The organism is Acinetobacter sp. V89_4 (assembly GCF_029967875.1).
Lineage (GTDB): Bacteria > Pseudomonadota > Gammaproteobacteria > Pseudomonadales > Moraxellaceae > Acinetobacter > Acinetobacter oleivorans.
Genome location: NZ_JASCAI010000028.1, coordinates 692,057 through 807,399, shown reverse-complemented (window position 1 = coordinate 807,399; position 115,343 = coordinate 692,057). Strand labels below are relative to the sequence as shown.

Annotated in this window: 120 protein-coding genes and 1 tRNA gene (1 of these 121 cut by a window edge); 57 read left to right on the top strand and 64 right to left on the bottom strand. The window is 37.1% G+C overall.

Annotation, left to right across the window (positions count from 1 at the left end; all coding sequences use genetic code 11):
* Positions 1 to 306 precede the first annotated feature (306 nt).
* Complete coding sequence (locus QLG01_RS15455; RefSeq protein WP_282496873.1) at positions 307 to 1,737, bottom strand: pyridoxal phosphate-dependent aminotransferase; 1,431 nt, start codon at positions 1,735 to 1,737, stop codon at positions 307 to 309.
* A gap of 237 nt (positions 1,738 to 1,974) precedes the next feature.
* Between QLG01_RS15455 and msrB the strand changes: the two genes are divergently transcribed.
* The 4 genes from msrB (at position 1,975) to QLG01_RS15435 (ending at position 4,418) form a co-directional block, all read left to right on the top strand.
* The gene (gene msrB / locus QLG01_RS15450; RefSeq protein ID WP_282496872.1) at positions 1,975 to 2,394 is read left to right on the top strand and encodes a peptide-methionine (R)-S-oxide reductase MsrB; all 420 of its coding nucleotides are present in this window, start codon (positions 1,975 to 1,977) and stop codon (positions 2,392 to 2,394) included.
* Positions 2,391 to 2,876: a glutathione peroxidase gene (locus QLG01_RS15445; RefSeq protein WP_005304488.1), complete on the top strand. Its 486-nt coding sequence runs from the start codon at positions 2,391 to 2,393 to the stop codon at positions 2,874 to 2,876. Before msrB ends, QLG01_RS15445 begins: the two co-directional genes overlap by 4 nt.
* Positions 2,876 to 3,721, top strand: a complete 846-nt coding sequence (locus tag QLG01_RS15440; protein ID WP_192454189.1) for an AraC family transcriptional regulator — start codon at positions 2,876 to 2,878, stop codon at positions 3,719 to 3,721. Before QLG01_RS15445 ends, QLG01_RS15440 begins: the two co-directional genes overlap by 1 nt.
* A 64-nt stretch (positions 3,722 to 3,785) precedes the next feature.
* A complete protein-coding gene (locus QLG01_RS15435) occupies positions 3,786 to 4,418 on the top strand; it encodes a LysE family translocator (protein ID WP_282496871.1) in 633 nt (210 codons plus the stop codon).
* A 58-nt stretch (positions 4,419 to 4,476) separates the two neighbouring features.
* On the opposite strand, the gene dapC is transcribed toward QLG01_RS15435, so the two are convergent.
* The 6 genes from dapC to QLG01_RS15405 form a co-directional block, all read right to left on the bottom strand.
* Positions 4,477 to 5,646 (bottom strand): succinyldiaminopimelate transaminase, encoded by a 1,170-nt coding sequence (dapC, locus tag QLG01_RS15430; protein WP_034591306.1) that lies wholly within the window; start codon positions 5,644 to 5,646, stop codon positions 4,477 to 4,479.
* Positions 5,647 to 5,671: 25 nt separating this feature from the next.
* On the bottom strand, positions 5,672 to 8,335 hold the full coding sequence (glnD, locus tag QLG01_RS15425) for a [protein-PII] uridylyltransferase (protein WP_282496870.1): 2,664 nt from the start codon (positions 8,333 to 8,335) through the stop codon (positions 5,672 to 5,674).
* Positions 8,336 to 8,362: 27 nt separating this feature from the next.
* Positions 8,363 to 9,580: a formate-dependent phosphoribosylglycinamide formyltransferase gene (gene purT, locus QLG01_RS15420; protein ID WP_282496869.1), complete on the bottom strand. Its 1,218-nt coding sequence runs from the start codon at positions 9,578 to 9,580 to the stop codon at positions 8,363 to 8,365.
* A 102-nt stretch (positions 9,581 to 9,682) separates the two neighbouring features.
* Positions 9,683 to 10,072 carry a tautomerase family protein gene (locus QLG01_RS15415; protein WP_282496868.1) on the bottom strand — a complete coding sequence of 130 codons (390 nt, stop codon included), beginning with the start codon at positions 10,070 to 10,072 and terminating at the stop codon, positions 9,683 to 9,685.
* Between the two features lie 130 nt (positions 10,073 to 10,202).
* Positions 10,203 to 10,544 (bottom strand): L-valine transporter subunit YgaH, encoded by a 342-nt coding sequence (ygaH, locus tag QLG01_RS15410; RefSeq protein WP_282496867.1) that lies wholly within the window; start codon positions 10,542 to 10,544, stop codon positions 10,203 to 10,205.
* Between the two features lies 1 nt (position 10,545).
* Positions 10,546 to 11,268 (bottom strand): AzlC family ABC transporter permease, encoded by a 723-nt coding sequence (locus tag QLG01_RS15405; RefSeq protein WP_282496920.1) that lies wholly within the window; start codon positions 11,266 to 11,268, stop codon positions 10,546 to 10,548.
* Between the two features lie 121 nt (positions 11,269 to 11,389).
* Here QLG01_RS15405 and QLG01_RS15400 point away from each other — a divergent pair, with 121 nt between their 5' ends.
* The gene (locus QLG01_RS15400) at positions 11,390 to 11,860 is read left to right on the top strand and encodes a hypothetical protein (protein WP_174739220.1); all 471 of its coding nucleotides are present in this window, start codon (positions 11,390 to 11,392) and stop codon (positions 11,858 to 11,860) included.
* Positions 11,861 to 11,935: 75 nt separating this feature from the next.
* Here QLG01_RS15400 and QLG01_RS15395 read toward each other — a convergent pair whose 3' ends face one another.
* Positions 11,936 to 12,262, bottom strand: a complete 327-nt coding sequence (locus QLG01_RS15395; protein WP_151827665.1) for a hypothetical protein — start codon at positions 12,260 to 12,262, stop codon at positions 11,936 to 11,938.
* A 171-nt stretch (positions 12,263 to 12,433) separates the two neighbouring features.
* Entirely contained in the window at positions 12,434 to 13,141 is a 708-nt protein-coding gene (locus tag QLG01_RS15390; RefSeq protein ID WP_049836475.1) for a Crp/Fnr family transcriptional regulator, read from the bottom strand.
* Positions 13,142 to 13,232: 91 nt separating this feature from the next.
* Between QLG01_RS15390 and QLG01_RS15385 the strand changes: the two genes are divergently transcribed.
* The gene (locus QLG01_RS15385) at positions 13,233 to 13,754 is read left to right on the top strand and encodes an Mpo1-like protein (protein ID WP_282496866.1); all 522 of its coding nucleotides are present in this window, start codon (positions 13,233 to 13,235) and stop codon (positions 13,752 to 13,754) included.
* Between the two features lie 46 nt (positions 13,755 to 13,800).
* Here the strand turns inward: QLG01_RS15385 and ychF are convergent, their stop codons facing one another.
* The 8 genes from ychF to QLG01_RS15345 form a co-directional block, all read right to left on the bottom strand.
* Positions 13,801 to 14,892, bottom strand: coding sequence for a redox-regulated ATPase YchF (ychF, locus tag QLG01_RS15380; protein ID WP_004642544.1), 1,092 nt, complete (start codon positions 14,890 to 14,892; stop codon positions 13,801 to 13,803).
* Between the two features lie 93 nt (positions 14,893 to 14,985).
* Positions 14,986 to 15,645 carry a methionine ABC transporter permease gene (locus QLG01_RS15375; protein ID WP_004792864.1) on the bottom strand — a complete coding sequence of 220 codons (660 nt, stop codon included), beginning with the start codon at positions 15,643 to 15,645 and terminating at the stop codon, positions 14,986 to 14,988.
* Entirely contained in the window at positions 15,626 to 16,702 is a 1,077-nt protein-coding gene (locus QLG01_RS15370) for an ATP-binding cassette domain-containing protein (protein WP_081402147.1), read from the bottom strand. The genes QLG01_RS15375 and QLG01_RS15370 overlap by 20 nt, the downstream gene beginning before the upstream one ends.
* A gap of 5 nt (positions 16,703 to 16,707) precedes the next feature.
* Complete coding sequence (locus QLG01_RS15365; RefSeq protein ID WP_282496865.1) at positions 16,708 to 17,541, bottom strand: MetQ/NlpA family ABC transporter substrate-binding protein; 834 nt, start codon at positions 17,539 to 17,541, stop codon at positions 16,708 to 16,710.
* 13 nt (positions 17,542 to 17,554) lie between these two features.
* Complete coding sequence (locus tag QLG01_RS15360) at positions 17,555 to 18,385, bottom strand: MetQ/NlpA family ABC transporter substrate-binding protein (RefSeq protein WP_192454198.1); 831 nt, start codon at positions 18,383 to 18,385, stop codon at positions 17,555 to 17,557.
* A 14-nt stretch (positions 18,386 to 18,399) separates the two neighbouring features.
* Complete coding sequence (locus QLG01_RS15355) at positions 18,400 to 19,812, bottom strand: LLM class flavin-dependent oxidoreductase (RefSeq protein WP_192454199.1); 1,413 nt, start codon at positions 19,810 to 19,812, stop codon at positions 18,400 to 18,402.
* The gene (locus QLG01_RS15350; protein ID WP_192454200.1) at positions 19,812 to 21,035 is read right to left on the bottom strand and encodes an SfnB family sulfur acquisition oxidoreductase; all 1,224 of its coding nucleotides are present in this window, start codon (positions 21,033 to 21,035) and stop codon (positions 19,812 to 19,814) included. Before QLG01_RS15350 ends, QLG01_RS15355 begins: the two co-directional genes overlap by 1 nt.
* Before the next feature lie 12 nt (positions 21,036 to 21,047).
* Positions 21,048 to 22,283: an SfnB family sulfur acquisition oxidoreductase gene (locus tag QLG01_RS15345; protein ID WP_282496864.1), complete on the bottom strand. Its 1,236-nt coding sequence runs from the start codon at positions 22,281 to 22,283 to the stop codon at positions 21,048 to 21,050.
* A gap of 344 nt (positions 22,284 to 22,627) precedes the next feature.
* Between QLG01_RS15345 and QLG01_RS15340 the strand changes: the two genes are divergently transcribed.
* The 5 genes from QLG01_RS15340 (at position 22,628) to QLG01_RS15320 (ending at position 27,196) form a co-directional block, all read left to right on the top strand.
* A complete protein-coding gene (locus QLG01_RS15340) occupies positions 22,628 to 23,392 on the top strand; it encodes a glutathione S-transferase family protein (protein ID WP_282496863.1) in 765 nt (254 codons plus the stop codon).
* 538 nt (positions 23,393 to 23,930) lie between these two features.
* Positions 23,931 to 24,824, top strand: coding sequence for an amino acid ABC transporter substrate-binding protein (locus QLG01_RS15335; RefSeq protein WP_005304540.1), 894 nt, complete (start codon positions 23,931 to 23,933; stop codon positions 24,822 to 24,824).
* A 92-nt stretch (positions 24,825 to 24,916) separates the two neighbouring features.
* Positions 24,917 to 25,759: an amino acid ABC transporter permease gene (locus tag QLG01_RS15330; protein WP_005304542.1), complete on the top strand. Its 843-nt coding sequence runs from the start codon at positions 24,917 to 24,919 to the stop codon at positions 25,757 to 25,759.
* A 2-nt stretch (positions 25,760 to 25,761) separates the two neighbouring features.
* Positions 25,762 to 26,439, top strand: a complete 678-nt coding sequence (locus QLG01_RS15325) for an amino acid ABC transporter permease (protein ID WP_005304545.1) — start codon at positions 25,762 to 25,764, stop codon at positions 26,437 to 26,439.
* Between the two features lie 13 nt (positions 26,440 to 26,452).
* A complete protein-coding gene (locus QLG01_RS15320) occupies positions 26,453 to 27,196 on the top strand; it encodes an amino acid ABC transporter ATP-binding protein (protein ID WP_004792844.1) in 744 nt (247 codons plus the stop codon).
* Positions 27,197 to 27,249: 53 nt separating this feature from the next.
* On the opposite strand, the gene QLG01_RS15315 is transcribed toward QLG01_RS15320, so the two are convergent.
* On the bottom strand, positions 27,250 to 28,563 hold the full coding sequence (locus tag QLG01_RS15315) for a DcaP family trimeric outer membrane transporter (RefSeq protein WP_282496862.1): 1,314 nt from the start codon (positions 28,561 to 28,563) through the stop codon (positions 27,250 to 27,252).
* A gap of 344 nt (positions 28,564 to 28,907) precedes the next feature.
* On the opposite strand from QLG01_RS15315, the gene QLG01_RS15310 reads away from it, so the two are divergent.
* Positions 28,908 to 29,378: an Lrp/AsnC family transcriptional regulator gene (locus QLG01_RS15310; protein ID WP_004642558.1), complete on the top strand. Its 471-nt coding sequence runs from the start codon at positions 28,908 to 28,910 to the stop codon at positions 29,376 to 29,378.
* Between the two features lie 44 nt (positions 29,379 to 29,422).
* Here the strand turns inward: QLG01_RS15310 and QLG01_RS15305 are convergent, their stop codons facing one another.
* The 3 genes from QLG01_RS15305 to QLG01_RS15295 form a co-directional block, all read right to left on the bottom strand.
* The gene (locus tag QLG01_RS15305) at positions 29,423 to 30,172 is read right to left on the bottom strand and encodes a YebC/PmpR family DNA-binding transcriptional regulator (RefSeq protein ID WP_005304550.1); all 750 of its coding nucleotides are present in this window, start codon (positions 30,170 to 30,172) and stop codon (positions 29,423 to 29,425) included.
* 161 nt (positions 30,173 to 30,333) lie between these two features.
* The gene (locus QLG01_RS15300; RefSeq protein WP_004792837.1) at positions 30,334 to 30,879 is read right to left on the bottom strand and encodes a 1-acyl-sn-glycerol-3-phosphate acyltransferase; all 546 of its coding nucleotides are present in this window, start codon (positions 30,877 to 30,879) and stop codon (positions 30,334 to 30,336) included.
* Between the two features lie 173 nt (positions 30,880 to 31,052).
* Positions 31,053 to 31,625: a TetR/AcrR family transcriptional regulator gene (locus QLG01_RS15295; protein ID WP_282496861.1), complete on the bottom strand. Its 573-nt coding sequence runs from the start codon at positions 31,623 to 31,625 to the stop codon at positions 31,053 to 31,055.
* A gap of 278 nt (positions 31,626 to 31,903) precedes the next feature.
* Between QLG01_RS15295 and QLG01_RS15290 the strand changes: the two genes are divergently transcribed.
* The gene (locus QLG01_RS15290; RefSeq protein ID WP_013198131.1) at positions 31,904 to 32,767 is read left to right on the top strand and encodes an iron-containing redox enzyme family protein; all 864 of its coding nucleotides are present in this window, start codon (positions 31,904 to 31,906) and stop codon (positions 32,765 to 32,767) included.
* Between the two features lie 181 nt (positions 32,768 to 32,948).
* Here QLG01_RS15290 and QLG01_RS15285 read toward each other — a convergent pair.
* A tRNA-Ile gene (locus QLG01_RS15285) sits at positions 32,949 to 33,025 on the bottom strand.
* Positions 33,026 to 34,206: 1,181 nt separating this feature from the next.
* Entirely contained in the window at positions 34,207 to 35,091 is an 885-nt protein-coding gene (locus QLG01_RS15280) for a LysR family transcriptional regulator (RefSeq protein ID WP_005304566.1), read from the bottom strand.
* A gap of 89 nt (positions 35,092 to 35,180) precedes the next feature.
* Between QLG01_RS15280 and QLG01_RS15275 the strand changes: the two genes are divergently transcribed.
* Complete coding sequence (locus tag QLG01_RS15275) at positions 35,181 to 35,618, top strand: PACE efflux transporter (RefSeq protein WP_005304570.1); 438 nt, start codon at positions 35,181 to 35,183, stop codon at positions 35,616 to 35,618.
* Positions 35,619 to 35,680: 62 nt separating this feature from the next.
* Here the strand turns inward: QLG01_RS15275 and QLG01_RS15270 are convergent, their stop codons facing one another.
* The 3 genes from QLG01_RS15270 to QLG01_RS15260 all read right to left on the bottom strand — a co-directional run bounded on the left by QLG01_RS15270 (position 35,681) and on the right by QLG01_RS15260 (position 38,980).
* The gene (locus QLG01_RS15270) at positions 35,681 to 37,096 is read right to left on the bottom strand and encodes a cytosine permease (protein WP_198308430.1); all 1,416 of its coding nucleotides are present in this window, start codon (positions 37,094 to 37,096) and stop codon (positions 35,681 to 35,683) included.
* Positions 37,097 to 37,341: 245 nt separating this feature from the next.
* On the bottom strand, positions 37,342 to 37,806 hold the full coding sequence (locus QLG01_RS15265; RefSeq protein ID WP_005304574.1) for a hypothetical protein: 465 nt from the start codon (positions 37,804 to 37,806) through the stop codon (positions 37,342 to 37,344).
* A 244-nt stretch (positions 37,807 to 38,050) separates the two neighbouring features.
* Complete coding sequence (locus QLG01_RS15260) at positions 38,051 to 38,980, bottom strand: DMT family transporter (protein WP_198308428.1); 930 nt, start codon at positions 38,978 to 38,980, stop codon at positions 38,051 to 38,053.
* A gap of 94 nt (positions 38,981 to 39,074) precedes the next feature.
* Between QLG01_RS15260 and QLG01_RS15255 the strand changes: the two genes are divergently transcribed.
* Complete coding sequence (locus QLG01_RS15255; RefSeq protein WP_198308427.1) at positions 39,075 to 39,926, top strand: LysR family transcriptional regulator; 852 nt, start codon at positions 39,075 to 39,077, stop codon at positions 39,924 to 39,926.
* Between the two features lie 63 nt (positions 39,927 to 39,989).
* On the opposite strand, the gene QLG01_RS15250 is transcribed toward QLG01_RS15255, so the two are convergent.
* From QLG01_RS15250 to QLG01_RS15220, 7 genes are all read right to left on the bottom strand, one after another.
* Entirely contained in the window at positions 39,990 to 40,616 is a 627-nt protein-coding gene (locus tag QLG01_RS15250; protein ID WP_151827864.1) for a sterol desaturase family protein, read from the bottom strand.
* 99 nt (positions 40,617 to 40,715) lie between these two features.
* Positions 40,716 to 41,714, bottom strand: coding sequence for an AraC family transcriptional regulator (locus QLG01_RS15245; protein WP_034591070.1), 999 nt, complete (start codon positions 41,712 to 41,714; stop codon positions 40,716 to 40,718).
* Between the two features lie 88 nt (positions 41,715 to 41,802).
* Positions 41,803 to 41,982: a hypothetical protein gene (locus QLG01_RS15240; protein ID WP_035331443.1), complete on the bottom strand. Its 180-nt coding sequence runs from the start codon at positions 41,980 to 41,982 to the stop codon at positions 41,803 to 41,805.
* 557 nt (positions 41,983 to 42,539) lie between these two features.
* Positions 42,540 to 43,559 (bottom strand): fimbrial protein, encoded by a 1,020-nt coding sequence (locus QLG01_RS15235; RefSeq protein WP_005304590.1) that lies wholly within the window; start codon positions 43,557 to 43,559, stop codon positions 42,540 to 42,542.
* Positions 43,556 to 46,018, bottom strand: coding sequence for a fimbria/pilus outer membrane usher protein (locus tag QLG01_RS15230; RefSeq protein ID WP_282496919.1), 2,463 nt, complete (start codon positions 46,016 to 46,018; stop codon positions 43,556 to 43,558). Before QLG01_RS15230 ends, QLG01_RS15235 begins: the two co-directional genes overlap by 4 nt.
* A gap of 134 nt (positions 46,019 to 46,152) precedes the next feature.
* The gene (locus QLG01_RS15225) at positions 46,153 to 46,896 is read right to left on the bottom strand and encodes a fimbria/pilus periplasmic chaperone (protein WP_192454210.1); all 744 of its coding nucleotides are present in this window, start codon (positions 46,894 to 46,896) and stop codon (positions 46,153 to 46,155) included.
* A 73-nt stretch (positions 46,897 to 46,969) separates the two neighbouring features.
* Positions 46,970 to 47,542 (bottom strand): fimbrial protein, encoded by a 573-nt coding sequence (locus QLG01_RS15220; protein WP_282496860.1) that lies wholly within the window; start codon positions 47,540 to 47,542, stop codon positions 46,970 to 46,972.
* A gap of 409 nt (positions 47,543 to 47,951) precedes the next feature.
* Between QLG01_RS15220 and QLG01_RS15215 the strand changes: the two genes are divergently transcribed.
* Both QLG01_RS15215 and QLG01_RS15210 read left to right on the top strand, forming a co-directional pair.
* Entirely contained in the window at positions 47,952 to 48,302 is a 351-nt protein-coding gene (locus QLG01_RS15215; RefSeq protein WP_004792817.1) for a hypothetical protein, read from the top strand.
* A gap of 63 nt (positions 48,303 to 48,365) precedes the next feature.
* Positions 48,366 to 48,578, top strand: a complete 213-nt coding sequence (locus tag QLG01_RS15210) for a hypothetical protein (protein ID WP_005304605.1) — start codon at positions 48,366 to 48,368, stop codon at positions 48,576 to 48,578.
* 47 nt (positions 48,579 to 48,625) lie between these two features.
* On the opposite strand, the gene bioB is transcribed toward QLG01_RS15210, so the two are convergent.
* Both bioB and queG read right to left on the bottom strand, forming a co-directional pair.
* Positions 48,626 to 49,615 carry a biotin synthase BioB gene (gene bioB / locus QLG01_RS15205; RefSeq protein ID WP_004792815.1) on the bottom strand — a complete coding sequence of 330 codons (990 nt, stop codon included), beginning with the start codon at positions 49,613 to 49,615 and terminating at the stop codon, positions 48,626 to 48,628.
* 87 nt (positions 49,616 to 49,702) lie between these two features.
* Positions 49,703 to 50,803, bottom strand: coding sequence for a tRNA epoxyqueuosine(34) reductase QueG (queG, locus tag QLG01_RS15200; RefSeq protein ID WP_282496859.1), 1,101 nt, complete (start codon positions 50,801 to 50,803; stop codon positions 49,703 to 49,705).
* Between the two features lie 26 nt (positions 50,804 to 50,829).
* Between queG and QLG01_RS15195 the strand changes: the two genes are divergently transcribed.
* Complete coding sequence (locus QLG01_RS15195) at positions 50,830 to 52,287, top strand: NAD(P)H-hydrate dehydratase (RefSeq protein ID WP_282496858.1); 1,458 nt, start codon at positions 50,830 to 50,832, stop codon at positions 52,285 to 52,287.
* A gap of 7 nt (positions 52,288 to 52,294) precedes the next feature.
* Here the strand turns inward: QLG01_RS15195 and ruvC are convergent, their stop codons facing one another.
* Positions 52,295 to 52,840 carry a crossover junction endodeoxyribonuclease RuvC gene (gene ruvC, locus QLG01_RS15190; protein WP_002121356.1) on the bottom strand — a complete coding sequence of 182 codons (546 nt, stop codon included), beginning with the start codon at positions 52,838 to 52,840 and terminating at the stop codon, positions 52,295 to 52,297.
* A 198-nt stretch (positions 52,841 to 53,038) separates the two neighbouring features.
* Between ruvC and QLG01_RS15185 the strand changes: the two genes are divergently transcribed.
* Positions 53,039 to 53,632, top strand: a complete 594-nt coding sequence (locus QLG01_RS15185) for an XRE family transcriptional regulator (RefSeq protein ID WP_282496857.1) — start codon at positions 53,039 to 53,041, stop codon at positions 53,630 to 53,632.
* The gene (locus tag QLG01_RS15180; protein WP_013198115.1) at positions 53,629 to 54,174 is read left to right on the top strand and encodes a GNAT family N-acetyltransferase; all 546 of its coding nucleotides are present in this window, start codon (positions 53,629 to 53,631) and stop codon (positions 54,172 to 54,174) included. Before QLG01_RS15185 ends, QLG01_RS15180 begins: the two co-directional genes overlap by 4 nt.
* Positions 54,175 to 54,251: 77 nt before the next feature.
* Here QLG01_RS15180 and blaOXA read toward each other — a convergent pair whose 3' ends face one another.
* A complete protein-coding gene (gene blaOXA / locus QLG01_RS15175; RefSeq protein ID WP_282496856.1) occupies positions 54,252 to 55,073 on the bottom strand; it encodes an OXA-213 family carbapenem-hydrolyzing class D beta-lactamase in 822 nt (273 codons plus the stop codon).
* Positions 55,074 to 55,570: 497 nt separating this feature from the next.
* Between blaOXA and QLG01_RS15170 the strand changes: the two genes are divergently transcribed.
* Positions 55,571 to 56,134: an FxsA family protein gene (locus QLG01_RS15170; protein WP_111853744.1), complete on the top strand. Its 564-nt coding sequence runs from the start codon at positions 55,571 to 55,573 to the stop codon at positions 56,132 to 56,134.
* Between the two features lie 65 nt (positions 56,135 to 56,199).
* Here QLG01_RS15170 and QLG01_RS15165 read toward each other — a convergent pair whose 3' ends face one another.
* Positions 56,200 to 56,394 carry a hypothetical protein gene (locus tag QLG01_RS15165; protein WP_282496855.1) on the bottom strand — a complete coding sequence of 65 codons (195 nt, stop codon included), beginning with the start codon at positions 56,392 to 56,394 and terminating at the stop codon, positions 56,200 to 56,202.
* Positions 56,395 to 56,652: 258 nt separating this feature from the next.
* Between QLG01_RS15165 and QLG01_RS15160 the strand changes: the two genes are divergently transcribed.
* Positions 56,653 to 56,901 carry a hypothetical protein gene (locus QLG01_RS15160; protein ID WP_005304620.1) on the top strand — a complete coding sequence of 83 codons (249 nt, stop codon included), beginning with the start codon at positions 56,653 to 56,655 and terminating at the stop codon, positions 56,899 to 56,901.
* A 125-nt stretch (positions 56,902 to 57,026) separates the two neighbouring features.
* On the opposite strand, the gene metK is transcribed toward QLG01_RS15160, so the two are convergent.
* Positions 57,027 to 58,193, bottom strand: coding sequence for a methionine adenosyltransferase (metK, locus tag QLG01_RS15155; protein ID WP_004792802.1), 1,167 nt, complete (start codon positions 58,191 to 58,193; stop codon positions 57,027 to 57,029).
* A 539-nt stretch (positions 58,194 to 58,732) separates the two neighbouring features.
* Here metK and tkt point away from each other — a divergent pair.
* Positions 58,733 to 60,721 carry a transketolase gene (gene tkt, locus QLG01_RS15150; protein ID WP_013198111.1) on the top strand — a complete coding sequence of 663 codons (1,989 nt, stop codon included), beginning with the start codon at positions 58,733 to 58,735 and terminating at the stop codon, positions 60,719 to 60,721.
* A 56-nt stretch (positions 60,722 to 60,777) separates the two neighbouring features.
* Here tkt and QLG01_RS15145 read toward each other — a convergent pair whose 3' ends face one another.
* Positions 60,778 to 61,185 (bottom strand): OsmC family protein, encoded by a 408-nt coding sequence (locus QLG01_RS15145; protein ID WP_107880108.1) that lies wholly within the window; start codon positions 61,183 to 61,185, stop codon positions 60,778 to 60,780.
* 216 nt (positions 61,186 to 61,401) lie between these two features.
* Here QLG01_RS15145 and QLG01_RS15140 point away from each other — a divergent pair, with 216 nt between their 5' ends.
* On the top strand, positions 61,402 to 61,983 hold the full coding sequence (locus QLG01_RS15140; protein WP_005041161.1) for a YceI family protein: 582 nt from the start codon (positions 61,402 to 61,404) through the stop codon (positions 61,981 to 61,983).
* A gap of 139 nt (positions 61,984 to 62,122) precedes the next feature.
* Here the strand turns inward: QLG01_RS15140 and QLG01_RS15135 are convergent, their stop codons facing one another.
* Complete coding sequence (locus QLG01_RS15135) at positions 62,123 to 62,830, bottom strand: transglutaminase-like domain-containing protein (RefSeq protein WP_282496854.1); 708 nt, start codon at positions 62,828 to 62,830, stop codon at positions 62,123 to 62,125.
* A gap of 144 nt (positions 62,831 to 62,974) precedes the next feature.
* A complete protein-coding gene (locus tag QLG01_RS15130) occupies positions 62,975 to 63,565 on the bottom strand; it encodes a lecithin retinol acyltransferase family protein (RefSeq protein WP_005304641.1) in 591 nt (196 codons plus the stop codon).
* A gap of 192 nt (positions 63,566 to 63,757) precedes the next feature.
* On the opposite strand from QLG01_RS15130, the gene QLG01_RS15125 reads away from it, so the two are divergent.
* The gene (locus QLG01_RS15125; RefSeq protein WP_282496853.1) at positions 63,758 to 64,504 is read left to right on the top strand and encodes a phosphodiester glycosidase family protein; all 747 of its coding nucleotides are present in this window, start codon (positions 63,758 to 63,760) and stop codon (positions 64,502 to 64,504) included.
* Positions 64,505 to 64,539: 35 nt separating this feature from the next.
* On the opposite strand, the gene QLG01_RS15120 is transcribed toward QLG01_RS15125, so the two are convergent.
* The 4 genes from QLG01_RS15120 to putA form a co-directional block, all read right to left on the bottom strand.
* Entirely contained in the window at positions 64,540 to 64,770 is a 231-nt protein-coding gene (locus tag QLG01_RS15120) for a hypothetical protein (protein WP_003651412.1), read from the bottom strand.
* Between the two features lie 248 nt (positions 64,771 to 65,018).
* Positions 65,019 to 66,104: a tRNA (uridine(54)-C5)-methyltransferase TrmA gene (gene trmA, locus QLG01_RS15115; protein ID WP_151987947.1), complete on the bottom strand. Its 1,086-nt coding sequence runs from the start codon at positions 66,102 to 66,104 to the stop codon at positions 65,019 to 65,021.
* Positions 66,105 to 66,210: 106 nt separating this feature from the next.
* Entirely contained in the window at positions 66,211 to 66,684 is a 474-nt protein-coding gene (locus QLG01_RS15110) for a GrpB family protein (protein ID WP_151768100.1), read from the bottom strand.
* Between the two features lie 106 nt (positions 66,685 to 66,790).
* Entirely contained in the window at positions 66,791 to 70,543 is a 3,753-nt protein-coding gene (gene putA / locus QLG01_RS15105) for a trifunctional transcriptional regulator/proline dehydrogenase/L-glutamate gamma-semialdehyde dehydrogenase (protein ID WP_282496852.1), read from the bottom strand.
* 124 nt (positions 70,544 to 70,667) lie between these two features.
* Here putA and QLG01_RS15100 point away from each other — a divergent pair, with 124 nt between their 5' ends.
* Positions 70,668 to 71,156 carry an Lrp/AsnC ligand binding domain-containing protein gene (locus QLG01_RS15100; RefSeq protein WP_005304655.1) on the top strand — a complete coding sequence of 163 codons (489 nt, stop codon included), beginning with the start codon at positions 70,668 to 70,670 and terminating at the stop codon, positions 71,154 to 71,156.
* Positions 71,157 to 71,189: 33 nt separating this feature from the next.
* Here the strand turns inward: QLG01_RS15100 and putP are convergent, their stop codons facing one another.
* From putP to QLG01_RS15030, 14 genes are all read right to left on the bottom strand, one after another.
* Positions 71,190 to 72,680 (bottom strand): sodium/proline symporter PutP, encoded by a 1,491-nt coding sequence (gene putP, locus QLG01_RS15095; protein ID WP_107880100.1) that lies wholly within the window; start codon positions 72,678 to 72,680, stop codon positions 71,190 to 71,192.
* Positions 72,681 to 73,080: 400 nt separating this feature from the next.
* A complete protein-coding gene (locus QLG01_RS15090; protein ID WP_151828457.1) occupies positions 73,081 to 73,788 on the bottom strand; it encodes a Sir2 family NAD-dependent protein deacetylase in 708 nt (235 codons plus the stop codon).
* A gap of 91 nt (positions 73,789 to 73,879) precedes the next feature.
* The gene (gcvH, locus tag QLG01_RS15085; protein ID WP_005069578.1) at positions 73,880 to 74,254 is read right to left on the bottom strand and encodes a glycine cleavage system protein GcvH; all 375 of its coding nucleotides are present in this window, start codon (positions 74,252 to 74,254) and stop codon (positions 73,880 to 73,882) included.
* A 37-nt stretch (positions 74,255 to 74,291) separates the two neighbouring features.
* Positions 74,292 to 75,317 (bottom strand): AraC family transcriptional regulator, encoded by a 1,026-nt coding sequence (locus tag QLG01_RS15080; protein WP_004792780.1) that lies wholly within the window; start codon positions 75,315 to 75,317, stop codon positions 74,292 to 74,294.
* A gap of 107 nt (positions 75,318 to 75,424) precedes the next feature.
* On the bottom strand, positions 75,425 to 75,865 hold the full coding sequence (locus QLG01_RS15075; protein ID WP_004792778.1) for a MaoC family dehydratase: 441 nt from the start codon (positions 75,863 to 75,865) through the stop codon (positions 75,425 to 75,427).
* Entirely contained in the window at positions 75,865 to 77,712 is a 1,848-nt protein-coding gene (locus tag QLG01_RS15070) for an ABC transporter ATP-binding protein (RefSeq protein WP_192454220.1), read from the bottom strand. The genes QLG01_RS15075 and QLG01_RS15070 overlap by 1 nt, the downstream gene beginning before the upstream one ends.
* 365 nt (positions 77,713 to 78,077) lie before the next feature.
* On the bottom strand, positions 78,078 to 78,614 hold the full coding sequence (locus QLG01_RS15065; RefSeq protein WP_005304667.1) for a DUF2058 domain-containing protein: 537 nt from the start codon (positions 78,612 to 78,614) through the stop codon (positions 78,078 to 78,080).
* A gap of 3 nt (positions 78,615 to 78,617) precedes the next feature.
* On the bottom strand, positions 78,618 to 79,298 hold the full coding sequence (locus tag QLG01_RS15060) for a YoaK family protein (RefSeq protein ID WP_282496851.1): 681 nt from the start codon (positions 79,296 to 79,298) through the stop codon (positions 78,618 to 78,620).
* A 4-nt stretch (positions 79,299 to 79,302) separates the two neighbouring features.
* On the bottom strand, positions 79,303 to 80,505 hold the full coding sequence (gene sstT, locus QLG01_RS15055; RefSeq protein ID WP_107880096.1) for a serine/threonine transporter SstT: 1,203 nt from the start codon (positions 80,503 to 80,505) through the stop codon (positions 79,303 to 79,305).
* Between the two features lie 409 nt (positions 80,506 to 80,914).
* Complete coding sequence (locus QLG01_RS15050; RefSeq protein WP_002121379.1) at positions 80,915 to 81,226, bottom strand: metalloregulator ArsR/SmtB family transcription factor; 312 nt, start codon at positions 81,224 to 81,226, stop codon at positions 80,915 to 80,917.
* 466 nt (positions 81,227 to 81,692) lie between these two features.
* Complete coding sequence (locus QLG01_RS15045) at positions 81,693 to 82,256, bottom strand: TetR/AcrR family transcriptional regulator (RefSeq protein ID WP_004792769.1); 564 nt, start codon at positions 82,254 to 82,256, stop codon at positions 81,693 to 81,695.
* A 368-nt stretch (positions 82,257 to 82,624) separates the two neighbouring features.
* A complete protein-coding gene (locus QLG01_RS15040) occupies positions 82,625 to 83,788 on the bottom strand; it encodes a cupin domain-containing protein (RefSeq protein ID WP_282496850.1) in 1,164 nt (387 codons plus the stop codon).
* Positions 83,789 to 83,819: 31 nt separating this feature from the next.
* Positions 83,820 to 84,413 carry a Maf family protein gene (locus tag QLG01_RS15035; RefSeq protein ID WP_282496849.1) on the bottom strand — a complete coding sequence of 198 codons (594 nt, stop codon included), beginning with the start codon at positions 84,411 to 84,413 and terminating at the stop codon, positions 83,820 to 83,822.
* A complete protein-coding gene (locus tag QLG01_RS15030; RefSeq protein WP_003651438.1) occupies positions 84,413 to 84,796 on the bottom strand; it encodes a DUF2237 domain-containing protein in 384 nt (127 codons plus the stop codon). The genes QLG01_RS15035 and QLG01_RS15030 overlap by 1 nt, the downstream gene beginning before the upstream one ends.
* Positions 84,797 to 84,934: 138 nt before the next feature.
* Between QLG01_RS15030 and QLG01_RS15025 the strand changes: the two genes are divergently transcribed.
* The 3 genes from QLG01_RS15025 to fba all read left to right on the top strand — a co-directional run bounded on the left by QLG01_RS15025 (position 84,935) and on the right by fba (position 87,651).
* Positions 84,935 to 86,122, top strand: a complete 1,188-nt coding sequence (locus tag QLG01_RS15025) for a phosphoglycerate kinase (RefSeq protein ID WP_151768065.1) — start codon at positions 84,935 to 84,937, stop codon at positions 86,120 to 86,122.
* A gap of 124 nt (positions 86,123 to 86,246) precedes the next feature.
* The gene (locus QLG01_RS15020) at positions 86,247 to 86,492 is read left to right on the top strand and encodes a hypothetical protein (protein WP_013198094.1); all 246 of its coding nucleotides are present in this window, start codon (positions 86,247 to 86,249) and stop codon (positions 86,490 to 86,492) included.
* A gap of 121 nt (positions 86,493 to 86,613) precedes the next feature.
* Positions 86,614 to 87,651, top strand: a complete 1,038-nt coding sequence (fba, locus tag QLG01_RS15015) for a class II fructose-bisphosphate aldolase (RefSeq protein WP_005304678.1) — start codon at positions 86,614 to 86,616, stop codon at positions 87,649 to 87,651.
* Between the two features lie 115 nt (positions 87,652 to 87,766).
* Here fba and QLG01_RS15010 read toward each other — a convergent pair whose 3' ends face one another.
* Positions 87,767 to 89,077, bottom strand: a complete 1,311-nt coding sequence (locus tag QLG01_RS15010; protein WP_049836512.1) for a peptidylprolyl isomerase — start codon at positions 89,075 to 89,077, stop codon at positions 87,767 to 87,769.
* Complete coding sequence (locus QLG01_RS15005) at positions 89,077 to 91,515, bottom strand: LPS-assembly protein LptD (RefSeq protein ID WP_282496848.1); 2,439 nt, start codon at positions 91,513 to 91,515, stop codon at positions 89,077 to 89,079. Before QLG01_RS15005 ends, QLG01_RS15010 begins: the two co-directional genes overlap by 1 nt.
* Before the next feature lie 120 nt (positions 91,516 to 91,635).
* Here QLG01_RS15005 and QLG01_RS15000 point away from each other — a divergent pair, with 120 nt between their 5' ends.
* The 28 genes from QLG01_RS15000 (at position 91,636) to pyrF (ending at position 113,702) form a co-directional block, all read left to right on the top strand.
* Positions 91,636 to 92,649, top strand: coding sequence for a phosphotransferase (locus QLG01_RS15000; protein WP_282496847.1), 1,014 nt, complete (start codon positions 91,636 to 91,638; stop codon positions 92,647 to 92,649).
* On the top strand, positions 92,649 to 93,338 hold the full coding sequence (gene murU, locus QLG01_RS14995; RefSeq protein WP_282496846.1) for an N-acetylmuramate alpha-1-phosphate uridylyltransferase MurU: 690 nt from the start codon (positions 92,649 to 92,651) through the stop codon (positions 93,336 to 93,338). The genes QLG01_RS15000 and murU overlap by 1 nt, the downstream gene beginning before the upstream one ends.
* A gap of 87 nt (positions 93,339 to 93,425) precedes the next feature.
* Positions 93,426 to 94,058, top strand: coding sequence for a 16S rRNA (guanine(527)-N(7))-methyltransferase RsmG (gene rsmG / locus QLG01_RS14990; protein ID WP_003651451.1), 633 nt, complete (start codon positions 93,426 to 93,428; stop codon positions 94,056 to 94,058).
* 21 nt (positions 94,059 to 94,079) lie between these two features.
* A complete protein-coding gene (locus QLG01_RS14985; RefSeq protein WP_003651453.1) occupies positions 94,080 to 94,862 on the top strand; it encodes a ParA family protein in 783 nt (260 codons plus the stop codon).
* Positions 94,859 to 95,746 carry a ParB/RepB/Spo0J family partition protein gene (locus QLG01_RS14980; protein WP_005304694.1) on the top strand — a complete coding sequence of 296 codons (888 nt, stop codon included), beginning with the start codon at positions 94,859 to 94,861 and terminating at the stop codon, positions 95,744 to 95,746. The genes QLG01_RS14985 and QLG01_RS14980 overlap by 4 nt, the downstream gene beginning before the upstream one ends.
* A 50-nt stretch (positions 95,747 to 95,796) precedes the next feature.
* Complete coding sequence (locus QLG01_RS14975) at positions 95,797 to 96,432, top strand: MotA/TolQ/ExbB proton channel family protein (protein ID WP_013198088.1); 636 nt, start codon at positions 95,797 to 95,799, stop codon at positions 96,430 to 96,432.
* Positions 96,433 to 96,446: 14 nt separating this feature from the next.
* Positions 96,447 to 96,875 (top strand): biopolymer transporter ExbD, encoded by a 429-nt coding sequence (locus tag QLG01_RS14970; protein WP_004642621.1) that lies wholly within the window; start codon positions 96,447 to 96,449, stop codon positions 96,873 to 96,875.
* Positions 96,872 to 98,599: a lipid A export permease/ATP-binding protein MsbA gene (gene msbA / locus QLG01_RS14965; protein WP_151768061.1), complete on the top strand. Its 1,728-nt coding sequence runs from the start codon at positions 96,872 to 96,874 to the stop codon at positions 98,597 to 98,599. The genes QLG01_RS14970 and msbA overlap by 4 nt, the downstream gene beginning before the upstream one ends.
* 2 nt (positions 98,600 to 98,601) lie before the next feature.
* Complete coding sequence (lpxK, locus tag QLG01_RS14960) at positions 98,602 to 99,612, top strand: tetraacyldisaccharide 4'-kinase (RefSeq protein ID WP_282496844.1); 1,011 nt, start codon at positions 98,602 to 98,604, stop codon at positions 99,610 to 99,612.
* A 9-nt stretch (positions 99,613 to 99,621) separates the two neighbouring features.
* Positions 99,622 to 100,383 (top strand): 3-deoxy-manno-octulosonate cytidylyltransferase, encoded by a 762-nt coding sequence (gene kdsB / locus QLG01_RS14955; RefSeq protein WP_282496843.1) that lies wholly within the window; start codon positions 99,622 to 99,624, stop codon positions 100,381 to 100,383.
* Positions 100,384 to 100,396: 13 nt separating this feature from the next.
* Positions 100,397 to 101,377 (top strand): DNA polymerase III subunit delta', encoded by a 981-nt coding sequence (locus QLG01_RS14950; RefSeq protein WP_282496842.1) that lies wholly within the window; start codon positions 100,397 to 100,399, stop codon positions 101,375 to 101,377.
* Positions 101,378 to 101,387: 10 nt separating this feature from the next.
* A complete protein-coding gene (locus tag QLG01_RS14945; RefSeq protein WP_003651467.1) occupies positions 101,388 to 101,729 on the top strand; it encodes a PilZ domain-containing protein in 342 nt (113 codons plus the stop codon).
* Between the two features lie 17 nt (positions 101,730 to 101,746).
* Entirely contained in the window at positions 101,747 to 102,520 is a 774-nt protein-coding gene (locus QLG01_RS14940; RefSeq protein ID WP_199987353.1) for a TatD family hydrolase, read from the top strand.
* A gap of 36 nt (positions 102,521 to 102,556) precedes the next feature.
* Entirely contained in the window at positions 102,557 to 103,165 is a 609-nt protein-coding gene (locus tag QLG01_RS14935) for a TetR/AcrR family transcriptional regulator (RefSeq protein WP_013198082.1), read from the top strand.
* Positions 103,166 to 103,174: 9 nt separating this feature from the next.
* Complete coding sequence (locus QLG01_RS14930; RefSeq protein ID WP_005304714.1) at positions 103,175 to 103,729, top strand: type II secretion system protein; 555 nt, start codon at positions 103,175 to 103,177, stop codon at positions 103,727 to 103,729.
* Positions 103,719 to 104,099 (top strand): type II secretion system minor pseudopilin GspI, encoded by a 381-nt coding sequence (gspI, locus tag QLG01_RS14925; RefSeq protein WP_004792732.1) that lies wholly within the window; start codon positions 103,719 to 103,721, stop codon positions 104,097 to 104,099. Before QLG01_RS14930 ends, gspI begins: the two co-directional genes overlap by 11 nt.
* The gene (gene gspJ, locus QLG01_RS14920; protein WP_282496840.1) at positions 104,099 to 104,800 is read left to right on the top strand and encodes a type II secretion system minor pseudopilin GspJ; all 702 of its coding nucleotides are present in this window, start codon (positions 104,099 to 104,101) and stop codon (positions 104,798 to 104,800) included. Before gspI ends, gspJ begins: the two co-directional genes overlap by 1 nt.
* A gap of 1 nt (position 104,801) precedes the next feature.
* Positions 104,802 to 105,761 (top strand): type II secretion system minor pseudopilin GspK, encoded by a 960-nt coding sequence (gene gspK, locus QLG01_RS14915; RefSeq protein WP_199987355.1) that lies wholly within the window; start codon positions 104,802 to 104,804, stop codon positions 105,759 to 105,761.
* Between the two features lie 228 nt (positions 105,762 to 105,989).
* Positions 105,990 to 106,586 (top strand): 6-carboxytetrahydropterin synthase, encoded by a 597-nt coding sequence (locus tag QLG01_RS14910; protein WP_013198078.1) that lies wholly within the window; start codon positions 105,990 to 105,992, stop codon positions 106,584 to 106,586.
* Between the two features lie 53 nt (positions 106,587 to 106,639).
* Positions 106,640 to 107,353 carry a uracil-DNA glycosylase gene (gene ung / locus QLG01_RS14905; protein WP_282496837.1) on the top strand — a complete coding sequence of 238 codons (714 nt, stop codon included), beginning with the start codon at positions 106,640 to 106,642 and terminating at the stop codon, positions 107,351 to 107,353.
* Positions 107,350 to 108,474: an enoyl-CoA hydratase/isomerase family protein gene (locus QLG01_RS14900; RefSeq protein ID WP_013198077.1), complete on the top strand. Its 1,125-nt coding sequence runs from the start codon at positions 107,350 to 107,352 to the stop codon at positions 108,472 to 108,474. The genes ung and QLG01_RS14900 overlap by 4 nt, the downstream gene beginning before the upstream one ends.
* Positions 108,475 to 108,479: 5 nt before the next feature.
* Positions 108,480 to 108,983: a tRNA adenosine(34) deaminase TadA gene (gene tadA, locus QLG01_RS14895; RefSeq protein ID WP_049836526.1), complete on the top strand. Its 504-nt coding sequence runs from the start codon at positions 108,480 to 108,482 to the stop codon at positions 108,981 to 108,983.
* Between the two features lie 67 nt (positions 108,984 to 109,050).
* Complete coding sequence (locus QLG01_RS14890) at positions 109,051 to 109,491, top strand: SRPBCC family protein (protein ID WP_013198075.1); 441 nt, start codon at positions 109,051 to 109,053, stop codon at positions 109,489 to 109,491.
* 10 nt (positions 109,492 to 109,501) lie between these two features.
* Positions 109,502 to 110,182 (top strand): (d)CMP kinase, encoded by a 681-nt coding sequence (gene cmk, locus QLG01_RS14885; RefSeq protein WP_224971681.1) that lies wholly within the window; start codon positions 109,502 to 109,504, stop codon positions 110,180 to 110,182.
* Between the two features lie 111 nt (positions 110,183 to 110,293).
* Positions 110,294 to 111,967: a 30S ribosomal protein S1 gene (rpsA, locus tag QLG01_RS14880; RefSeq protein WP_004792715.1), complete on the top strand. Its 1,674-nt coding sequence runs from the start codon at positions 110,294 to 110,296 to the stop codon at positions 111,965 to 111,967.
* Between the two features lie 156 nt (positions 111,968 to 112,123).
* Positions 112,124 to 112,426: an integration host factor subunit beta gene (locus QLG01_RS14875; protein WP_003651488.1), complete on the top strand. Its 303-nt coding sequence runs from the start codon at positions 112,124 to 112,126 to the stop codon at positions 112,424 to 112,426.
* Between the two features lie 25 nt (positions 112,427 to 112,451).
* A complete protein-coding gene (locus QLG01_RS14870; protein WP_004792713.1) occupies positions 112,452 to 112,817 on the top strand; it encodes a lipopolysaccharide assembly protein LapA domain-containing protein in 366 nt (121 codons plus the stop codon).
* Between the two features lie 186 nt (positions 112,818 to 113,003).
* Complete coding sequence (gene pyrF, locus QLG01_RS14865; RefSeq protein WP_107880366.1) at positions 113,004 to 113,702, top strand: orotidine-5'-phosphate decarboxylase; 699 nt, start codon at positions 113,004 to 113,006, stop codon at positions 113,700 to 113,702.
* On the opposite strand, the gene QLG01_RS14860 is transcribed toward pyrF, so the two are convergent.
* Positions 113,699 to 114,610 (bottom strand): lysine exporter LysO family protein, encoded by a 912-nt coding sequence (locus QLG01_RS14860; RefSeq protein ID WP_282496835.1) that lies wholly within the window; start codon positions 114,608 to 114,610, stop codon positions 113,699 to 113,701. The two genes, pyrF and QLG01_RS14860, sit on opposite strands and share 4 nt — an antisense overlap.
* Before the next feature lie 48 nt (positions 114,611 to 114,658).
* Positions 114,659 to 115,343: the 3' end of an NAD(P)/FAD-dependent oxidoreductase gene (locus QLG01_RS14855; RefSeq protein WP_282496834.1), read on the bottom strand. 863 nt of this gene lie beyond the right edge of the window; 685 of the gene's 1,548 nt are visible here — the last part of the coding sequence; the start codon falls outside the window, past its right edge; it ends in the stop codon at positions 114,659 to 114,661.

The window sequence follows — 115,343 nt, the reverse complement described above, 5'->3', positions numbered from 1 at the left end:
GATTTTGAAGCAGTGTGAAATGCAAAAAAATATTGATCCATGCATTTTTTGCATAATGAAGATTGCAGGAAATGTGAAATTACGCACAAATTTAAACGTATGGTAAAAAATATAGAAATGAATTGTTAAACAGAGTTTAAAGATTAAATAAATTAAAATTTTAATGAAAAATATTTAAATTCAAATAGTTATTTTAGTGAAAATAAAAGCGCGGAAGAGTTTGTAATTATTCTTTTTTTAAATTAGTTAAATAAAATTATCAAAAAAGGCATCTAATTTAAGATGCCTTTTTTGATATGCATTTTTTTAACGACGATTGGCTAAGAAACGACCTAAACGAGTGATTGCTTCTCGTAATTCATTTTCAGCCGGTAAGAAAACCACACGGAAATGATCTGGAGTTGGCCAATTAAAGCCCGTACCTTGGACCAATAACACTTTTTCTGCACGTAACAAATCAAGCATTAACTTTTCGTCATCTTCAATTGGATAGATGTTTGGATCAAGGCGAGGGAAACAGTACATTGCTCCCTCTGGTTTTACGCAGCTTACACCAGGAATTTCATTTAGCATTTCCCAAGCAATATTACGCTGTTCGTACAAACGGCCACCCGGACGAATCAGGTCATTAATTGATTGATAACCGCCTAAAGCAGTTTGAATCGCATATTGAGCTTGAACGTTTGCACATAGACGCATTGATGCCAACATATCTAAACCTTCGATATAGTCAGCAGCGCGGCTTTTATCTCCAGTAATTGCCATCCAGCCTGAACGGAAACCTGCAATGCGATAAGCTTTTGATAAACCATTAAAAGATACGCAAAGCTGGTCGCCAGCTAATGAAGCTACTGAAACATGTTCAATACCGTCATAAATAATTTTGTCGTAAATTTCATCAGCAAATAAAATTAGATCATATTTTTTTGCAAGCACTACAATCTGTTCAAGAATATGACGTGGATAGACTGAACCAGTAGGGTTGTTCGGGTTAATGATGACAATACCGCGAGTATTCGATGTAATCTTACTTTCAATGTCAGCAATATCTGGATACCAGCTATTTTCTTCATCACATTTATAATGAATTGCTGTACCACCTGAAAGATTAACAGCTGCTGTCCAAAGCGGATAATCTGGCATTGGAATCAACATTTCGTCGCCATCATCAAGCAGGCCTTGCATCGCCATAACAATAAGTTCAGACACGCCATTACCGATATACACGTCATTCACGTGCATATTTAGGATGCCTTTTTGTTGGTAATATTGGCAGATAGCTTTACGTGCTGGAAAGATACCTTTTGAGTCAACATAACCAATCGCATTTGGTAGGTTTAAAGCAACGTCATTAATAATTTCTTGTGGGGCTTCAAAACCAAATGGAGCAGGGTTGCCGATATTGAGCTTGATGATTTTATGTCCTTGCTCTTCCATTTCATTGGCGGCTCGTAATACTGGTCCGCGAATGTCATAACAAACATGCTCAAGCTTCGATGATTTCTTTATTTCTCGAGAAGTTGGCATGGATTGGAGGATAGCAGTATTTTTAGACATAACTGGATTCACTTTTGCATATCGGTATAAATAACTTTTAAATGTTTTAACTGTTACCAAATTCAGATCGTGTTGATCTTTTAGTAATTCAACAATTTTTTCATGGGTAAAGCCCGATTGCTGATACTGTTTGATAACTGGTAATAGTTGCTGGAAAAGCACACTTTTTTTCTGAGACATGTTTTGTCCTATACAACCGTGCCGAACAAGAATAGCACCATCTTTGCTTCCTTGGAAGAAAATAAAACATAAATTTGCTTACTTTTAATTTTGAATTTTGCTTACCTTTTGCTTTCTATTGCTTAGGTGATTAAATTCCAACAAATTTTACGTTCAGAGACTAGTGTTTTTGCGAGGAATGGCGTAAATATAAAACTCAATCATCAGAAATGTTTCATCAGAATAAAGGTGCATGTCATGGGAAAAGTCAATAAAACAGACCGGGAATGGCAAAGAGAGTTATCACCAGAAGAGTATCGGATCACACGACAAAAGGGCACTGAACCTGCATTTACGGGGCAATACTGGAATACTAAGCAACATGGCACCTATGTCTGCCGTTGCTGTGGTGCAGAATTGTTCTCATCAGATACTAAATATGACAGTGGTTGTGGTTGGCCTAGCTTTTTTAAACCGATTGAGCCCACTGCAATTGAAGAACATGACGATTTATCGCATGGTATGGTCAGAACAGAAATAGTTTGTCATGATTGCGAAGCCCATTTAGGGCATGTTTTTGAAGATGGACCACAGCCGACTGGTTTGCGCTATTGTGTAAACTCGGCATCATTACAACTTAAATCAGAAGAAAAAAATGATGAGGAAACCTATCCATGAGTAATATTTATCAGTTTGAAGCTGAACTGTTAGAGGGTGAAGTTAAGCAATTAGCTGATTACAAAGGTAAAGTTTTACTAATTGTAAATACTGCAAGTAAATGTGGTTTTACACCACAATTTGCTGGCCTTGAAAAGCTTTATGAGAAATATAAAGATCAAGGCTTGGAAGTTTTAGGGTTTCCCTGCAACCAGTTTGGTGGGCAAGATCCGGGTAGCAATAAAGAAATCGGTACGTTCTGCCAGCGCAACTATGGGGTTAAATTCCCGATGTTTGCGAAAGTAGATGTAAAAGGACCAGAAGCCCACGTGATTTTTAGATATTTGACACGTGAAGCTAAAGGCATTTTAGGGAGCAGCACGATTAAATGGAACTTTACTAAATTTTTGGTAGGGAAAGATGGCGCAGTGCTTAATCGCTATGCACCTACGACTAAACCAGAAGCATTAGAAGCTGATATTGAAAAAGCATTAGCAAGTTAATGAATTCAATGAACGCTATTCCTCAAGCTTTTGAGTTTTGGCAAGATGGGCGAATGCCTTATGTTGAAGCCAGAAGATCTTGTTTTAGTCGAACATGTTATAAGTCTCATAGTCATCCAACATTTTCTATTGGAGCTATAGATGAAGGGAATAGCGTTTTTCAAAGTTCATTTGGTACAGCACAAAAGATTTCTGCTGGTACGTTAGTCATTGTACCTGCCCACATAGAACATTCTTGTAACCCATTACCTGATCAGGCTTGGAGTTACCAGATGTTGCATCTGGATATATCTTGGCTTAAGCAATGGTTTACAGAGTTTCAAAAAGAGGGCTTTGATTTAAATTTACCCCAGCATAAACCTCTCATTCTTAAAGATGAGTCTTTATATCAGGCTTTTTCTGGTATGAATGAAACTTTATTTGATTCTGAAAAATTGATTTTTGAAAAAGAACAGTCGCTTATCTATTGCCTTACTCACTTGTTACTACCTCATTTTATATTAGAAGAAATACAGAAAACTCAATATTTGTATGAAGACTTTCTGGATTTAATTCATATTATTAAATCATCAGAACAGTTTATTTCTCTAGAAGAACTTGCACAGCAGGTGGGTCTTAGTCGATATGCAATCATTCGTTTATTTAAATCCAATGTTGGCTTAACACCTCATGCATTTCAAATTAATTTAAAAATTAACCAAGCTCGAGCTCAATTAAAACAAGGGATTTCGCTTGTGGAGTTGGCAGTAAATTTGGGCTTTAGTGATCAGAGCCATTTTCATAAAGCCTTCAAAGCGCATACTGGAATCACTCCTCGTCAGTTCCAACTCGCAGCCGCGCAATAATTTACAATAAATTATTTTTCTCTATTTTTAAGCTATTCCATACAGTTTTAAAGATGAAATCGTTATGGAAGTTTTTTTAGTTATCGCCTTTACTCACTTTTTAGCGCTGCTATCTCCGGGACCTGATTTTTTTCTTATTCTCACCAGTCTTTTGCAAAAGGGTTCGCGTTACACCTACGGCGTCATTGCAGGAATTACGTTTGGCAATGCCTTGATTTTGATGGCGTGTATGTTCGGATTTATGTTACTTGGAAATTTGAGTACGACCATTCTTTTAGTACTTAAGTGGCTTGGGGCGGTGTATTTGGTTTATTTGAGTTATCTTTGTTTTAAGGCTGCTCGTGCTGGCACCTTAACTTTTTCTACTCAAAAAAATGAGTTGATTGATCAAGAGTATCAATATCAAGATAAAGTTAAGAGCTTAATGTTAGGAATACAATCTAGTCTGCTTAATCCCAAAAATATTATGTTTTATAGTAGCTTGATGTTGCTTATTCAGCATGATTTTAGTTTGGTTCAAAAATTGCTGATGAGTACGTGGATGACTGGAGTTGTACTTGGTTGGAACTTACTGTTGGTTCGGCTATTGCTTCAAAACCGAGTTCTAGAACAGATTAAACGTTCAGCGATAGGCTTATATTATTGTTCTAGTCTGGCTTTTATATGTTTTGCAATCTTACTCATTGCTTATAGTTAATGTTGGTTGTATAGCCTTCATGCTAAATAATTATGAAGGCTATACAACTTATGTATGCTTAAAGAATTGCTTTTAAACGCTTAACTACTTCTTCGCATTGCGCTAAATCGGCAACTAAAGCCATACGCACATGATTTTCGCCTGGGTTACCTTGATCTGTGTCACGAGATAAATAACGACCTGGTAAAACTTTAATATGGGCTTTTTCCATCAACATCTTGGCAAAAGTTTCATCGTTATCGACTTTTAACCAATAATAGAAACCTGCATCTGGCTTTTGTAGAGGTAATAAGTGACCTAGTTCGTTTTGGAATAAATCAAACTTTGCACGATATTGCTTACGGTTTTCTTCAACATGGTTTTCATCATTCCATGCCGCAATTGATGCAAGTTGATGTTGAACAGGCATTGCTGCACCATGATAGGTACGGTACTGCAAATATGGTTTTAATAATTTTGCATCACCCGCTACAAAACCTGAGCGTAAACCCGGTAAGTTTGAGCGTTTAGAAAGTGAATGAAATACAACACAGTTTTTATAGTCATCACGACCAAGTTCTGCACATACTTCTAATAAACCTGTAGGTGCTTGATCGAACCAAAGTTCTGAATAGCATTCGTCAGAAGCAATAACAAAATTATATTGATCAGATAAGGCAATTAACTTTTTGAATTGTTCTTTAGAAAGCACAGTACCAGTTGGGTTGCCCGGCGTACATACAAAAAGAAGAGCAGTTTTTTCCCACACTTCTGCAGGTACAGCATCAAAATCGCCTAAGTAACCATTTTCTTCGGTGCAATTGATGAAATAAGGTTTTGCGCCGGCAAGTAGGGCTGCGCCTTCGTAAATTTGATAAAACGGATTCGGCATTACCACATACGGTGCGTCTTCACGGTTAATGAGCGCCTGAACAAATGAGAAAATCCCTTCACGCGTACCAGACACTGGCAAAATGTGGTTTTCAGCACTAATGCTGTTAAGTTTAAAGCGCTTAGTGAGCCAGTCTGCAATACTTTGGCGAAGCTCAGGTAAGCCTTTGCTGTTTGGATAAGTTGATAGATGATTGAAGTTGTCAATAATTGCCTGTTTAACAAACTCTGGTGCTGGGTGCTTTGGTTCACCAATTGATAGAGGAATCAAGGGAAGGTTAGCAGGAGTAGTATCCTTAAAAAGTTGGTTTAACTTTTCAAATGGATATGGGTGCAATAACGACAAGCTAGAGTTCATTAAACAGTTACCAAGTAGTTGAGTTTCAGTGCTGACAAATTTGATTAGATGCTTCATCTAATGCAGCTTTAAGCTTTTCCGAGAAGAGTTTAACCTCTTCGTTATTTAACGGTTTTCCATCTTTTTTCGTGACAAAGAAAATATCTTCTGCACGTTCACCTAAAGTTGCAATTCTAGCTGAATGGATGTCTAAACCTTGCATCATAAATAAGCCACCTACACGTGCAAGTAGGCCGGGGTGATCGAGTGTTGAAATTTCAACCATGTTTTGCTGTAACGCTTCATTCAATGTTACGTCAACTGTATTTTCGATATCGAAATGACGTAGCTGACGTGGAATGCGGCGTTGCATAAGTCCCGGATATTGGTCTGGCTGACTAAGCGCCTTCACCAATGCAGTTTTAACTGTTTCTTCGCGTTCAGGGTCGGTTAGCAATGTACCAAAGCGATCGAGCACAACATAGGTGTCTAAGCTAAATGCTGTACTTGCTGTGATAATTTTTGCATCCTGAACGTCTAAGTTCATACGGTCCAAAACTGCCACAGTCGTTGCAAAAAGATTGGGTTGGTCACGCGTATATATAAAAATCTGCACAGCATCTTGGGCAGCTTTACGATGAGCACGTAACAGAACTAATGGCTCTGGATTATCGCCGTGTTTCAAAATTGCTTGCGTGTGCCATGCAATTTCATCTGCCGATTCTTTAATGAAGTATTCATCGCCCAGTTCTTGCCATACTTTTTCAACGTCTGCCAATGAGAAATTATTCACCAGTAATTCACTTGCTGCAAATTTGGTGTCTTCAATTAGCATTTGATAGTCAACAGGACGGCTTAAACCTGTACGAATGACATCACGGGCATGTGTATAAAGTTGACGCATAAGCGAAGCACGCCATGTGTTCCACAGTTTTGGATTTGTCGCATTAATATCTGCAACTGTTAAAGTATATAGATAATCAAGATGTTCCATATCGCCAAGTTTTTCAGCAAAATCTTTAACAACATCCGGATCTGAAATATCCTTTTTCTGAGCAGTTAGCGACATGAGCAAATGGTTGTGGATGAGCCATGCAATTAATTTACATTCACGCTCTGTAAAGCCGTGCGCACGTCCAAATTCAATCGCATCTTCTGCACCAAGTTCACTATGGTCTCCACCGCGGCCTTTGGCAATGTCATGGAATAATGCAGTAATAAACACAATATCTTGACGTGCAAGACGTTGGAAAACAGAGCTTACAACAGGGAACTCTTTAGCAAATTCTGGTTCTTTAAAACGGTTTAAATTGCGCAGTAATAATAATGTGTGTGCATCGACTGTATAGATATGGAATAGGTCATATTGCATAAGGCCCATAATTTGACCAAAGGCTGGAATATAGTTTCCTAAAACACCATATCGTTTCATCGCTACCAAAGTATCGTATAGACGATAAGGTGAGCGAATGATTGACATGAATAGGGCTTGATGCTCAGGATTATCTCGAAAATTTTGGTTAATACGTTTTGCAGCAAGAATAAGTAAGCGTAAAGTACGAGCGCGAATACCTTCAATATCTGGTCGATTAGCCAAAATATAGAATAGTTCTAAAATAGCACTTGGATGTTCTGCGAATATTTTGTGGTGCTGTACGGCAAGTTTATTGTCGACAATCTTAAAGTGGTCATTAACGACTTCAATTTTACGTTCGTAATTTGGTAAACGCGGAGTAATAACTGATTCGCTAAAATAGGCCAATAACATTTCATTGAGTGTTGAAACCTGTTGGGCAGTACGGTAGTAGCGTTTCATGAACTGCTCGACACCGTAGTTTACTGGCTGACCTTCTTGACGCGCGTAACCAAATTGAGCCGCAATTTCTCTTTGATGATCGAATAGAAGACGGTTTTCATCACGCTTCGCTAAGCGATGTAAATGGTGACGAATTTCCCAAAGAAAACTTTCTGCTTCTTCTAAGACGTTTAATTCAAACTCAGAAATAAAGCCTAAATGAACTAAGTCATAAATGCGGTTTACGCGGAAATGACGCTTAGCAATCCAGCCAATCTGGTTAATATCACGAATGCCACCAGGCGCATTTTTAATGTCAGGTTCTAAGTTGCTTTCAGTATTGTTGTGTTGGTGGTAACGCTTAGCTTGTTCAGCCATTTTTGCATCAAAAAATGTTTTGTCTGTCCACGTTTGTGAAACAATACGACGCGGCCATTTTGCAAGTTGGCTATTACCGGTAATTAAACGAGCTTCGATGAGTGTAGTTGCAACAGTTAAATCGGTAGCAGCTTGTTCAACACAACTTTGAATGGTGCGAACGCTAATACCGGGCTTGAAATTGCCAACATCCCACAAAGAGGAAATGAAAGTAGAAATGCGTTTTTCATTTTCTTCGTTAATTTCATGTTCCGATAAAATCATGATATCAACATCGGAATAGGGCAACATTTCACGGCGCCCATAACCACCCACAGCAAAAAGACCTAGACCTGTCTGATCAAGTTCAGCATGTTTCCATAAAAAGATCAGTGCTTCGTCAACGAGGTCTGAGCGTGCTTTAATGACTTCCCGAATAGATTGCCCATTTTCATATGAATCCTGCAATTGCTTTTCTACATCCGTTCGCCATTGATTAATGGCTTTAATATCATGATGGCTTGTAACGTAGTTCAGCAATGGCGATGTATTGATCATGAAAATGGGTCTACCAAAAAGTAAATATTAAGAGTTGGTGTTTACGCTTACTTGATCAGCGGTTTCTTTCGCTAAAGTACGAGCAAGGTCAGTATTTTCTGCACGAGCAGTTGCCACACCCATACGACGTCGTTTGAAACCTTCTGGTTTACCAAACAGGCGTAAGTCGGTGTTTGGGTTGGCTAATGCCGTATTTAAGCCGCTGTAGCTTAAATTGTTGGCATCGACCCCAGCATAAATAACTGCACTCGCAGCAACACTATGGCGAGCTGTATTTACTGGCAATCCTAAAATTGCACGAGCATGCAGTTCAAATTCGCTTTGAAATTGTGACGCTAGAGTAACTAGACCGGTATCATGTGGGCGAGGCGAAACTTCACTAAACCAGACCTTGTCGCCTTTAATAAACAGCTCTACACCAAAAATACCACAACCACCCAGCGCTGTTGTCACTTTATTTGCAATACGTTTTGCTTCTTCAAGTGCAGCCGCAGTCATTGGTTGAGGCTGCCAGCTTTCTACATAATCACCAGCATCTTGACGGTGACCGATTGGATCGCAGTAGTGAGTTTCAATTTCACCAGTTTCAGGGTTTTTAGCACGAACGGTAAGTAATGTAATTTCAAAATCAAAGTCAATTTGAGATTCAATAATGACCGTACCTTGGTTAACACGACCACCTTGCATCGCATATTCCCAAGCAGCATCGACTTCATCGAAACTTTTTACACGAGACTGACCTTTACCTGAAGATGACATTACTGGTTTTACAAAGTTTGGATAACCAATATCATCAGAAGCAGCGCGGAAGCTTTCTAGTGAGTCAGCAAAGCGGTAAGCCGAGGTAGGTAAACCAAGTTCTTCAGCTGCAAGACGACGAATGCCTTCACGATTCATGGTCAGGTTTACAGCTTTAGCAGAAGGAATAACAGTTGCAGTTTGGCTCGCTTCAATTTCAAGCAAAACTTCTGTCGCGATGGCTTCAATTTCTGGAACAATTAAATTCGGTTTAATTTTCTCGATGAGCTGTTTTAACTCAGTTGGATTAGCCATATTTAACACATAAGAAAAATGTGCAACTTGCATGGCTGGCGCATGTTCATAACGGTCGGCTGCATGTACTTCAACACCAAGGCGTTGTAAAGAAATTACAACTTCTTTGCCAAGCTCTCCTGAACCTAACAATAAAACTTTAAATGCAGAAGATTGAAGGGGGGTACCGAGTGTCACGCTCATGCGAATCATCCTGACAAAATTATTTTTTTAAGCATAGCAGAACTTATGGTGGAGTTAAGCCTTATCACACATAAAAAAATTAATTTTGTCGGACAATTAAGATGTGACTTTTTAGATATTAACTTGATAGTTTAAAAGTAACTCATCTGCATTTTTGCCGCGAATACCCCAATTTTCTTTAGGGGTTTCAAAAATCGTAATTTCAATATCTTGCGGAGCTATTTTGCATTGTTCTTCAATATTGCGAAATAAAGTTTGAATGAGTTGTTTCTTAGTCGCTGCGCTACGTCCTGCAAACATTGAGAGTTCGATAATAATGTAGTGTTGGCTGCGGTCAGAAGGATAGATAAAATTTCCAGGCTTAAGACTGATAAAACGCTGAAATCTTTTCTCGATAGGATATTTCAACTCTTCAATGAGCGCTTGATGGACTGCATGAGAAAGTAATTCTCGATACTGCATAATCGTTTGTTCATTTGCGTAAATTTTAACTTGTGACATTTTTATCTCTATTAAGTAGGCAAGATTATCTTTTTAATCAATTCAAAAATTAGATTTTTACGCCAGAAGTTTCAATCTTAAAGGCTTCTGGCTAGGTTTTATTTTATATAAGGAAGATCAGTTTATCTATTTATAAAGGTAAATAAGTATAGATCAGACCATAAACAATTGCGGCAGTTAACGTTGCCGGAACAATTTTCTTAAATTTAAAATAAAGACCTGCTAGTACTAAAAAGCCGATAAACATAGCTAGGCTTTTATCAGGATTTTCAAGAAGTGGTGGAAGAGTGGAAACAACAAGCATGGCGCTAATTGCAGATATACCAATGCTTCCCAAAGCAATTTTTAGCCAGACTGAACCGCGTCTTTGCTGTGTACCTTGTAGCTTCTGTATAACAAAGAATGGTCCAAAACGTGAGGCGAAATTGGCAATACCAACAATGATACCAACCAGAATAATCTCTAGATTCATTTTAAACTTCGACCTCTTCTTGTTGTTTCAGCACATAATATTTAAACAAGCCGGCTAAAATACCTGAAAGAATACCAATAAAAATAGCCGCAGAGAGGTTAATCCAATAACAGGACAACGCTGAAACAACCAAAGATACAGCAACTACAAGGCTATGTTTTCGCTCAAATGCTGCTAATAAAAAACTTAAGAATAAAGCAGGCAATAAGAAGTCTAAAGCTGCTTGTAAAAACTTTGGCAGATGAGACACTTGATCTGCAAATAATCCGCCTAACAATGAGCCAGTTGCCCAAGCCATCCAACTAAATAGACTTAAGCCTAACATCCAAGACTCAGACCATTGTTGTCTGCGCTGTGAAAGTTGAATCATTCCACTTGCAAAAACTTCATCGGTTAAGCCCCAAGCCCACACCGCCGTTTTCTTAAGATTTAATTTGTTTGGAATCAGGTTATAGAGCGCTGGACCATAAAGGACATGGCGAATATCCAGTGCAATGACTGTTAATGCAGTTAACCAGATAGAAGAACCACTTGCTAAAAGTGCGACAACTAAGAACTGGCTGGCTCCAGCATACATTGAGCAAGATAGAAAAAAAGCTTCCCATGGTGTAAAGCCAAACTGAGATGCAGAAACGCCAAAGGCAAAAGAAACAGGTAAATAGGTGAGTACGATAGCTTGGCTATCTTTGGCGCCTTGCCAAAAAGTTGCAGTTTGGGCAGGCATCAATTGTTGTTCGGACACAATACACCTTGGCAATAAACCAAATGATAAAAATACTTGAAAGATTGAGTATTGTAGCCGAATTTAATAGCATAGTGCCGAAATGTTTAATCGGCAGTTTGCTATGTTCAACGCAAAGATTCGTTTAGTTTATATCGCCATGTTGAGTGCAGGTATTTTTACATTGCAGGGCTGTGACAATGGTAATCATGAGGCAGAAAAAAAAGTAGAAATTAAGCCGGCACCTAAACTGACCAATGATGCAACTGTTTATGCTCAAAAAGCATGGACATTGATTAATACGGTTGAGCATTTGGTTTATGAAAAGCAGTTGAGTCAAATTGATGACAAAGTTCGTAAACCTTTACGTCAATTGAGTACAGACTGGCGTATTAATGTGAAAATGACGGACTCAGTAACAGAAGGGAAATATGCACTTTGTCGTAAAGCTTTAACGAGTTTAGATGTGTGGGCACGCGAAACGCTTGAAAATAATGATTCAGTTGCTAAGAAACAAGCAGATTATGAGCGAGATAAAGCGCAATGTAAGGATGCGATTGATACGCCAAATCTTGGAAACACATCTCCAAAATAAAAACTTATAAATATAAAAAAGCGAGATGATTAATCTCGCTTTTTTGCTTTTAAAACGATAATGAGTGAATGTTAATTACGGCTTTGTCGCAGCTTTAGCTGTGTTTGCTGTTTTCACTGCATCTTGTTTCATTTGATGAGTCATTTGCTGTGATTCATGTTGAGCATGCATAGATTTCATCATTGCTTCATGCTTTTGTTCAGTCATATCTTTTTTAACATCTTGTTTTGCTTTTACTGCTTCTTTTTTAGCAGTTGCTTTGCCGTGTGCAGCAACACATTTTCCGCCTTTATGATTTGGCCCTGTACCACCTTGTAATTGAGTTCCTTTTGGACATGCAAATGCCGAAACACTTAACATAGCCAATACGCCAGCTGTAAGAATTGTTGATAATTTTTTCATGTTAATCAGCGCCTTGTTGAGTATTATTGCTCAGCTTGAGTGTAAAATGAAAATATATGCTTTAAAACATTTATTTTGTGAAATAGAGTTTGAACAATGTGTTGTTTTGCAGCGTTATCTATTTTTTTAATTTGGTTTTAAGTTTTTGTCATATAGCTAGTTGCGCAAAGATTAGGAATGGACTTGAGCAACTACTTTCAATTTCTCAATATCTAGAATCTCAATTTTTCTAAAAGCAATTTTGATGATTTTCTGTTTTTCTAGCAGGCTCAGCTCATGGTTGATTGTCTGTCTGGATGTGGTCAGCATATTTGCCAATTGTTCTTGAGAAATATGGATGTGATGATCTTGAATAAGAATATGATTCCCATATCCTTCTAAAATGAATAGAAGACGTTGAGCAAGCCTTTGAGAAATACTGCGTGTTTGGATAGCAATCTGTTCTAAGAAAACGTACCTGAGTTTTTGGCTGGTTAAACGAGCAAAGTAATACCAGTAATATGGATTGTCTTTGAGTAATTCATTTAATGGTTTTGCAGGAATATGCAGAACGGTACTTTTTTTCAAAGCAATTGCATCGTGTGAGCGCGGTTCATGGTCAATCAGGGATATTTCACCAAACCACATAATTGGCTCAGCAATTGCAGAAAGAGCTTCATTACCATTTACATCGACATAACCTAAGCTAATTGAGCCTTCAAGCACAGTATAAATGCCATCAAATACATCTTGGGCACGGAACACATAATTGTTTTTTTCAAAGGTTCTTTGCTTACCGTGCTCTAGAATAAAGTTTTGGAATGCTTCTGGAAGCAAACTAAACCATGTATTTTCTCTTAGTCGATTAATATAAATAAGATCCAATATCAGCCCATCCATGAAAAAATCATTACTTTGTCAAATAGCTGACAACTTTAAGTTTTCCTTATTTGTACAGTATGACTATAGATAGATGAATAGGGAACAACTCATGTCAAATCTGGAGCAACAGCTTAGCAAATATGCAGCTTACCACTTAAATCATAAAAATATTTTGACGCATTTTATCGGTATTCCGCTCATCGTGTTTTCAATTTTATGTTTAACTGCGAGAGCTGGAGTCGATATTGGCAGTTTTAAACTGACTTTAGCCATTGTGTTGATTGCAGCTAGTACGATCTATTATTTCATTTTAGATAAAGTTTTTGGTTTACTCATGCTGATTCTTTTAGCCGCTGTGTATCCACTGGCGAGCCAAATTGCACAGTTATCTTTTGGAGAATGGTTGGCTGCGAGTATTGGTTTCTTTGTGGTGGGGTGGGTCTTTCAGTTTGTGGGGCATTATTTCGAAAAGAAAAAACCAGCTTTTGTTGATGATGTGATTGGACTCGCGATAGGACCGTTATTTGTATTGGCAGAATTTATATTTATGCTAGGTTTTAGAAAGCCTTTGCATGCGCGTATTTTACAAGAGGCGCGCAGTAAACGAGAGGCGATGGATTTAAGTCACTAAACATAAAAAAAGCCCCAACATATTGGGGCTTTTTTTGAGCTTTAACTTATACGTTAAAACGGAAGTGCATTACATCGCCATCTTGAACAACGTAAGTTTTACCTTCTAAACGCCATTTACCAGCTTCTTTAGCGCCGTTTTCACCGTTGTATTGTACAAAGTCATCATATGCAACAACTTCAGCACGGATAAAGCCTTTTTCGAAGTCAGTATGAATTACACCAGCTGCTTGAGGAGCGGTTGCACCAACTTTTACTGTCCAAGCACGAACTTCTTGTACACCAGCAGTGAAATAAGTTTGTAAACCTAAAAGCGCATAACCTGCACGAATAACCACGTTTAAGCCTGGTTCTTCCATACCCATTGCTTCTAAGAACTCAGCACGATCTTCATCTTCTAATAATGAAATTTCAGCTTCGATTTGGTTGCAAAGAGGAACAACAATTGCGTTTTCTTCAGCCGCAAGTTTTTTAACTGCGTCTAAGTGTGGGTTGTTTTCAAAACCATCTTCTGCAACGTTTGCAATATACATGGTTGGTTTTAAAGTCATTAAACCAAAACCACGCACTAATTTACGTTCGTCATCAGATAAATCAGCTGCACGAGCTGGTTTACCTTCGTCAAGTAACGGTTGGATTTTTTCTAAAACTGCTTTAGTTGCTACAGCCTCTTTGTCGCCGCCTTTAGCAACTTTAGTTAAGCGTAAAATTGCTTTAGCAACAGTTTCAAGATCGGCAAGCGCAAGTTCAGTATTAATAGTTGCGATGTCGTCTAATGGATCAATTTTACCATTTACGTGAATTACATTTTCGTCTTCAAAACAACGTACAACATGAGCGATTGCATCAGTTTCACGGATGTTAGCAAGGAATTGGTTACCTAAGCCTTCACCTTTTGATGCACCAGCAACAAGACCTGCAATGTCCACAAATTCCATTGTGGTTGGCAAAATACGCTGTGGTTTAACAATCGCAGCAAGTTTGTCTAAACGTGGATCTGGTACAGGAACAATACCTGTGTTTGGTTCAATGGTACAGAAAGGGAAGTTTTCCGCTGCAATCGCTGCTTTCGTTAATGCATTGAAAAGGGTAGATTTCCCTACGTTTGGCAGACCAACAATACCGCAATTAAAACCCATGAAAACCACTCACAAATGTGTAAATTAAAAATTGTCGCTGATTTTACATGAAAGCCATGACAAAGTCATGGCTAGAGCAGGGTTGTATTGCTTTTAAACTTTACGTTTATCAAGTTGCTGGGCTAATGCATCGCCAGTTGCTTGTACTAACATGACTAAAACAATGAGCACAAAAATTACAGCCAACATAATTTGCATATCAAAACGTTGATAGCCATAACGATAAGCAATGTCTCCTAGACCACCTGCACCAATAGCACCAGCAATCGCAGAGGAGTTAATCATAGTCACAATAGTCACGGTAAAGCCCGCCACAATACCCGGCAAAGCCTCTGGTAAAAGCACATGCCAAATAATTTGTTTACGGTTACAACCCATGGCTTGTGCAGCTTCAATTAAGCCTTGATCGACTTCGCGTAAGCTGACTTCTGCAATACGCGCAAAGAAGGGAATTGCCGCAATCGTCAATGGAACAACGGCTGCCCACACACCATAACTTGTACCTACAATCCAGCGAGTAAGCGGAATAAGCGCAACCATTAAAATTAGAAAGGGTACAGAACGAGTAATGTTGATAACCCAACCTAAAGCCTGATTAATTTTTTGTGACGGATGAATGCCGTGCTCAGAAGTGCTGACTAAAACAACAGCAATCGGTAAGCCAATTAAAAAAGCAATAAATGCAGATGCACCTACCATGAGTAAGGTATCTACGGTTCCAGTAATTAATAAATCAATGAGCTGGTCGTGCATAGCCAAGTACCTCAAATTGTGCAATTGCAGTTGATGCGTCTTGTCGTATAGATGAAAGATCAATTTCTACGTTGGGAATACCGACTAAAAGAGAACCAATAATGTGCCCTTGAATGGTATCGACCTGACTTTGATATAAATTGACGGGTGCTTTAAATCTAGCAAGTAGCTCTTGTATATCGGGTACTTGATGCGCTTCAGCCTCATATTTCAGTTTTACAATAATATGAGTCGAATCTTCATCGGGGAGTGGAGTAATTTTAAAAGGCAGAGTGATCTGCTCAAGGTTCAACAGTTCCTGAGTAATTTGTTGCTCTGGTCGTGAAAATACGGACCAAACTTGTCCAGCCTCGACAATTTCACCTTGGTCAATCACCACGACTTGATCACAAATTTCTCGAATGACCTGCATTTCGTGAGTGATGAGTACAATCGTTAGACCAAGTTCCTGATTAATCTTTTTAAGTAAAGCCAAAATAGTAGCGGTACTTTCTGGGTCAAGTGCAGAGGTTGCTTCATCACACAGTAAAATTTCAGGGTGGTGAACAAGTGCACGTGCAATACCGACACGTTGCTTTTGTCCGCCTGAAAGTTGTGATGGATAATGACCAGACTTATCTGCAAGGCCTACGAGTGCTAGAACTTCATTTACACGTTGATCGATATCTGCTTTGTTGTAATTGGAAACTTTTAAGGGCAATGCCACATTTTCCCAGACCGTTTTTGCAGACATCAAATTGAAATGTTGGAAAATCATTCCAATTCGTTGGCGAGTTTGAATAAGCTCGGCATGACTCAATTCAGCAATGTTTTGTTGATGAATATGAATACTGCCTGTATTCACTTGTTCTAAGCCATTTAAAGTGCGGAGTAGGGAAGATTTTCCCGCACCACTTTTACCAATAATGCCTAAAATCTTACCTTGAGGAATATCAAGGTTAATCTCTTTTAAAGCATGCAGCTTTTGACCCTGCGATTGGTAAAACTTATTTAAACCACGAATTTTGATATGGGGTAGAGAAAAATCAACTTGTGATCCAAAACTCACCATTGTCATTCTCCTTATTTCCAGCCTTGAAACCACATACCTTGGCCAAAGTCTTTATCCAGAATATCTTGTGCTTGTTTTGAGTTCTGGAATGCTTTAACAAAGGTTGCAAGTTTTTGGTTTTTATCTTGGTAATCGCGACGGGTCACAAACAAAATTGCATATTTTTTATCGATTGGATCTAAAAATAATGCGCTATGTGGGTCGGTTACCTTTGCCATTTTTAAGTAGTGAGGGAAGCCGAAAATTAAATCGACATCGTTATATGCATGTGCGGTTTGAGGGCCTTCAACCTCAACAAAGCTTAGCTGTTTAGAATTAGCAATAATGTCTTGAGTGGTTGAAAGTTCATTGTTAATGTCTTTAAGCTGAATTAAACCTGCACGGTGCAATAAAATTAAAGCGCGAGCTAAATTGACGGGATCGTTTGGAATAGCAACACGTGCATTTGAAGGTAAGTCTTTAAGTGATTTATATTTTTTTGAATATAAACCTACATGACTTCCTGAGCCCGCGGCAAATGCATGTAAGTCATAACCCGTTTCTTTAACAGCATTACGTAGAAATACGCTTTGCTGGAAAAAGTTTGCATCAATATCACCGTTTTGTACGGCAACATTTGGTGCTCGCCAGTCAGAAAATTCAACGAGTTTGACATGAACGCCTTGCTTTTCTACTTCATTGGCAACGCTTTGTAATAACTCAGCATAAGGTGGGCTAATGCCAATCGTTAAAACATCATCGGTTTGTTTATTTTTAATATAACGGTAACCGACGAGACCCAGAACTACGATAATTAACGTAATTCCGAGTAACCAAGGCTTATGCTGTTTGAACTGAATCGCCATAATCTTTCCGTTATTACTTCCAGCCAGGGAACCAAAGTTTTGGCCCAATCTCAGCATCTAGCACAGCTTTAACTTTTGGCGAGTTTTGATAGATCTCAACAAATTTCTTCAATTTGTCGCCTTTATCCTGATAGTCGTCACGTACTACAAACAAAATTGCATAACGTTTATTGGTATTGTCATCAAGTAAAAGAGCACTATCTGGATCAGCTGTTTTTGCTAAGCGCAAGTAGTGTGGGTAGCCAAATGCCAAGTCAACATCATCAATTGCACGAGCAGTTTGTGGTCCTTCAACCTCAATGAATTGCAAATTTTTAGGGTTTGAAACAACATCTTTAAGTGCAGATAAATGGTTGTTTGAGTCTTTAAGCGTAATTAATTTAGCTTGTTGTAATAGTAGTAGGGCACGACCTTGATTCACTGGATCGTTTGGAATGACTACACGTGCGTTTTGTGGCAATTCATCAAGGCTTTTATATTTCTTTGAATAAAGTCCCACATGTGATGCTGCACCTACTGCAAACGCCTTTAATTTAAAGCCAGTTTCTTTAATTGCATTGTCTAAGAAAGGTTGGTGCTGAAAAAAGTTCGCATCAATATCCCCATGATTTAAGGTAATATTTGGTGTGTTCCAGTCAGAAAACTCAACCAATTTCACATTTATACCCTGTTTTTTTGCTTCATCGGCAGCAGCTTGTAAAGTTTTTGCAAATGGTGGACTAATACCAATCACAAGTTCATTTGAGCCACTTTGACGGTGTTTATTCCAAAAGAATAAAGCAACAAAAAGGACTACAACGACTAAGCCTACGCCTAGCCATTTTTTAGAGGCTGTTTGAGCCATGTCTATCTCCAAATTTAAGCGGTTATTTCTTCAATTGTTGTTAGGTTTTTGCTGTTGTTATAGGGACTACATCGGAACGATTGAACAGGGTGTTGTTTTGGTAATTGATCACCCCGATTAAAGATTTTGTTCCGTAGTGAACCCGTTTTATATGCAGTTTTATAGCGACCACGTTGTTGTAGCTCAGGTATAACCAAGCGAATAAAGTCGTGGTGAGACTCAGGTGCAACTGTACGTGTCAAATTAAAGCCATCAATATCTGTCTCATCTAAAAGATGAATTAAGTATTCAGCAACTTCTTCGCCACTGCCCACGATGAGGGGATAACGACCACCTAAAACATGCTGAGCTTTTAAGTCATTTTTCGTGATTTGTTGCTCTTTAAATTTTTCGGTAATCGAAACAATACTGTTACTTTTTTGGTAAGGAATCGCTTCATCGTCGGCAAATTTACTTAAGTCGATACCAGTTGAACTCGCATAATGCGCGAGGCCTGCTTCAGGGCTTGCATACTGACGATATTCATTAAGTTTTTGTACAGCCAGATCATGTGTTTCGGCAACAACAACGGTTATACCGACATAGACTTTAATGTCATCTGCTGAACGGCCTTGCTGTTCGGCAAGAGCACGAATCTTTTTCACTTGTTCGCGTATTTTTTCGGGTTTGTCGCCACCAATAAATACACACTCAGCATGACGAGTCGCAAACTGCATACCTTTTGGTGAAGCACCTGCTTGAAATAGTGTCGGGGTGCGTTGCACAGAAGGAGACACCTGAAAAACACCTTCACTCTGATAATATTTTCCGTGGTGGTGAATGGTGTGAACTTTAGAAGGGTCTGTAAAAACACGCTGTACTTTATCTTTTTTAACGGCGTCGTTTTCCCATGAACCTTCCCAATATTTATAGCAAAGCTCTAAAAATTCTTCAGCTTGTTCATAGCGAGCATCGTGGTCTTTTAAACCTTTTTGACCAATCAGGCGTTCCGCACTATCTAGATAACCTGTCACGATATTCCAGCCAATACGACCTTGAGTTAAATGGTCGAGACTCGCAAAGCGGCGTGCAAATTGATACGGATGCTCATAGCTTAAGTTCACAGTGACCCCAAAACTTAAGTTTTGAGTGACTGCTGCCATAGCAGAAATGAGTGTAGATGGATCATGGCTCGGAAGCTGAATGGACTCTTTTAAAGTCAGATCAATACCATTTTGATAGACGTCATAAACACCTGTAATGTCTGCAATAAACAAACCATCAAATAAACCACTTTCTAGAGTTTTGGCTTGTTCTGTCCAATAGCTCAGTTCATTAAAGCGGTGTGACTCATCACGTGGATGTGTCCATAAGCCATGATTGATATGCCCAACACAGTTCATATCAAAAGCATTGAGTAAAATCTCTTTCGCTTTGAAATCTGCCATTACAATGTCCCCCGACGAGGTGGTAGAACACCGTTAAGAACATAGTTCCCAATAAAGTAATATTTCCATCGTGCGGCATCATGCAACGTATGCACACGTGCATTGCGCCAGAAACGGTCTAGACCATCTTGTGACTGACTACCACGGCTTCCAGCAAGTTCAATCAGCTTAGACGATGCTTTTAGTGCAATATCGCTACTATGAGCACGTACTTTGGCCACATCAATTGAAGCTTTTGCAATGCTTTCAGGCGTGGTTTCAATTTTTGCGGCATCAATTGATTGCGCAGCTTGCTTTAATAACACTTCACTTGCCCGTACATCGACAGCAATGCGTCCTAGCTCATAAATCGTTAAAGGATCTTGGTTGGCCGTTTCTACATTTGAATCAATCCATGGGCGGGCTTGATGCACTCTTTGCAAGCTTTCTTCAAAGGCTCCACGTGCAATGCCTACCTCAATTGATGCATGCATAATTTGAGCAAAAGGGCCCACTAAGGTTGGTTGTAAAAATGCAGTATCAAAAGGAATAACATCATCTACATCGACAAAAACCTGATCAAATTTAACTGTGCCGCTGCCTGTGGTTTTCTGCCCAAAGCCAGACCAGTCATCAACAAGTTTCAATCCTGGTGAACCACTTTTTACAAAGGCTAGATATTCTCGACCTGCATCGTCTAGAACTAAGGTTGGAATACGGTGAGCAAATAAACTTCCTGTGCAGTAAAACTTTTCACCCTGAATGAGATAACCATTTTCATGCGGACGGATATTGGTTTGTTTATGGGTTGAAGTTTTAGTTTTAAACTCAGCAAGTGCATTACCAAAACGAGTGCCATTTAATACTTCGCTATATAAACGTTGTTTTTGAGCTTCTGTACCTGTATTGCGCAAGACTTCTAAAGCGTAAAAATGGTTTTGTGGAATTTGTCCGATTGAACCATCTGCACCACTTAAAAGTGCAATCACTTTAGCAACTGTATGACTTGAAACTTCGGCACCACCATATTGCTTTGGCACTGTAATTGCCCAAAGACCAGATTGGCTCAATGCATCGATTTCGGTATAGGGTAAAATTCGTTTAGAGTCTCGCTCAACTGCGTTTTTTTTAAATTGCTCAGCAAACTGTTTTGCAATTTCTAAAGCTTCAGCATCATTTTGAATAATGTGCGCTTGGCCAGATGCCGATGTTTGTTTAGTTTGAACCGATTGATATGAAGTCATGACAATTTCTCCTTAAATCCAGGCATGGCGGGCAGGGAAATGACCATTAAGGTAATAATTGCCAATGGCATGTAATTTCCAGCGAACAGGATCATGTAAGGTATGTACACGGGCATTTCGCCAATGTTGATCTAAATTGTGTTGGCTTAAACTTGAACGGCTACCGCCTAGTTCCAGCAATTTTTCAGAGATTTGTAGAGCAGCATCATTGGCATAGACTTTTGCTTCTGCGACCAAAATTGAAGCTTTAGCTACTTGTTCATCAGTCACAGTTTGAAGTTGGTCAAGTTCATCTAAATATTCAGCAGCGTCATCAAGCAGTAAAATTGCAGCATCGAGCAAAATATTTAACTTACCTACTTCTTGCAGGGTGTAATGTTCAAAGCTGGCTTTTTCAACTTTTGCATCAATAATTGGACGTGCTTTATGAATAGTCGATAAAGTATCGTCAAATGCAGCTTCTGCAATCCCTACATCAATCGCAACTTGTAATAACTGAGAATAAGCACCGCGATAAGTAGGGGCTTTAGTTAATAAACGTTCATCAAAAATGAGTTCTGGATTAACTTCAACATGATTTAATTTAACCGTACCACTCGCTGTTGTACGCTGACCAAATCCATTCCAGTCATTAATGACTTCAATACCTTGAGTCTCTCGGTTAACAATGACTAAAACCACATGACCTTCAGGATGAACCGCTTTAATTGCGAGCCAATGCGCAAAAATAGTACCTGTCGAATAAAACTTTTCACCGTTTAAAATATATTTGCCGTTTTCAATGGTAAGTGTAGTTTTTAAAGTTTTTGAGTCATGTGTATTACGTTCTGGTCCACCGTTAGCAAGACGTTTGCCTGCCAATATTTCTGAAAAGATAAATTGTTTTTGTTGTTCTGTGCCCATAATTTCGATCAGGTTTAACAGGCTAATCTGATTTTGTGGAATCTGACCAACGTTCGCATCACCTTTACTTAAAATACGGAAAACTTGAGCTAGTGTTTTATTGGAAACAAAAGCTCCGCCATATTTTTTCGAAATTCGAATTCCGCCTAAGCCTTTTTGGCTAAAGCTTTCGATTTGCTCATGCGGTAGTAAGCGTTGTTGATCACGTGTATTACGACCCTCTAAAGCATAATCAGCCACTTGATAAGCAGCATTAATGGCTTGTTGATCATTTTGAATGATTTGGACGTATGCCGTCGTTTTAGATAGAGAATTAGACATAATGACACCTTGTATTGCTGTCATTACCTTACAAAAGAAATATTTTTCCACTAAACGAGGACTTATGCTCAGCTTATGAAATAAAGTGCAAAGCATTTTTTTTGATTTTTAATGGAGAAATAGAGATATTAAAAGTATTTATAAATCAATAAATTATCGTTTTTATGCGAAAAATTGATAATAAAATTAGTTTTAATATGAAAAAGAGCAATAAGTACGGTAAAAAAAGATATAAAAAAATAGACCTAACTGTCAGCAAAAAATGAGCACAATATCCATTGTTTTAAATAAAAATAGCTTCTAAAGTATCTACTTACCATCGACCATTTTTGTACAAATAGTCAAATAAAAATAAACGTGGAGATTTTATGCGGGTTTTGTATCAGTTTCCTTTGTCCCATTATTGTGAAAAAGCTCGCTGGTTGTTAGACCATAAAGAACTTGATTATGTGGCTCATAACTTAATTCCAGGGTTTCATCGTGCTTTTGCACAACTCAAAACAGGCCAAAATTTATTGCCAATTTTGAAAGATGACCATCAATGGATTGCTGAATCAACCAAGATTGCACTTTATCTGGATGATACCTACCCAGAACACGCGCTTTTGCGTCGTGATGAGCAACTTAGACAACAAACTCTTAAAATTGATAGTTTAGCTGATGAGCTTGGTATACATGTACGCCGTTGGGCTCTAGCTCATACGTTGGCGCAAGGAGACCATGCTTTAGAAATTATGATGGGTGAACAAGGCTATTTACGTCAGTTTGAAAAAATATCGAAACCTTTTCTCAAAACACTCGTAAAGAAGAACTATAAACTTGAAGAGGAGTTGGTGGGTCAGTCCAAAGAGCAGATGGACGAACTCATAAATCAATTAAACCGCTGTCTGATAGAAAATCAAGCACGCTACATGGTGGGTGATCGCTTAAGTCTTGCTGATATTTCTGTGTGTTCGATGCTTGCACCATTGTTAGAGGTGAAGGGTACGCCATGGGAGCGTGAAGAAGCAGAAGAAGTTTCTGAGGAATGGAGCAACTATCAAAAATATTTGCTTGATTTACCTCTAGGCCAATATGTTTTAAGAATATATCAAACCGAAAGAAACGCACGCGTAGATTGGCGAGGAATTTAAACTTTATAAAAAGCCCTGATTTTTCTCAGGGCTTTTTTGTAATATTTCTAAGTTCAGTCATTAACTTAAATATTACTATCAATTTTATAAATGATTTTTATTAAACCATTTGCATATATTATTTTACTCCTGCAACTTCTTTATTTAGTTCATTATTCAAACTTATTCTAAATACTTAATAATTTTAATTTTTATAATTTTTTGCAAAATCCTATTTTTCTAAAAACAGTTTTTAGCTGAAGTTAAGCCACTTTATTGTGCATGTGTTTACATTGTAATCAATAATTGCCACATTTAAGTGTAAATAGATGAGCTTAATAATAGACAGAAGATTAAAACATAGATTAAAGTAGAAACATGTTAGCAGTTTTAAAGGTATTAACTCTGCAAAACAGACTGAATAAAATAAGTGAAGCAAATGGATGTGTCCTACTTGGAAAAGTTGGCGCGATAATTGCAATTTAATAATAAATCACTCTATTGCTCTATATGAATGATTCTATAGATAAATAGAGAGAATGATCATCAAGGAGTTCTTATGAAACGTTCTGCAACCTCTCTCATTATTTCAACATTTATGCTTTGTACGGTTGGTGCTACTTCTCAAATTCAGGCAGCAGATACATTAGCTAAAATTAAAAGCAGCGGAAAAATCGTTATTGGCCACCGAGAATCTTCTGACCCAATTTCATATGTTGTTGCAGGTAAACCAGTAGGTTATGCAGTCGATATCTGTAACCAGTTTGCAAATGACATTAAAAAAGAATTGAAAATGCCGGGGCTAAAAGTTGAATACAAGGCAGTAACTTCATCAACACGTATTCCTGAACTTTTAGCAGGCAATATTGATATGGAATGTGGTACGACCACAAACTCTAAGCAACGCCAAGAACAAGTGGGTTTCTCAACTAACTATTATGCAACAGAAGTACGTATGGCAGTTAAAGCCAACTCTGGCATTAAGAGTTTGGCAGATTTAAACGGCAAGGCAGTTGTAACAACTCAAGGCACAACATCTGATAAATACATTAAGATGAATGAAAAGGGTCAGTCAATTAATGTCCAAAATATTTATGGTAAAGATCATGCAGACTCTTTTGCCATGATGGCATCTGGCCGTGCTGCCGCATTTGTAATGGATGATAATATTTTAGCTGGTTTGGTTGCCAAGTCTTCTACACCTAAGGCATTTGCAATTGTAGGGCCAGTACTTTCATCTGAACCTTACGGTATTATGCTTGCTAAAGATGATCCAAAATTTAAAGCGATTGCAGACCGTACTGTAAATAATTTATGGAAAACTGGTCAAATGGACGCTTTATATAAAAAGTGGTTCTTATCGCCAATTCCACCAAAAAATACAAATTTGAACATGCCACAAAGTTCATCTTATAAAAAACTAAAAGCTCACCCAACAGATGCAGGGATCTAACAAGATCTTTTTGTCCTAAATTTACTTAAGCAAGTGAGACTCACTTGCTTAAGTGGTCTATTTTCCTAAAGATATTCATTTAAGGGGCAAACATGTCAGTCGGCTCGCTAAACTGGACTATATTCTGTGCGGAGTCTAATGAATATGGTGTCGATAAAGCCGCATGGGCAGAATCAGTCTGTAGAGCAATTGGTAGTACAAGCTACAATGCTCATGCTGAAGCGCCCACATGGTTACAAATGTTAGGTTCAGGCGTCTTTACTATGGTTTGGACAGCTGTTATAGCCTTTCTTATCGCATTTTTATTAGGTTCTCTCCTAGGGGTAATTCGTACATTACCTAACAAACCTCTCGCATTTATTGGCAATTGTTACGTTGAAATCTTCCGTAATATTCCACTTATTGTACAGCTATTCTTCTGGGCATTTGTTTTTCCGGAATTTTTACCGGACAGCTTAAGTGCAGGCAGTGGGGACGTTGTTGCAGGTGGATGGTGGAAAAATATTTTAAATCAGCAACCTGCAGTTATTGGTGTTTTTGCATTAGGTCTCTACACCGCTGCGCGTGTATCTGAACACATACGTGCCGGTATTAATACTGTTTCTCGTGGACAAAAGTTTGCAGCTTCTGCAATGGGATTTACCACTGCACAAAGCTATCGTTATGTCATTTTACCTGTTGCATATCGTACAGTGTGGCCAACGATTACTTCTGAAGCAATGAACGTTTTCAAGAACTCGGCAGTTTTATATGCTTTGAGTGTTTTGAACTTCTTCGCTTATACAAAAACCATGCGGGAAGAAACTTCTCAGGACATCATTATTCTTATTCTCTCTACACCTGTTTATTTAATTATTACTTATAGTATTAAATTTATCATGGCATGGATTGAGAAACGAATGGCTGTGCCTGGCTTAGGCTCAGGAGGGAAGTAATTATGGATTTTTCTTTATTACATAACCCTGACGTGATCGCGGCACTCAAAGAAGGTTTCATTTTTACCCTGACCGTGACTGTATTGGCGATGATGGGCGGTATCCTAATCGGAACCCCATTGGCAATGATGCGTTTATCAAACAATGCCATCGCAAGTAATTTCGCAAAATTTTATGTCGATCTGTTTCGTGGTATTCCACTGATTCAGGTGATCTTTATTTTCTACTTCTTGTTACCGAAAATATTTGAGTTTCAATCTGATACGTATTGGGGACCATTGTTTTCAAGTGTTGTGACTTTTGCTATTTTTGAAGCTGCATTTTTCTCGGAAATTGTACGTTCCGGAATTCAGTCTATTTCAAGAGGTCAGGTCAATGCAGGCTACGCGCTAGGTTTTACCTATGGTCAATCAATGCGCTACGTGGTTTTACCTCAAGCCTTTCGTAACATGCTCCCAGTATTGTTAACTCAAACAATTATTTTATTTCAGGATATCTCATTAGTTTATGTGATTAGTGCACCAGACTTTTTAGGTCGTGCAGATACATTGGCTAATACATATGGTCCTGAAACGAAAGCAACATTCTATTTAATCGTCGCTGTAGTTTACTTCTGTAGTTCGTTTGTGCTGTCGCAATTAGTCAAACGCTTACAGCAAAAAATTGCCATCATTCGCTAATTGGAGATTTTAAATGCCAATGATAGACATCCAACATATCTCTAAATGGTATGGTGATTTTCAGGTTTTAACAGATTGCACGACGAGTATTGAAAAAGGTGATGTCGTTGTTGTTTGCGGACCGTCTGGTTCAGGAAAATCAACACTCATTAAAACAGTAAATGCGTTAGAGCCATTTCAACAAGGCGATATTATTGTTGATGGAGTTTCTCTGAAAGATCCAAAAACGGATCTTGCTAAATTCCGTTCACGAGTAGGAATGGTCTTTCAACACTTCGAGCTTTTTCCGCACATGACTGTTTTGGAAAATCTAACCATTGCTCAAGTTAAAGTGTTAAAGCGTTCAGTTGCCGATGCTCGTGAAAAAGGTCTGAAATATTTAGAGCGTGTAGGTTTACTTGCGCATAAAGATAAGTTTCCGGGCCAATTGTCTGGTGGTCAGCAGCAACGTGTAGCGATTGCTCGTGGCTTGTCCATGGACCCAATCTGTATGTTGTTTGATGAACCAACTTCTGCACTTGACCCAGAAATGGTCGGGGAAGTACTTGAAGTGATGGTGCAACTTGCACATGAGGGCATGACCATGATGTGTGTTACACATGAAATGGGTTTTGCTAAAAGAGTATCTAACCGTCTAATTTTTATGGATGAAGGTAAGATTTTAGAAGACTGTCCAACGCATGAATTCTTTGATAATTTAGATGCTCGCCACGAGCGTGCGAAGCTCTTCTTAGAAAAAATTCAAGCCATGCACTAATACCATTAATAAAAAAAGAGCCTTTTAAAAGGCTCTTTTTTTTATTTCCATTTTTAGAAACTATATTTTGCTAATAAATTGACACGAGAGTAATCACCTTTATCGCCTGCGAAAGTTTCTCGTTGGCCATATGTATATTCTGCACCTAAATCAATATTTTTAACCGGATTCCAGATTAAATTGACCAAGGCATTATAAATTTCTTTGTTATAGCTGGTGCTGGTTAAATTGCTATTTGCATAGGTGTTATCATCTTTGTATTGAATACCGCCTATTGCAAAAGTAGAGCGGAGGATAGGGCTCCATTTCCGTTGGTAGCCAATAACGGCACTATCAAATTCACCTAAATTAATATCCTGAGTTGTTGTGTCATAGGCATAAGCTGAGTTGCTATAAAGTAAATAGCGACCATCTCCTTTAACATGATAGTAATTAGCAACCAAGCTATCTTGAGGCGTTAAATCATATTTACCACCAACGCCGACACCCCAACCAAATTTTTCTTCAGAAGTACTATCTTTGGGAGCCACGCGGTTTTCATGGGCAAGACCATGTAACTGTAATAGGCCTTTATTATCTGTAGTTTTGAAATCATATCGTGCTGTTAAAGCAGGAAAACGGCTTCCACCGGCAGCATTACCAGCTTTTTCAACATCACCGCCTTCTAAGGCAACTAATATTTTCTGTTGTGCATTAATTGGCTGAGTGTATCTAACCTGTACTGTACGTGTAGTACCTGTACCAATAGCGCCATTAAAATCTACTGTTTCTGGCGATGTATCGGTATTCACAAAAGGTGAGGTCGTTTGACCAGCTAACCATTTTCCTAAAGACATATAGGCATGGCGAACACGGAAGGTACCATTACCATTATCGCCATTTCCGCCCATGAAATCGGCTTCAATTTTTCCTGTTAAATCTCCGTACTGAGTAGGTCGAGTAATGTCTAGACCAATTCTTGAAGTTGCAGCAGATACATTTAGTGAATCTTGTTTCGGATCATCTTTATTTAATGGATAGTTAGCGCCATTTGAAATGCTGCCATTTGAACCTTTAAAGTCATAGGTTGCATCTGCGCGGACACTACCATAAAGCTTAACTTGGGTTTGCCCATCCGCCATAGCCATCCAACCTGGTTTTGATACAGGAGGTGTAGGTGTAGCTGGTGCTACGGGAATTGTTGCTGGAGCACTAACCGACAAACCTGTCTTTTGTTGATCAGATAGTTTCTGGACGAGTTGTTTTAACTCCTTTACTTCATCACGTAAGGCGTTAACTTCAGCATCTGTAGCGGCATGCACAGGCATCGTCACGCTAATTGCGCCTAAAGAACTCATTGCTAGCACGAGTGTTTTGATCTTATTCACAGGAACTCCCCGACATGGATAAAAATTTTCCTGCAAATACATAACAATAATAATGCCAACTTTAAGAATTTAGAAAAATAGTAAAATTTCTATAATTATCATTGGCCTATGTTTAAATAATGGGGCGAGTAATATCTTATATTGAAAAAAATAAATGAGAGTATGAAATTGACTTTCTAAAATGCGCCATATGCTCCATTATTTGCACGGTTAAAATGCACGTCTGCAATAAAATATGTAAAAGGAAGAAACGGTTTAGCTATTTTTAAACCTTTGTATTTTAAATGCAGGTGAGTTGTATAGGGTATACTGTCCTCACTGTAAAATTCTGGCTGGAGATAACAATGGAGTTAGATCGTTTTGATAAACAAATTCTAGAAATTTTGTCTCATGAAGACTTAAATTTGAATGAACTTTCAGAACGGATCAATCTGTCAGTCAGTTCTGTGCATCGCCGGATTAAGCATCTGATTGAAGCCAACGTTATGGGGCAGCTCAAAAGGGAAATTAATTTTAGTAAACTTGGATTTACCTTACACATTTTATTGCAAGTGTCACTGAGTAAGCATGACACCGAAACATTTGATAAGTTTCTTTCTGAAATAGAAGCAATTCCAGAAGTGACCAATGCATTTCTTGTGACAGGGCAAAGTGCCGATTTTATTTTAGAACTTGTAGCACGTAACATGGATGACTACAGTGAAATTTTATTAAGACGTATTGGAAAAATTGACAATGTTGTTGCGCTGCATTCCAGCTTTGTGATTAAAAAATATAATGTTTTTAACTGTTATAACTTACTCAATAAACTATAAAAAAACGCACCAAATGGTGCGTTTTTTTAATTCAAATGTTTGATTTAGGCATCAAGTTGAGCCAAAACCTCATCTGTGAACTCAACGTTTGTATAAACGTTTTGTACATCATCAAGATCTTCAAACATATCAATCATTTTAAGAATTTGTTTTGCTTGGTCGACATCAGTAATTTCAGCTTTAGTTGATGGACTCATAACAACTTCTGCGTTGTCAGATTTTAAACCAGCAGCAGTTAGAGCATCTTGAACTTCACCAAAAGTTTCTGGTGAAGTGATTACTAAAATTTCATCTTCTGAAACTTCAATATCTTCAGCGCCAGCTTCTAAAGCAATTTCCATGATTTTGTCTTCTAAAGAAACATCTTCAAAAGTAATTTCACCACGTTTAGTAAATAGATAAGCGACAGAACCCGCAGTTCCTAGGTTACCATTTGTTTTACTAAAACAGTGACGTACATCTGGTACTGTACGGTTTAAGTTATCTGTCATTGTCTCAACAAGAACAGCAACACCGCCAACACCATAACCTTCGTAAGTTACTTCTTTTAAATCATCATTATCTTCACCACCGGCACCACGTTGGATTGCACGGTTGATGGTGTCACGTGTCATATTAACTGAAAGTGCTTTTTCAACTACTGCACGCAAACGAGGGTTACTAGCAGCATCTCCACCACCAAGTTTGGCAGCAGTCACAATTTCACGAATATATTTAGTAAAAACTTTACCGCGACTTGCATCTTGTTTCGCTTTACGATGCTTAATATTGGCCCATTTAGAATGACCCGCCATGGACGTGAACTCCAAAAAAAGAAAATGCAAAAGTGCTGGAATATTAGCATAGGCTTGGTTTTGTTGAAAACTGTTGCCCTGCGTTTTGTTAGCCAATTGAATAAGAATAATAACCTTAAGGCCTAATGAGTGAGATCAGGCCGAATCAAATCCAATTTGATCTAGTTAATTTTGACATCTATGTCAAATTGCGCATATAGCTCTTTAATCGTTTCTAAATCTTTTTGTAAGTCTGTTGGGTAAATTTTACCTAGAATCCCGCCTTGTTTGCTTCGGGCATTGGCATACATGAGTACAATTGGAACATTAGCGGCTTTCGCAATATGCCAAAAACCTGTACGGATAGGTTTACGTTCTGAGCCATCTTTCGCACGAGTAGCTTCAGGGGCAATCACCAAGTTAAAAGTTTCATGAGTTTGAAATTGTTCAACCATTTGAGAAACAATATCTTTACTCGCTTTGCGGTCAACGGGAATGCCACCAAGTTTTTCTAAAACTGGCTTAAGGGGACCCTTAAAGAGTTCTTTCTTTATTAAAGTATGAATCTTAATGTCTAAAATTTGGAAGAGAGCAATAGAGAGCACTGCATCTAGATTTGAGGTATGTTCAAATCCAATAATAACTTGTTTTTTTTCAAGAATTTTGGGATCTACATTATAGGTCCAACCAGCAGCTTTAAAGATAGAGTTAGCTAGAAATTTTTTCATAGATCAGTGCAAGGTGATAAATTTGCAGGATTCTAATATGAGTTTGTAAAAAAGCCTAGAAAAATTATGAAAGCTAAAGTAGCCAATTAAAAATGAAGATTATCTAAGCTTGAAGATTTAAAAAGTTCTTTTTTATTTTTCTTTAAACATAATAAACTTAGATAATTTTAAAATTACGAAATTTGTTGAGGTATTTCTTCATTAATTAAAAACTCAATATACTGCCAAATTTTTTCAGCGTTAATTAGTTTTTTATCTGTTGTTCCATCAATAATCATCCCATCAATAATAGAAATAATGATATGAGTAAGGGGAGTTGGGTTTTCTATACCTAATTGAGTGAGCTGGTCTTGTAGTAAATGAGTTAACCACTTTGTATACTCGTAAAATGGTTCACGAATTGAAGTATATTGTTTAGATACTTCAATAAATGCTTTTTTAAATAAGCATCCATTAAATGTTTCGCTATTGATCCATTCAATATACCAATTAAAAATAATATAAATTTTCTCAAGCGGATTAGCATCTTGATGTAAATTTAATTGTTCATTAATTGAATTTTGAATATTTAAGTTTCTATGTTGCAAACACTCCATAATTAAATTTTCTTTTGAAGGAAAATATTTATAAAAGGTCATCTTTGCAACATTAGATTCAGCAATAATACGGTCAACACCAGTTGCATTGTAGCCAATCTGATTAAATAAATTTAAAGCAGTATTTATAATATCTTCTTTTTTTGACATTACTATTCCATATAGTTAGAACTAATTATAACTTAATCGAAAAAATTAAAATTTTAATATCAATGATCATAATAAAAAAAGGGATTGGATTCAAGTTGATATTGTGATAATGATAATCATTAACATAAGTTTTTTTTAATTTTCTATTTGATTTCGTACGATTTTAATTCTAATATGGATTGATAAGGGAACATATTTAAATATTAATTTAAGTCATTGTTTTTATAATAAAATATGTAAAAATCGATCAGGCTTCAATAAGTTTAATGAGAGTAGATATGCCTAAGAAATTTGAGAATTTTAATAATCCTAGAAAGAAAGCACTCGCAGGGATGAAGCAAAGCATTTCTACTGAACTATGGGAAAAAAATTCAGACTTTTTGACCCAATTAAGAGAAAAAATTGCTAAACATGCGGTGTCACATCATCCTGCAATTGATATTTTAAATAACGGAGAAATTAATAAAGAAAATTTAAAAAAAATACACTTAGAATACCGCCATGCAATTGTACAAACTTTTACTGATGCATTGCTCATGGCCCAATTTCAAACTAAACAACTAGAGCCAAGATTGCATGCCGGTGCGAAAATGTTTCCGCGCTTTCTTTTGAGCCTAAATATTTTTGATGAGTTTGGATTTCGTCCAGGTTTAGACAAAGATGGTTATTATCAGGGAAATCCTGAATATGCTCACTATCCTTTATTTGAAGACGTATTAAATGATTTTGGTATTACAGAACAAGATCGTCTGACTTATCAGCCGACTGAAATTGCAAATCAAGTTAGAGTGTTTTTAGAAAATGCTTATGATGACTATAAAGCTGTTTCAGCCTTATTAGCAGTCGCAGAAGAAGAGGTGATTCTTTATAGTCCACCGTTACGTAAAGCGACTAAAGCTGTAGGTTTAGAGGTAGAGGGTGGTGGTTATTATCATGTGCATGGTATTTCTGAAGATGAAAGTGCCGAAGCCGCAGATGATGATCATGAAGAAGACTTATGGTATGTCTTAATGCAAGCTTGTACAGAAGAAGATTATAACTATATCGAAAAGTTATGCTTAGAGTATTGTGATTTATGGGAAAAATTTTGGGACGCTCAATTAGAACATACAGAGCTTATGCGGAAGAGAATCTTAGCTTAATAGAAGAAATAGAAGTATTAAGTTTAGAAAAACGTATTTTAAAGCAGTTAAAATTTTAAGATAAAATAAAATTTACATTTTGATAATTAAATTTTGAATATTGTTTATAACGGTAAAACGAATTCTATTTAGATAAGCATTAAAAAACCCCATAAACTTTTTAGTTTATGAGGTTTGAATTTGGTGGGCCCACCGTGACTTGAACACGGGACCAACGGATTATGAGTCCGCTGCTCTAACCAACTGAGCTATAGGCCCTATAAGTCAGAAAAGCTTTAAATCTCAAGGCCTTTCAGTGCGTGCAATACTAATCAATTTTTTAATCAAACACAAGTCATTTTCTAAACTAGGCACATACTAGACCTAAAAAATATTGTGTTATTTTGGTTAAATATTACGAGCGAGAGTGATTCTAGCGTATGAGTAGCTCATGAGTAAAGTGAACTTAGTTATTTATCGATCAATTAGAACTTATGTCAGTCAGAAGTTTATAGTGATTGGGGTTTAGTTAATTATCAGTTCGAATAGTTAATTCTTTTAAAAACATCTTTTGTTTGAAGAGTAATCAAATTTCAGGTTGATTGAATATTGCTTGAAATGTGACCAAAATTGGTTTTTCAAAAAAGTTTACAAACATAATTTATACATTTATGTCTTACACAGAATTTATAAATATTTGTTCAATAACGACTATAGAATATTCTAAATAAACTTAATTTAAGAAATATTTATCTACGCTAAATATTTAGAAAACGTATAACTTTATAAAATCCTATTTATAGAATGATGTACTCTTATCATAGTCAATTCTATATCATTTTAATGAGAGGTTATTCTTTGCAGTCTAATAGTTACTGTAATAAATCTAGTGAAAGTGATTATTTTTTTGAGTAAGGTGAATCCAAAATTCTAATTAATTTTTAAAAAACTAGTAATACAAAGATAATATTTATGAAATTAATTTTGTTTAGCGCATAGGGAAAAATCCATAAGTTTTAACGAGGAAATACAAAAATAAGGGAGTAAAGTGAGCTTCCTTAAAATTAAGACCTTTATCTGATTTTTAAAAAATTAGAACTTTTTAGTGGGAGAATTGGAAATTTTTTAATTGAAATTTCTTTCTTTTTCTCATGTGTTTTCTATACAAAACTTAAAGTGTGACTACTTTCACGCTCGATACAAATGATTGTATTTTATTGAATTTATTCTTGACTAAAATGCTAGGTTTTAATAAAGTACAAATGTATTTTCCCAAAATAAAAAACTATTGCTTAGTCCTGAAATACAGTAAGAAGCCTGCTTTTTAAAGTAGGCTTCTTGCTTTTTGTAATATAGAGAAAATAGGAAAGAGCAATAATCTGAATTTTAAAAGTAAGTATATAATTAGAAATAAAACTATAAAAAGATCATGTGTGCTCAGAGAGCTACAGTATAAGAAATTATAAATTTTCTTGAATAATCTGAATGAGTTCTCGAGCTGCTTTAGATAAGGGGCGGTCTTGAAGCCAAATTAAGTAAATGGATAGAGGTAAATGATTTTTAGTATTTTTAAAATCTAAAAGAACTAAATGACCTTGTGAAATTTTTTCTTGTACTAACGATAACGGGAAGTTTCCCCAACCGAGTCCTGCTTCAACCATATTAATTGCTGTTTGTAGACTATTCGTTTTCCAGTACATAGCACCAATAATTGACCGAGAATCTGTCATTTCATGGTCGCTACTCGCCACTACAATTTGTCTAATATTGATTAACTCTTCAATAGAAAAATGCTTTGTTTTTTCTTGTAGAAGAGTATGACTAGACGAGATAGTAGCAACGACTGTTTCAGTCATTACTAATTGCAGATTCTCACGCATTTTTATATTGAGGTCTGAACCAGCTAAGCAAAGACTAATTTCTTCCCTATAAAGTAAATTAAGAATGTCATCTTGAGGTGCAGTAATAACCTCTATATTTAGTAAGGGGAATTTATCAGCTAACTTCTTTATTGAAAAAAATAATAGTTTTGTATTTACGTCTGAGACCACACCAATACGTAATTTACTCTCTAGTCCTAAAGAAAGTTCATGGGCATGAGTACTAAATAGCCTAAGTTGTTCAGAAATAATTCGTGCTTGAGGTTCCAAAGCTAATGCGGTAGGTGTAGGAATGACCTTGCGTGGAGTACGTTCAAATAAGGTGTAACCCAATTCTGCTTCTAGATTAGCAACGGCCATACTGACTGCTGAAGGTACTCGATTTAGTTTACGGGCGGCCGCAGAGAAAGATCCTGTATCGAGTACAGTAATAAAGAGTTCAATATTTTCGCTGTTAAAATTCATTTTGATATCAGTAGAACTGAAAGCTATTAACTTTATATATGATTTTGACTGAAATTAAAATATAAAGAATTAATTAGAGTTTGCCTATTATGCAAGGTGTAAAGCGTCGAATTGTCTATGTTTCTTCTTATGAAGTCATCGGAATGATTATTTCATCAGTAGGTTTAGCGATTTTGGCAGGTGATAGTGTTGAACATACAGGACCACTCTCTGTCATGATTACGACCATCGCTGTAACTTGGAATTTTATCTACAATATTTTATATGAGAAGTGGGAGGCTAGACAGAGCAGTAATGTTCGTACAGTTAAGCGTAGAGTTGGACATGCTATTGGTTTCCAGCTTACCTTAGTCCTATTTTTGATTCCTCTTATTGCATGGTGGATGGATATTTCTCTGATTGCTGCTTTTTGGTTAGATGTGGCTTTTATTATCATTATTCCTATCTATACTTTTATATTTAATTGGAGCTTTGATAAGTTATTTGGATTGCCTGCTTCGGCACAAGCTAAAGCATTGCAAGAATAGTCACTAAATCAACTTAATAAGCTATCAAGGTGTGTGATTCTGATAGCTTATCTCTAGTTTAATTATTTGATTTGATCAATGACTAACTGCTTTGAAAACTTAAGTTGAGCTTTCTTGGCGAAAATATAATAAATCACTGCTGTAGAAATCAGTCCTACCAGCCATGATAAGTCGATCCCTCCTAACATTGCAGCAATTTGTCCCGTATAAAATTTACTATCAATAAAGGGCAGTTGGATCAAAATACCGAGAAAGTAGCAGGTGATACCAATTCGATTCCAACGGCCATACTTGCCATTTGGATCATAGAGCGCATCTACATCACATTCTTCTTTAGAGATAAAGTAGTAATCAACCAGATTAATAGCACTCCATGGAATAAAGAAGGTAAGTAAAAACAAAATAAATGCTTTAAAAGCACTTAAAAAAGTATGTTCACCTATAATTGCAATAAATGTCGAAATCACAACCATAGCTAAGACAATGAGTAATCTTGTTATTTTTGAAATTTGATTTGTCGATTTGAAACTATTCCAAACTGTAGCAATGCACATAAAGCTACCGTAAGCATTTAAGGTTGTCAGAGTAACTTTGCCAAAAGCGATACTAAAATATAAAAAGGTCACGACGAGGGCAATTGGGTTCATACCCACAACATATTGAACTTCATTTCCGACAAAATTGCCGTTTGCGACTTGAGCAATCAAAACACCTAGGCTCATGGAAATTTGTGAACCCAATAGAGAACCTAAACCAACGGCCCAAAATACACGATATGAAGACGTTTTAGTTGGAAGATAACGGGAGTAGTCTGCAACATAGGGCCCAAAAGAAATTTGCCAAGAAGCAGAAAGTGAAACTGCTAATAAAAATGAAGACCAACTGAAATGACGTACTGCTAAGAGTTCAGATAAATCAGAAAGTGCTAAAATTTGAGTCAAAATAATCACAAAAGCGATCAAACCAATAATACTGGCTACTTTGCCTACCAAATGAATTAAACGATATCCAATTGTTGCAAATATAATGATTAAACATGCGTAAATTAAGATGCCAGTTGTATTGCTGACATGTGCTAGATGTGCAATTGCTTTACCAGCCAATACCTCTCCAGTTGCTGTAAAGCCAATATACATGAGGCAAACAAGTATGATTGGAATACAAGCACCATATACCCCAAATTGCACACGGCTTGAAATCATTTGAGGAAGGCCAAGTTTAGGACCTTGGGCAGCATGTAGTGCCATAACGGCAGCACCAAAACATTGTCCCACGAATAAACCAATAATAGACCAAAAAACATCCCCGCCTAATACAACTGCTAGCGCACCCGTCACAATGGCTGTAATTTGTAAATTAGCACCAAACCAGAGGGTAAATTGAGCAAACACTCCGCCATGTCTTTCATTTTCTGGAATAAAGTCAATACTTCGGTTTTCAATAAAACTACTATTTGGTTTCTCAGCCGATGAGTCCATTTCACTCTCCTTGTCCTTTAAGAGTCCACTCTATTTTTATTAATTCAATATTTGTACAAACAAATATAAACATGTATATACAAGTAATTTGAAAAATAATCAAACAGTTTTTGAGTCTGTAAAAGCTAAAAGTGGCTTAAATAATTCATAGATAAATAGAAAAAGTATTTGACGAATTTTATTTTTTAAAAAGTTAAATAATGGAAAAATAATATATGAAAAAGCCCTCTATAGAGGGCTCAACTTTATGCGTTTGCATCTAAAACGATTTGGAAATAAGTAGGAAGTTCAGAAAATTGCACAAGTTGGGTTTTATCTTCTTGCTTAAAATAATATTGATAATTTGGAGTTTCTAAATGGTTATCTAGATATTGTGTTGCATCAGTAAACTGTGCTTTTGCAATGGGCTTATCTTTCTTGCATTTAATAATAACAGGATTTACCGAATTTAATTTTACAGGAACACCATTTTCAAATTTAGCAGTTTCAATCAACAAAGAAATTTTGAAATCACCAAAATTTACACAAAAGTGGCCTCCATTTTCTGTCTTAACTTCTCGGTCAGAGAAAAGATCTTTAAATAAACTCTTCAGGGATTCTCGGTGTTTATCTAAAGCAAGTTGAAATTCATGATCTCGTTGCTCGATCTTTTCTTGTTCTTCTTGTAGCAATTTGGCTTGCTTTTCAATAGTTGTAAAATCCAGCTTCATTTTAATATCTCCTTTGGTTGTTTTAAAACTATATATGGCAATCTTTTATTAAGTTTTAAAGAAACATACAGTATTTGTTACAACGGAATAATTAAGATGAGCTTTTGTATAAAACTTCAAAAATGTAAAAAATATTTTCGAAAATATAGGAACTTAAAGAGATTGTCGGGAGGTGATTTTGTATTTTATATTTGAAAATGCTGCTACATATTAATAATAGAATTTTAATGTAGCAGCATATTTCTTATTTTGTACAATGTTTTGCCATAAGTGGAGTACTTTTAATTTTTAAAAAACCTCCGCTACTCATTACACCAAGCATCACTAAAGCGGTTCCTACTAACTGCCAGATATTAAGCGTCTGGCCAGCAAGCAGAGCAATGATCATACTGAACACTGGTACAAAGTTAAAAAATACCGAAGCGCGGCCAGCACCTAATTTTTGTATGCCATTAAACCAGAATAAATAAGCAATCATGGTAGAGCAGATAACAACATATCCCATGGCTAAATGTGCATTTACAGGTGCAGATGCAATGGCTGAAAGAGGATTTTCAAATATCATACTCAACAAACCAAGTGTTATTGCCCCAAACATCATAGAAAAAGTCGTTGTTTCTAGCGGAGTAGCATTTTTTACATAACGGCGAGACAGGACATTTGCGAAACAAAATCCAAATGCACCCAATAATATAAATAGATCTCCAATGTCTATTTTTAGGTGAAGTAAAGTTGTTATATGGCCTTGACTAATCACAAGTAATACGCCACTTAAGCCAAATAAAACGCCTAAAAATTTACTAGTGGTAAGTTTTTCACCATCTAGCATGATTGTCATTAATAGAGTCATTAAGGGGGTAGTTGCCATAATTAAAGCACCGTTCACGGCAGATGTCGTTTTTAAGCCGTAAAAACAGCCTATGTTGAAACCTGCAATTCCAATTACCCCAATCACAAGATAGATAACTAAATTTTGGCTTAAGGCTGCCCATCTTAATTGGCCGGTTATTGAAAAGATCAGAAGTAAGCCTAGGCTTGCAATTGAAAACCGTTCAGATGCAGCAGATAGCGGAGGCATATGTTGAATGATATAAGACATTGCATTAAATGCTGATCCCCAAAAAAACATTGTTAAGACAACACCAGCATAGGCATACGCCACCGTTCTGTTCATGGATAGGCTCCCATCAAGAAAGGTTTTATTCTGGGCAATTACATAAAGGTGTACAATTCCATATTAATACACTTCTAATGTGAAAATTTGCACAATGATTGATTGGGAAAATTTACATTACTTTTCAGTTTTTACAGAAGAAAAGTCACTGTCAGCGGCTGCCCGCAAATTGGGAGTAGATCATGCAACTGTATCTAGAAGAATTGCCCAGCTAGAACAAAATTTAAAACTTAAATTAGTCGATCGTAGACCACGCACCTACATCCTAACACCTGATGGTGAACGCCTTGCGCAGGTGGTTGCTCGTATGATGGAAGAAACTTTTTCTATTGAGCGTTTAACTCAGGCTGGTCAGCAAGAAGTGATGGGAAGTGTTTCTATTAGTATGCCTCCTTTAACTGCGGCACATCTCATCATGCCTCATTTGGGCAGATTTTATCGTCATTATCCTCAATTAAAATTGCGTGTGCTCGGTGATGTTCATTATGTTTCTTTACAGCATAGTGAGGCTGATATTGCGGTAAGATTTGGCCGTCCTAAAGATGAAAATTTAGTAGCTCGTAAAGTAGGTGAAATTCCTTTTGGAGTATATGCGGGTCCAAATTATTTGGCTTCAACGGCTCCTGAAAATTATGAATGGATTAGTGTGGAAGTAGGGGGAGTACATGGTCAAAAACAGCAAAAATTAAAAGAAAGATTAAATCATAAAGAACCCATTATGGTGACCAACCATCCTGAGTTACAGTGGAGAGCTGCATGTGGAGAAGTAGGTTTAGCGGTCTTACCGGATTTTTTAGGCGCTCTTAGCAATTTAGTTAGATTACAAGATGATCATCCGATGAGTGCTGAAATTTGGTTAGTCACACATGAAGATTTACGGCATAGTCCAGCAATAAGAGTAGTAATGGATTTTCTTGTGAGCTGCTTCGAACCTTTTAAAGTTTAAGCTGTTAACTATCGATTTATATAAAAAGCTGCTGGAGTCCGCAGCTTTTTTATTTTGATATATTTAGGTTAAACTGACTTCTATTCCGTTGCGTAAATTAGATTGATCCTGAACAGAATTTAAATCAATTTTGGCATAGGATTTTGTGAGTATATGTCTAGCAGTAAAATTAATTGGTTTTTCTAAAAACTTTGGTAATTTAATACCAAGTGGATTGGTCTCGGTTTGAGACACTTCGGTAGTGACTCTAGTTCCCATAATATAGTCAAACCAAGGTTTAGTAACGCACCAATTAGCATTTTGATTACTTGTCATGTGATGATCATAGTGCCAAGGAATACGTTTTTTTGCATATTCTGAATCTAAATGTGCTTTTGAATGTACACGCCAATAATTCCATAAACCATAATAGAGCCCAGCTGTAAAAAATGGAGCGACAGGCAAAAAAATTGTAGCAGCTCCAGCTAATCCAATTAATGCTGTTTTTTCATTATAAATTTCAGCATTTTTAAACATCGATTCAGCATAACCTTCATCTTGAAAACCATTTAAGCGAGCGCGCTTATGATGAGCGATGTGAGTGAAAAATGGGCTATTACGATACTGACTTGGATATTCGTGTAACCAGACTTTATGAAAGTACCATTCAAGACCATTAGCAACAAAAACACCTACAGGGAAACCAAGCATATTGGGAACTTCTTAATTACAATTTAAAATGATTGTAAAAGAAGAATGTTTTATCCCTTTGACTTAACAGGCAGTTAAATAAGTGTCATTAGAATCAATTTAACTATTTTGTTTACGCTGGCGATAAGCACTAGGAGTCTCACCAGTCCAACGTTTAAAAGCTCGCGTAAAAGCAGAGGGTTCAGAAAAACCAGTTAGATAAACTATTTGATCAATTGTTTCTTGTGTGTGAGCAAGTAAACGTCTGGCTAGTTTTTCCCGATGCTGATTTAAAATTTTCTCATAATTTATATTAATTGCTTGTAAATCTGCTCGAAGGGTACGAGGGTTACGATTTAATTGTTCAGCAATAAATTTTTGATCAAAATGCCCAGATTCCAGTAATCCATTGCTAAGCAAACGCTCAATAGCATAAACGAGTTGATGCTTTTCTAAAGTCATTAACTGTTGTTCTGCAAGCGTTTCATGAATTCTTAATAATTCTGGTTCAGCAGCTGGTGAAGCTTTATTTAAAAGTACGCTAGGAAAAATAATAGAACCTTCCATTTGCCCTAAAATCACGGAGCAATTCCATATTTCCTCATATATTTCTGCTGATGCACCTTCTTGATGGGGCAAGATAATTTGAGTAGGTCTGAACTCTTTATTTGTAATATATTTAAAAAAATTAAGAAAAATACCTATGGCACATTCAAGATAATGTCTTACGGGATGCTTAAAACCAGACAGTATTGCTTGATCTTCCTTAATTGTTAATTTTAGGTCAAATACATCTGTAAGTATGGCTTGATATCTTAGAGCCCGCTGTAAACCTTCTCCAAAAGTTGAGCTACTCAAAAATAGATATTCAATTACTAATCCCCTAAATGGTGGCATTTGACTACCTACATGCAAGCCAATATCAGGGTCTTCACTTATTTCTTCAGCCGCTGTCCAAAACCTTTGTTGAGTCGAATTATCTCTACGAATATTTTTATCGGGAGGCTGATTGGGTAAATTTACACTTGCAAAAATAGATGCTGCATCTAAGCCCATCTTTTGCATAGTCTGATAAGTCATCCACAAAAAAATTCCAGCATCTGAAGAACTTTTTGACATATTTTGATTACAACCATCCCTATAGACTCTATGGTGCATTCAATCATGATTTTACTATTGATACTATATCCTAGAAATTCATAGTATTTTAATTATCGGGAAAGAAACCAGCATCTTCACGTGCTTGCTTTAAAGCTAAGATAAAGCAGATTAATAAAAGGAATCCTATGAAAAAAAGAAAAAAATCGATGTTACTAATCGCAAAACCTATACTTGTAGCGCCTAGACTTAGTAATAAGATACATAATATTTTCCAAAAAATGAGCATGTTACGTTCTGATAAAAAGTCTAAAGATATTATTTGCAATTGAAGGGGAATTCTAAATTTTTTTATGTTTTTTTTATTATAAATTATGTAATTCAGTAAAATTTTAATTTTTATGGTTTTGATATAACATTATGAAAATAAATAGATTTTTGTTTTACTGGGCTTGATGAGTGAATTTTAATTTTTCTTAAAATTAAGTTTTTATTAATTAATAGAATGATAATTCTTTAGAAACACTATAAAATAGTGCTCATGAATTAAATTTATTTTTTAATTTATTTAAAACAATATGTTATGTTGGCTATTAGAATCTTTGTTAAAAAAAAGACTTGATCTTTAAGCTATTTTTTGAAATTATAGTCATGCAAATTGTGATCTATTTCCCACAATTTGTATTTCAGGTTAAGTGGTTATCACTAATGCTCATTTGCTATTTTTGCTTATGAGCATTTTTTTATGTGATTTTTTAATAGAACTACAAAGTTTAAAAAAAATAGCCTTTGTGTTCCCTTGGTAGCGTTAAGTTTCTTTGTTTTTAGTAATTTTATAGAGAATAGTTAATCATATTGAATCGTCACCGTCGCTGTGGCTTTAACCTCACCTGCGGTCACATTGGTGGCGGTCTGATAATAACGGGCAGTTAAAGGAATATCATATTCAACAGTTTGATTGGAACTCACGCTACCTATATTGAGTTTGGTTGCTTTTTGAATCGGCTTATTTGCTCCATTCATATTCCATAACAGTTCAACACCAACACCGTTAGCTTTTATTGAATTCGCAGCACTGTTATTAATTACCTGATTATTGGAGGTATCAGAATTATAATCAAAACTTAAGCTGATCGTATTGCTCGTAGCGATACCAGAATTGTTTTCGCCACCATTACATAAGATCGATAGATTAAAATTCTGGTCCCCTTGGGTTGAACCAATCGCTCTAAAGCCTGATTTCATCACGGTTGGAAGTTGAACTGGTGAATCTACACCATTTTGAATTTCACAAGATGAAGACGCAATAAGAATAGGGGCATTACTTAATACAGTAGTGGTTAAAAATGGGCGGTTCTGTTGCCCTGATACGTAATAGGTACTGTAACGGCCTGCAACTAGTGCACCAGAACCAGTTGTCATAGCTGTTTTAATAACTTCCATAACAAAATATCCTGGGGAAAGTGTATATGTTTGATTGGGGGTTAATGTACGTCTATAAGGATAATATCCTGAAAAATCTGAAGCATCGGCAGCTTCGCGATAAAGACGAATACCAATACCTGGAATATTAGTCGCATAAACATTATTGCCTATTGGGCTAATTGGATAATTTAAGGGGAGAGCTGCAATAATTTGATCACTCGCACGATTACAAGTTGCAGTCGAATTATTAGGTGATACTGTAAAAGTATTCTTTTGTAAGATCGTTCCTATTGGATCATTTGGTTTCACTACGATTTTACCTATCGTCATTGGAATATCGACGGTAGTAAATCCTTTACTTAAATTACAATTTGCATTTGTATGGCTATAAGCAAATAGACTTACTGCCAAAAATCCAATTTTTTTTAAAATATTATTCATTTACAGACTGCCTTTGTCATAATAATTGGTTGGTTGTTATGCTTTATTTGATCCGCTATATCGTATTCAATCTCGCATTTTTCAGTACTCGTATTTCCCCATTTCACATATAAACGATCATGGGTTAAGGGGGTTCGTAAATAAATGCGACTGCCTTGTGCGACAATGCCTATTACTTCGTTATTCTGGTTATATACCTGTGCGGCAAAAGGTAGATGTGAACCATCTAATGTTGTTGTATTAATAAAAAGTGCATAACCTTTTTTTGTTGAGAATTGGACTTTAGTGATTGAGCCTGCATAGGGCGCAATCCGTAAACTACTTTCAGCAAGTTCAATTTGGGTAGACATGCCTTGCGGGTCAAGACTAATGTCATTCATACGGTAAGGCGTAACATAGGGAATAACGGCATATCCGTTTTTGTTAATACTTAACCCAGGTGTATTACCGACTTGTGCTCCAGTAGCATCCGGCGCATAGACCAACACCATGGTTTGGGCTTGATCTGGCCCAAACAAAATTCCTTGAGAATGTGCAACAACATTACCACTGAAGCTAAGCATTTCTTGTTGGTATGAATTTGCATGACTGAATGAAGCACCAAGTGTTGTATAGTTGGTTTTATAGGTGCCATTAATATTTAGGTTAGTTTGATCATGGTCCTGATTGGAAATTGATGCGCCGTAGTTTAAGCGATTTCCTGTAAAGCCACTGAAGCTTAAAATCTGACTGTCATCACCAATAACACTATTAAAAGTCAGAGAATTTTTCTTAAAATCTAATGGAAAAGAGAAAGACGCAAGGTACTGGGTATCTTGTCCTGTGCGAGCGCCGTCTTCTTCAATCTCGCTGCTCATTGCAGATAAACTATAAGTTAAATCTTTAAATTGATTGCTATAACCTAATTGGAACTGTTTAGTGGTCTTGGGTTGATTCCAATAATTTATCCATGAACCGACTAAGTAAAAATTTCCCCATTGCTTTGGAAGCACCTGATTTAAAGTAATCTGAAATTCACTTTTTTGTTTGCCTATGGAAAAGCTATCAATATTTTGTTGTTGTAAATCTTGAATTAAAATTGCATCACGCAATTTGAGGTAGTTTTCAGTTGAATAGCGATAAGTCGCTAATGTTAAATTAGTATTTGTTGGGGAAAATAACTTACTGTAGCTTAAACGATAACTTTGCCCAGTCATTTTAGGTTGATGATCAAACTCAGTTTTTGACTGGGTTGCATCAAAAGAAATCGCTCCAATAGGTGTTGAAAAAGCTGTACCTAGTAATAATGAGAGATATTGTTGCGTTGCTTGAAGTGCGGTGTAAGTTGTGAGGTAATTATTAATTCCCCGTTGATATTTACCTTGTATTAGCCAAGGATTTAGACCTAAATTTGAATCTCGAAACTGTCCTAATGTGAAAGAGTATCGAGTCATTTGCGGGCGTAGCATTTCGACGACAGAAGCATAGGGAATAGCGAATTTCTGAATTACGCCATTAGATTCAATTACCAAAACTTGTAGCTCGCCCCCAAATCCTGTTGGGTAAAGATCATTAATTTCAAAGTTTCCGGGCGGTACTGTTGTTTGATAAATTAAGTTGCCTTGTTGCCTAACCTCGACTTTCGCATTGGTTTTTGCATAACCTCTCACTCTGGGAGCATAACCGAGCATACTGTTTGGAAGCATTCGGTCATCACTTGAAATATTTACACCGCGATATGGTAAAGAATCGATAAAATCACTATTAGTAAAATAATCACCTAAAGTCACAACACCATGAATTTTCGGAAATGCTTTTTGTATATATGTATTTGTTGAAGTATAAGAAGAATTATCAGATTGAAAATCAGTATGGTCTTGCCATTTCCATTGTCCATTATGGCGAAATTGCCAACTCGCTAAATTTGCTCCAAGATTAGTCCCCATAAAAGCATATGCACTTTCATGTTGTTCGTTAACTATTCGATAAGCAGTCGCGTTATATGTTAAAAAAGCTGCATTAATACCTCGATCCCAAAGATGTGGATCGATATAGCCCTGTGCATTTTTTTCTAATGTGACTTGGGGGATAGAGATATCAATTCTTAAACGAGAGCTATCAAATAAATAAAAAGCATTATCTATCCAATGACCTAGTGCATCACAAGAAAGAGAGGATGTATGAGAATGTTGGCTAAGCACATCAGCTTTTACGCCATATTCTAGTAACATGGCTTCTGTAAAACAGGTTTCGGCATTTACGTTAGGAGAGCTGGCATTAAAGCGCATGCGTCGTTTACCCAACCATTGACCATTAACATAGACATCTAAGCTATATTCACCAGCTAAGATGGGGTTTCCATATTTGAAACGACCAATATCAATTTTTTGTGCATTACCTACTAAAAAATTGCTATCAAATTCTGCTTTTGAGAAACCTGAAACATCAACATTATTTTGTGCACATGCTGCCAAAGGCATAAATAACGCAATACTTGAGGCCACATAACAAGTAAAAGGGCTTTTTAAACATATATAAGGTATAAACCATTTAGACATAGTTTTAGAGCCTATTCATGATAGGTATTTAGGTTTTTTTAAGTAATATATTAAGGTTAGAACTTTATTGGATGCTCAACTCTTCCGCCGTAATCATTGATATATACAAAGCTCATATCTGCTACATTTTTATTTTTTAGTTTTATTTTATCTTCAGAAAAAGGGGCAACCATTAAACCTTGTTGTAATAAGTCGGCTTTATGGCCTTCGCTTCCTTGAAAAATGGAAGTGATAGTGAGGAAAAAGGGAGTTGGATTCTTTACTACTAGATATTGATCATTTATTTTCCATTGAACTTTTTCACTTAGCTGTTCAATATTTTCTTTTAGATCTATAGGACGATAAAAGAATTTAATTCGCGAACGAACAGCGAGCTGTAAAAAATTATTGGAAATTGGGGTACTTTGGTCTTGTTGAGTTTTGCCTTCGGGTTTAGGAGGTATATCTAAAACATTAAGCCAGAAAATTGATTCTTGTTGCTGACTTAATTGAGACGAATTAGGTAGAGCTGTAATTCTTAAAGTTTGGCCCTTAGTTGCTTCTACTCGTGAAATCGGGGGAGTAATAATGAAAGGCACATTTGCTTCATCGGGAGTTGATTTTGCATTTCCATCATCAATCCAAGCTTGAACAAGAGACGGAGCTGTGCCGTTATTGCTTAGTTGTAATGTGATCTCACGTGCATTTGAAGGATAAACGACACGAGTTCCATGCAAAACAATTTCAGTATGACCTGTGGTAGTCAGTGCTACCTGTAGGCAAACTAATCCCCAAAAAAACTTACGACCACGAAAAAGCATGAGCCATATTCTCAATAATGAATAATAAATAGGAGATAGCTTCTATTTAGAAATAGAAGCTTCAGTTTTAATTTTATTGATAAATAATTGTGTATTTTACTTGCGACGTTACCGTACCAGCAGTAGAAGCACCTGTAGCATAATATTCAGCATAATAGCTAAGGTCAGCATCACCACCTGCTGAAACATTTACCCATTGCGAGTTGGTCTGTGTGCTATTCGTGCTTGTAGCAAGTACAGGGATTACAGCGTTATTACTGCCTAGCAACTGGATATTCACGTTTGTTGCCGCACCTGAAGTTGCTTGGTTTAATAAACGACCTGTATTAAAGTCAACGGTAGCACCCGGTTCAAAATAAGTGGCTACTTTACCAGCAGAAGCACAGTTCGTTAAATTAATTTGAAATGGGGTACGACCAGCCACATCACCTGCATTTTTTAAAGTTTGAGATGAGACTGTAGGTAGATTAATTGTTAGGTTTTTATCTCCAGTATCAATAGTACAAGTATTATCTGTAACCAGACCATTAATAGTAATTGTGCCGTCTGCTGCTTGTGCATTTGTTATATTTAAGAGAGAAACCGCTGCTATAAAAATAAACTTTTTCATAAAATCCCCAGAATAGCTTTTTAAAATAAAATCCATTACTTTTCAGCAAGTTTATTCTGCTTAAGTAAGGCCAAGGAAATATATCACTTTTCAACCAAAAAACAAGAATAACATTATATTTATGTGTATTTTGATAAATTGTTTTTATAAATAAATTTTTTTGAAATATATTTTTTATCGGTTGGTAAAATACTTTATGATTCATTTTTAAAATAAAATTAAAAAACTCGTAATATTTAAGTATTTGTATTTTATTAAATTAATCCAATTTTAAAATATTTCTGAGAGTAAATGTTTATTTTGTTTATGTAACTATATGTTTTTAAATAATAAAATTAACTTTTAATTTATCTTGTGAATAAATTTATTTTTTAAGAATTTTTTAAGATTCAATTCCTACTGTTTTAGTTGTAATTCAATAAAAGATAATCTGGAGTTCCGTTCCATGAATAGTATGAAGTATAGCTATAAACCAAATTACTTTTTCTTTGCTCATAAACTAGTTTTGTTTTTAAAGGATTATCTGATTAAGCACCCAACGGAGCAGCAGACAACGTTTAACCTACAGACGATTTATGACATCTTTAGTCATGATCTCGCTTCAAGTACAACTAATCTTGAGGGTATCTTAAATATTGCAGATGAATACGTCTTTGAAACAGAAGATGGTTTACTTCCATTGATTAGTAAGCACTCTGTTAATCTCAAGAATCATGTACTTTCTTTGGAATTTTCACCACAAGCTTTGACAAGCTTATTGTCAGGTCGCTCTTTAGTTAATCCTAAAGCAGCTTAGATTTTCTTTTAAGGTAGAGTGAACTCATATAAAATTCATAAAATTTATTTTTAAGAGTTATTTATGAGTAAAGACTTTAAGGCCTTAACTTATATTGCGGATGATAAGATAGCAGATACAGTGACTTGGCTCTTACACCATCAAGATGTTTTTGATTCTTTTAATTTTGATGTATTGAGCCAAGAGCTGTCTGTAACGCATGCGGCAGGAAAAGACATTATTCGGGTAGGGACATTTCTTAATGCCACTTACGGAATTTTAGTTACTTCTGTATAAATAAAAAAGCCCTGAAAAATCAGGGCTTTTTGTTCTACTGCATTAAGTTATGCACTCATTGCATTTACTGATAAGTCAGCAACTGTAGGTTTTGGTTTTTCTGCGGTTAAGCCTAGTTTATTAAACAACGCTTGGTCTTTACCTTCACCAGCATTTGGTGTGGTGAGTAATTTATCACCAGAGAATAATGAGTTTGCACCTGCCATAAATGCTAATGCTTGATCTGAATCACTTAATGACTCACGACCAGCAGATAAACGAATATAGCTATGCGGCATAATAATACGTGCAACGGCAATAGTGCGGATCCACTCAATTACATCAAGCTTTTCAACATCTGCTAAAGGTGTTCCTTCAATTGGAACAAGCATGTTAATTGGTACTGATTCAGGATGAATTGGCAAGGTAGCTAATTCATGCAATAAACCAACACGGTCATCACGACTTTCACCTAGACCTACAATACCGCCACTACAAACTTTCATACCAGCTTGGCGAACATAATCTAGGGTATTTAAACGATCATCAAAAGTGCGTGTGCTAATGATGTGAGAGTAGTACTCACGAGATGTATCTAGGTTGTGATTGTAATAATCTAAACCAGCAACTTGTAGACGTTCTGCTTGAGATTGGTTAAGCATGCCTAAAGTCATACATGTTTCTAAACCTAACGCTTTTACTTCACGTACCATTTCTAAAACATAAGGCATATCGCGCTCATGTGGGTTACGCCAAGCAGCACCCATACAAAAACGAGACGAACCTGAATCTTTTGCAGCTTTTGCTTCGCTAATCACTTTTTCTACAGCGATACGTTTTTCTGCTTCTAATTTTGATTCGTAATGTGCGGATTGTGAGCAGTATTTGCAATCTTCAGGACACTTACCCGTTTTAATAGATAAAAGGGTACTGACCTGAATCGAATTGGCAGTGAAGTGCTCACGATGTACTTGCTGAGCCTTGAAAACTAAATCCAAAAAAGGTTGTTCATATAAAGCTTGGATTTCTTCACGATTCCAATCATTACGTAGAGTCATTGTCATATCCATGATGATGGCATTAATTCACTACACATAATCATACAGAATTCGTATTAAAGCTATAGGGCAAAAAACATCATTTTTTTAATTTGATAGCTGAAGTTGATTAAGTTGCTGTTCAATTGCCCAATCAATATGCACATTGACGATTTCGTCATGTAAATTTTTGCCTTTGTGTAGCTGATCTACAATTTCTTTTGAATAAGGAGCATTTCCTAATCCGATAGCAATATTACGTTTAAATGATTGATAACCCGTCCTACGAATAGGGCTACCTTCTGTATTGGCTAAAAAAGTGGCTTCATCCCACTGCCAGATATCCAGTAGACTAATATTATCTAATCCATTTCTAGGGTTGAAATCGCTAATGGACGCAGTTTTGGCAAAACTATTCCATGGACAAATTAATTGGCAGTCATCACAACCAAAAATTCGATTACCAATACCCGCACGTAATTCTTCAGCAATAATTCCTTTGTATTCGATAGTTAAGTAAGCAATACATCGTCTTGCATCTAGGATATAAGGCTCGACAATCGCTTGCGTCGGGCAAATATCAATACAAGCGCTACAAGAACCACAATGTGCTGTTGCAGGTTCGTCGAAAGGTAAATCGAGTGACGTAAATAGCTCGCCTAATACAAAAAAAGAACCCGACTTTTTATGAATGAGCAACGTATGCTTACCTGTCCAACCCATTCCTGCACTTTCAGCTAATGATTTCTCAAAAATAGGAGCAGAATCTGCAAAAGGGCGAGATTCAAAATCGCCGACTTTTTCACGAATTCTTGTTGCTAAAGTTTTCAATCTGCCACGCATGACTTTATGATAATCACGGCCGCGTGCATAACGGGCGATAATCGCAGAGTTGGGTTCGAAAGGTACATATCGAGGTTTTGGAGATTCCACAAGATAGTTCATACGAACGCAAATAATACTTTTTGTGCCAGGAACTAATAATGTAGGGTCGGCTCGTTTTTCTAGATTTTCTTCTAAATAGGTCATGTCTGCATGATAACCACGTTCTAGATATTCTAAAAAACGCGGCATTTGCTCTTGAGCATCTGGTTTTGCAATGACACAATCAGCAAAACCCAAGTCTAAGGCTTGAGCTTTGATCCATGCTTTTAATTCATGAGGATCAAGTTGTTGCACTGCAATGCGTGATGTGTCGGAAGATGTCATAAACTAAAATGCAAGAGGATAATAATATGCAGGCGGTAGTTTACCATAGCGATGATATTCGAGCATGGGAGCAGCGTTGGTTTGCTTCACAAAACTCCTCATTAGGTTTAATGCAACAAGCAGCTTGGTCAATCGCTCAGCAGTTCATCGAGCTTTTTAAAGATCGTAGCATTAATAATATTGCTGTTTGGTGCGGGCAAGGTAATAACGCAGGTGATGGCTACTTTATAGCAGGTTATCTAAAGCAAGCTGGATTTCACGTTGAAATATTTGCGGCTCAATTGGGTGAATCAAACGATTTACATTGTGCAGCGCAATTTGCGATAGAAAAGAAAGTTCAAATTCATTCAAATTTTGATATTAAAAGAATATTCGATTGCCATATTGATGCTCTATTTGGCATAGGCTTAAATCGTGAATTAAATACTAATTGGCAACAAGCTATTCGACAATTTAATAAACAATCTGGCTTAAAAGTTTCGATTGATATACCAAGTGGTTTGCACGCAAATACAGGCTGTGCTTTACCTTGTGCAATACGAGCTGATCATACCTTTACTGTTTTAGGTCTTAAAGCTGGATTATTTACAGGTCACGGTAAAGAATATGTGGGGCAAGTTCATTTAGTTAATTTAATTCCAATAGATGAAGAGCTGAAACCATTAGCTTATTTGACACCGACAAGTATTAAGCTTCCTAAGCGTTTGGCTTTTGGCCATAAAGGGAGCTATGGGCATGTCTTAGTGGTTGGTGGACATGAGCAAATGGGTGGCGCTGTCATTATGGCTGCTGAGGCTGCTTTTCATGCAGGTGCAGGTAAGGTGACCGTGATTTGTCATCAAAAGCATCATCAAGCTATTTTGTCGCGGGCACCTAATATTATGCTCCGTGATATTAATGCCTTAGATGAAGAAAATATTAGAGAGATTTTATCTCAAGTTGATGCAGTATGTTTTGGAATGGGGCTAGGGCGAGATGACTGGGCAAAGCAAATTTATCAGCAATGGTTTAATTTGTTAAATCAGAGTACACACCTAGAAACTGTTTTAGATGCAGATGCTTTATGGTTTCTTGCCAAGCAGCCTGAAAAATTGGGTGCACATGTTTATGCGACGCCTCATCCGGGAGAAGCTGCTACCTTACTTGGTTCCTCTACAGCACAAATTGAAAATGACCGAATTGCTGCAATTTATGCTTTGCAACATAAATATGCGGGTCAGTGGGTACTTAAAGGAGCAGGTAGCTTAATTTTAGAGGATAACTTGTATATTTGTACCGAAGGTAATGCCGGTATGGGAACTGGTGGAATGGGTGATGTATTAGCTGGAATGATTGCAAGTCTAAAAGCCCAGTTCCATAAGGCAATTGCATTACATGAGATTGTTACCCTTCATGCTCAAGCAGGTGATGAACTTGCAAAACAAGGTATGCGTGGTTTACAGGCTTATCAAATGAATGAAGCAATTACTCAAATAGTGAACTAAGAAAGTTTTAACGTCTACGACTGCTAGAGCGGCTTCGTCCACGCGCCATACCACCTAAGGCATTAAGGACAGAAAGTTTACTCATACTTCCCGATGCATGTGCATGGCAAATAGCGGCAGCAAGAGCATCGGCTGCATCGGATTGAGGTTTAATCGTCAAGTTAAGTAATCGCATGACCATCATTTGTACTTGTTCTTTATCTGCGGCACCATAACCAACGACAGACTGTTTAATTTGACGGGCAGTATATTCTGCAACTTGTAAATCTAAATTAACTAATGCGGCTATGGCAGCACCACGAGCTTGTCCCAGTTTTAAAGCAGAGTCTGGGTTTTGAGCCATAAAGACCTGCTCAACCGCAGCTTCAGTGGGACCATGAAATTTCACAATTCGCTCAACGCCAGCAAAAATACGTTTTAAGCGTTCCGGCATTTCTTGAGTTTCAGTTCGGATTGTACCAGCATCAACAAAACGCAGTTTACTACCATCTTTTTCAATGATTCCATAACCTGTTAAGCGTGAACCCGGGTCAATTCCAATAATCAATGCCATGTGAAGACTTATATAAATAGTTCAGTAGGTATTGTTACATAGCCAAAACGGTTCTGCATGAGTAATTTAAAGAATGCTGTGATGAATGGTTATTTTTCGATTTTTATTGAACCAAATTATATTTTCTAAAATCATTTGATGTAATTCTATTTTAATGGAATACTTATCTATAATTTTGGAATTAAAGTCTATCGGCAGATGGAAGATATAAATATACGCATTGCGCAGCAAGTACGTGAATTGCGTCTAGCCCGTGGATATACCTTAGATGTTCTTGCAACTCGATGTCAGGTAAGTCGTTCTGCAATTTCGTTAATTGAACGAGGTGAGGCGAGTCCTACAGCTGTTGTCCTTGAAAAGCTGGCAAATGGTTTAAGTGTGCCTTTGACTCAGCTATTTGATATTCCACAAAACAATCAATCACCTCAACCCCTGATTCGGCGTACTCAACAATCAGAATGGAAAGATCCCGAAACAGGTTATATTCGCCGTCAGGTTTCACCGCCAAATTGGAAATCTCCATTTCAAATCGTTGAAATCGAATTCCCACCTAAGTCACGAATTACTTATGAAATTAGTGAAACCTCCAAGGTGGTACAACAGCAACTCTGGGTGGTTGAAGGAGAAATTGATATTCAATTAGGTGATTCCTCTTATGCTTTAAGCACAGGGGATTGCTTGGCAATGCAACTCAACCAGCCCGTCATATACAGCAATAATTCATCTCAAGTCGCTCGCTATATTTTAGTCGTCTCTAATCAACTTGTTTCTGTCGTTAAGGAATCTTTATGACCTATTCCCTCAATTCTAATTTTCGTTTAATTGATTGTAATGAAGCAGAATATTCTGGGGCTATATTAGAGATTCTGAATGAGGCAATCATCAATTCTACCGCTCTATATGACTATTTACCGCGCTCTGAAGAATCGATGAAAAACTGGTTTTCAGTGAAACGAGAAAATGGTTTTCCAGTGATTGGTATTATTGATGAAACAAACAAGTTATTAGGTTTTGCGAGCTGGGGAACTTTCAGGGCTTTTCCTGCCTATAAATATACTGTTGAACATAGTATTTATATTCATCATGAGCATCGTGGTTGTGGGCTAAGCAAAATTTTAATGCAAGAGTTGATTAAGCGTGCTCAAGAGGCTGAGCTACATGTATTGATAGGCTGTATTGATGCGACCAATCAGGCAAGCATTGGTTTACATGAAAAAATGGGCTTTATCCATGCGGGTACTTTTAAACAAGTCGGGTTTAAGTTTGGACAATGGTTGGATGCCGCTTTTTATCAGTTAAATTTAAATACGCCACAGCAGCCAGTTGATGGGTAAATCATAAAGCTCAAATCTCAAGTTTAAGAAAATAGCCCAGTTTGTGATGAAATAAAAACAGGGCTATAGAGCCTAAATTATAAAACACCGAGTTGTTCTAATCCTTTATAAGCAATTTCTTTTCGAATAGAACTGGGAATTCCTTTTTTCATTTCTAAATTGAGCGAGAATGCCACAATTTCTCCTTGTGGTTGAACGACCCAGCCGGTTAACCAGCCAACTTGTGGTTCAACATCCCATCCCCAACCACTTTTAGCATAAATTTTACGTCCATTTTTTTCTTCTATGAACACCATTGATTGGACTTGTTCTTGTACATTTTTACTAAATGGAAGAGTTTTATTAGCTAATTCATAAGCAAATTGGGTTTCTTGCTCAGGTGTAATTTTAAGTGGGCCGACAAGCCAAAAATTATCTACTTTTGAACCAATGTCCGCATTACCGAAACCAATACGTTTTACCTCTTTAGACATAAGATCAAGTCCAATACGACGAGCTAGTTCTTGATAAACTGGAATAGCAGAAGCTTTCATTGCATCGCCTAGAGTCATGTCCTTTTCCCAATCAGGAAACAAACGCTTTTGCCCGTCCCATTTAAATACTTCGGTTGTCGTTGCTTTATGATGTTCAAGTCCAATTAAAGCATTTAACATTTTAAAGGTAGAGGCGGGAACATATTCGGTTGATGCTCTTTTAAGATCATTGCCATAAATTTCTTCGGTTTGCCCACGCTTAATCACTAAAACTCCTGTGGTCTGTGCCTGATCAAACAGAGATTTAATTTCTTCTGAATTTTTATTGGCGGAAATAACGTGTATTTGATGTTGTTTTACCGTGTTAGAAGAGCAGGCAGATAAAAATAGAGTAGCTGTCGCAACGACAAGGACTTTTTTATACATAATTCTGACTAAGTTTAATTTGAAGTGTTATTAATTAATTTAACTTGAATAGAGCTATCTCTAGATAGGTAAAATGTAAGCTATTTAGCGAGATCTACATGTCGGTAGTATCTTTAAAGTTCTCAAAAGATACAGCGGAAGTAAAGGAATACACATAACGTTGCTAAGTAAATAAGACTTTATTTGACTAAATACGTTCTTTTTCAAAGAGCTTTTCGCTCAAATAAAGCAAAAAATTTAAAATCTGATTGAAGTGGCACTTGATAAACCTGATACAGCACTCATTAATAAGAAAGCATGTTTGTTTTTATCGAGTTAAAATCAAATGTACTCCAGTATTGCAGACTCTTATTGATCCGATAGTATTGTTAATTTTTTAGAAATTAGACAAAACAATCAGAGTTAAGAGAAATGCTTAATCCTTATGTGAAACTTAGATAGGGTTAGGTCAAATAAAACTGCAATGAATTTTCTTTTTGAGATAGATAAAGTTTTACATGAATTTACTTCTTATTGTAGTTCTGGGCGCGATTGTTGAAATTGCCGTATGGATTGGCGTAGCACAGTTCATCAGTGGATGGTACGTGTTCTTTTGGTTCATTATTGCTTTCTTTATTGGTTTGGGGCTTATTCGCAGAAGTACTGCTGGTATTATGCCTCAATTACAGCAAATGCAGATGACAGGCCAGCTAGGTAGTGACCCAACTGTAACTAAAAAACTTGCTTATGCTTTTGCAGGTTTCTTATTAATGTTACCAGGTCTTGTATCTGATGTTTTGGCTGTTTTAATTTTGATTCCTGGTGTTCAAACTGCATTTCGTAACATAGCGATGAGAACTCTTGCAAAACGCCAACAAGCCATGATGAATAAAATGATGGGTGGTATGGGCGGTAATGCTTCAGGACAAAATCCATTTGCTGATTTAATGCGTCAAATGCAAGATATGCAGAATCAGCAAGGTGGTGGTCAAGGCCAATACCATGATTCAAACGTCATTGATGGCGAAGCGCGAGATGTTACGCCAAACCACAAAAAAATTGAGCATAAAAATAAAGATTAATAAGTAATTATGTTATGAAAAAGCTTAAACCTTATGGGTTTAAGCTTTTTTTATTTCTAAAATTATTATTGATTCCGAGAAACCGAAGTAGATGAATCACTATTGTCTATTTCTAATTTAGTTTCTTCTTGTGGTTTCGGCTGTGGTTGATACTTATTTGAAGGTAGAGCGGTTTGCTTGTTTTCAGATTGTTGATAACCTCGACCTCGGTTTGCTCTTTCGCGAAAGCCACCTTTATTAATCAGCTGTGTATGAGACATGCATTTGCCTAAAATGTGAGATTATTCGCTTATTTTAGCAAATTTGGCAAAATATCAAAATAAGAAAAATAGTGCCAAGAAAATAATATTTAACTTATCTTTTTGTATTTTAATAATATTTTTTAATTGACTCAATTGTTCATTCAGATTGAATTATCTTTTCATTTCACATAGGATAAATATAAAGGATGTATAAATTAAAAATGCAGCAAACCTATTAAAAAAACAACGGTTGAAATGAGGGAAGGAGGGTTACCTATGCTATATCAATACCATTGTGCGTGTTGCGACAAAGTTGTGGCATCAACTGATAAATCATGTCCATATTGTGGTTCGCAACATATTCGAAGCCCGTATGGTTTGTGGATGTTTTGTGTGATGGCTTGTCTAGCAGTTGTCGTTGTATTTAAAGTTGTCCATATTTATGTCCAGAACCATCAAGATACTCCGACGCAGTCAACATTACTTGATGTATTAAATCAGGATGATAAAACCACAAGACAATAAATTTTGATCAGAGCTACAAATGATATGGCATCAAGGATGGTTGCTAGAAGAGTAAACCCTGCATATTATGAAATTTGAACTGTAAAAAAAGCCCGCTCATTGGCGGGCTTTTTTATGACTTTATCTTAGAGGCCAGCAGCATCTTTAAGAGCTTCAACTTTATCAGTTTTTTCCCATGTAAATGCAGTATCTGATCCTTCGCGACCAAAGTGGCCATAAGCCGCAGTTTGTTTATACATTGGCTGAATAAGATCCAGCATACGAGTAATACCAAACGGTCTTAAATCGAAATGATCACGTACAAGTTGAATAATCAACTCATCAGAAACTTTTGCTGTACCAAATGTATTAATTGAAATTGAAGTAGGTTCTGCTACACCAATTGCGTAACTCACCTGAATTTCACATTTATCAGCAAGACCAGCTGCTACAATATTTTTTGCAACATAACGGCCTGCATATGCAGCAGAACGGTCAACTTTAGATGGATCTTTACCAGAGAAAGCACCACCGCCGTGACGAGCCATACCACCGTATGTATCAACAATAATTTTACGACCTGTTAAACCACAGTCACCTACAGGGCCGCCAATAACGAACATACCTGTTGGGTTAATGTGGAATTTAGTCGCAGCGTGGAACATTTCCGCAGGAATGATCGGCTTGATAATTTCTTCAATAACAGCTTCTTTAAGCTGGCTTTGAGTAATTTCAGGATCATGTTGAGTAGACAAAACAACTGCATCTAGACGTACAGGCTTGCCATTTTCATATGCAAAAGTAACTTGGCTTTTTGCATCTGGGCGTAACCACGGAAGTGTGCCTGAGCGACGAAGTTCAGCTTGACGTTCCATTAAACGGTGAGCATAAGAAATTGGAGCAGGCATTAAAACATCTGTTTCACGGCTTGCATAACCGAACATTAAACCTTGGTCACCGGCACCTTGATCTTCAGGTTTTTGACGGTCTACACCTTGTGCAATCTCTGGTGATTGTTTACCAATCATATTGATTACAGCACATGTTGATCCATCAAAGCCAAGATCAGAGTGGTGGTATCCAATACCGTTAACAGTATTACGAACAACAGCTTCAACATCAATATTAGCAGTCGTTGTTACTTCACCAGCAAGTACAACAGCGCCTGTTTTTACCAGTGTTTCACATGCAACACGTGCGTATGGGTCTTCTTTTAAGATTGCATCCAAAATAGCGTCGCTAATTTGGTCGGCCATTTTATCGGGATGACCTTCGCTTACAGATTCCGAGGTAAAAACAGCGTACTCGCGCATGAAAGTCCTATCTTGGTTATTTCAAAAGACATAATATGTTACATCGACTTGAGCTTAAGGACCAGTTCATACTGACCAAAAAGCATGAATTTGTTTCATTTATACTGTGTTTTAATTGATAAGTGTATTAGTAAAATTGATATAAAGAATGTTTATTTAAAGTATTGGTATTTTAATAACAAGTTATTAGAGTACTTTTTAGACATATGAATTAACAAAAAGATTATGTCTTATTAAGTAGGATTTTAAAGAAAAGAAACATGATCGACCTAGATAGAGATTTCAAAATATTTTATCTATATATCAAAGTCTAATATAACGGTCTGTTCGTATAGGGAAGCAGTATTTAAAAAAATGAGTACTGTTTTGTATAACTTAAAGGCCCAAATGATTTTTGTGTAACCAAGAAACGGTTAAAAATAAAGAAATATACTATGTTGGGGTTTACCCTCAGCCTTTTTTTTAAGACAATATAGCGGCATTGAATTGTTATTCATCTTCTTCTTTTCATCAATCTATTAAAATTGGATTCTGATCTTATGACGACCCCTTTAAACGAACGTCGTATTGCAAATGCAATTCGTGTATTGGCAATGGATGCTGTGCAACAGGCAAACTCAGGGCATCCTGGTGCTCCAATGGGGATGGCAGATATTGCTGACGTCGTCTGGCGCGAGTTTTTAAATCACAACCCAACTAACCCACAATGGGCAAACCGCGACCGTTTCGTTTTATCAAACGGCCATGGTTCAATGTTGCAATATGCTTTGCTTCATTTAACAGGTTATGATCTTTCAATTGAAGATTTAAAACAGTTCCGTCAATTACATTCAAAAACTCCTGGTCACCCTGAATATGGTTATGCACCAGGTATCGAAACTACGACTGGTCCTTTAGGCCAAGGTATTGCAAACGCTGTTGGTTTTGCATTGGCAGAAAAGACTTTAGCTGCTCAGTTCAATAAAGATGATTTAAAAGTAGTTGATCACTTTACTTATTGTTTCTTGGGCGATGGCTGTTTAATGGAAGGTATTTCTCACGAAGTATGTTCTTTAGCAGGTACTTTACAGCTTGGTAAATTGATTGCTTATTATGATGACAATGGCATTTCAATTGATGGTGAAGTAGAAGGCTGGTTCAGCGATGATACAGAAGAGCGTTTTAAAGCCTATGGTTGGCAAGTTCTTCGTGTAGATGGGCATGATGCTGATGCGATTCGTCAAGCAACAATCGAAGCAAAAGCTGAAACTCAAAAACCAACAATCATTATGTGTAAAACGATTATTGGTTTAGGTTCACCAAATAAGCAAGGTAAAGAAGACTGCCATGGTGCGCCATTAGGTAAAGATGAGATTACTTTAACTCGTGAAGCATTAGGCTGGAAAGAAGAAGCATTCGTTATTCCTGCCGATGTATATGCTGCATGGGACGCGAAAGCAAAAGGTACTGAATCTGAAGCAGCTTGGGATGCGGTATTTGCACAATATCAAGCAAAATATCCAACTGAAGCAGCTGAGTTACTTCGTCGTATTAGCGGTGATTTACCAGCAGAATTTGCAGCGCAAGCAGATGCATTCATTCGTGAAACAAATGCGAAAGGCGAAACCATCGCAACACGTAAAGCGAGCCAGAACACATTACAAGCATTTGGTCCTTTATTGCCTGAATTACTAGGTGGTTCTGCTGACTTAGCTGGTTCTAACTTAACGCTTTGGAAAGGTTGCCAAGGCATTCAAGAAAACCCAGCTGGTAACTACGTATATTATGGCGTACGTGAGTTCGGTATGACTGCAATTGCGAATGGCGTTGCATTGCATGGTGGTTTTGTTCCTTACGTTGCAACATTCTTAATGTTTATGGAATATGCGCGTAATGCAGTACGTATGTCTGCATTGATGAAGCAACGTGTAATTCATGTTTATACACATGACTCAATTGGTCTAGGTGAAGATGGTCCAACTCACCAACCAATCGAACAAATTGCTTCTTTACGTGGTACACCGAACCTAAATACATGGCGTCCTGCTGATACTGTAGAAACTGCCACTGCGTGGAAATCTGCTCTAGAGCGTAAAGATGGTCCTACAGCACTTATTTTCTCTCGTCAAAACTTACCATTCCAAGCACGTTCTGAAGAACAAATTCAAAATGTTGCAAAAGGTGGTTACGTTCTTGCTCAAGAAAAAGGCGAATTGAAAGCAATCATTATTGCAACTGGTTCTGAAATTTCTTTAGCAATGGAAGCTTATGCTCAACTTGACGGTGTGCGTGTAGTTTCTATGCCATGTGCAGAAGAGTTTATGAAACAAGACGCTGCATATCGTGAAGCTGTATTACCAGCTCATATCCGTGCACGTGTTGCAGTTGAAGCAGCTCATGTTGACTACTGGTGGAAGTTTGTTGGTCTTGATGGCAAAGTAATTGGTATGACAACTTATGGTGAATCTGCACCAGCAAAAGACTTGTTCCAATTCTTTGGTATTACAACTGAAGCTGTTGTTGCAGCGGTAAAAGAATTAACTGCTTAAATATTAAAGTAGTGTAAAAAGCGCTCCATTAGGAGCGCTTTTTTATATTTGAAAGCTTAAATATTAAGTTCGGTTTGAATATTGATTTGAGACGTCAGTAATTTATGGATAGGGCAGTTTTCAGCAACTTTTAATAAGCGCTTGTGTTGATCTTCCGTGAATTCACCTTTGAGTGTGATTTTGCGTTCAATATTATTTTGGCCTTTCTCTGGTTCACCATTTGGGTTTAATGCTAAGTCCACTTGAACATGATCAATCTTAATACCTTTAAGATTCGCATACATCTCTAATGTGATGGTAGTGCAAGCACCTAAAGCAGACAGTAAGATTTGAACTGGGTTTGGTGCAGTATCTTGCCCACCTTTATCAGTTGGTTCATCAGCAAACCATTGGTGACCTGAAGGATCAGTAAGCGTTACTCGATATGGAGTGGAAGTACTTTGTGCTTGAGCAGTATTAGCCATGTTTTACCTTATTATTAATCAAAAATCGAAGTAAAAACGAATTAATTTAAGAGTCCAGACACGGTACGATAGTACCTATAGTTTATAATATTGTTTTTAAATAATAACTGTAACGCTTTTATTGTTGCATGGATGAAACATATCGTTTTATAAAGAATAGTGAATTAAATTACTTGATGTATACACTAACGACTATATCAATAAAGGATACGAAAAATGCATCTTAAAACATTAAGCTTCGGTTTGGCAGTAGCATTAGCTAGTTCAGTTACTTTAGCTGCACCAGTCGACTACAAAATTGATCCAACACATACAGCTACTGTTTTCTCGTGGAATCACTTTGGTTTCTCTACTCCAAGCGCTAACTTCTCGGATATCCAAGGTGTAATTAAAGTTGATAATGCTAAACCAGCAAACTCATCTGTTAATGTGACTATCCCTTTAAGCAGTGTAAATACAAACGTTCCTGCTTTGGATAAAGAGTTCCAAGAAGAAGCTTGGTTTAATGCAGCTAAATATCCAAACATTACTTTTAAAAGTACTAAAGTTGAAACCAAAGACAAAAAGCACTTTAAAATTACTGGTGACTTAACTGTTAAAGGTGTAACGAAGCCTGTTGTACTTGACGCTGTTTTAAACAAGCAAGGCGAACACCCAATGGCAAAAGTTCCAGCGATTGGTTTCAATGCTACAACTTCATTCAAGCGCTCTGATTTTGGTCTTGGAAACTATGTGCCGAATGTTGGTGATAAGATCACTGTAAACATTACGACTGAAGCAAAAGTTGATAAAAAATAATTAAACTTAAAAGTCTTAAAGAGCTTATGAAAGTTATATAAATCAGCGGCTAGTAAGGACTTGTAAGTTTAGGGCTGCATATCTAAAATTTTAGATGTGCAGCATAATTCATAATCTCTTATATCTTTATTTACAGTTTCTATTTTTTCTTTCTCATTCTAATTTTTTGTACATTTCTATTTATTAAGTATCTAGCAAAATATTTAAAGATTGCTTTTTTAAACCAGCTAACCTGTTGTTGATACTTTGCGTAAAAATCATCGGGACTATCAAAGACACCGAAATCCTGATTTATTCCTTTATCCTGAATAAAAGTATTGTTAAGGTCCCATTCGATAGGGGGATTAGCAAAATTATCGGTAAAAACACCAAACCCACAAAAGGTTCTAGTCTGTGTCTGATTTAACCTTTGCAATTGCTTTAAGTATAGTCTATCTAGAATCACACCCTCTAAAATATACCAATTATTATTTAAATTAACCTCTACCCAACTATGTAAAATATTTTGAGGTGATAATTTATACCAGATGCCATCGATAGCACCTTTTTGTAATTCTTTATCAATAGTGAAACCCTGTATACGATTCGGAATTCCAACAGCTCTTAACAGAGTCATGAGTAGGGTAGCTTTTGTATTACATTGGCCATAACCATCACTTAAAACAGTCGAGGCTTTGATAGAGTCGCTTGCGTTGTACCCAAATTCGATTTCATCTCTAACATAGTTATAGATGCTTTTGACTTTGTCCACATCACTTAAATAATTCCAATTCTTTTCACTAATTAAATTTGTTATGGACGGATGATTAAAATTTAAGAGTTCGGTCTCTTTTAGATAATTTTCCATTTATTAAGGTCTCATTCTAAAGTAATCCTATTTAAAACTATGGAGTAACTCTAGGGTCAAGAATGAAATTAAATATATAAATAGGATTAAAGTTGTTTTTATTTAAATGATTATTTAGATCAAACAAAAAAATATAATGGTTATCTAAATAGATTCTTTTTTATCGGGATCTATAAATACTAAAGGGACTGAAGGATCAATATTCCTTTTTTCAGATTTTTCTCTGAGGAATTGGTAAGTAGGAACCTTCATTTTTGCTTGATCACGCAATTTCTTCTTAATATAAAGAACAAGAGCAAAACATGTTGTTGCGACAGTAAGCATCATACCATTCATATAGCTCATGATTGAACTTACATAACCGATGGTCGTTAATCGGTGCATCATACGTTCAACCTGAGTACTACTTTCAATTCCAGTAATTGCCCAGCTACATAAATGTTCGCAGTTGTTAATAATGAGATGATAGTGATTTTCATGCATGCGTGAACGCATACGACGCACGACTGCTTTTCCTTTATAGCGTGGCGTGTCATAAGAGCGAACGTGAATTTTTTTGCCATGCGAGAATGCATCTATTGAGGTGATCTCAATCGGACGTTTTTTGATGAAATGCGCTAAGCCAGAATAATGGATAACTCGACCTCTCCCAGCATATATACCGTGATGGCTATAGCCGAGATGCTTTACGATGAGATGAGCCCCTAGAGGGTAGCGTTTATTCGATTGCTGCATGCTTACGCTGATCCAATAAAGTGTAAATGGCTTTTATTGAAAAGCTGCCAACCATTATAACCAATATCAGCAATGTAAGTGTATTGATTACGTCGAATGAATGAGTTTGGCACATACCCAATCTATTTGTCTTTATTGTATATAATTTAAAGATTTCATATGAAGGAAAAATGTCATGCTTGGTGGTACTAGATGAAATGGTTGGTGTGGTGCTTAACGATATATGGTCTTTTGATTCAGTCTGTCTATGCCATAGAACATCAGCAAGTTAAAACGGCGGAGGGCGATCAATATGATGTGATTGCAATTAGCAATTTAAAACAGTTGCGTTTGTTTCTTAAGAATTCCAATAATCAACAGTATTACAAAAGCTTTAATAATATTCAGAAAAATTTAAAGCAATGTGAGCGTCTTTCTTTTGCAATGAATGCAGGGATGTTTCATCGCGGATTTTCTCCAGTAGGGCTGTATGTTGAACAAGCTAAAGTAATTCAGCCATTAAATGAAAATAAAGGATTGGGAAATTTCTTTTTACAGCCGAATGGTGTGCTAGGTTGGAATAAAAAACAGGCCTTTATTTTAACAACGCAGCAATATAGTCGACGCGATTTCAATGTTGAGTATGCGACACAATCTGGCCCAATGTTAGTTATTGATGGGAAGATCAACTCCCTTTTCTTACCAGACTCTCAATCGAATAAAATTCGTAATGGTGTTGGTATTCGAAATAATAAGCTCTACTTTGTAATATCGAAAAATAGCGTGAGTTTCTATAGATTTGCTCAGTTCTTTCAAATAAACCTTAAGGTAGAGCAGGCTTTATATCTCGATGGTTCTATTTCTAGTTTATATATTCAAAAAAACAAGCGTAATGATCAATTGTTTGAAATGGGGCCAATAGTTGGTTCGGTTGATCAGACAGATTGCCAAATAAAGTGAAATATAAAAAAGCCAGTACAAGACTGGCTTTTTTATTAGTGAATAGATGGTTTTTGAGTGAGTTCATTTAACTCTTTTCGGCTATAACCACGGGAAATAAGAACTTTTTTTATTCCCTTAATGACATCTTCATCTGTTGCTAGTGCAAGAGCACTTAGAAGTTGTTCATTTGTTTTACATGAGCAGTCATTTTCAACACAAGCAGTTTGGTTTTTATGCTCGTTATGCTGTTGATCTGCTAAGAACAGCTTTTGCCAAAAACTCATAGAGCCTTCATATACAACCTAACATAGCTCGAAATATAGCCAATTTAAAATAAAATACAAGTCTCTATAAGTGATAAATCCACCAATTGAACTCTAGAATTTTCGATAGGAATGCTCGAGTTAAACGAAATTATGACGAATAGATGACTTGATATTTTTTGAAAATTTAAATACTTAACTAATAAATTGTTAAAAAATAAGGAGGTACAAAATCTCCTTATTTAAAACTTTACAATGAAAGATTTTGTTTAAATCTTCTCAAGTAATACACCTGACTCAACATGATGTGTATAAGGGAATTGATCGAACAATGCAAACTTAGTAATACGGTGAGTTAAACCTAATGTTTTTAAGTTTTCATGCAATGTATCTGGGTTGCATGAAATGTAAATAATACGTTCAAAACCCTGTAATAATTTCAAAGTTTCATCATCAATCCCTGCACGTGGAGGATCAACAAATACGGTATCAAAGTCATAGCTCTGAATATCAATATTTGCTTCTTGTAGACGGCGGAATTCGCGCTCACCTTGATAAGCTTGAGTGAATTCTTCAGCTGAAAGACGGGCTACTTGAATATTATCGATCTGATTTTGTTCGATGTTCCATTGAGCAGCATAAACAGAGGATTTTGCAAGTTCTGTTGCCAAAACGCGTTCAAACTTTAAAGAAAGTGGAAGAGTAAAGTTACCGTTACCACAGTAAAGCTCTAATAAATGTTTTTTCGATCCTTCTGCCGCATCACATGCCCATTGCAGCATTTTTTTGCAAACCTGTGCATTTGGCTGAGTAAAGCTACTTTCAATTTGTTTGTATTTAAATGAACGGTTTAAAAGTTCAAATTCTTCAACGACGAAATCATCGCCAATAATAATTTTCTGGCCACGACTGCGGCCCATAATTTTAATGTCTAATTTCTCAGCAAGCGCTTTAGCTGCCTGTTCCCATTCTTGATCTAGTTTACGGTGATAAATTAAGGTAACTAACATTTCTCCGCTAAGTGTAGCGAGGAAATCAGCTTCGAATATACGGTTAGAAAGTTTGGGTTCCGCTTTGAGTTCTTCCAAAAGTTTTGGCATTAAATCATTAATGCTTTGGTCCGCAATAGGAAACTCATCAATGCGTACAACTGTTTTTTGCTTGTCATCATCGTTACGTTCAAACATGGCATAGAACATGTCATTTTCTGTATGCCAGATACGAAACTCAGCACGCATGCGGAAATGTTGTTCAGGTGACTCAAACACTTCTAATGTAGGTGGAGTAAATTCAGAAAATTGGGCAGTAATGCGGTCAATTTTAGTTTGAAGTTGTTGATGATAAGAAGAGGTCATAGACAAAGAAAATTTAGACAGAATCAAATAGTGAATGGTATCAAAAAAAACGGGGTTACAGGAGCCAATTTTAGCTAGATATCAATAAGCAAGACTAACGTTAAAATTAAGGATGTTTCAAAACGCGATTAATAAAATCTGCTTTTATTGTTCTATATTGATCATGATCTAAATGGCTACACTCTAATTTTAATTGGTTATATTCGTTGACCAATAGTGGTGAGTCTATAAGCTTATTTCTAAATGTTAAGAAAAATGTGAATACTGAATCTGTTACTACAATTTGAAATGCCACATCATCGTTGTTGAGTGATTCGAGCATACAAATCTCATCTGTCCTTAGTGTATTTTGCTTCTCTATAAAATTAAGTGTTTTTAATTGAGCTATTGCGAATTCAAATTGATCAGGTTCAACTTCAACATAAATATCTAGATCACCTTTTGAAATTGCATTAGGTATTGCAGATGAACCAATGTGCTCAATTTTGGCAAAGGGCAGAAGTATGGAAATATCTTTTTTATACATATTAAAAAGTTGAACGCATCTTTGTTGATATTGTTCTGGTTCTAAAAAGACCATTATGAAAATCCCAATTTGATAAAATTTATATATTAAAGAATAGATTACTTTATTAAATAAAAAAGCCCAAATACTGAGATTTGGGCTTTTTTAGAAAAATTATCGATTAATCAGTCATTGTCATTAAGCTTGCGTTACCACCAGCTGCAGCTGTATTCACACTAATCGCACGTTCAATTACTAAACGTTCAAGTGGAATATTCTCATTTGGCTCAACGTGTGTAATACCAACAATTGCACCAGAACGTTTAGCAACTTCTTGCTGTAATGAGAAGATTTCTTCACGGTTACCATGGTGTAAAACTGCATCAAAATCATCTGATGTGATGTTTTTAACCGTAGTAATTGCTGCAAGCACATCTTTTGGCAAAGTTTGTTTGTATTTTGCCAATAATGGACTATTAGGCATTACTGCTGCTTGGCTACCCACTGCAAAAATTGCGAGCAACTGATGCAATTGATTTTGTTCAGTGTCTGCAATTGAAAGCACACGATGGCGCGGTAAAATAATATATTGGTTACTTTCCCCAGTAGGGCCTTGTAACTCATAGAATTTACCCACACCAAATGGTTCAATTTCACGATTTGCTTGCGGTAAATGCTGTTTCGCCCAATTTTGTAAGCTCTGATAAACCTCACGGTTAAAGCCTTCAAAAGCAGTTTGCTCATTCTTCATGGCAAATGGTGTTGCCAGTACTTTGTTTGAACAGTGCTGCATTAAGCGGTACATATATAGCGGACCACCAGCTTTTGGACCTGTACCAGATAGACCTTCACCACCGAATGGTTGTACACCAACTACAGCACCGACAATATTACGGTTGATATAGAGGTTGCCAACTTCAGCATGCTGAATGACGGTTTGGATAGTTTCATCAATACGGGTATGTAGACCCATTGTTAAACCATAACCTTTGGCATTAATACGTGAGATGAGTTGTTCGAGTTCACCATACTTATAAGTAATGATGTGTAAAACTGGACCAAAGACTTCACGTTGCAAATCATCAAGATTAGGTAACTCAATTGCCGTTGGTACAACAAAAGTTCCTTTATCTAATTCATTCTGGCTTGTTGCACCAAACATCAACTGATGTACAGGGTAGCCTTTAGATTTCATTTTTTGGATGTGCTGGTCAATCGTCTGCTTTGCTTCGTCATCAATAACAGGACCAATGTCAGTTTTTAAAATTGCAGGGTTACCTACGATCAACTGTTGCATTGCACCTTTAAGCATTTTAATAACACTTGCAGCGCTGTCTTCTTGCACACATAAAATACGTAAAGCAGAGCAACGTTGACCCGCGCTATCAAAAGCGGAACTTACAACATCGAGTACGACTTGTTCAGTTAATGCTGATGAATCCACAATCATTGCATTTTGACCGCCAGTCTCTGCAATGAGAGGAATAGATTGACCATTATCAGATAAACGTTTCGCAACAGTTTTCTGTAAAATTTTGGCAACTTCAGTCGAGCCAGTAAACATAATGCCATCGATACGACTATCTTGGCTAAGCTGTGCACCCACTGTTTCACCACGGCCAGGAAGTAGCTGTACAGCACCATGTGGAATACCAGCTTCCCATAAAATCTGAACGGCTTGAGCTGCGATTAATGGCGTTTGTTCAGCAGGTTTAGCAATAACACAGTTACCACTCACTAATGCGGCAGCAATTTGACCAGAGAAAATTGCAAGAGGGAAGTTCCATGGGCTAATACAAAGTACTGTACCTAAAGGTTCAATCACTGTATTTGAAGGAAGATTCTCAACTTGAGTTGCGTAGTAACGTAAGAAATCTACAGCTTCACGAACTTCTGCAATCGCATTTGCAGAAGTTTTACCACTTTCACGGCAAAGCAAAACCATCAATTCTTGAATGCGGCTTTCCATGAGGTCTGCTGCACGTTTTAAGTATTGAGCACGTTGTTCTTTAGGCGTGTTTGACCATTCAGATTGAGCTTGTTCTGCTGCATTAAGTGCAATTTCGACATGCTTAAGATCAGCTTCTTGCACATGTCCAACAATTTCATCATTTTGTGCTGGGTTTGTAATTGCAACAGAATGACCTTGCTCTAATGAATCGTTATTTGCCAATAATGGGTGGCTTTGCCAAATACGGTTACGGAGCTGTTGAGCTGTGCTATCTAAAGCTTCAAGTGGAGCATCATTTGCTAAATCATAACCTTTAGAGTTTTTACGGAGTGATCCATACATATCCAAAGGTAGTGGAATAGATGGATGTTTTAAACCAACTGAACCTTCAAGCTTAGCTGCATGACGAATGTCGTAAATTGGAGACTGGATAAGATCTTCAACTTTAAGTGTTTTGTCTGCAATACGGTTAACGAATGAAGTATTCGCGCCATTTTCAAGTAAACGACGGACTAAATAAGCTAACAACGTTTCATGGTTACCAACAGGAGCATAAATACGGCATGGCACGCCTAATTTATTTTGCTCGCGTGGACCAACAACTTGTTCATAAAGCGGTTCACCCATGCCATGTAAGCATTGGAATTCATATTGACCCGCATAATATTTGCTCGGATCAGCTAACTGATAGATCGTTGCCAATGTTTGAGCATTATGAGTTGCAAATTGAGGATAGATGAAATCTGGCGCAGCAAGTAATTTTTTAGCACAAGCGATATAAGATAAATCTGTATGTACTTTACGTGTGAAGACAGGGTAGTCATCCATACCTTCGATTTGTGCTTTCTTAATTTCGCTATCCCAATACGCACCTTTCACAAGGCGGATCATTAGGCGCTTTTGGCTGCGTTTAGCAAGGTCAATAATATAATCAACCACGAAGAAACAGCGCTTTTGGTAAGCCTGAATAACGAAGCCAATGCCTTTCCAGTTTGCAAGTTCTGGCTCGAAACAAAGACGTTCAAGTAACTCAAGCGAAATTTCTAAGCGTTCTGATTCTTCTGCATCAATATTTAAACCAATATTGTAATTTTTAGCTAAAAGAGCGAGTTCAAATACTTTGCCGTAAAGTTCTTGATGAACACGTTCAATTTGCGCACGTTGATAGCGAGGGTGTAAAGCAGAAAGCTTGATTGAAATACCCGGGCCATCATAAACACCTTTACCATTCGATGCTTTACCAATTGCATGAATGGCTTGCGTATAATCGTTAAAGTAACGTTCAGCATCATGTTCGGTTAATGCTGCTTCACCCAGCATGTCGTACGAATAGCGAAAACCTTTGTCTTCGAGTACTTTCGCATGGTCTACAGCTTCTTCAATGGTTTCACCAGTTACAAACTGCTCACCCATCATACGCATTGCAACGTCAACAGCTTTACGAATAATACCACGTCCACTACGTGCTAAAAGGCCAGTAAGTACACTTGAAAGACTGGTTTGCTTTGGAGTTTCCATAAGCTTACCAGTTAACATGAGGCCCCATGCCGCAGCATTTACAAACATTAAGCTGCTTTGGCCAACGTGTTCTTTCCAGTTACCTTGATTGATCTTATCTCGAATAAGCAAATCACGTGTTGCTGAGTCTGGAATACGAAGCAAAGCTTCAGCAAGACACATGAGTGCCACGCCTTCTTGTGAAGAAAGAGAGAATTCTTGTAATAATCCTTGAACAATACCTGCTTTACCCGAAGAAGTCTTACGTTCTCGTAAATTATTAGCAAGATTAAAAGCAAGGTCATAAATTTTATGATCTAAATCATCAGATACCGCAGCAGCTTGTAATAGCTCTTCTACAGCTTCTGGTTCAGCACGTCGCCAAGCTGTATTGATGCGTTTTTCAAACTCACTTTTATCGTTGAATTCGGTGATATAGCCTTGGTGAGATTTATCCATTTGATGAAAAGTATCCATTGTGTTCATATCTGTTTCCGCCAACCGACTCTCGTACAAAGATCTTGAGTAGAGAGGTTTAGATAATTTATCATTACAGAAGAAACACCGAATAACTCACTATATTTAGCCCATTTTTTAGAGGAAAATTCAGATGAATGGCCCAATATTAAGCCTTGATCGCACTGATTTAAAAATTTTGGATATTCTTCAAACAGATGGGCGTATTTCTAACAGTAAATTAGCCGAACTTGTGAATTTATCTCCAACTGCTGTGATGGCCCGAGTTCAAAAGCTGACAAAAGATGATTTCATTTTGGGTTATGAAGCAAAATTAAATCCAGTCAAATTAAATGCAAATTTTTTGGTGTTTGTTGAAGTATTACTAGATAAAACCACACCTAATGTTCTAGATGAGTTTATTGATGCTGTGGTTCACTATCCGGAAATTGTTGAGTGTCATATGGTGAGTGGAGGGTTTGATTTTTTAATTAAATTACGAAGTGGCAGTATGGAAGAATTTAGACGTATTGCGGGGCAGGTGCTATGGCAGTTACCGGGCGTGAAAGAAACTCGCAGTTATCCAGTAATGCAGGTAGTCAAAGATACTTCAAAAATTAAAATTAAAACCAAAAATAAATAAAGGGGCTAAAGCCCCTTTATTTATTTCAATGATTTATACGCTTTCTTTGTAGAGTTTATCTGCTTCTTCAAAGCGTCCAGTTACAGTCGTATTTGGCGCTTTAGTTAAAAGACTCACTACAATGATGCTGATAAATGCAAGGATAAAGCCCGGAATGATTTCGTAAACACCTGTGCTTGCGAAAAGATTTTTCCAACCAATAACCACAACTGCACCAACGATCATACCAGCTAATGCACCTTGTAAATTCATACGTTTCCAGAACAATGACAAGATGATAAGTGGACCAAACGCTGCGCCGAAACCAGCCCATGCATAAGCAACAAGACCAAGAACCTTGCTATCAGGGTTGCCTGCAAGAATAATTGCAAGAACAGCAATAACAAGAACCATGACACGGCCAACCCATACAAGTTCTTTTTGAGATGCATTTTTACGAAGGAAACCTTTGTATAAATCTTCAGTTAAAGCACTTGAACATACTAAAAGTTGACAGCTTAACGTGCTCATAACAGCAGCTAAAATTGCAGCCAAAATGATACCCACAATCCATGGATTGAATAAGATTTTAGTCAATTCCATAAATACAGTTTCAGGGTTTTTGCTTACAACTCCTGCTAATTCAGGATGTAGTTCAAAGTAAGCAATACCGAAGAAACCAGCACCGACAGCACCACCTAAACACAAGATCATCCAAGTCATACCAATACGACGAGCAGCAGGAATAGATTTTACTGAGTCAGCTGCCATGAAACGTACAAGGATGTGTGGTTGACCAAAGTAACCAAGACCCCAAGCCATGGAGGATAAAACTGCTACCACACCAAAATCTGAGATGAGATTAAATGCATGCGGGCGTGCAGTTTCAATGAGGGTAACAAAATGAGTTGTGTCCCCGATCGCAAGGTAAGTCACGATTGGTGTCAAAATCAGGGCAAAAATCATCAATCCAGCTTGGAATGTATCAGTCCAGCTAATTGCTAAGAATCCACCGATACAAACATAACTGATGGTTGCAATAGCACTGAGCCAAATAGCTGTGTTGTAAGACATGCCGAATAGATTTTCAAATAAACGGGCACCCGCTACCATGCCTGAAGCACAGTAAATAGCGAAGAAAACCAAGATGATAACGGCAGAGAAAATACGAAGTACTTTTTTCTGGTCATCAAAACGGCTTGTAAAATAATCTGGCAAAGTTAATGCATTGTTTTGAATTTCAGTATGAACGCGTAATCGACCAGCAACCAGTAGCCAGTTAAGCCAAGCACCGATAATAAGACCAATTGCAATCCACGCTTCAGATAGACCAGAAAGATAAATTGCTCCTGGTAAACCCATGAGTAGCCAACCACTCATGTCTGATGCGCCTGCGGATAACGCAGTAACGAAACTGCCTAAACTACGACCACCGAGAATATAATCTGAGAAGTCGCTTGTAGCACGGTAGGCAAATAAGCCAATAAGTACCATTGCTACGATGTACACCATAAACATGATGAGGGTGGGATCAAAATAACTCATGATGGATGTGTGTCCTTATATCCATAATCCGTGATTGTAACCTAATCCAGGTCGCTGTTTTCTTGTACGGCATTCAAGAGGTTGAGATTCAACCACAAAAGATTTTTTTTGCTCTGTTATTTTTATATTGTACTTTTGTATCTTTGTGTAAGTTAAAATAAGCGGGTTTTTAAAGAGAAAAATTATAATATTAATCATTAACTTATAATTTTTTAATATTTATTTTTTTAAGATTTTATGGAAAATAAAAATATTTTTAAAAAAATAACTCTAAATTTGGTTACAACGGGCTTAAGTGATAAAGTTTTATTGAGCAAAATTAGAACAATGTTAAAAAATTTTATCTAAAAAATAGTAATTTTTATTCAAATTAAATTTATTTAGTCCTTAAAAATAGCAATTAATTGGTTAAATTCTCAAAAAGTTCATGCATTCCTTGAGTCGCTGGCATCTTTAATAATTCGTATTGTTGAGGAACACGTCCATGATCTGCTTGGGGATCTATATAGTAAGCTTTACATGGTGCTACAATTTCATGCACTAAACCCGCAACCGGATATACGCTTAATGTGGAGCCGATTACAATAAAAATATCTGCACTTTGCACGACTCTAATTGCTTCTTCATAAGCAGGTACAGCTTCACCAAACCAAACAACATGTGGACGAAGGGGATAACCATCTGGACACAGGTCATGTTCTAAATCTAATTTCCAACCGTTAATGTCGTAAAACTGAGTTGTAAATTGTGCATTTGGGCCAGAACTCTTTGCTAAACGAATGTTCCCATGCAAATGTAAAACTTTGGTACTTCCAGCACGTTCATGTAAATCATCAATATTTTGAGTAATAACCTGAACGTCAAAATAGTCTTGTAACTTTGCAATATATTGATGAGCTGAATTGGGTTGAGATTCTAAAATATTTTTACGTCGTTCATTGTAAAAGCGTTGAACTAGAGCAGGGTTCTTTTGCCATGCTTCAGGTGTGGCAACTTGTTGGATGTCGTAATTTTCCCATAGACCATTACTGTCACGAAAAGTGCTAATTCCACTTTCGGCACTCATGCCAGCGCCAGAGAATACAACAAGCTTTGTCATAGAAGTCACCGATTCGTAAATCTGAATTTGAATAGATAAAGAAAAAACCAGTTTAAGATTAAACTGGTTTTTATTAAATATGAAAAGCTATAGCTATCTTTTATAAGCCAGCTTCATATTCTGCATTTGTTAAAAGTTTTTCAACATCTGCAATGTTGTCTGGTTTGATTTTATAAATCCAACCTTTACCATATGGATCATCATTTACAAAATCAGGATCATCTTCAAGGTCAGTATTTACTTCTACTACAGTGCCTGAAACAGGAGCATGGATATCAGAAGCAGTTTTTACTGATTCAACCACACCAGCTTGTTCGCCAGCAGTAACTTTACTCCCAACTTCTGGAGTTTCAACGTAAACCAAATCGCCAAGTTCATCTTGTGCATGATCGGTAATCCCTGTAATAACAAGATCACCCTCAATCTTTACCCACTCATGTGTACGTGCATACTTCAGTTCTGAAGGATGATTCATGGTAACTCCTTAAGCTTGTGTCCAATAGTTTTAAAAATTATAAGTATGGGTCTTTACGCCAGTTGCTCGGGCTGCGGCCGCTCCAGCGTTTAAAAGCACGGCTAAAGTTTGCAACGTCCGAATAGCCAAGTTCATCAGCAATTTGTTCAAGACTATAATCTGTACGTGAAAGTAAAGATGTTGCATGTCGATAACGTACTTCATCAACTAACGTTGAAAATGATGTTCCTTCCGCTGCTAATTGACGTTTGAGTGTTCGATCAGACATATGTAGACATTCAGCTACATTTTCGATGCTTAAATAATGTTGTTCAGAATTACTTAAAATATCACGAACTCGCATTGCTAAACGACGGCGTTCACCTAAAGCGGATAGTTCAGCTTCGCACTGATTAATAGCAACTTGACTTGCGATAGGGTCAGCATTAACCAATTTAATTCCTAAATATTTTTTATCAAAACTTGAAATTAAATGAGGTTGGTTAAAGCGAATTGTGCTGCTTAGCTTATTTCTATATTTGTCAAAACCTTCTGGTTCTGGGAAATCTAAATCTACATCACCAGCTAAATCTTCAATACCAGTAATCGCTTTGGCCATGCTCATGATACCAATGGTTAAACCTAAAACGATTTCTGTACGTAAAGGTTCAAGTTCAATATCACACTGTAATTGTAAGGTTGCTTTAGGCCCAAAAGTTGAAAAATATAATTGTAAAAAGGGTAAGCGTAGCTGAATAAAGCGAGCCGCAAGAGCAATTGCTTCAGTAATATCTTTGGCTGTCATAATTGCATAGCCAATGAAGCCATGAATTGAAATACGCATTTGAGTACCAAGATGGTAACCCAACGTAGTTTCGCCAGTTAAATTAAGAGCGTGTTTTACTAGTTCATTTGCTACTGGTGTAGAAATACGATAGTCAGGGTCAGCCAGTTGCTCGCTGGTAAGATGAAATGGAGCAAATAATGTTTCGTCGTTGTATCCCCAACGTGAAACAACATCTAATAGCAATAAGCCATAGACACCCGGAATACCCTGATCTTGACGAGCTGAGGTAATTTTCATATGCGTTCCATTGCTCTCATCAATTTTTCACATGCATTTCTTACACATCTTGTCATGAAATATAATCTGAGTTTATAAAAACTGTTAGACAATCATATCAACCATTTTTAAACATTTTTTTTAAAGACAACAATTTTTGTTGTTGAAATAAGTAAAACATCCCCGTGTTGATTTAAGGCTTGCGTAACGTAACTAACAATACCACGATCTAATTTTGTTTTGGATGGTGTGATAGCTGAAATTTCAGCTTCAACATGAATTCTGTCACCAGGTCGGGTGGGGCGTGGCCATCGTAGGCTAGATTCGGAACCTATGAGGCCGCCATGAATTGGCATGCATTCTGTCCATAAACGCATAGTGATGGCTGACGTATGCCAACCACTGGCAGCAATCCCCTGAAAAATAGGGTCATGCTTAGCTTGCTCTTCATCTGTGTGAAATGTTTGAGGGTCATAGGAATTTGCAAATTTTTTGATTTCATCTAAGGTGATTTCATATTCACGGCTAATGAAACGATCACCAATTTTCAAATCTTCTAAATAAAGCATTAATCTTGACCCTGTAAAACTTTTTGTTCAAACAGGAAGCCGCCTGTTTGGCGTTTCCATAATTGTGCATATATTCCATTTTGAGCAATTAACTCTTCATGTGTTCCTTGCTCAGCAATTCGACCTTCATCAAGAACAATTAAACGGTCCATTTGTGCAATAGTAGATAATCGGTGTGCAATTGCAATAACCGTTTTATCAACCATCAGGTCATTTAAACTGGATTGAATTGCTGCTTCAACTTCTGAATCTAGTGCACTGGTTGCTTCATCTAAAATGAGAATAGGTGCATCTTTTAAGAATACACGTGCGATAGCAATACGTTGTCTTTGACCACCAGAAAGTTTTACACCACGTTCACCGACTTGGGCGTGGTATCCATTACGACCTTTTAAATCAACCAATTGAGGTATAAATTCGGCTGCTTTTGCTTTATTTACAGCATTCTCCATCTCGGCATCAGATGCATCTGGACGGCCATATTTAATATTTTCAGCCACTGAGCGATGTAATAAAGATGTATCTTGGGTTACTAATGCAATATTTGCTCTAAGACTATCTTGAGTCACATTTTCAATATTTTGGCCATCAATTAAAATTTCACCGTCTTTAAGATGATAAAAATGTAAAAGTAGTTGGATTAGAGTGGATTTACCTGCACCTGAACGCCCAACAATACCAATCTTTTCACCTGCTTTGATATGTAAATTGAAGTGATCAATTACATTTTTATTGTTATAAGCAAAACTTACATCTTTAAATACAATCTCACCTTTAGCAACTTCAAGAGTTTTTGCATCTGGTTTGTCTTGAATATTGATTTTTTTACCTAATGTTTGCATACCATCTTGAATGGTTCCGACATTTTCAAATAACGCGGACATATGCCACATCATAAATTCAGCCATACTATTCAGCTTTAAAATCATGGCAGTAGTCGCTGCAATGACACCTAATGCTGCTAAACCTTGAGTCCATAGCCAAACTGAAGTGCCAATAACGCCAATAAATAAAACAGCAGATAGCATGTTGATACTTATTTCAAAAAGAGTGCCTAAACGCATCTGAGCATAGACTGTTGTCATAAACTCTTTCATTGATGCTTTGGCATATTGGCTCTCACGTCCCGCATGAGCAAACAACTTAACAGTTTGAATATTGGTGTAAGCATCGGTAATGCGGCCAGTCATCACTGCTCTGGCATCAGCTTGTTGCTGTGAAACTTTACTTAAACGGGGGATAAAGAACCATGCACTTAAGAGAAATAAAGTTAACCAAACTAAAAGTGGTATTAACAAAATAGGGGAAATAGCCCCAAGGACAATGCTAACCGTAATAAAGTAAATAGCGACATAAGCCAACATGTCGCCCAAAATAATCCAGAATTCACGGATTGCCAGAGCAGTTTGCATCACTTTTGCGGAAAGCCTTCCAGCAAAGTCGTTATGGAAAAAATCTAAGCTTTGTTTCAATAAAAGATTATGAAACCGCCAACGCAAACGCATTGGAAAAGTACTATATAAAATCTGGTGTTTAATAATAGATTGAATATTTACGAAGAAGATATTGGCAAATAAAACTCCGATTAAAAGCAATAGATCAGTTGCATGTTGACTCAAAAAACTTTCAGGATGACTCTTACTTAACCAATCTACGAGTTGTCCAATCTTTGAAAAAAGTAAGGCTTCAAAGCTTGCAGCACCTGCTGTAAAAAGAATAAGTAATAATAAGTAAGGGCGTAAGCCTTCCGTCGCTTGCCAAATAAATGGAAAAAAACGAGTTGGTAAAGGTTCATCCAGACCTTTTGTTGGGTAGGGATCTACAAGTTTTTCAAACCACTTCAGCATGAATTACTACCTTTAAGACAAAAGCCACTTAATTAAGTCTTTGCAATTAAATTTACAAGAAAGTCAGTCAGATCAATATCACTTAGTTTTCGATCTTTTGAGTATGTGTAAATACATAGAACTGATTACGTTGTACGTCATTCATTAGTACATGACGTAAAATTTGGATACCTGAAGAAATCTTCAAGAATGTCGCGAGGACTTAAAAAATTACGATTTATTATATCGGGATTAATAGATAAAGTGGTGAAGGAATTTATTCTTTAAGTATTTTTTCTTAATATTTTGAACATTTGTTAAATTAATATTTTTAACCTAAATCAAAAAAGGCCCTTAGATTTGCATCATAAAGGCCCTTGTATGTATTACCACATTAAATCATCAGGAATAACATACGCTGCATAAGGATCTTCTTCATCAGTGGCTTGTTCATTTTTCTCAGCATTATTCATTAAAATGAAACCTTGCATTTTTTGATCGATTTTTTCAGCTAAAGCTTTTGGCAAATAAGCGTATTGATCTTGATCTTTAGCAATCACTAAGCTACCGCTAACAAGTGCATTATATACTTGCTGAGAAATATATACCTTCTTGATCTTACCCTCATCAATAAATTGATAAACACTATCACCATCAGTATTTGAAATTTTATGATGTTTAATCATTTGAATGATTGATGCTTTGAGGGCTTTTTCCTCAAGTTGTTGTTGTTTTTCTAAGTTTAAAGCCTGATCTTTAGCTAACTTTTCTTGTTGAGCTTTTTCAATATTCGCTTTGATTGCTGGTTCATCACTTTGACCGATACGTTGCTCATGGTGAGCTTGTTTTGTTAGTTTTTTTGCTTTTTTATTATCCACTAACCCAGCTTTCAGTAGCTGTGCTTGTAAGGCATTTTTAACCATGACTTAATCCTTATGTGAAGTTGAAGGGCTATAGAGATAAACTACCCAGTAAGAAATACTTAAGACTAAGCTTAAAGTTGCTGGCAATAAAAATGCTTGTAACTTTAAATACGGATGTACGAGCGCTGCGAGAATCCCACCAAGCAGAAAACCTGTAAAAATAAGTAAGTGTAAAGCAATACGTCGGTTTTCTACTGGTAAGCCTCTGGCTTTATATCCGAGTGCTAAACCAATATCTGTTAAAACTCCAGATAGATGGGTAGTTCGAATAATGGTTCCTTTATAATGGCTTACCATCGCATTTTGTAAGCCCATCGCTGTACAAGCCCATAATAATCCATAGCGTGGAAAATAAGGAAGTAATAGCCAACAAAGAAAAATGAATAAGGCAACGAGACTCAAAGGTAATCCATAGCGACGACCTAATCGAAAATGGCTGCTGCCTAAAATAAAACCACTATAAAATGAACCGCATACATAACAAATAATTACCAGAAGCAAGAAAATGATATGTTCTGGCTGCCACTCTACCAAACTCATAGCTAGCATACTAACGTTGCCAGTCATATGTGAAATAGATTGATGCAAAAGGGTAATTAACCCTAATACATTAATCATTCCGGCATTGAATGCCAGTAAAAAGGCTCCGAGTTGGAACCAGTTTGGTAGACGTTGAAATGGCATGTGTTTAAGAAGCTTGTTTAGAGCGAATATCTACAGCTGCGGTAAATAAAACATCCGTAGAAGAGTTAAGCGCTGTTTCTGTAGAGTCTTGCAATACACTAATAATCATACCAATAGCTACGACTTGCATAGCAATTTCAGTTGAAATACCAAATAGACTACAAGCTACTGGAATCAGAAGTAAAGAACCACCAGCTACACCAGAAGCACCACATGCTGAAACTGTAGCAACAACTGATAAAATAAGCATTGTTGCAAAATCAACATGAATTCCAAGCGTATGTACAGTTGCTAGCGTAAGTACAGTAATTGTTACTGCTGCACCTGCCATATTAATTGTGGCACCTAATGGAATGGACACACTTGCTGTAGATGGATTAACACCTAAGCGTTCTGCTAAATCTAAGTTAACTGGAATGTTGGCTGCTGAACTTCGTGTGAAAAAAGCAGTAATCCCACTTTCTTTAAGACACTTAAACACAAGAGGGTACGGATTCCCGCGTATGGTAAGTGCAACAAGAATTGGATTAATAACTAAAGCAACAAAGAACATCGTACCCAATAGTACTATTAATAATTGCGCGTAACTTTCAAGGGTCGCGAGGCCAGCGTCAGCAAAAGTTACTGCAACCAAACCGAAAATACCAACAGGTGCAAAAGCAATTACTTTATGAATAATAGCGCTGACAGCGTGAGCAACATCTTGCATTACTTCTTTAGTCGTGTCTGAGCTATGGCGCATAGCCAAACCTAAGCCAATTGCCCAAGCTAAAATACCGATAAAGTTTGCTTCACTAATTGCTTGAACAGGGTTCGCAATAAAGCTTAAAAGTAGATTTTTTAAAATATCAGCTAAACTTCCTGGTGCTTGCAAATCATTGTGTGAAACAGTGTTAAGGAACAGGGTACTAGGGAAAGAAAGACTAACAATCACAGCTGTGAAAGCAGCAAGCAACATACCGACTACGTATAAAATCAAGACTGGGCGTAAATTTGCACTATGGCCCACTTGGAAGTTGGCAATAGAGGAAAGCACCAATACAAAAACTAAAATAGGGGCAACCGATTTTAAGGCTTTAATAAAAAGCTCACCAAATAAACTTAAATAAGGCGTAACGTTTGGAAATAATAATGCAACGCCAATACCTAAAATAATGGCGATAATAATCTTAGTGACTAAGCTTAATCGAGAAAAGAATGCAAGCATATAAAGGCCTTATTAACCTAATCATGGCTAAAGGTTGAACAAGCGGAGTATTTTATACTTAAGTTAAGTGAATCTTAAGCTTTTTTATGCTAACTAGAATTTTTTATGGTGATTGGTAATATTAAACCATTGTTTTAATTTTATTTATTATTGGAATTTAACTTTTTATGTTAATTGTTTTGCTTGTTAATTGTGCGTCAAGAAAAGAATTATATCAAATAACTATCAAGTACCTCGTGAGTTACGTTGAAATGAATTGATGAAATAATAAAGAAGATCAGTGAGAGTTTGGAAAAGCTACGCGAATTTTCAAAACTCTGTGCTTGGACTAAACTCTAAGCTTTCAAGCTGAAAAATCGCATATTTCAGGAAATTACTAATATTATTATAAATTTATAGTTTAAAGATATTATTTACTTGCACAGTACAGTTGGTGAAGCGTATTTAAAATTGAATGCATATTGTCGTCCTTAATAGAATAAAAAATTTGCTTACCATCACGACGAGTTGATACAACGTCACTTTTACGTAGCATCATAAGTTGTTGTGAAAGAGTGGGCTGTGTAATTTGGGTCTTCTCTTCAATTTGTGAGACATTTAGCTCTTCATAAGCTAAATGACATAAAATTAATAAACGATCTGTATTCGCCAAAGATTTGAGAATTCCAACGACTGAATCAGCCGCATTTTTCATTTCTTCAATTTGGAGTCCATCTTTCATACTTTATACCTATATCAATATAGCGGGCATAGTATAGATTGATCTTGCACAAATGAATGTAGCAAAACTAATCAATCCAATTGTTTTTGTTGAAAAGCAATATAAGGGGAACTGATAAATAAGTAGTATTTTTAATTAAAAACAGTTGTTTGTAGTTCTTTTGTGTCTAAAGTGTTGCATTGTGTTATAAGTTTAATTGTTAAGTATAAGTGAATTGAAGCTAATATGAAATAACTGCTATTCCACTCTGATAAATAGTTAAATCTAATTTATCTTTAAATGAATCATAAAAAATGATTGAGTTTTTATTTTTTAAATATATAATCTGTTTTGTACAGACAGGTCTGTATATTTTGGTTCGGTAGGGTCGAAAAAAACGTCTAATTTTGAACCAAAATGACTTTCAGACGCAGCGTGATAGATAAGAAGAACATTAATATAAGAAGAAGAACATCACGCTTTATTTTTAAGCGGCTCTTTCAAAGTCGATTAACTTTTCAACTCGATTCCAATAATCATAAATTTTTATTGAACCATGTTCGACCTGAGCTTGAATGGTCATACCTTCCAATATATTAACGAGTAGTAAAGATAAAGGACCAGGTTCTTTTACATCATATTGATTAAGAAGATTTTGCATAAGTTGAGTCAACCAAGCTTTATACAATGTAGCAGGTTGGTGTGTTGACGGATACTGTTTTAAAACTTCTTCCAAAGCTTTTTGAAACATACAGCCATTAAAATCTTCACTATTAAACCAGTCGGAATACCATAAGAATACTGCTTTAATTCTCGCGAGAGGGTCTAACTCATCATGTTGTGATAAGGCAGAAGTCAGAGAGTTTTGTAAAAGCGTATTCCGTAGAAGTAGGCATTCTTCAATTAATTTTTCTTTTGATGGAAAATGCTTATAGAAAGTCATTTTTGCAACGCCAGATTCATTAATGATGCGATCTACCCCTATAGAATTATAGCTATACGAGTTAAAAAGTCTTAATGCGGTGTTAATAATGTCATCTTTTTTCGACATATTTTTTTAGCCTCTCACAAATGAATTGCTATTCGCTTGAACTGTGATCTGTATTAATGAGAATCTGGATCTTTAATTTTACAAGGTATTGTTTGTTATTGATAGAAAAAAGATATTATTTTTTTAAACAGTATCGTTTAAATTTTAAGGAAAAAGTAAGTAAGAGGTATGCTATTTCTTTAGTAATAAGGTTTTCTATTTTTAATTTTGATTTCAAAATTTTTACGCTTATTAACTTTAATTACGCGCTATTTAAGGACTTTCAGGTAAATTTAATGAGTAATAATCGAGTTTATTTTGAGTTAGATTGTTAATTTAAAAAGTAGACTTTTCCACGGTCATGTAAAAGTCTACTTTTATTAAGACGTTTACTCTGCAGGAGGTAAAAGCATCAGAATAGATTCATTTAACAAGTGAGCAACGTTCTCTAATGTTTCATCATCATTAAATTGGCTATCGAAAGCTAGACTTTCTCCATTAGCAATTGCTTTTAATTTTTGCTCAAAGGACTCAGCTATAAATAGGGCTTCACCATTGCCCCAAAAGTTTAGGGTGCCGTTTTTTTCTGTATAGAGTAGGCGAGAGGCAGGCTCTAAAAGAACTTCGTAACCTTCATGTAAAATTTCCTTCAAGTCATCGGCTTCGATTTCATCAGCCTCTGGAATATTATCCGGATATTTAGGTTCACTCATATAAGACATGATAGCGGCATCAAGTGCTGCCGAATCTTGTAATTGAGCTAATACTAAGTCTTTTAGGTGGCTAAGTTCAGAGGTATTAATTTCACCAATTTGACTTATCTGTTTGCGTACTATGTCAACAACAGGATTTTGCAATAAAGTATTAGCTGAAAATTGATCACTAATACGTTCCATCATCCCTGCAACGTTTGGCATGCGAAAACCAAATGAGAACGTTAGGCAATCATCTTCAGCAACGCCATAATGCGCCATTCCAGGTGGAACATATAGCAAATCACCAGGTGCCAAAATTTCATCAAATTGTACATCTATTTCTGGCAAGAGTTTTAATGGTTGATTCGGTACAAAGGCAGTATTTGCATCGCACATTTGTCCTAACTGCCAGCGACGATGTCCATGACCTTGAACTAGAAACACATCATAAAAATCAAAATGCTTTCCTACTGAACCACCTTTAGGAGCGTAAGAGACCATAATGTCGTCGCGGCGCCATTGAGGAATAAATGGAAATTTTTTCCAAAGTTCAGACAGATCAAATGAATAGTGATCTACCGCCTGTACTAAAATTGACCATAGTTTTGGTAGCTTTTGAAAATCACCCTTGGTTAAAGGTGAAGACTTAACGTGCCATTCATTTGGATTTTTATCTTTTTGGCGAATGAGTCGGGCACTCGCATGTTCTTCCAAAGCAAGTTCTTGTACATCTTGGGGTTCTAAAAGACCGACAATTTCTGGCAACCCGTTACGTACCAGTAAAGGTTTTTTCTGCCAATATTCTGCTAAAAATTGTTCGGCAGTAATACCGCCTAAAACTGCTAAAGGTTCTGTCATGGAAATAACCTATTTATAAAAACATCTAAAATTAAGGAATTTGTAGACCAAGCTGCCTTAAGATATGGCAAAGTTGAATCATGGGTAACCCCATAAGTGTCGTCTGATCGAGGCCTGTCATTTTTTCGAACAAACTAATTCCTAAACTTTCACACTTAAAGCTACCAGCACAATGGAGTGGTTGGTCTAATGCAATATATCGTTCAATTTCAGCTTGAGTTAGGGTTCGGAATTTAACTTGATAATGTTCAACAAGCGTTTGCTCAAAATTTCCATCAAGCCATTGCACACTGAGTGCCGTACTAAAGAAGACAGTTCGACCTGAATTTTCTGCTAACTGTATTTTGGCATTTTCAGTGGTCATTGGTTTACCAATAAAGTCGTTAGGAGCGTGTTCTCGCCATGCGACTTGATCGGAACCAATAATAATTGCATGTGGGTTTTGTGCAGCAACCACTTGAGCTTTTGTGAAAGCTAGCCTTTTCGCAAGTTCATCGGCATGGGTTTCATTGCGAGAGCTCTCATCAATATCAGGACTCACACAGATATAGTTAATCCCTAAGCGATCCATTAAGGCTTTACGCGTTTGACTGCTTGACGCCAAAATAATTTGTGGCTGAACCATTACACTGCAAATTCCATTAAAACATCTAAAGGCACATAGCTTAAAACAGCTTGGTGACATGCATGTATTTTGATAGGAGGTGCTTGACCTGCTTGATATGCTTCTACCCAGCGGGTTACACAGATACACCAGAAATCACCGGGTTTTAGGCCAGGGAAATCTACTTCTGGTAACGGGGTAATAAGATCATTACCTATTTTTTGTGAAAAATTTAAGAAATCAGAGGTCATTTGCGCACATACGGTATGCTGACCAAGGTCTGTTACTGCTGTGTGGCAGAAGCCATTTCTAAAATAGCCAGTAATAGGGTCGAAACAACAGCTTGCTAAAGGTTCCCCTAAAACATTTAAACGATTGATTTGTGGATCTGGATGAATAGACATAATGGATGAAATATCAAATGACTATCTCTATCATAATCAAAACTCAGGCTTTCTACAGCTTTTATGCAAAAAAACTAACCTTTTTTGATGTAATCATTTAAAATTGGCGCGTTTTTAAAATCATAAAGAGAGCTTTACATGAATTTTCAGCGTATGACTGACCTTAACTTAACAGGTAAACGCGTCCTTATTCGTGAAGATTTAAACGTTCCTGTCAAAAATGGTGTGATTACTAGTGATGCTCGCTTACGTGCAGCATTACCAACTATCAAGGGTGCTTTAGAAAAAGGCGCAGCAGTGATGGTATTTTCACATCTAGGTCGTCCTGTTGAAGGTGAACCAAAGCCGGAACAATCACTTGCACCAGTCGCTGCTTATTTAACAGAAGTATTGGGTCAAGAAGTTAAATTGTTAACAGATTACCTAGATGGCGTAGAGGTTGAAGCTGGTCAAGTTGTATTGCTTGAGAATGTACGTTTTAACCATGGCGAAAAGAAAAATAATCCAGAGCTTGCACAAAAATATGCTGCATTATGCGATGTATTTGTAATGGATGCATTTGGTACTGCTCATCGTGCTGAAGCGTCTACTGAAGGTGTTGCTCGCTTTGCTCCAGTTGCAGCAGCTGGCCCTTTATTGGCAGCTGAGTTAGATGCACTAGGCCGTGCAATGCAAACTCCTGAAAAACCAATGGTTGCAATTGTTGCAGGTTCTAAAGTTTCAACTAAACTTGATGTTCTAAACTCACTTTCTAGTATTTGTGATCAACTTATCGTTGGTGGTGGTATTGCAAATACATTCTTGGCAGCTGCTGGTTTCAATGTTGGTAAGTCACTATACGAAGCTGACTTGGTTGAAACTGCAAAACAAATTGCAGCTAAAGTAAGTGTTCCACTTCCTACAGATGTGGTAGTTGCGGATGCTTCGCAAATTAACTTTGAAGATTTCTTGGGTTCTTTAGCAGCAGCGCAAGCAGTTGTGAAGAAAGTAGAAGATGTAACATCAAATGACATGATTTTAGATGTTGGTCCGGAAACAGCTAAAGCATTTGCAAATATTTTAACAACATCAAAAACGATTCTTTGGAATGGTCCTGTAGGCGTATTTGAAGTTGATCAGTTTGGTGAAGGTACGAAAGCGCTTTCGCTTGCTGTTGCTGAATCTGCTGGTTTCTCTATTGCTGGTGGCGGAGATACTTTAGCTGCGATTGATAAATATAACGTTGCTGATCAAATTGGTTATATTTCTACAGGTGGCGGTGCCTTCCTTGAGTTTGTTGAAGGAAAGACTTTGCCAGCAGTTGCGGTTCTACTTGAGCGCGCTTAATACTGTTATCTAAAAAGAAGGAGGGATTGGGTTGCCAATCCCTTTTTTCATGGATAGGTCATTAAACTGTCATATATCTGCAATAAAATAGCGAGCATTAAATCACCAACTGTGGACAATAGTGATGAATTTAAAGCTTACATTTGCTGCTGTGTTAATTGTACCGATGATGTTGACTGCTTGTGCTAAGAAAGATGAAGCATCTCAGGCTGGGCAAGAATCGGCAGCTTCTACTGCTGTTTCTGAAAAAGTAACGCCTGAGCAACAAGCAGCAATTGATGCGATTGATAAGCCAGTTTTAGATGAAAAGAATACTGATGTGGTTGAAGGTAGTGCATCAAGTGAGGCTGCTGCTTCAGAAACACATTAATTTGTTGTTTTTTGTTAAAAAATCCCTGCATATGCGGGGATTTTTTTTGAAATACTGTGATTTGTTGCTGAATTGAAATAAATGAAAGGGTAGAATAACCCGCACTACCTGGGAGGATATTATGGCACTCATTTCAATGCGCCAGCTCTTGGATCACGCTGCTGAACATAACTACGGCGTACCAGCATTTAACGTAAATAACTTAGAACAAATGCGCGCAATCATGCTTGCCGCGGATGCAACCAATTCACCTGTAATTGTTCAAGCATCAGCTGGAGCTCGCAAATATGCAGGCGCTCCATTCTTACGCCATCTTATTTTGGCTGCAATTGAAGAATGGCCACATATTCCAGTGGTAATGCACCAAGATCATGGTACAAGCCCTGATATCTGTCAGCGTTCAATTCAGCTTGGCTTTAGCTCTGTGATGATGGACGGTTCATTAGGTGTAGACGGTAAAACACCTACATCTTACGAATACAACGTTGATGTAACTCGTAATGTCGTTGCTTTAGCGCATGCATGTGGTGTTTCTGTTGAAGGTGAGATTGGCTGTTTAGGTAGCCTTGAAACTGGTATGGCTGGTGAAGAAGATGGTGTTGGCGCAGAAGGTGTGCTAGACCACTCACAACTTTTAACTTCTGTTGAAGAAGCGACTCAGTTCGTTGCTGATACAAATGTTGATGCACTAGCAATTGCAGTTGGTACTTCACACGGTGCGTATAAATTTACGCGTCCACCTACAGGCGATATTTTGGCAATTGACCGCATTAAAGAAATTCATGCGGCATTACCAAATACTCATCTTGTAATGCATGGTTCGAGTTCTGTTCCGCAAGAATGGTTAAAGGTAATCAATGAGTTTGGCGGTAATATTGGCGAAACTTATGGCGTACCTGTTGAGCAGCTTGTAGAAGCAATCAAACACGGTGTACGTAAAATCAACATTGATACTGATTTACGTTTAGCTTCAACTGGTGCGATTCGTCAATTTTTGGCAGAGAATCCATCTGAGTTTGATCCACGCAAATACTTTGCTAAAACAGTTGATACAATGAAGCAAATTTGTATCGATCGTTATGAAGCATTTGGTACAGCTGGAAATGCTGACAAGATTCGTCCAATTTCTTTAGAGAAAATGGTTGATCGTTATAAATAATTCCCGTTAGGGTTTAATTTAAAAAAACCGGTTATTTATAACCGGTTTTTTATTAAGTGAATTTTATTCATAAAAAAACCTGCGTTCATCGCAGGTTTTAATGAAGACAAAAGACTTACTTTTGTAAGTTCTTTTTGTCTAGACTTGGATCTTTAATTTCTACATAAGCATTCGCACGCACTTCACGCAACCAGCTGTCGATTTCGGTATTAAATTGGCGTTCACCTAAAATCTGACGAGCCATACGCTCTTGATATTCATGAGTCATATCTTTTTCGCGTTTTTCAGTTACTTGTAAAATGTGCCAACCGAATTGAGTTTGGAATGGTTCGCTGATTTCACCTACAGGAATTTCCTGCATTTTTTTGTCAAATTCAGGCACCATCATGCCAGGCGTTACCCAACCTAAGCTGCCGCCATCACGTGCTGAACCAGTATCATTTGAATAGGTCGCTGCAAGAGTTGCAAAATCATCGCCAGCTTTTAAGCGTTTATAGATGTTGTCAATAATTTGCTTGGCATTATCAAGGCTAACCACTTCAGACGGTTGAATAAGAATATGGCGAGTTTGATATTGAGGTACTAAAGCTTTTTGCTCATTTTGTTTACGTTCAATAAGCTTTAAAACATGTACACCATCACGTACTGAAATTAAGTCGGTTGTTTGACCTTCTTGTAATGGGGTAATACGGGCTGCAAGTTCGGCAGGAATATCTGAAAGTGGGCGGAATCCCATGTCAGCCCCATCAACTTTTGCATTTGCAGTTGAAAGCTTTTTCAATGCGTTTATATCATTACTTTGTGCAAGCTTTGAGCGTACTTCTTGAGCTACAGATTGAACTTCCTGCGGATTATCACCAGTAATACGCATATGAATTACATGCGCTTGGTTGCCTAAAGCTGCCTGTCCCTGAGGTGATTTCAAGAAGTTTTCTACGTCTTGGTCACTAATTTTAATACGGGACATGACTTGTTGTTGGCGCAAACGGCTAATCGCTAAATCTTCAGCGATTCGGCCACGTAAACTTTCATAAGTTCCTGGTGCCATAGCATCCAACTTTTGCTGGAAAGCTTCTAAACTTTTACTTCCAGATTGACTTGCTACTTTTAAGACTGCTTCATTTAAGCTTTTTTCATCAGGTTTGATGCCATATTTTTTAACTTGTTCAAGTTGTGCCTCACGCAAGATGAGTTGATCTAATACCTGAAATTGTAAATATTGCTGAGGTGGAACCTCTTTTTTTTGTGCTTGCAGTTCGTGAGCGGCTTCAGCCATCCCTTGTTGAAGGTCACTTTTTAAAATTACGCTATTGTCCACAATTGCCACAACTTCATCAGCGGGTTGGGCAAAACTATGCATTGATGAAGAGATTAGGGCAGCAAGGGTAGTTGCTTTAAAAAACTGTTTAAGATGCTTTGTCTTCATTAACGTTGTGTCCAAGATTGATTAATTTTGTTAAAACCTAAAACGCGATTTTCAAGTAAAGACGCGAGTTTATTGTTTAAACCACCTAAACCTTTTAGCGTAATTTCGGCCATAATGGCACGTTTTTCACTAACATCTGGAGATTTTGGATCATCTAGATCGTTATAGTATGAGCGACCATAGACAGAAATGCCCCAGCAACATGACTCATAGTTAACCCCTAGTAATATCTCGCGGGCAACATCATTGTCCATGTCATATTGTACGTGGCCCATAATACGCCAATTATCTTTAACTGGTTGTATAAACGATGCAACAACCTGATCGTAAGTATCTTGACGTCCTGCAATGTCTTTACGGTAGAAATAGCCTAAGTTATATAGGTTTCCTTTATCTCCAGTATAATAAACTTGGAAATCACGCTGAGCATTGTCACCATTAGACATCCATGCTGAGTTGGCAGCAATGGTGAAGTTTTGGTTTAACTGGCTTGTTAAACTTACAACTGGACCAGTGTTACTTTCAGTATCAATCTCATCTTGTTGCTTTAATGTCACACGACGATCTTCAAAATAATAACTTTGACCAACACTTGCACGTAAACGCTCTAAGCCGACTGTATCAAAAAGGCTATAGCTTACGCCAAGTGATAAAAAGTTGTTATCTTCAAGACGGTCATGTCCGTAGAAGCGGTAAGGGTTGAATAATTGATCGTAACTTACTGATGCTGAAGTTGAGTCAAAATTTGGATAGTTGTCTTGGTTTTTGTATGGAGCATATGCATAAAACGCACGAGGGGTAAGTGTTTGTAGGTACTTGCCCTCACGTTCAAAATTCAGTCCAGTATCCAATGTGAATTGAGGTACAACGACTGATTTATTTTCAGAACCGCCATCCAGACCTTGAGATGCGATACTGTCCTTATCATAGAATGTTTGAATAGAACGTACTGAAACTTCAGGGATTACAAATGCTGCTGGTGTGCGGTAGTTGTAGCGTGTTGCAAACTGGTTGTAGATACGTGTACCGCTACTTTCCTGAGCAGAATCATCATTAATTGATTTCTTGAAGTATGCAGTATCGTTATTAAACTCGTATTGTAAACCTAATGGATTACCCGTGACATAATTTAATAAGAATTGTGGCAAGCGTGCATAAGGCTTATCAACATCGGCAATATCAGGATCAAGTGTTTGGAAATCTTCGACTTTAAGCTGAGCTTTTAAACCCGGAATCCCGTGTTGATAGTTAAGCTCCCATGCTCTACGTAAGTTTAAGTCTGTTTTAGAGTTAGGGCTGCTATCTAAATCTGAGAAATAGTCTTTATCTGAAGCGTAGTTGTACTCTAGATTGGTCGACCATTGATCGTTGATATTCCAGTTATGTAAGAAATGGAAATCTTTACGATCTTTATCATCATATTCTTTGTCAGATGGCAACATGCCACCCCACATCTCACCCGCACCAAAGCCATCGGTTAAATATCTAAAGTCACCTTTTAACATTGCACCGCGGTCTGCTAAATAGCGCGGAGTAAGTGTCAGATCATAGTTAGGTGCAAGGTTTAAATAAACCGGAACAGACAGCTCAACACCACCATCGTTTGAGAAACCAAACTGTGGATTGAGAATGCCTGTAGTTCGGCGATCATCAATTGGGAAATTAAAGTAGGGAATTGCTAGAACTGGAACATCTTTGACATATAGTTTTGTTCCGTGGGTTGTACCACGTCCAGTTTCCTGATTTAACTCAATTTTATTTGCCTGAATTTTCCAACCTGGTTTTTGACCCGGTGGACAAGTCGAGTAGGTCGCATCGTTAAGAACCATGACATTTGGTGATGTTCTTTCGATTTTCCCTGCATGACCATGAGCATGTTGCTGTTCAGAAATATAAAAACTATTTTCTAAATTACCAGTCTGGTTTTTTAGGTTGTAATTAATTTCGTCACTCTGTGAAAGCAACCCACCTTGAGCGAGTTGTACTCGGCCTTGTGCGTGTGCAAAGGTTTGTGTCTTATCAATCGTAACCTTGTCAGCACGAATTGTGCGTCCTTCCTGATCAATAACGACATCGCCTTCTAAAACCGAGTCGCCGGCAGGATTATAATGTCCATAATTAGCCGTAACGACAGAAGTCGTCTTATCGGCATCTACAGCTTTGGTCTGTGGGTTAATCGGTGTAACCCAAGTACCTTGGCAAAATGCCGAGCTTAAATATTTATTGTCACGAAGCTGGGCCTCAGGTGCAGATTTATCAACATAGTACTGTTGAAAGAATTCTTGACCCGGGTAAGCTTCTTTGATGCTCGCTTTAAGTTGATTATTGTCTATAGTGGAGACAACATCAGCTGACTCAGCATAACTTGATTGTATGGAGCCACATAAGAGCGTAAAAATAGCTGTCGCTAAAGGATTAAATTTAAACTGATGCTTCATTGTCTCATTAACCAAGTATGCTAATTCACAATTAATTATTGTCGCATCATAGAGAAAAAGTTTATAAGTGGCTACACTTAACCCTTCAAAAATCTCAGCTTGTTTTAGATTTTATTGCAAATGAATACACAACGTGAACAATTGATATATACATGGCTTACATCTGTTCTTAAAAATGATCAATTTAAGATCGCTTTTTTAGCAGGTGATGCAAGCTTCCGACGTTATGCGCGTATCCAGTTACAAAATAAAACGTATATGCTTATGGATGCCCCTCCAGAAAAAGAAGACTGTGTTCCGTTTGTGACCATTGACGAATTTTTTGCAGGCCATGGTGTACGCGTACCGCAGATCGTCGCGAAAGATTTGGCTCAAGGTTTTCTGCTATTGGAAGATTTTGGTGATGTACTGTTGTCTACATTATTAAATGATGAAACAGTCGATAAATACTATGAACAAAGTTTTAAACAACTTATTCAATTACAAACTATTGATGGGACTAACCAGTTTCCAGCTTATTCCTACGAAAAATTAATGTCGGAAATGCAGTTGCTTACAGACTGGATGTTGCCATCGCTTGCTATTCAGCCGACTGCTGAGCAGAAAAAAACGATTGATGATGCATTTGATTTCTTGGCTCGTGCCGCAGTAGCCCAACCACAAGTTATTGTACATCGAGATTTTCACAGTCGTAATCTGATGAAAATTGAAAATGAACTAGAGCTTGGAGTAATCGACTTCCAAGATGCTGTTATTGGTGCTGATACATATGACTTAATTTCGATTACTCGTGATGCATATGTTCAATGGAATGCTGAGCATGTTTATCATTGGTTTAGAACCTTTTATGACTTATTGCCTGAGTCTGCCAAACAGAACCGTAGTTTTGAGCAATTTAAGCGTGATGCAGATTTAATGGCTATTCAGCGCCATATTAAAATTCTTGGCATTTTTGTTCGTTTGTTTGAGCGTGATGGTAAGTCTGGATACTTAAAAGACTTGCCGCGAGTCATGTGGTATTTACTCGAAGAAAGTCGTGGTTACGCTGAACTTGAAGAATTTATGGTATTTATAAATAACATAGTGATGCCTAAATTTACCGATAAATATGGTAGCTATGAGGTGGCAGCATAATGAAAGCAATGATTCTTGCTGCTGGCTTGGGTAATCGTATGCGTCCACTTACGCTATATACACCAAAGCCTCTGCTTGAGGTAGGCGGTAAGCCGCTAATTGTGTGGCATATTGAAAAGCTTAAGAAAATTGGTGTGACCGAAATCGTCATCAATTCTGCATGGTTGGCCGATAAACTCATCAGTAGCTTAGGAGACGGCTCTCAATTTGGTGTAGATATCCGTTGGACACGAGAGGATGAAGGGCTAGAAACAGCTGGTGGAATTATTAATGCTTTGCCACTGCTTGGAACAGATCCGTTTATTCTGGTGAATGGAGATGTATGGACCACAATGGATTTTGAAGTTCTACCCCATATTAAGTTAAATGATGATTTAGCACATCTTGTATTGGTTGATAACCCTAAACAGCATCCTGAAGGTGACTTTACATTATTGGATGGACGCGCTTTTACATTCGATCAAGATGTGACGGGTGAGAATCTCACTTTTAGTGGTGTGTCTGTTATCCATCCTAAGCTTTTTGATGGATTGGAACCCGGTAAACGTCCTTTAGCTCCACTGTTGAAGCAAGCGATGCACAATCAAAAAATATCTGGTGAAAAGCTTAAAGGTGCATGGGTCGATGTTGGAACACCTGAGCGTTTATTGGAGCTAGATTTGCAAATTCGTGAAGGCTTCTACGATTAAGTGTGTAATCCCTAATCGTTAACTAGTGTTCCACGATGCATAAATGGGTATACTTTGTTTTAAATTTTACTTAGATGTTATCTGTTTATGCATCCGTTTTTTCAAGAGTTACAACAGGGTAGTCAAAAATTAGGTTTATCGCTTAGCGATGAAGCTTTGGCATTATTGTTAAAGTATCAAGATGCTTTGGTACTTTGGAATAAAGCATATAATCTGACAGCAATTCGTGATCCGAAAGAAATGTTAGTGAAGCATTTGTTGGATAGTCTAAGTATTTTAAATGACTTACCTGAAGGTAGATTACTTGATGTGGGTACAGGTGGTGGTATGCCTGGCATGATTATTGCTCTTTGTCAGCCACAACGCCAATGTGTTCTTTTAGATTCTAATGGTAAAAAAATTCGTTTTTTGAAGCAATTTATTGCTGATCTTAAATTGAGTAACGTTGTGGCAGTACAAACACGTGTTGAGAATCAAGATACAATTGATGAGCTTGGCCAGTTTGACGTCATAACAAGTCGAGCTTTTGCTTCTTTAACGGACTTTGTAGATGCAGCTCAGCCATATCTTCATCAGAGCAGTATAATCGCAGCGATGAAAGGTGTAGTGCCAGTTGAGGAAATTGAGCAGCTCAAGCAGGACTTTTCATGTAAAGTGATTGAACTGCGCGTACCAAGACTTGATGAACAACGTCATTTACTTTTACTTCAACGTATCTAAATAAAAAGTATTAAGGTTACCATGGCTCAAATTATTGCGATTGCAAACCAAAAGGGTGGTGTTGGTAAAACAACGACTGCAGTAAATCTTGCAGCGTCTCTAGCTGTATTAAAAAAACGTGTATTACTTGTAGATATGGACTCACAAGGTAATGCTACGATGGGGTCTGGTATTCAAAAGAACGATCTTTTGTATTCAATTACAGATGTTCTTCTTGGCGAAGTTCCAATTGAAACAGCCATTCAAAAAGCAGAAGTTGGATATAAAGTTCTAGGCTCTAATCGTGAGCTTTCAGGTGTAGAGCTCGCTATCGCAGAGCAGGAAGGTCGTGAATTCATTCTAAAGAACGCTTTGAATGAAATCAGAAACTCATTTGACTATATCATTGTGGATTGTGCTCCAAGCTTGAGTTTGATTACTGTTAATGCTTTGGCGGCTGTAGATAGTGTAATTATTCCAATGCAATGCGAATATTATGCGCTAGAGGGTTTGGCTGATTTAACTCAGACTATTGATCGTATTCAAAAAGCACTCAATCCTGATTTAGAAATTATTGGTGTATTACGTACGATGTACGATGCACGAAATGCTTTAACACGTGATGTGTCTGCAGAACTAGAGCAATATTTTGGCAAGAAACTTTATGATACTGTTGTTCCACGAAATGTTCGCTTAGCAGAAGCACCAGCACACGGGTTGCCTGTTATCTATTTCGAAAAAAGTTCTAAAGGTGCAGTTGCATACTTAAATCTTGCAGCTGAGATGTTAAAGAGAAGTAAAGTGAAGAAAGGAAGTAAAGTATGAGCATCAAAAAACGCGGGTTGGCTAAAGGACGTGGTTTAGATGCATTACTTGGTTCAATTCAAAAAGAAAAACTACAACTGGAAGCACAGGCGTTAGACCACGGACAGTTAAAGCAAATTGATGTGAATTTACTGAAACGTGGTGAATATCAACCACGTCGTTTTATTCATGAGCATGATTTACAAGAGTTAGCATCTTCTATTGAAAAACATGGCGTGATGCAGCCTATTGTAATCCGTCCAGTTGATGATGAAACACATCCATATGAAATCATTGCGGGTGAGCGTCGTTGGCGTGCAGCTCAACTTGCCGGCTTAACTGAAATTCCTGCAATTGTTCGTGATTTAAATGATCAGGTTGCAATTGCATTAGCGTTAATTGAAAACATTCAGCGTCAAGATTTAAATCCAATTGATCAAGCAATAGCTCTACAACGCTTTCATGATGAATTTGGTTTAAGTCATCAGGAAATTGCCGACACAGTTGGTAAAGCACGCACCACTGTCAGTAATCTACTGCGCTTATTGAGTTTAGCTGATGATATTAAAGATTTCATGCAGCAAGGGCAGCTTGATATGGGGCATGCTCGAGCAATTTTGACATTGAAAGGTAAAGATCAATTAGAAGTTGCTAAAATTGTAATCGAGAAAGGATTGTCCGTTCGTCAAACAGAGCAATTGGTGCGTGATAGAAGTGAGCCTAAGCAGGAAAAGGAAAAAGCGCCTGTAGCACCAGATATTGAGCAATTGACACAAAAATTATCAGAGCGTTTTGGCGCTAATGTAAAAATTGATCATAACCAAAAAGGTAAGGGTAAACTTGTTATTCATTATCATACCTTGGATGAGTTAGATGGCATTTTAAATATTTGCTTGCCAGAATAATTTGCAGTTGGGTCATGTATTTCTAATTTTATATTCTTGGGGAAGAACATATGTGGGAACTTGTGAGAGCGGGTGGCTGGTTGATGCTGCCTTTAATTCTATGCTCAATTTTAACTGTTGCGATCAGTATTGAACGTTTTGTTCGGTTAAGACGTTCACAAGTTCTACCCGAAGCATTAAGCGGTAAGAGCTCTTTAAGAGCTGAAGATATAGTGGAAAGTTTAGAACAAAATGTAGAAGTGCAAAATAGTGCATTGGGACACATTTTAAAAGCAGGCTTTGAGCATCGCGAACATGGTGAGCAATTTGCTCGCGCGCAAATGGAAGTTGCAGCTTCTCAAGAAATTTCCTATTTAGAAAAAAATATTAATTTCTTGGGCACTTTAAGTGCTGTAGCGCCGTTACTCGGATTGCTTGGCACTGTGGTGGGAATTATTGAGTCATTTCTTGTGATTGATTTTGGATCGGCTGGTAGTCCAAGTTTAATGATCCCTGGTATCTCTAAAGCATTAATTACCACGGCTGTTGGAATGTTAATTGCAATTCCTGCTCTAATTGCTTATCGCTATTTCCAAAGAGTAGTACAAGATTATATTGCTGAATTAGAACAGCAATCGACCTTGTTTCATGCTTCATTGTTCTATAAGCGTTCTTCGTCTGTAGCTGAACACCGCCGTGTTGGTTAAGAGGTGGACGCCAAATGAAGTTTAAACGTTCTCAAGTTGAAGACATTCATATCAATTTAACGCCTATGATTGACTGTTTGTTGTTCATTTTGGTTTTTTTATTGCTGTCGACCACTTTTAATCAGCCAAGTCGCATCAATTTAACATTACCAGATGCACAAGGTGTTCCACCAAAACAGTACGATCATAAAATTGAAGTCGTGGTAGACTCTGCTGGTCATTATGCTGTGAATGGTCAAGCGCTTTCATCTAAAGAGGTTGCTGATCTGAGTACTGCAATTAAGCAAGTTGCTCAAGAGCACCGTGACTTTATGTTCATCATTGCTGCGGATGCCAAAGCGTCTCATCAGGATGTAATTCGCGTTATGGATGTGGCAGGACAACTCGGTTTTGTTAACATCAATATTAGTACCAAAGTTCCTTCTAGAGGTTTTTCTGAGTGAATCAAGATTTTAAGGTTTATACGCGTCTCTTAGCCTATTTAAAACCTTATTGGGGCGTGGCCTTATTAGTACTTATCGGGTTCGGTATTAACTCAGCAACAGAAGTTTCCGTTGCTAAATTGATTAAATTTATTATTGATGCAATCCAAAACAGCAGTAGAGCAGATTTGGATTGGTTCCCGTTATTAATTATTTTATTAGTATTCTTCCGCGGCTTAGGCCTATTTATGGGCGGCTACTATACTGCTGTGATTTCCCGTAGTTTAGTTTTTAGTATTCGTCAGGAAGTTTATGCGAAACTTTTAAGACTCCCAGCACAATATTACTTAGATAATTCATCTGGTCATATTACCGCCAAAATTATGTATAACGTTGAACAGCTAACAGCTGCTTCTTCGGAATCATTAAGAACCATTGTTAGGGATGGGATGATTACTATTGGACTATTAGGTTACCTGTTCTATACCAATTGGCGTCTTACCTTATGCGTTTTTGTGTTTTTACCTGTAATTGGTGTATTGGTACGTAAAGCTTCGAAACGTATGCGAAAGCTTTCGTTACAAGTTCAAGATACGATGGGTGATGTGAACCATGTTGTCCAAGAAAGTATTAATGGTAATGCTGTAGTAAAAACTTTTGCTGGTGAAGAATCTGAACAAAAACGTTTCTATAAGTCATCGGAAGAGAACTTAAAACGTGGTTTAAAAATGGTGATTGTGCAAAACCTGAATAGCCCAGTTGTTCAGGTGGTAATGGCTTGTGCTATGGCCCTTATTGTATGGTTAGCTTTACGACCTCAGATTTTAGGTAATACAAGTGCTGGTGAATTTGTAGCTTACCTTACCGCAGCTGGCCTGTTAGCAAAACCTGTTAAAAGCTTGACTGATGTTAATGAAAAGTTACAACGTGGTTTAGCAGCAGCTCATTCTGTTTTTGAATTACTAGATTTACCTGAAGAGCAAAATAACGGTCAATTGAAACCTAAATTAAATGGGGCAATCCGTTTTGATCATGTGACATTAAATTATGCTGATGGTGTATCAGCTATTAAAGATTTTTCTTTAGATATTCTCCCTGGTCAAACTGTGGCATTGGTTGGTCGTTCAGGGGCGGGTAAAAGTTCATTAGTGAATATGTTGGTACGTTTTCAAGAAGTATCGAGTGGACAAATCTATTTAGATGATTTGCCAATTAATAATATTGAACTTTCTTGTCTGCGTACGCAAATTGCAATGGTAAATCAACAGGTTATATTGTTTAACCGTACTGTTCGTGAAAATATTGCATATGGTCAGTTGGAAGGCGCATCAGATGAAAAAATCTATGCAGCGGCAAAAGCAGCCTATGCACATGACTTCATTATGAATTTGCCAAATGGTTACGATACTGTTTTAGGCGCACAAGGTTTAAATCTATCGGGTGGCCAGCGTCAACGAATTGCAATTGCTCGAGCAATCTTAAAGAATGCTCCAATTCTAATTTTAGATGAAGCTACAAGTGCTCTCGATAATGAATCTGAACATTTTATTCAGCAAGCATTTGATGAAGCGATGCAAGACCGTACAACGATCGTTATTGCACACCGTTTATCAACAATTGAAAATGCTGATCGTATTGTAGTGATGGATCAAGGAAAAATCGTTGAGCAAGGTACTCATAAAGAGCTTCTTGAGAAACATGGTGCTTATTATCAATTACATCAGCGTAATTTTGAGGATAACTAAGCATGTCATTGGCCCAGCTGATCCAGAATGCATGGAATAAGCAATCGAGTTGGTTGATTGCTTTACGTCCATTATCTTGTTTGTATCGTGCTGGGTTTCTATTAAATCGTAATTTTTATACTGTGGGTTTAAAGAAAGTTTATAAAGCACCTGTACCGGTCATGGTGATTGGTAATATTACTGTGGGTGGAAGTGGAAAAACTCCATTATTAATACAACTGGTGAATTATCTACAACAGCATAATGTCAAAGTTGGGGTCATTAGCCGTGGATATGGTGGTATAGGTCCTTTTCCCATGTTAGTTACTTCGGGTGCTCAAGCAACTCAGGTTGGAGATGAGCCTGCATTAATTGTTCAATCGACAAGTGTACCAATGGCAGTAGGTCCTAATAGACAGGCTGCAATTGAACTTTTATTAGCATCAACATCAGTAGATTTAATTATTAGTGATGATGGTTTGCAGCATTGGGCATTGGGACGACAAATCGAGTGGATTGTACTTGATCAAAATCGCGGCTTAGGAAATCAAAAACTATTACCTGAAGGATATTTAAGAGAGCCTGTTGAGCGTTTAGAAACTGGAACAGTAATTGAACATGCGTATCAACCAACTACAGAATTAAATATGCATCTTGAGACTGGACAGCCATATTTACTTAATCCTTCGCCAAGGGGCGAACACATTTTTAATCCTCAAAGTAATTATCATGCTGTAGTGGGTATTGGCTTTCCACAGCGGTTTTATCAAACACTTAAAGATTTAGGCCTGAAACAATTTCAAGAACATGCGTTTCGTGACCATCATGATTACTCAATTGATGATTTAATTTTTAATGATGAACTGCCACTTATTACAACTGAAAAAGATGCGGTTAAATTATTGCCATTGCTTGAAAAATATCCAGAATTTAAACAGCCTATTTGGGTTGTTCCTGTTAAAGCTATCCTGTCTGTAGAGTGTTATCAGGTTTTAAAGCAGCAACTGCAACAACTTGATATCCAATTATCTTAGGAAGAAAAAATGAAACACATCGTCATTCCAGCACGCTTCTCAAGTTCGCGTTTGCCAGGTAAACCATTGTTGCTTATTCATGACCGTCCTATGATTTTACGTGTAGTCGATCAAGCTAAAAAAGTCGAAGGCTTTGATGATTTATGCGTGGCGACAGATGATGAGCGTATTGCTGAGATTTGCCGTGCAGATGGTGTAGATGTTGTTCTCACGAGTCCTGATCACCCATCAGGAACAGACCGATTAAGTGAAGTTGCGCGTATTAAAGGTTGGGATGCTAATGACATTATTGTAAATGTTCAGGGAGATGAACCTTTATTACCAGCCCAACTTGTTAAGCAAGTTGCAAAACTTTTGGTTGATAAACCAAATTGTTCAATGTCGACGTTGTGCGAGCCTATTCATACCTTAGATGAATTTCAGCGCGATAGTATTGTAAAAGTAGTCATGTCTAAACAAAATGAAGCCTTATATTTTAGCCGAGCAACTATTCCTTATGATCGGGATGGGGCTAAACATGAGGAACCGACTTTACATACACAAGCATTTCGTCATTTAGGTTTATATGCGTATCGAGTGAGCTTATTGCAAGAATATGTGACCTGGGATATGGGTAGGCTTGAAAAATTAGAAAGTCTTGAACAATTACGTGTTTTAGAAAATGGACATCGTATTGCGATTGCTGTTGCTCAAGCAAATTTACCACCCGGTGTGGATACTCAAGCTGATCTTGATCGCTTAAATAATATGCCTGTCGAATCTTTTGAATAAGCGTTAATTTTTAATGAATCCGAATGTAACTTCAAAGGTTTATCCTTGGCAGAAAACAGCATGGGATACCTTAACAACAAGGTTTCCCAATATTGGACATGGCCTATTATTCTATGGCAAGGAAGGCTGTGGGAAACATGCATTTGCTAAGCATTTCTTGGCTTGGGTGCTTTGCCTAAATAAGCAGCCTCATGGTGCTTGTGGTGAGTGTAGTAGCTGCCAATGGTTAAAATCGGATACTCATCCAAATTATGTCCATATCACAACAGATGAAGAAAATAAAAAGCAAAATGCAAAAATAAAAATCGAAAAGATTCGAGATTTGCTGCCTTTTGTGCAACAAACAGGAGAGGGTTGGCGCGTTATTCTTATTGAACCTGCTGAAGCTCTAAACTTGGCATCTTCAAATGCGCTATTAAAAACCTTAGAAGAACCAGGTGAGCGTGTTGTTTTAATTTTATTGGCCGATCACTACCTTAAATTACCAGCCACTATTCGTAGCCGATTGCAGCACTTTGCTTTAGATCGCATTTCATATGAGCAGGCTACTTCATATTTGAATGAGCATTTATCTGAAATTGCAGAAGTAGAACCTGATTTATTACTTGGTCTATCTAATGATATGCCTTTACAAGCTATAGAAATTGCAAAGAGTGATTGGTTTACTAAACGACAGATTTTCTTAAATGACTGGCTAAAAATTGTAGCTCAAAAAAATATGCCTTTATTTTTCTCAGGAAAATGGCAAAAAGAATTAAGTTTTAGCGATTTTATCGTACTTTTTGAGTACTTGTTGGGAGATTTAATTTGTGTCAAGCTAAATCAACCGCAGAAAAATACAGATTTAGATTTTGATCAATTAATTCCATATTACGATTTAGAAAGCTTATTCAATATTTATACTGAACTACAACAAGCAAAAAAGCTTGTTGAGCAAAATGTACAAAGTCAACTTATTATAGATCAATTGTTTATAACGTTAATGAATGTTTAAGGGGAAGATTATGCAGCCGCAAATGGGGGGGATTATTCAGGTAAATATTCCTGATAGAGCTACTTTACAAGCAAGCTATATGGGATATGTGCAAGGTGGAGGCCTATTTGTACCATCAAAACAAAAAGTAAAAATGGGACAAGAAATTTTCATTTTAGCTACTTTGCCTGAGCAGTCTCAAAAAATTCCTCTTACGGGTAAGGTGATTTGGATATCGCACAAGCAGAGTGGATTTAAACCTCAAGGTTTTGCTATTCAATTAAGTGGAGATAAGGGAATTTACTATAAAGCTGAGGCAGAAAGAGTTTTGGCTGGTAGTATGTCTCTAGATCGTCCAAGTTATACCATGTAATCAAATAGGATAGAAAAGTGTTTGTTGATACGCATTGCCATTTAACGATGTTAGATTTAACGCCTTATAACGGCGATCTGGACCTTGCGCTTGCAGCAGCGCGAGCAGAAGGTGTGTCTAAATTTATGGCAATATCCGTTGATCTTGATGACCACATTGCACTAGCAGAGATTGCAAAGAGACATGAAGACGTTGGTTATACAGTAGGTGTTCATCCTTGTGAAGATGTCGATACGATGGCTCGTGCCACGACCGAATACTTGATTGAATTGGCTCAGTCGAAAAAAGTATGGGCTCTGGGTGAAACTGGACTGGACTACTACCACAGTACAGATTTTGTTGAAGAGCAAAAGGCATGTTTTGCAAGACATATCCAAGCTTCGAAAATTGTAAAAAAACCGGTTGTCGTTCATACGCGTTCAGCAAAGCATGATACGGTAGATATTATTCGTGCTGAAAACTCCACTCATGGAATTTTGCATTGTTTTACCGAAGATTGGGAAACAGCAAAGGCTGTTCTGGATTGTGGTTATTACATTTCTTTTTCAGGTATTGTGTCATTTAAAAATGCACAAGACTTGCGTGATGTAGCTAAACAAGTGCCATTAGATCGTCTTTTAATTGAAACAGATAGCCCTTATTTGGCACCTGTTCCATACCGTGGAAAAACAAATGAACCAAAATATGTACCTTATGTAGCCAAAGCGCTCAGCGATGTATATGATAAATCGGTTGAGGAAATTGCAATGATCACCTCACAAAATTTTGAGAACTTGCTAAAAGCGATTTAAGTTATAGAAACTATATAAGAGAGTAATTGCGTGAAGATGGATCGTCAGGCTCAGTTCCGAGCAAGAGAAGTATTAATATTTCAGGTTGCGGAGCAATTATTGCTAGAAAATGGCGAAGCCGGAATGACACTTGATGTCTTGGCTGCTGAGCTTGATTTAGCAAAAGGAACTTTGTACAAACATTTTCAAAGTAAAGATGAATTGTACATGCTGTTGATTATTCGTAATGAACGTATGTTACTCGAAATGGTTCAAGATACTGAAAAGGCCTTTCCAGAACATTTGGCCTTTTTTATGCTGCATCATTTACACCATCCTGAACGGACAGTTTTATTTCATCAAATTGAGGAAAAACTTTCGATTACAGCTCAAGGGGTGCATCACCTTTTTAATGAGCTTTATCAAGTGCGTAAACAGCGATTACGAATTATCATTCGCATGACTGATCACTATTTAGAATCGATTCAAAGCAATATGACAACTCGAGATTATCTGGCTTCTATTTGGTCGTTAACTCATGGTGCAGCAGCTATTCTCAACTCAAGCTTTTACCAACGCTATTTGGGTTCACGGGACACTTTAAGAGTGGCTTATATTGATCAGGCATTAGCCTTACCTAAACAAACTGCTGAACAATATGCTTAATAGGTCGATATGAAATCTCAATCACCGCCTAAATCACAAAAAGGTTTTACCCTCATTGAAGTGATGGTGGTGATTGTTATTATGACGATTATGACCTCTCTTGTTGTACTTAATATAGGTGGGGTTGACCAAAAGAAAGCGATGCAAGCAAGAGAGTTGTTTTTGCTTGATGCACATAAAATTGGTAAAGAGTCACTTGACCAGTCTCGTGTTTTAGCCCTATCTACTATGAGTGAAACTGATGTTTCTCCATTTTCTTATGAGCTGTATGAATACCACGATCAGAGTAAATTACAGGTACAAGATTTAAAAAATCGTTGGCAGAAATACCCAGAATTTACTACACGCCAATTGCCTAAACATGTATCGTTTACAGTACAACCTTTAGATGGTCAAACCTATTCAAAAGCTACGAATACAGATTTAATTGGCGGGCAGGCTCCGCAGTTAATCTGGTTTGGAAATGGTGAAGCTAAAACAGTTAAAATACAGTTTTACTTTGAACAAAAACCAATTGGTTCAGAAATACAGATTGATCATTTGGGTAAAATAAATGAAATCTAAAGGCTTTACTCTATTAGAGGTAATGGTAGCTTTAGCAATTTTTGCGGTAGCTGCCGTCGCATTAACTAAAGTGGCCATGCAATATACCCAATCTACCTCAAATGCGATTCTTAGAACAAAAGCTCAGTTTGTAGCAATGAATGAAGTTGCCTTAATGGAGATAAATCAAGAATGGCTTCAAGGTACTCAAAGTAAGCAAGTTACTTCCCAAGGTGAAACCTGGCAGATTGATAAATCTGCTGAATCTACAGTCAGCCCGAATGTTCAGAAAGTAGATTTGCAAATTAGCTTATATGATTCTGATAAAGGGAAAGTTCAAAATGGTATTACCCACTTGGTATTTTTTAATTATCCAATGAAAGCAAAATAATGATAAAAAATAAATATCTTCGCTCGAGAAGTCTAGTTTCTCGTTTTGCTGCACGATCGAGCAGTGTTCGATTAACTCGTGCCTCAGGATTTACTTTAGTTGAGCTTTTAGTCGCAATTGCAATTTTTGCTGTTCTATCTTTGTTGGGTTGGAAGATTTTTGATTATTTATTAAAAGTCCGTGATCGTAATGCACAACACGAAGTACAGTTATTTGAATTACAAGATGCTTATCAACAAATTTTACGTGATACTTTGCAAATTATACCTTTATCGGCTAATCAAGGCGGGCAACTACGTCCAGCCTTAGAACTTGATAATCAAGTTCTTCACTTTAGCAAGGCAGGTGTTACTGATCCCTTAAAACAAGGGTTGTCACCTTTTGAGCGTATTGAATATCGATATGATCCTGATCAAAAAAAGCTTTATCGTCTTAAATACAGTAATTTAAATACTTCAAACAGAGAGCAGCCATTATCAAGTACGCTGTTGAGCCAAGTTGAACAATTTCAAATTATGGTGCTAACGCCTCAAGAAGTGTCAAAGTGGCCAGAAATTAATATTGATCCTACAAAACCTGAAGAATTTAGAAAGTTGCCGAAAGGAATAAAAATACAACTTACAGTTGCCGGTGTAAGTTATGAGTGGATTTATAGCTTAAATCAAGGTGATTTATCGCTCTCCAATAAAGGAGTGGGATAATATGTTGCATTATAAAAAAAGCCAGCAAGGCGTTGCTTTGCTCACCATTCTAATTATGGTTGCTTTGGCTACAATTTTAGCTGCCTCTATTGCAAAGCATCAAACTAATACCATGGAAAATACTGGCTATTTGATGCGTCAAAATCAGTCATTACTCTATGCAAAAAGTGCAGAGGCCTTTTTTTCTGAATTATTAATTCAAGATGCAAATAATGCTGGTGGCGTTGATCATTTAAAAGAAACATGGGCACAGCCGATGCCACCTTTTCCAATAGAAGATGGAACAGTATCAGGGCGTTTATTGGATGAGTCAGGCAAATTTAACCTAAACAATTTGACGACGAATGACGGTAAGGTAAACGAAGCTGCTAAAAATTGGTTTGAGCGGTTACTTGTACGTGTAGGCTTGCCAGCAGAATTAAGTCAAGCGGTCATCGATTGGCAAGATCCAGATGACGAACCATCTGGGTCTATGGGTGCTGAAAGCAGTTATTATGAAGGTCTCGATCCTAGCTATTTAGCTTCAAATGCTAAATTTCATCGTATTGAAGAGTTAAAATTAGTAAGAGGTTTTGACGGTAAGAAATATGATTTAATTGCTCCTTATATTTCTGCATTACCTGAAAATACAAAAGTGAATATTAATACAGCCTCGCCATTAGTTTTAGCGAGTATTGATCCAAAATTAGATTTAGGGGCGGTAGAAAAAGAGCTTCAGATGCGCCAACAAAATTTAAAATTCTTTCAAAATGTTGATGAATTATGGCAATTGAATGCTTTTTCAACAGTCGACACTCAAAAGAGAACTGAAGTGAATAGCTTGTTAGAAGTAAAGTCGAGTTTTTTTCAAGCACAAATTGAGGTCGTGCTAAATAATCGGAAAAGACAATTTACAAGTGCACTAATGCGTAATGATAAGCAGGTTTATGTTTATTCTAGAAACATTTCACCATTTAACTGATTGAAAAATTTTAGTTTATTTGTTTTTGTCATGTTGTTAAAAAGTCGTATTTAGAAACTTCTCTGATGATTAAATAAAATGAAGATAAATTTTCTATATATTTATCTTCAATATTTCTTCACAAGTCTTATCATACTTTTCGCTAATTGTTTCTAATTGAAAAGTGGTGCGAAGTTTTCGTCTTTTGCTTTATAATAATGTTCCTAGAAGGAATGATCGATTTGGCACATGTTAATTCGTAAGTTATTTAAGTTTGAAAATGCACATGTTGTACGTAACTGTACATCGGATCGTTGTAAGCGATCAATTCATGGACATAGCTATAAAGTCGAATTATTGCTTAAAGCTTCGAAATTAGATCATGGACAAATGGTTTATGATTTTGGGCTTCTAAAAGGAGTAATAAAAGACCTTATTGACAGCTTTGATCATGCAATCTGTTTTTGGGAAAAAGATGATTCTCAATACATTGATGCTTGTCAGACTTTTAGTGCTCGTTGGATTTCTTTACCTGTTTCACCTTCGGCTGAACAGTTTTCACGTATTTTCTTTTATCTAGCTCAGCAAGTTTTACAATCAACCATCACTCAAAATGGGGAAGGTGATGTTGAGGTTTATTCAGTTATTGTTCATGAGACTGATACTGGATATGCACAAAGCTTTATTGAAGATATTCAAAATGAACAAATGGGGATTTTAAGTCTCGATGGAATTATTTTTTCAGAACAAATCCAGATAGAGTGGGCAAATCCTCAGATGTATGAAGACTTGAAAAATGGGATTAAATTTAATAATCCTCAAGTTGATTTACAAGTCGAAGTATAAATCGAATTACTTACAGTATTTGTAGAATTGAAAATTGATCTAGGATGACATTAATGCAATTAACTGAGCAACAGCAAGCTAAACTCAGTAAAGTTCAATTAGAAGAAAGCTGGAAAATATCTTTAGCGCCTTTTTTGTTAAGCCCTCAAATGGATAATTTGCGCGACTTCTTATTTCAAGAGAAACAAGCACAAAAAATAATATATCCACCGAGTAAACAAATCTTTAGTGCTCTAAATACGACACCATTGGCTGATGTGAAGGTCGTTATTCTTGGACAAGATCCATATCATGGACCAAACCAAGCAAATGGATTAAGTTTCTCCGTTCAAAAAGGTATTGCATTACCACCATCTTTACGTAATATTTTTCATGAATTACATACAGATTTGGGTATTCCAGCTCCTCGTCATGGCGACTTAACGAAATGGGCTACGCAAGGTGTACTTTTACTGAACAGTGTGCTTACTGTTGAAGCTGGACAGCCAACCTCACATCAAAAGCAAGGTTGGGAAGCATTTACTGATGAAGTCATTGATGTCCTGAATGAGCAAAGAGAACATATAGTATTTATTTTGTGGGGTGCTTATGCACAGCGCAAAGGACAACGTATAAATAGAGATAAACACTTGGTTTTAACCGCTGCACATCCATCGCCCCTTGCTGCAAACAGAGGTGGTTTTTTTGGATGCAAAGTGTTCTCAAAAACAAATCAATATTTGAAACAACATGGCATTGAGCCCATAGACTGGCAATTGGACGCATGATGAACTCTCCCAATCTAAATAACTATCACCCGGACTTGGTGGTCGAAGAAGCAAAAAACGGCTGGCGTATAGTACGTTTGAATCGTCCTAAATCATTGCATGCTTTAGATGAATCAATCGTAACGGCATTATTACGAGTATTTGAAGATTTCCGTGATGATGAGAACGTTAAAGCAATTTGGTTAGATTCAACAACACCAAAAGCTTTTTGTGCAGGTGGTGATGTTAGAAAATTACGTCAACTTGTTATCAATCAAGAAGTAGACACAGCGAATAAGTTTTTCCAGCAAGAATATGCTTTAGATTTACTCTTACATAATTATGCTAAGCCTGTAGTTGTTTGGGGCGAAGGCTATGTTATGGGTGGTGGTTTGGGCTTGTTTATGGCAGCACCATTCCGTTTAGTAACTCCATATTCTCGTTTGGCAATGCCTGAAATTAATATTGGTTTATATCCAGATGTAGGGGCGAGCCGCTTCTTAGCAGATCGTGGTCCAATAGGGTTGTTTACTGGTTTAACTGGTTCAATCATGACAGCCGCTGGAGCATATAGCATCGGTTGGGCAACACACATTTGTGAAGCACAACGTGATAATGTTTTGCAAAAAGTTTTAAATATTAATTGGGCTCATTATCCTGCAGGGGATTTCCGCGCAATTGATGATACTTTAAATAGTTTGCATCGTCCGGTTGCGGCAGGTCCATTACAAAACTCGCTAGACGTGATTCATAGCGTTTGTCGCGGTTTTAATTTTGAACAAGATTATCAAGCTATTGTGAGCTTGCGTGATGCGAGCAGTGACTGGTTACGCCAAGCGAGTGAGAACTTACAAAAAGGATCTCCTAGTACTGCGGCAATCACTTGGTTGCTGTGGCAATGGGGTAAACAGATACACTCTTGGGATGAGGTCTTTGATCTTGAAGCTCAGATTTCTGAGTGGAAAATTCGTCATCCTGACTTTGTAGAAGGTGTCCGTGCACGCTTGGTTGATAAAGATTTATCGCCAGAATGGAAGCCATGTGAAGACTTAAGCTTAAGAGGCATATTAGCTGATTGTCCGCCAGTGACTTCAATAGATAGCTGGAATGCGTTACTTAGACAACACGGTGTGATCACCTAAAATACATGACTGAATATAGTGATGAATATTGGATGCAGCTTGCTTACGAGCAAGCTGAATTAGCTGCACAGCAGGGTGAAATTCCTGTTGGTGCGATTGTAGTAAGCCAAAATCGAGTGATTGGATCTGGCTATAATGCTCCAATTAGTTTGTTAGACCCAACTGCACATGCAGAAATTCAAGCTATCCGTGCAGCATGCTTATCATTAAATAATTATCGATTACCTGACGATGCGACTTTATATGTCACTCTTGAGCCATGCACAATGTGTGTAGGCGCATTAGTACATGCAAGAATCAAACATGTGGTTTTTGGTACAACAGAACCTAAGGCAGGTTCATTGGTAAGTGCTCGTCAGTTACTACAAGATGGTTATTACAATCATAAATTTACTTTTCAACAAGGTTGTTTACAAGAAAAATGTGCCCAACAACTCAGTCATTTTTTTAAACAAAGACGCGAGCAAAAGAAACAAGAAAAACAACAGAAAACGTCCTTAAATGATTAAAAAGTAACACGAGCTTATGGCAAACTAACGCAATTTTACTGCCATGTTTTTTAATAAGGAATATTCAATGCGTAATGTAATTACCGTAAAAAAAGAATTTAATGCTCCTCTTAGTGACGTATTTAATTTGCTTTCTAAACATGCAACTTACAATACTGCTTTTGCGCCATTACAAGTTGTACGTGTGAAAGACTCAGCAGATTCTAAAAGACCTGATGGTTTAGGTTCAGTTCGTCGTATGGGGTTTGGCCCAATCAAGCCAATTAAAGAAGAAATTACCTTGCTTGAAGAAAATAAAAGCATTGAATATAAATTAATAGACAATCCTTTGATTAAACACCATTTAGGTCGAATCGAGTTTTCTGAAATCACCCCATACATAACTTTAGTTACATATCGCATCGAGTTAACCGCAAAAGCTCCAGTGGTAAGTAAATTAATCCTTGCACAGCTAAAACTAGCCATTACACTAGGCTTTTCGAGATTAGCTAAAGCAGTTGCTTCTTAGTGAGAGTTCAATGACAGTTCAAATTATTACTATTGATGGTCCGAGTGGTTCGGGTAAAGGAACATTGGCAGCAAAACTTGCAGCATATTATCAATATCATTTACTCGATTCTGGTGCCTTATATCGTTTATTGGGGTTGTCATTACATAAACACGATTTATTAGAGAAATTAGACAGTCAGCTCGACGAATGTATTCAATATGCACGTCAACTAGATATTAAATTTGAAACTTCCCCAGCAGGCATTCTAGTTTTTCTAGATGGCGAAGATGTATCTCAAACAATTCGTACAGAACGTGTGGGTGAATATGCATCGAAAGTTGCTGCAATTCCTGAACTTAGACAGGCGTTATTTGAGAGACAAAGAGCTTTTGCACAAAAACCTGGCTTAGTTGCAGATGGCCGTGATATGGCTACAGCTATTTTTCCAGAAGCAAATGCAAAAATTTATTTGACTGCTTCGGCTGAGTCGCGTGCTGAGCGAAGAGTAAAACAGTTGCAGGGCATGGGCCTAGATGCTAAAATAAACGACATTTTAGCTAATATACAGGCGCGTGACAAAAGAGATATGGAGCGAGAAGTTGCTCCGCTCAAGCCAGCCAAAGATGCTTATATCATTGATAGTTCGGAATTAACGATCGATCAGGTATTTAAGTTGATGGTTGATTATGTCGATAGCCGTACAATTTAGCAAATAGAATTATCAGTTGACGCATAGCTTGATCAGTCTATAAAGACTATGTTGATACTTAACTAAACCGGCCTTGTCTGATCCAAGACCGCTGAATTTATCAGGTATATCATGACCGAATCTTTTGCAGCCCTCTTTGAAGAAAGTGAATTAAACCTCAACGTTGAAAAGGGTGCAGTCATCCAAGGTGTTGTTGTAAACATCGATAGCGACTGGGTAACTGTTGACACTGGCCTAAAGTCTGAAGGCATTGTTGACCGTGCTGAATTTTTAAATGAACAACGTGAACTTGAAGTTCAGGTTGGTGATACTGTTGACGTAGTTGTTGAAGCTCTTGACAACGGTATGGGTCAAACAGTTTTATCACGTGAAAAAGCTAAGCGTGCTGAAACTTGGACTAAACTTGAAAAAATCTTTGAAGATGGCGAAATCGTTACTGGTGTTATCTCTGGTAAAGTTAAAGGCGGTTTCACTGTTGACATCGGTCCTGTTCGTGCATTCTTACCAGGTTCATTAGTTGACACTCGTCCTATCCGTGACACTACTCACCTTGAAGGTAAAGAGTTAGAGTTTAAAGTAATCAAACTTGATGCTAAACGTAATAACGTTGTTGTATCTCGTCGTGCTGTTATGGAAGCTGAATCTTCTGCTGACCGTGAAGCATTACTTGCTCAACTTGAAGAAGGTCAAACAGTTACAGGTACAATCAAGAACCTTACTGATTACGGCGCATTCGTTGATCTTGGTGGTATTGATGGTCTTCTCCATATCACAGATATGGCTTGGAAACGTATCAAGCATCCTTCAGAAGTTGTTGAAGTTGGTCAAGAAGTTACTGTTAAAGTACTTAAATTTGACCGTGAGCGTAATCGCGTATCTTTAGGCCTTAAACAATTAGGCGAAGATCCATGGTTAGCGATCATGAGCCGTTACCCTAAAGGTTCTATCGTTAAAGCTCGTGTAACTAACTTAACTGACTACGGTTGTTTCGCTGAAATCGCTGAAGGCGTTGAAGGTTTAGTTCACGTTTCTGAAATGGACCACACTAACAAAAACATCCACCCATCTAAAGTTGTTCAGATTGGTGATGAAGTTGATGTTATGGTTCTTGAAGTTGACGAAGAACGTCGTCGTATCAGCCTTGGTATCAAACAAACTCGTGCTAACCCATGGGAAGAGTTTGCTAAAGCTCATGAGAAAGGCGAAAAAGTATCTGGTACTATCAAGTCTATCACTGACTTTGGTATCTTCATTGGCTTGAACGGCGGTATTGACGGTTTAGTACACTTGTCTGATATTTCTTGGAACGAGCAAGGTGAAGAAGCTATTCGTCGTTACAAGAAAGGTGACACTGTTGAAGCTGTTATCTTGTCTGTAGACGCTGAAGGTAACCGTATCAGCCTTGGTATCAAGCAATTGAACAGCGATCCGTTCAATGATTTCTTAGCTGCTAACGAACGCGGTGCTTTAGTTAAAGGTACTGTAACTGCAGTTGATGCTCGTGGCGCAACTGTTAAGTTAGCTGACGAAGTAGAAGCTACTCTTAAAGCTTCTGAAATCAACCGTGATCGCGTTGAAGATGCAACTAAATTCTTAGAAGTTGGTCAAGAAGTTGAAGCGAAAATCATCAACGTTGATCGTAAATCTCGCTCTATCAACTTGTCTGTTAAAGCAAAAGACGAAGCTGAAGAGAAAGAAGCAGTTGCTAGCTTGCGTACAGCAACAACAAATCAAGAAAATGGTCCTAAGACTATTGGTGATTTGATTAAAGCACAAATGAAGTAATAGGTTAACAAAGTACAGTTTCATGTAACGGAATTGTACTTTTTATACAAATTACTGTAAACGGTAGCCTAGTATTCAACATACTGCGCTACCGTTTTGTATTTAAACAGGTTATTATCAGACGACATAGAGTAGCAATAAATAACGAGGTCGTAGATGACTACTGAAGCTCTTAATAAGTCTGATTTGATTGAACGCATTGCGCTGAAAAACCCACACTTAGCTGAACCTTTGGTGGAAGAGGCGGTTAAAATTATGATTGATCAAATGATAGAGGCCCTATCAACTGATAATCGAATTGAAATCCGTGGTTTCGGTAGCTTTGCTTTACACCACCGTGATCCAAGAGTTGGTCGTAATCCTAAAACGGGAAGATCAGTAGAAGTGGCAGCTAAAGCTGTTCCACATTTCAAACCGGGTAAAGCACTGCGTGATGCAGTCAACGAATCCGGGAAATAAATAAAAATTTATAAGCGGGGTGCCTATGCGTTATATTTTAATTGCATTGCTTATTGTTGTATTTGGTTATTCTTTAGCACTTGTATTGCAAAATCCAACAGAGCTGTCTGTTGATTTGTTATTTACCCAAGTTCCAGCTATGCGTTTAGGCTTATTATTGCTACTCACATTGGTGCTTGGAACAGTGGTTGGTCTTTTGTTAGGTGTGCAAGTTTTCAGAGTATTTCAAAAAGGCTGGGAAATTAAACGTCTTCGCAAAGATATTGACCATTTGAGAAAAGAACAGATTCAAAGTGCTCAATTAGCAGCAGCAGAAGCCGCTGCAAATGTAAGACATGAAAAAACCGTTTTAGATGTTTATCCCCAAGATAAAAACTCTACTCCGTTATAATTTGAACACTACTCTTTATTTACGAGTAAAGAGTAGTAAATTCCTTAATTTATTAGCCTGTTCTTCTTTGTATTTATTCTAAAAATAAGTCCCCATAACATTATTGTCTCTAAATTTGAAAGCCTTCCTTATACATTTCTTTATTACTTGATGACTTGTCTATTATAATGATGCTGATTTTATATGATGGAAGAAAGTCTCTTGAGTATCATTGTTGCGTTAGATGCAAAAAGCCAATATGACGCTTTAAAAATTGTTGAACAACTTGATCCTACTTTATGTCGTGTAAAAGTGGGTAAAGAGCTTTTTACTCATGAAGGCCCATCTGTTGTAAAAAAACTTCAAGAACAAAACTTTGAAGTTTTTCTTGATCTTAAATTTCATGATATTCCAAATACTACCGCTCAGGCTGTTTGTGCAGCAGCTGATTTAGGAGTGTGGATGGTCAACGTCCATGCTTCAGGTGGCCGTAAAATGATGGAAACTTGTGTAGAACGCTTAAAAGCAGGTAACTATCAAACTCAATTAATTGCGGTTACTGTGTTAACTTCAATGGGGCGTGAAGATTTAAAAGATATTGGTCTAGATGTTGAGCCAGTAGAGCATGTAAAACGCTTAGCTAAACTCACTAAAGAAAGTGGATTAGATGGTGTGGTTTGTTCTGCACAAGAAGCTAAAATTCTTCGCGACTTGATTGGGCAAGACTTCTCTTTAGTAACACCTGGTATTCGTCCGGAAGGTTCAAATGCGGACGACCAAAAACGTATTGTGACTCCCAAGCAGGCTATGCTTGATGGTTCTACACACTTAGTCATTGGTCGACCGATTACTAAAGCAGAAAATCCAACAGAAATGTTGAAGTCTATTCTTACTTCAATTGCTTAAAAATTTAGGAATAAGCTAATTAATAGCGGGGCGAGTAGGCTTAATAATAAGCCGCTCATCATGGCATGTGGTACATAATGTGTACCACATGACTGCTTTACCATGGCTAAGGTAACATCCATTGACGTTGCGCCAGCACTTGAGATAGCAGGGCGTGGAAAACGCCATCCCATTGTATACATTAAAAATATAGCCACAATTTCTCTAAATAAATCAGTTAATAATGCAATACCACCTAGTTCTGCCGAGTGTAATTGCGTAAATAAGATCCCTGACATTGAATACCAGCCATAACCTTGTGCTAATGCTAACGTTTCATTCAGTGCAAAATGCTTGCTAAGCAAAAAGTAGTTAAAGAAGCCAGCTATACATGAGCCGATAAATGCAGCCAAAGGTACAATTAAAATCTTCCAGCTTAACCACGTACGGTTGAAATGAGTGAAGGCAAGTTCAATACCAATTAAGAAAATAAATAGTAATAATAAATACCAACTATTAAAGGCCATATGTGAATTGAATTGAGTGGCAATAGCTCCTAATAGAACACCGACCCCTAAAGCAAGAAAGGCCTTTGCAATATTTTTTAAAGCATTTACAAAAAGTTGAAGTGAAATTTTGCCTTTGACACTTTGTTTATCAAAAATTGTATAAGCCAATAAACAGGTAAAGAAAGAACCAAAAGATGTGGTAAGTGCAATAATAATAGCGGGTGGAAGTATGGCAGAAGGATTCTCAATTTGATCAAGTGCTAGTGTTAATTCTAAAGCTACACTTGCTAAGAGAATATAAGAAAAATAGGGTAGTATTTTAAAAATAAACTTTTGGATATTTAAACATAGTTTGGGTGCTAGAAAATAGCCGGAAGCAAGTGCTAAAAAAATTTGAATGATGAGATAAAAAGATTGCATATAATAATAGGTGGATTGTTTTAACCCACCTATTATGTCTTGAACATTTTAAGCTGCATAGCTCTGTGCGCTTTTATTTAAGAGTAAATAATCTTTAGGATTAACTTTGCGCGTTTCTAACCAGTACTTCCATGTATAGGTGGGCCATAGTGAAAAGTTTTTTCCATCGGCAGATTGATACCAGCTACTACAACCTCCAGCTTGCCACACAGTTCCTTGAAGCTGAATTTGAACCCGTTCGTTAAAAGCATCTTGAACTTCTGGTTTAATCTCAACAGCTTTTTGGCCTGTTTTTTCTACAAGTTGGATGAGTTGTAAAATGTAATTTACTTGAGATTCAATCATAAAAATAATCGAATTATGACCTAATACTGTATTAGGACCGACTAATTGGAAGAGATTGGGGAAGTTTTTAGTCATAATGCCATAATAACTTTCTGCTCCATCTTTCCACGCCTGTTTTAACTCAACTTGATTGCGTCCAATACAAGTGAAATGTTTCAAATAAATACGCGGGTCAGTAATAAAACCAGTACCGTAAATTAAACAATCAATAGATCGTTCTTTACCATCTTTAGTGACAATACTGTTTTCTTTAATTTCTTGAATACTATCCGTTACTAGCTCAACATTTTTACGGTTAAATGTAGGGAAATATTTATTTGAAATAAGAATACGTTTACATCCCATCACAAAGTCAGGTGTAAGTTTCTTGGCTACTTCTTTGTCTTTC

Coding starts and splice junctions, on each gene's coding strand:
- QLG01_RS15455 (WP_282496873.1), bottom strand. CDS start 1,737: ATGTCTCAGAAAAAAAGTGTGCTTTTCCAGCAACTATTACCAGTTATC.
- msrB (WP_282496872.1), top strand. CDS start 1,975: ATGGGAAAAGTCAATAAAACAGACCGGGAATGGCAAAGAGAGTTATCA.
- QLG01_RS15445 (WP_005304488.1), top strand. CDS start 2,391: ATGAGTAATATTTATCAGTTTGAAGCTGAACTGTTAGAGGGTGAAGTT.
- QLG01_RS15440 (WP_192454189.1), top strand. CDS start 2,876: ATGAATTCAATGAACGCTATTCCTCAAGCTTTTGAGTTTTGGCAAGAT.
- QLG01_RS15435 (WP_282496871.1), top strand. CDS start 3,786: ATGGAAGTTTTTTTAGTTATCGCCTTTACTCACTTTTTAGCGCTGCTA.
- dapC (WP_034591306.1), bottom strand. CDS start 5,646: ATGAACTCTAGCTTGTCGTTATTGCACCCATATCCATTTGAAAAGTTA.
- glnD (WP_282496870.1), bottom strand. CDS start 8,335: ATGATCAATACATCGCCATTGCTGAACTACGTTACAAGCCATCATGAT.
- purT (WP_282496869.1), bottom strand. CDS start 9,580: ATGATTCGCATGAGCGTGACACTCGGTACCCCCCTTCAATCTTCTGCA.
- QLG01_RS15415 (WP_282496868.1), bottom strand. CDS start 10,072: ATGTCACAAGTTAAAATTTACGCAAATGAACAAACGATTATGCAGTAT.
- ygaH (WP_282496867.1), bottom strand. CDS start 10,544: ATGAATCTAGAGATTATTCTGGTTGGTATCATTGTTGGTATTGCCAAT.
- QLG01_RS15405 (WP_282496920.1), bottom strand. CDS start 11,268: ATGCCTGCCCAAACTGCAACTTTTTGGCAAGGCGCCAAAGATAGCCAA.
- QLG01_RS15400 (WP_174739220.1), top strand. CDS start 11,390: ATGTTCAACGCAAAGATTCGTTTAGTTTATATCGCCATGTTGAGTGCA.
- QLG01_RS15395 (WP_151827665.1), bottom strand. CDS start 12,262: ATGAAAAAATTATCAACAATTCTTACAGCTGGCGTATTGGCTATGTTA.
- QLG01_RS15390 (WP_049836475.1), bottom strand. CDS start 13,141: ATGGATGGGCTGATATTGGATCTTATTTATATTAATCGACTAAGAGAA.
- QLG01_RS15385 (WP_282496866.1), top strand. CDS start 13,233: ATGTCAAATCTGGAGCAACAGCTTAGCAAATATGCAGCTTACCACTTA.
- ychF (WP_004642544.1), bottom strand. CDS start 14,892: ATGGGTTTTAATTGCGGTATTGTTGGTCTGCCAAACGTAGGGAAATCT.
- QLG01_RS15375 (WP_004792864.1), bottom strand. CDS start 15,645: ATGCACGACCAGCTCATTGATTTATTAATTACTGGAACCGTAGATACC.
- QLG01_RS15370 (WP_081402147.1), bottom strand. CDS start 16,702: ATGACAATGGTGAGTTTTGGATCACAAGTTGATTTTTCTCTACCCCAT.
- QLG01_RS15365 (WP_282496865.1), bottom strand. CDS start 17,541: ATGGCGATTCAGTTCAAACAGCATAAGCCTTGGTTACTCGGAATTACG.
- QLG01_RS15360 (WP_192454198.1), bottom strand. CDS start 18,385: ATGGCTCAAACAGCCTCTAAAAAATGGCTAGGCGTAGGCTTAGTCGTT.
- QLG01_RS15355 (WP_192454199.1), bottom strand. CDS start 19,812: ATGGCAGATTTCAAAGCGAAAGAGATTTTACTCAATGCTTTTGATATG.
- QLG01_RS15350 (WP_192454200.1), bottom strand. CDS start 21,035: ATGACTTCATATCAATCGGTTCAAACTAAACAAACATCGGCATCTGGC.
- QLG01_RS15345 (WP_282496864.1), bottom strand. CDS start 22,283: ATGACAGCAATACAAGGTGTCATTATGTCTAATTCTCTATCTAAAACG.
- QLG01_RS15340 (WP_282496863.1), top strand. CDS start 22,628: ATGCGGGTTTTGTATCAGTTTCCTTTGTCCCATTATTGTGAAAAAGCT.
- QLG01_RS15335 (WP_005304540.1), top strand. CDS start 23,931: ATGAAACGTTCTGCAACCTCTCTCATTATTTCAACATTTATGCTTTGT.
- QLG01_RS15330 (WP_005304542.1), top strand. CDS start 24,917: ATGTCAGTCGGCTCGCTAAACTGGACTATATTCTGTGCGGAGTCTAAT.
- QLG01_RS15325 (WP_005304545.1), top strand. CDS start 25,762: ATGGATTTTTCTTTATTACATAACCCTGACGTGATCGCGGCACTCAAA.
- QLG01_RS15320 (WP_004792844.1), top strand. CDS start 26,453: ATGCCAATGATAGACATCCAACATATCTCTAAATGGTATGGTGATTTT.
- QLG01_RS15310 (WP_004642558.1), top strand. CDS start 28,908: ATGGAGTTAGATCGTTTTGATAAACAAATTCTAGAAATTTTGTCTCAT.
- QLG01_RS15305 (WP_005304550.1), bottom strand. CDS start 30,172: ATGGCGGGTCATTCTAAATGGGCCAATATTAAGCATCGTAAAGCGAAA.
- QLG01_RS15300 (WP_004792837.1), bottom strand. CDS start 30,879: ATGAAAAAATTTCTAGCTAACTCTATCTTTAAAGCTGCTGGTTGGACC.
- QLG01_RS15295 (WP_282496861.1), bottom strand. CDS start 31,625: ATGTCAAAAAAAGAAGATATTATAAATACTGCTTTAAATTTATTTAAT.
- QLG01_RS15290 (WP_013198131.1), top strand. CDS start 31,904: ATGCCTAAGAAATTTGAGAATTTTAATAATCCTAGAAAGAAAGCACTC.
- QLG01_RS15280 (WP_005304566.1), bottom strand. CDS start 35,091: ATGAATTTTAACAGCGAAAATATTGAACTCTTTATTACTGTACTCGAT.
- QLG01_RS15275 (WP_005304570.1), top strand. CDS start 35,181: ATGCAAGGTGTAAAGCGTCGAATTGTCTATGTTTCTTCTTATGAAGTC.
- QLG01_RS15270 (WP_198308430.1), bottom strand. CDS start 37,096: ATGGACTCATCGGCTGAGAAACCAAATAGTAGTTTTATTGAAAACCGA.
- QLG01_RS15265 (WP_005304574.1), bottom strand. CDS start 37,806: ATGAAGCTGGATTTTACAACTATTGAAAAGCAAGCCAAATTGCTACAA.
- QLG01_RS15260 (WP_198308428.1), bottom strand. CDS start 38,980: ATGAACAGAACGGTGGCGTATGCCTATGCTGGTGTTGTCTTAACAATG.
- QLG01_RS15255 (WP_198308427.1), top strand. CDS start 39,075: ATGATTGATTGGGAAAATTTACATTACTTTTCAGTTTTTACAGAAGAA.
- QLG01_RS15250 (WP_151827864.1), bottom strand. CDS start 40,616: ATGCTTGGTTTCCCTGTAGGTGTTTTTGTTGCTAATGGTCTTGAATGG.
- QLG01_RS15245 (WP_034591070.1), bottom strand. CDS start 41,714: ATGTCAAAAAGTTCTTCAGATGCTGGAATTTTTTTGTGGATGACTTAT.
- QLG01_RS15240 (WP_035331443.1), bottom strand. CDS start 41,982: ATGCTCATTTTTTGGAAAATATTATGTATCTTATTACTAAGTCTAGGC.
- QLG01_RS15235 (WP_005304590.1), bottom strand. CDS start 43,559: ATGAATAATATTTTAAAAAAAATTGGATTTTTGGCAGTAAGTCTATTT.
- QLG01_RS15230 (WP_282496919.1), bottom strand. CDS start 46,018: ATGCCTTTGGCAGCATGTGCACAAAATAATGTTGATGTTTCAGGTTTC.
- QLG01_RS15225 (WP_192454210.1), bottom strand. CDS start 46,896: ATGCTTTTTCGTGGTCGTAAGTTTTTTTGGGGATTAGTTTGCCTACAG.
- QLG01_RS15220 (WP_282496860.1), bottom strand. CDS start 47,542: ATGGATTTTATTTTAAAAAGCTATTCTGGGGATTTTATGAAAAAGTTT.
- QLG01_RS15215 (WP_004792817.1), top strand. CDS start 47,952: ATGAATAGTATGAAGTATAGCTATAAACCAAATTACTTTTTCTTTGCT.
- QLG01_RS15210 (WP_005304605.1), top strand. CDS start 48,366: ATGAGTAAAGACTTTAAGGCCTTAACTTATATTGCGGATGATAAGATA.
- bioB (WP_004792815.1), bottom strand. CDS start 49,615: ATGACTCTACGTAATGATTGGAATCGTGAAGAAATCCAAGCTTTATAT.
- queG (WP_282496859.1), bottom strand. CDS start 50,803: ATGACATCTTCCGACACATCACGCATTGCAGTGCAACAACTTGATCCT.
- QLG01_RS15195 (WP_282496858.1), top strand. CDS start 50,830: ATGCAGGCGGTAGTTTACCATAGCGATGATATTCGAGCATGGGAGCAG.
- ruvC (WP_002121356.1), bottom strand. CDS start 52,840: ATGGCATTGATTATTGGAATTGACCCGGGTTCACGCTTAACAGGTTAT.
- QLG01_RS15185 (WP_282496857.1), top strand. CDS start 53,039: ATGGAAGATATAAATATACGCATTGCGCAGCAAGTACGTGAATTGCGT.
- QLG01_RS15180 (WP_013198115.1), top strand. CDS start 53,629: ATGACCTATTCCCTCAATTCTAATTTTCGTTTAATTGATTGTAATGAA.
- blaOXA (WP_282496856.1), bottom strand. CDS start 55,073: ATGTATAAAAAAGTCCTTGTCGTTGCGACAGCTACTCTATTTTTATCT.
- QLG01_RS15170 (WP_111853744.1), top strand. CDS start 55,571: ATGAATTTACTTCTTATTGTAGTTCTGGGCGCGATTGTTGAAATTGCC.
- QLG01_RS15165 (WP_282496855.1), bottom strand. CDS start 56,394: ATGTCTCATACACAGCTGATTAATAAAGGTGGCTTTCGCGAAAGAGCA.
- QLG01_RS15160 (WP_005304620.1), top strand. CDS start 56,653: ATGCTATATCAATACCATTGTGCGTGTTGCGACAAAGTTGTGGCATCA.
- metK (WP_004792802.1), bottom strand. CDS start 58,193: ATGCGCGAGTACGCTGTTTTTACCTCGGAATCTGTAAGCGAAGGTCAT.
- tkt (WP_013198111.1), top strand. CDS start 58,733: ATGACGACCCCTTTAAACGAACGTCGTATTGCAAATGCAATTCGTGTA.
- QLG01_RS15145 (WP_107880108.1), bottom strand. CDS start 61,185: ATGGCTAATACTGCTCAAGCACAAAGTACTTCCACTCCATATCGAGTA.
- QLG01_RS15140 (WP_005041161.1), top strand. CDS start 61,402: ATGCATCTTAAAACATTAAGCTTCGGTTTGGCAGTAGCATTAGCTAGT.
- QLG01_RS15135 (WP_282496854.1), bottom strand. CDS start 62,830: ATGGAAAATTATCTAAAAGAGACCGAACTCTTAAATTTTAATCATCCG.
- QLG01_RS15130 (WP_005304641.1), bottom strand. CDS start 63,565: ATGCAGCAATCGAATAAACGCTACCCTCTAGGGGCTCATCTCATCGTA.
- QLG01_RS15125 (WP_282496853.1), top strand. CDS start 63,758: ATGAAATGGTTGGTGTGGTGCTTAACGATATATGGTCTTTTGATTCAG.
- QLG01_RS15120 (WP_003651412.1), bottom strand. CDS start 64,770: ATGAGTTTTTGGCAAAAGCTGTTCTTAGCAGATCAACAGCATAACGAG.
- trmA (WP_151987947.1), bottom strand. CDS start 66,104: ATGACCTCTTCTTATCATCAACAACTTCAAACTAAAATTGACCGCATT.
- QLG01_RS15110 (WP_151768100.1), bottom strand. CDS start 66,684: ATGGTCTTTTTAGAACCAGAACAATATCAACAAAGATGCGTTCAACTT.
- putA (WP_282496852.1), bottom strand. CDS start 70,543: ATGAACACAATGGATACTTTTCATCAAATGGATAAATCTCACCAAGGC.
- QLG01_RS15100 (WP_005304655.1), top strand. CDS start 70,668: ATGAATGGCCCAATATTAAGCCTTGATCGCACTGATTTAAAAATTTTG.
- putP (WP_107880100.1), bottom strand. CDS start 72,680: ATGAGTTATTTTGATCCCACCCTCATCATGTTTATGGTGTACATCGTA.
- gcvH (WP_005069578.1), bottom strand. CDS start 74,254: ATGAATCATCCTTCAGAACTGAAGTATGCACGTACACATGAGTGGGTA.
- QLG01_RS15080 (WP_004792780.1), bottom strand. CDS start 75,317: ATGAAAATTACCTCAGCTCGTCAAGATCAGGGTATTCCGGGTGTCTAT.
- QLG01_RS15075 (WP_004792778.1), bottom strand. CDS start 75,865: ATGCTTTATTTAGAAGATTTGAAAATTGGTGATCGTTTCATTAGCCGT.
- QLG01_RS15070 (WP_192454220.1), bottom strand. CDS start 77,712: ATGCTGAAGTGGTTTGAAAAACTTGTAGATCCCTACCCAACAAAAGGT.
- QLG01_RS15065 (WP_005304667.1), bottom strand. CDS start 78,614: ATGGTTAAAAATGCCTTACAAGCACAGCTACTGAAAGCTGGGTTAGTG.
- QLG01_RS15060 (WP_282496851.1), bottom strand. CDS start 79,298: ATGCCATTTCAACGTCTACCAAACTGGTTCCAACTCGGAGCCTTTTTA.
- sstT (WP_107880096.1), bottom strand. CDS start 80,505: ATGCTTGCATTCTTTTCTCGATTAAGCTTAGTCACTAAGATTATTATC.
- QLG01_RS15050 (WP_002121379.1), bottom strand. CDS start 81,226: ATGAAAGATGGACTCCAAATTGAAGAAATGAAAAATGCGGCTGATTCA.
- QLG01_RS15045 (WP_004792769.1), bottom strand. CDS start 82,256: ATGTCGAAAAAAGATGACATTATTAACACCGCATTAAGACTTTTTAAC.
- QLG01_RS15040 (WP_282496850.1), bottom strand. CDS start 83,788: ATGACAGAACCTTTAGCAGTTTTAGGCGGTATTACTGCCGAACAATTT.
- QLG01_RS15035 (WP_282496849.1), bottom strand. CDS start 84,413: ATGGTTCAGCCACAAATTATTTTGGCGTCAAGCAGTCAAACGCGTAAA.
- QLG01_RS15030 (WP_003651438.1), bottom strand. CDS start 84,796: ATGTCTATTCATCCAGATCCACAAATCAATCGTTTAAATGTTTTAGGG.
- QLG01_RS15025 (WP_151768065.1), top strand. CDS start 84,935: ATGAATTTTCAGCGTATGACTGACCTTAACTTAACAGGTAAACGCGTC.
- QLG01_RS15020 (WP_013198094.1), top strand. CDS start 86,247: ATGAATTTAAAGCTTACATTTGCTGCTGTGTTAATTGTACCGATGATG.
- fba (WP_005304678.1), top strand. CDS start 86,614: ATGGCACTCATTTCAATGCGCCAGCTCTTGGATCACGCTGCTGAACAT.
- QLG01_RS15010 (WP_049836512.1), bottom strand. CDS start 89,077: ATGAAGACAAAGCATCTTAAACAGTTTTTTAAAGCAACTACCCTTGCT.
- QLG01_RS15005 (WP_282496848.1), bottom strand. CDS start 91,515: ATGAAGCATCAGTTTAAATTTAATCCTTTAGCGACAGCTATTTTTACG.
- QLG01_RS15000 (WP_282496847.1), top strand. CDS start 91,636: ATGAATACACAACGTGAACAATTGATATATACATGGCTTACATCTGTT.
- murU (WP_282496846.1), top strand. CDS start 92,649: ATGAAAGCAATGATTCTTGCTGCTGGCTTGGGTAATCGTATGCGTCCA.
- rsmG (WP_003651451.1), top strand. CDS start 93,426: ATGCATCCGTTTTTTCAAGAGTTACAACAGGGTAGTCAAAAATTAGGT.
- QLG01_RS14985 (WP_003651453.1), top strand. CDS start 94,080: ATGGCTCAAATTATTGCGATTGCAAACCAAAAGGGTGGTGTTGGTAAA.
- QLG01_RS14980 (WP_005304694.1), top strand. CDS start 94,859: ATGAGCATCAAAAAACGCGGGTTGGCTAAAGGACGTGGTTTAGATGCA.
- QLG01_RS14975 (WP_013198088.1), top strand. CDS start 95,797: ATGTGGGAACTTGTGAGAGCGGGTGGCTGGTTGATGCTGCCTTTAATT.
- QLG01_RS14970 (WP_004642621.1), top strand. CDS start 96,447: ATGAAGTTTAAACGTTCTCAAGTTGAAGACATTCATATCAATTTAACG.
- lpxK (WP_282496844.1), top strand. CDS start 98,602: ATGTCATTGGCCCAGCTGATCCAGAATGCATGGAATAAGCAATCGAGT.
- kdsB (WP_282496843.1), top strand. CDS start 99,622: ATGAAACACATCGTCATTCCAGCACGCTTCTCAAGTTCGCGTTTGCCA.
- QLG01_RS14950 (WP_282496842.1), top strand. CDS start 100,397: ATGAATCCGAATGTAACTTCAAAGGTTTATCCTTGGCAGAAAACAGCA.
- QLG01_RS14945 (WP_003651467.1), top strand. CDS start 101,388: ATGCAGCCGCAAATGGGGGGGATTATTCAGGTAAATATTCCTGATAGA.
- QLG01_RS14935 (WP_013198082.1), top strand. CDS start 102,557: ATGGATCGTCAGGCTCAGTTCCGAGCAAGAGAAGTATTAATATTTCAG.
- QLG01_RS14930 (WP_005304714.1), top strand. CDS start 103,175: ATGAAATCTCAATCACCGCCTAAATCACAAAAAGGTTTTACCCTCATT.
- gspI (WP_004792732.1), top strand. CDS start 103,719: ATGAAATCTAAAGGCTTTACTCTATTAGAGGTAATGGTAGCTTTAGCA.
- gspJ (WP_282496840.1), top strand. CDS start 104,099: ATGATAAAAAATAAATATCTTCGCTCGAGAAGTCTAGTTTCTCGTTTT.
- gspK (WP_199987355.1), top strand. CDS start 104,802: ATGTTGCATTATAAAAAAAGCCAGCAAGGCGTTGCTTTGCTCACCATT.
- QLG01_RS14910 (WP_013198078.1), top strand. CDS start 105,990: ATGTTAATTCGTAAGTTATTTAAGTTTGAAAATGCACATGTTGTACGT.
- ung (WP_282496837.1), top strand. CDS start 106,640: ATGCAATTAACTGAGCAACAGCAAGCTAAACTCAGTAAAGTTCAATTA.
- QLG01_RS14900 (WP_013198077.1), top strand. CDS start 107,350: ATGATGAACTCTCCCAATCTAAATAACTATCACCCGGACTTGGTGGTC.
- tadA (WP_049836526.1), top strand. CDS start 108,480: ATGACTGAATATAGTGATGAATATTGGATGCAGCTTGCTTACGAGCAA.
- QLG01_RS14890 (WP_013198075.1), top strand. CDS start 109,051: ATGCGTAATGTAATTACCGTAAAAAAAGAATTTAATGCTCCTCTTAGT.
- cmk (WP_224971681.1), top strand. CDS start 109,502: ATGACAGTTCAAATTATTACTATTGATGGTCCGAGTGGTTCGGGTAAA.
- rpsA (WP_004792715.1), top strand. CDS start 110,294: ATGACCGAATCTTTTGCAGCCCTCTTTGAAGAAAGTGAATTAAACCTC.
- QLG01_RS14875 (WP_003651488.1), top strand. CDS start 112,124: ATGACTACTGAAGCTCTTAATAAGTCTGATTTGATTGAACGCATTGCG.
- QLG01_RS14870 (WP_004792713.1), top strand. CDS start 112,452: ATGCGTTATATTTTAATTGCATTGCTTATTGTTGTATTTGGTTATTCT.
- pyrF (WP_107880366.1), top strand. CDS start 113,004: ATGGAAGAAAGTCTCTTGAGTATCATTGTTGCGTTAGATGCAAAAAGC.
- QLG01_RS14860 (WP_282496835.1), bottom strand. CDS start 114,610: ATGCAATCTTTTTATCTCATCATTCAAATTTTTTTAGCACTTGCTTCC.